Genomic DNA, 112,270 nt, shown 5'->3' on the forward strand with positions numbered 1-112,270 from the left:
TCCGGGACGCGCTAAGGTCTCGTCCTTCGCGGAGTTCCCGGCGAAGGGCCGCGCGACCGGAGGCGTTCGTGCGCACTCGTTCTTGAAGGGCGAGGATCGGCTGACGGTCGCCTGGGTCGGTGCGGCACCCGCATACGCGGTCGGCACCGACGGCGCCGTGCGCAAGCTGCCGGAGACGCTGTCGAAGCGTGATGCCTCCGGTCAGCCGATCGACGGTGTAATCGGCTCGATCGGCCGCCCGATCATCTGACCTCAGGCGTCGATTGCCTCACGCGACAGCTGATCTGATGAGTCGATGATGAATTCCCGACGCGGAGCAACTTCGTTGCCCATCAGCAGTTCGAATACTCGGCCTGCTGCCTCAGCATCCTCCATGCGCACCCGACGAAGCAGCCGCCCAGACTTGTCCATCGTGGTGGTTGCCAGCTGATCGGCATCCATCTCGCCGAGACCCTTATACCGCTGGATCGGCTCGTGCCAGCGCTTGTTCGTCTTGCGAAGCTTCGCCAGCAGCGTGTGCAGCTCCTGCTCTGAGTATGTGTAGATAGTCTCGTTCGGCTTGGAGCCCGGGTTCATTACGATCACGCGGTGCAGCGGCGGCACCGCAGCAAAAACGCGACCCGCTTCGATCAGCGGCCGCATGTAGCGGAAGAACAGCGTCAGCAGCAGCGTGCGAATGTGCGCGCCGTCAACGTCGGCGTCGCTCATCAGAATCACCTTGCCGTACCGCGCCGAATCAATATCGAACGAGCGTCCGGAACCCGCACCGATCACCTGGATGATGGCCGCGCATTCCGCGTTGTTGAGCATGTCCGCGATCGAGGCGCGTTGGACGTTCAGAATCTTGCCGCGGATCGGCAGCAGCGCCTGGATCTCGCTGTCGCGGGCGCGTCGGGCGGTCCCCAGCGCCGAGTCCCCCTCGACGATGAACAGTTCGCTGCGATCCAGATCTTTGGAACGGCAGTCGACGAGTTTGGCCGGCAGCGAAGACGACTCTAGGGCGTTCTTTCGACGCTGGGTCTCTTTGTGAGCGCGCGCAGATACGCGCGCCTTCATCTCGGAGACGACCTTGTCCAGCAGTTGGCTCGCCTGGTTCTTATCGTCGCGTTTGGTCGAGCTGAAGCGCGCGCCCAGCTCTTTGCGCAGCACCTGAGCGACGACCTGCCGCACGGCCGGCGTACCCAGGACTTCCTTCGTCTGCCCCTCGAACTGCGGTTCGGGCACCTCGACAGTCAGCACAGCCGTCAGCCCGGCCTGCACATCGTCCTTCTCGACCTTGTCGTTGCCGACCTTCAGCCGTCGCGAATTCTGCTCGATCTGCGCCCGCAGCACCTTCAGGAGTTCCTGCTCGAATCCCTGCTGGTGCGTACCGCCCTTCGGCGTTGCGATGATGTTGACGAACGATCGCGTTGTCGTCTCATAGCCGGTGCCCCAGCGCATCGCGATGTCGACGCGGCAGACACGCTCCACCTCGGTGGAGGCCATTGTGCCGTTCGCCTGCAACACGGGAACCGTCTCTGTGAACGTCCCCTCACCCTGGATTCGCCAGGTGTCGGTGATCGGGGCATCCGTTGCCAGATAGTCGACGAACTCGGAGATTCCGCCCTCATACTTGTGCGAGGTGACATTGTTCTCTTCGCCGCGCGCGTCGCGGATGACCAGTTCCAGGCCGGGAACGAGGAATGCCGTCTGGCGTGCCCGCGTTTCCAGCTCTTCCAGTTGGAAAGCCGCGTCCTTCGTGAAGATCTGTCGGTCGGCCCAGTACCGCACCCGCGTGCCGGTCACCCCGCGTTTCGTCTTGCCGACGACGCGCAGCTCGCTGCTCTTCTGGAACGGCGTGAAAGGGGCATCCGGTCGCTTCTCACCCGAGTCCGCGAAGACACCGGGCTCGCCACGGTGGAACGACATCGCGTAGGTTTTGCCGCCGCGATCGACCTCGACATCGAGGCGCTCGGAGAGCGCGTTGACGACGGATGCTCCGACACCGTGCAGTCCGCCGGAAGCTGCGTACGAGCCACCGCCGAACTTTCCTCCGGCGTGGAGCTTTGTGAACACCACTTCGACGCCCGTGAGACCGGTGCGCGGTTCGACATCGACGGGGATGCCTCGCCCCTGGTCGTGAACCTCCACGCTGCCATCGGCGTGCAGAACGATCTCGATCTGATTGCCGTTCCCGCCGACCGCCTCGTCCACCGCGTTGTCGATGATCTCCCAGAGGCAGTGCATCAGCCCGGGAGACCCGTTCGATCCGATGTACATGCCGGGGCGCTTCCGGACTGCTTCGAGCCCTTCAAGCACCTGAAGATGATGGGCGGAATACTCGGCGGTCACAATCCCCCATTCTATTCTTCTGCCCCAGCGCAGCCGCGCAGACACTCCTACTCGTCGCAGGTGCGCGCGGTGCAGGTACGCCCGGAGCGAAACACGCCGTCTTCCGGGCATGACTACGAGGTGTTCGTGGTTGTATTGAGCACATTCCACCTGAAGCCGACACCCGAGGAGGCACCGAGATGAACGCTACAACCGAACGTGAGACCTCCACTGTCGAGTATCGTCTGAGCGCCGCAGATCGTTGCGACTCATGCGGAGCTCAGGCGTATATCGCCGCAGAGGTCAGTGGCTCCGAGTTGCTCTTCTGCGCCCACCATGGTCGCAAGTACGAAGAGAAGCTCCGCAGCGTGGCTACCACATGGCATGACGAGACAGCACGCCTCGTCGACGCCGTCTAAGCCACTCAGTCTTCAATCACCCGTCGCACCCCTGGGGTGAGGCGGGTGATTATTTCTTCCCCGACGGTGTCGATCCGCTCGGCGAGTGTCGTTGCTGAGGACTCCCCGCTGTCCCCCGGCCCGAGAATCCACACGTCGTCTCCGAGAGCGGCTCCCGGCCACAGTGCTACCTGAGAGGTGGTCTCGTCGACGCGACGCAGTTCGCGTGCTCCCCCGGCGGTGCCCACGGTGATCCCAGCTAGCGTGGACGGCAACCCGTGGAAGGCTCCGATGCCGACGAGCGCGTGGTCGTCGCGGATCTCCAGAACCGGTGCGCTCAGCGCGCTGATGGGGCGAATGCCATCGAGATCGGGACCGTCCGCGGATCGGATGCCGAAGCAGAAAGCGCCCACGCGCGACAACGATCCGCGCAATGCCGGACGCCACCACGACGCCGCAGAAGCAGTGAGGTGCAAGACCTCGGGATTCGAGCCGCTCGCGCGAAGCACGTCAACCGCATCGAGAAAAACCGACTGGGCGTCATCGTCTTCCGCATCGCTAGCTTCAGCAAGGTGGCTCCAGACGCCCACCACGGCCACTCGGCCCGCGATTTCAGCCGTACGCGCGAGGGCCACCGCCTCGGGCCAGTCCTCCGAGCGAATGCCGTTGCGATGCAGTCCGGTATCGATCTTCAGGTGTACGCGCGCGCAGATGCCGAGCCGCTCGGCGGCCTCGATCACCAGCCGCAGGTACTCGAGCGTCCCGACGCCGAGGTCGATCTCTGCCCGCAGCGCTGCTTCGACTTCGCCTGCCACAGACGTCGCCCAGGCGAATACTCGTCCTGCTCGCCCTGCGAGGCGCGTACGGATACGAAGCCCGGTACGCACGTCGTAGGAGCCGTACCAGCGGACGTCCGCGCTGGCGGCAGCATCCACCGCCCAATCGATACCGTGCCCGTAGGCGTCGTCCTTCATCACCAGCATCAGTGCCGAGGGCGCGATGCGCGCGCGGACCACATCGATGTTGTGCAGAAACTGCGCGTGTGAAATGTGCAGCGTTGGGCGCATCAGGCTTCCTCTTCCCGTACGGCGTGGCTGGCCGCGACCGTGAGCAGCTCTGCCGCTGACATGCCAGTCACTGCGGCCCACTGACTCAGTTGATGCGCCGCCGGGCCGCTGCCTCCGAAGTAGGTCACATCGGAGCCGGCCGCAGCGTCTGAATCGCCTAGGTCTACAACGCAGACATCCATCGCAACACGGCCGATGATCGGGCACAGCTCGCCGTTGATCTCGACCTGGGCATGGTTTCCCAGTGCACGGACGATTCCCTGCGCGTAGCCACCGGTCACCAGGGCGACCGTGCGAACGGAGGGCGCACGGTAGGTGTAGCCGTAAGAAACGGCATCGCCTGCGTGCAGAATTTTCGTTGAGAGGATGCTCCCGAGTAGGCGCAGTGGGGGCGTGCGGGTTGCTTGCTCGCCATCACGGATGCCGTAGAGCACGCCCGGGTCGATATCGGCAGTGCCGGATGCTGCTGCGCTGATGCCTTCGCCGGCCAGCAGCGCGACCTCCGTTGCGGAATCCACAACGACCCTGCGTGCGCCAGCAACTGTCACCGCTCGCGCGACCCGGAGTGTGCCATGGCCGTAGGCGTCGCCGCGAAGGTCTGCCACAGACCCACCGGCTGCGACGGCAGCCACCGCGGCCTCAGCCAATGCGGAGCGCGAAATCAGAACACGTGTCGCTGAGCTGGAAGTCGTCTCACTCACACCCTCCACACTAGCTTCGCTCACCGTCTTCTCCGGTGCGCCACCGTAGACTGGGGTATCCCCAACCCTCGGAGTTCCATGTCACGCCTTTCTCTCGCGACCCGCATCAGCTACGTGATCGAACGTGCCCGACGCATTGACGTCGGCGCGGTCTTCGAGCGTGCCAGGGAGGCGTCGAAGCAGCACGGCAAGGCGGTCCCGCGGATCGTCGTCGACATGCTGTGGTCGGCGGGTCGGCACAACGTCGGCTTCCAGGATTACATCGACTATGACTTCGCCATGCTCAATCGCGCCGAGCGTGCGACGTTCATGACGCATCCGGTGTCGAACGAGCTGTCGCAGAAGTACGACCACCCCGATTATCGTTGGATTTTCCAGGACAAGGTCGAATTCGACAAGCAGTTCTCTCAGTACCTGCACCGCGACTGGATGATCGTCGAGGAGGGCAACTCCGACGCTGTGCGCGAGTTCGCTCAGCGTCTGGGAACGATCGTCACCAAGGAACCCGTCGGACAGGCTGGCACCGGCGTGCACCGCTACTACGCGGCGGATGTCGAGGACTGGGTCGAGTTCCACCGCGGACTTCTCTCGCGCGGAGAACTGCTGATCGAAGAGGTCATCCGTCAGCACGAAGATCTCGCCGCTGTTTGCCCCGGCACCGTCAACACCACGCGTATCACGGCTTTCTTCGATGGCGAGAAGGCCCACATCCTCGCGATGGCGCAGAAATTCGGCCGCGGCGAGGTCAGCGACCAGATGACTTTCGGCGGTTTCTACACGATGCTCGACGAGAACGGCCACGCAGTGAGCGCGGGCTACGACTCGCACGGCCACGTGCACGAGGTGCATCCGGACTCCGGGTTCCGTATCGCCGATTTCCAACTGCCACATATGGACAAGGTGCGCGAGTTCATCGATGAGGTGGCCCGCGTCGTCCCGCAGATTCAGTACGTCGGTTGGGATATTGTCGTCTCCCCCGATGGCCCCGTCCTTGTCGAGGGCAACTGGGGCTGCGGTGTCTATGAGAACAAGCCGAGCGTCAGCGGCATCCGCACCGGTCACAAACCGCGCTACCAGCAGGTCATCGGGTTCTAAGCGAAGCCGTCGCCCAACGGAAAAGAGGCCCGGATGCGAGCATCCGGGCCTCTTTTCACGTGTCTGTTGGTCAGACCTCGCGGACGATGCCGAGCGGGGTGGACTGGTGTCCTTGCCCGAGCGGGTTGTCGCCGAGGACCTGAAGGAGGCGCTGCTCACCAGCCTTGTCGAGGGTTGACCCGAGGATGTTGCCACCGAGATCGTTGATATCGACGACGGCGACCTCAGCGGTCCCGCCGATCAGCTGCTTCAGATGCGCGGACACTCCGGCCGGATCTGTCGGTCCGAGCACGACCGCCTCGTTATAGGGCGGGATGGTGTTCTTCGTCGGTCCGTCGATCGCGCGGGCCTTGTCACCGGCAATGCGGTAGAAGTCACCCTTCCGTCCGAACGCCTTGGTCACGGCTGCGACCGCGGAGGCGAACAGGATGCGCGGCGTGCCGCACTCTCGCAGCGCCATTTCCATCGTCTCGGGCATGCCGAGACCGATGCCGTACGGCGTGCGTGTGACGTACTTCGACAGGAACAGCGCGAGCTTGCGCGGTTTGATCTCGTCGAGGCGGAAAGAGCGTCCCTGAGTGATCGCGACGATCTTCTCCGTGACGAACAGCAGATCTCCGGGTTCGACAGCTGCTGACGCGTACTCGGTGATGATCGCATCGAGATCATCACCGGGCATGACGACACGGGTACGCAGCGGGATGCGCGCGTACTGCTTGCCGTCGACGCTCGTTTCGAGCGCCTTACCGTCGTTCGCCTGACTCATTCGAGGTAGTCGCGCAGCGACTGCGAGCGGCTCGGGTGGCGCAGCTTCGCCATCGTCTTCGACTCGATCTGGCGGATCCGCTCACGCGTCACGCCGAAGGTGTCACCGATCTGGTCGAGCGTCTTGGGCTGACCGTCGCCGAGGCCGAAGCGCATGCGAATCACGCCGGCCTCACGCTCGGAGAGCGAATCCAGAAGCTGCTCGAGCTGGCGCTGCAGCATCGTGAAGCCAACCGCGTCGGCAGGAACGACAGCCTCGGTGTCCTCAATGAGGTCACCGAACTCACTGTCGCCATCTTCGCCGAGCGGGGTGTGCAGCGAAATCGGTTCGCGACCGTACTTCTGCACCTCCACGACCTTCTCCGGAGTCATGTCGAGCTCGCGGCTGAGCTCTTCCGGCGTGGGCTCGCGGCCCAGGTCCTGCAGCATCTGGCGCTGCACACGAGCGAGCTTGTTGATGACCTCGACCATGTGCACCGGGATGCGGATGGTACGGGCCTGATCGGCCATCGCACGGGTGATCGCCTGACGAATCCACCACGTGGCATAGGTCGAGAACTTGAAGCCCTTGGTGTAGTCGAACTTCTCGACCGCACGGATCAGACCCAGGTTTCCTTCCTGAATGAGATCGAGGAACTGCATGCCGCGGCCGGTGTAGCGCTTAGCCAGGGAGACGACCAGACGGAGGTTGGCGCCGAGCAGGTGGCTCTTTGCGCGCTGTCCGTCGCGGGCGACCCATTGGAGGTCGAGGCCGAGCTGGCCGGTCTTCTCAGCCGGCGTCATATCCGACAGTTTCTCTTCGGCGAACAGGCCGGCTTCGATACGCATCGCAAGCTCCACCTCTTCGGCGGCGTTCAGCAGTGCGACCTTACCGATCTGCTTCAGGTAGTCCTTGACCGGGTCGGCAGTAGCACCGGTGATCTGCGTCGAGTAAACCGGAACATCGTCCTCGTCCTTCGAGGACAGCACGATAGCGCCGGTGGGAAGCGGCTCGGTGAACGCAGGCTTCTTGTTGTCTTCGTCATCGACCTCGTCGACAACTTCTGGCTCGGCCTGCGCTTCGTCGACCGGGTCAGCAGCCTTCTTGCGCTTGACCGGCGCCTTCTTCGCAGGGGCCTTCTTCGCGGGAGCCTTCTCAGCAGCCACCTTCTTGGCGGGAGCCTTCTTGGCAGCCGGCTTCTTCGCCGCTGGCGCGGTCTCTTCGGGTTCGACGACGTTGACGTCGACGTCAGCAGCTTCGGTCATCTTGGTCGTCCGGGAGTTCTTGGTCGCGGCAGGAGTCACGTTTCGCCTTTCACGGGGTAGCAATTCCTACCCCGGGACATTTCGGACACTAGTAAGACCCTTGTCAAGCCGTCTGCCTGACGGCGGACGATTGACAACGGGTCAGATAACCAGTATCGCATATGATCAGCGATCCGGATGCATCGGGATCGAGGAAGTCAGGATCGTGAGCGCTTGTCGTCATCTCCGGGAGGACGAGTGGCCAGATACCGCTCGAGTTCGGCTGCGAGTTCATCCGCGCTGGGCAGGTCCCGCTCGTCGAACCCGCCCTCATCGAAGTGGTCGGCGCCATCAGGATTGCGGCCGGCCATGTACGCGTCGTAGCGGCTCTCCAGTGTCTGCACCATCTGGCGCAGCTCGTCGTTGGTCTCAACTTGGTCGTTCACTTTGCCGAGGTACTCCTGGCGGCTTTCCCGAAGATCGTCGAGTCCCAGCACGATGCCCGTTGAACTCATCACGCGGTCGGCGGCAGCAATGACCGCGTCCGGGTTCTCTGTCTCTGCGAGGTAATGCGGAACCAACAGCACGAATCCGACGACACGATCCCCGCGCTGGGCAAACCGGTACTCGAGCAGGTGCCCGGCGGTCGCCGGGAGCTGCGTGCGCGGCCGCCACACCGACAGGCTCGCCGTGAGTTCCTTGCGGTTTCCGCTGACGGTCGTGCTGATCGGTCGAGTGTGCGGGACGGGCATCGCGATGGAATGCACCCAGCTCACCCCGGAGACGCCGAACTCTTCTGCCAGGTCGAGCACCACCTGGGTGAAGGCGTTCCAGGAGAAATCGGGTTCGTATCCGGCGAGCAGGAGGAACTGCTGACCCAGGGTGTCATGCGCCAACGACAGCTCCAGTCGGGCGGGCCGGAACTCGGAGAGGTGATCCTGCTCGAAGACGAAGATCGGACGACGAGCCCGATAGTCGAGAAGCACGTCATTATCGAACACGACGATCGGTTGCGGATCGGTGACGTCGCGCAGATGGTCAATCAGTCCGGAGACCGCGCTGCCTGCATCGGTGAACCCCGTGAGCAGGATCACGAGTGGGAGTCCCTGCGTAACAGCGGGGGCGTTCGAGACGCGTTCGTAAAGCTCTCCGGAGACGGGCATGCTCCCATGCTACGAGCAGGCGGAGACAGCGGGGCTGTGTCTAGCTCACAGCGAACAGAACTGGAGGAGGTGGGTGCACACGCGCTTAGGATGGAGGCATGTCGCTTCCTGCGCTCTCGCACACAACAGATCCATTCCCCGGGAGTGCTGCCGACGCAGCAGCGCTCATCGTTCCGGACACCACCGCGTTCCCCGAGGCTCTGGACGCCTTCCCCGGCCTTGCCGATCTTCTCGCCAGCATCGGGTTCACCGGTGCCGCGTCCGCATTCGCCCGTGTGTATCTGCCGGAGGTGACCACGCTCCCTTTCGCCGTCGTCGGTGCCGGGTCCGCCGCAAATGCGGCATCCGTGCGCGATGCCGCCGGAGTGGCACTGCGTTCATTGACCGGGTTCGATAGCGTGTCGCTCGCTCTCGCCGGGCCGCTGGCTGAGCATTCCGCGGCTGCTGCCGAGGGCGCCGTCTTCGGCGGTTACCGATTCGACGCTTACCAGGCAAAGCCGGGCAAGACCCGCGCAGCTGCGGTCAGCGTGCACAGCTCCACGCTCTCCGACGCCGACATCGCTCGTGCTCAGACGCTCGGTGATGCTCTCGCGCTCGTCAAGGACCTGGTCACCGTCCCGGCCGAATGGCAGAGTCCCGCCGATCTCGCGCAGAGCGCCGTCGACGCTGTCGCCGGCCTTGATGTCACGGTCACGGTTCTCGACGAGTCCGACCTCGCAGAACAGGGCTTCGGCGGTGTCCTCGGAGTCGCACAGGGCTCCGATCGCCCGCCTCGCGTGGTCCGCCTGGATTACGCCCCGGCTGACGCAGGTCGCCATATCGCACTGGTCGGCAAGGGAATCACGTTCGACACCGGCGGCCTCTCGCTCAAGCCGGCCGCCAGCATGGTGGGGATGAAGTTCGACATGGCCGGTGCCGCCACCGTGCTCGCCACCATTCGCGCCATCGCCGCGTTGAAGATTCCGGTGCGGGTCACCGCGTGGATGTGCATCACGGACAACATGCCCTCCGGTAAGGCCACGCGCCCCGGCGATGTTCTGCGGATGCTCGACGGTACAACCGTCGAGGTGCTGAACACCGACGCTGAAGGCCGTCTCGTTCTCGCCGATGGCCTGGTGGCCGCGAGCCGCGAGAATCCCGATGTGATCTTCGATGTCGCAACGCTCACCGGCGCGATCCTCGTCGCGCTCGGACACCGTCACACCGGTGTCATGGGCGACGATGACGCCGTCGCCGACTACCTCGCCGCTGCTGAGTCAGTCGGTGAGCTGGCCTGGGCACTGCCGCTACCGGCGTACATGGAGGATTCACTCGACTCCCCCATCGCCGACATGATCAACGCGAACATGAGCGATCGCGCTGGTGGTTCAATGTTCGCGGGGCTGTTCCTGCAGCGTTTCATCGGCCGCACCAGTGAGGCTGGGGATGCTCCGCGCATTCCGTGGGTGCACCTCGATGTCGCCGGTTCCGCCGAGCACGCCAGTGCACCGTTCGGGTTCACCGACAAGGGCGCAACGGGTGCCACCGTTCGCTCGCTCGTCGCGTACGCAGAGGCTGCAGCCAAGGAGGCATGATGACCACGCACACCTTCGACATCGTCGTCCTCGGTGGTGGCAGCGGCGGATACGCCGCTGCCCTGCGGGCTGCAGAGCTCGGCAAGAGCGTCGCTCTCATTGAGAAGGACAAGGTGGGTGGTACCTGCCTTCATCGTGGATGCATCCCGACGAAGGCGCTGCTGCACGCAGCCGAGGTCGCCGATCACGTGCGCGATGCCGCATCCGTCGGTGTCAGCGCCACTTTCGAGGGCGTCGATGCCGGCGGTGTGCGCACCTACCGCGAGAATATCGTCGCGAAGAAGTTCAAGGGGCTGGAGGGCTTGATCAAGGCTCGCGGCATCACCACGGTCGCCGGCACCGGTCGTCTCAACGAGGACCGCACGGTCAGCGTTGGTGATGATGTGTATGCGGGCACGGATGTCGTACTCGCCACCGGGTCTTACAGCCGCTCGTTGCCCGGCCTGGAGATCGGTGGACGCATCCTGACCAGCGAGCAGGCGCTGGAGCTGGAAGTCATTCCCCAGCAGGTTCTTGTGCTCGGTGGCGGTGTCATCGGTGTCGAGTTCGCCAGTGTGTGGCGATCCTTCGGCGCGGAAGTCACCATTATCGAGGCGCTGCCTCATCTCGTACCCAACGAGGACATCGCGTTGAGCAAGGGGTTGGAACGGGCGTTCCGTCGTCGCGGGATCAAGTACTCACTGGGTACGCGGTTCCAGACGGCAACGCAGGATGACTCCAGCGTGACCGTCACGCTCGAAGACGGAAAGACCTTCACCGGCGACTATCTGCTGGTCGCGGTTGGACGTGGCCCCGCCACAGCCGACCTCGGTTTCGAAGCGGCCGGCATCACGCTCGACCGCGGCTTCGTTACGACTGACCAGGAGCTACGCACCAACGTGCCTGGCGTTTGGGCAGTCGGTGACATCGTGCCCGGACTTCAACTCGCGCACCGCGGTTTCCTGCAGGGCATCGCCGTCGCGGAGCGAATCGCGGGGCTCACGCCCGCGCCAATTCCGGAGTCGCAGATCCCGAAGATCACCTACTGCAACCCGGAGGTCGCTTCGGTCGGAGTGACTGAGGAAGCCGCCATTGGCGAGCATGGCGCGGACGCGGTCGTATCCTATGAGTACAACCTCGCAGGTAACGGCAAGAGCGAGATCATCGGCACGAGCGGCCTCGTCAAGGTCGTACGACTGAAGGACGGGCCTATCGTAGGTATGCACCTTCTCGGCGATCGGGTCGGAGAACTCATCACTGAGGGTCAACTCGCCGTCGCTTGGGAGGCACACCCCGAAGACATTGCCCCGCTCATTCATGCGCACCCCACGCAGGGCGAGGCCCTGGGCGAAGCGTTCCTCGCGCTCGCCGGAAAACCATTGCACGCTCTCTGAACACCAATCGGTGTCAGGGTCACTAAGCTGAATACGTCACAAACATTCTTGAAGGAGACTCCGTCATGAGCACATCCGTGGTCCTCCCCGCTCTCGGTGAGAGCGTCACAGAGGGTACGGTCACCCGCTGGCTGAAGCAGGTGGGAGACACCGTTCAGGCGGACGAAGGCCTGCTCGAGATCTCGACCGACAAGGTCGATACCGAGATCCCCTCGCCTGTCTCCGGCGTGATCGAAGAGATTATGGTCGCCGAAGACGAGACCGTCGAGGTCGGCGCTGTTCTCGCCAAGATCGGTGACGGCAGCTCGGCAGCACCGGCTGAGGCCGCACCTGCTGAAGCACCTGCTGAAGCCGCACCGGCCGAGGCTGCACCGGCTGAGGCTGCACCGGCTGAGGCTGCTCCGGCGGCTGCGGCTCCGGCTCCGGCGGCTGCGGCTCCGGCCGCTGAGGCTGCCCCCGCTGGCGACGCCACCGACGTCGTTCTCCCCGAGCTCGGCGAGAGCGTCACTGAGGGCACCGTCACGCGCTGGCTGAAGCAGGTCGGTGATGACGTCGCGGTGGACGAACCGCTGCTCGAGATCTCGACCGACAAGGTCGACACCGAGATCCCGTCGCCGGTGGCCGGCGTCCTGCAGGAGATCCTCGCTGCTGAAGACGAGACGATCGCCGTCGGCAGCGTGCTCGCACGTGTCGGCTCCGGCGCGGCAGCTGCTGCTCCGGCGCCCGCCGCCGAAGCGCCCGCTGCCGAGGCACCGGCCGCACCGGCACCGGCCACACCGGCACCGGCACCTGCTGCTCCCGCGCCTGCCGCTGCCGCTCCTGCGCCTGCTGCTCCGGCGCCCGTCGCAGCTCCTGCTGCACCCGCCGCACCTGCCGCTGCACCCGTTCCCGCCGCCGCACCTGCTGCTGACAACGAGCAGATCAAGTACGTCACCCCGCTGGTTCGTCGTCTGGCGACTCAGCAGGGCGTCGACCTGGCAACCGTGACCGGTTCTGGAGTGGGTGGACGCATCCGCAAGGAAGACGTCCTCCAGGCTGCAGCATCGCAGAGCGCCGCTCCCGCTGCGGCTCCGGCGCCTGCGCCGCTTGAGGTCTCCCCGCTGCGTGGCACGACCCAGCCGATGTCGCGCCTGCGCAAGGTTCTTGCCAAGCGCGCGGTCGAGTCGATGCAGCAGACGGCCCAGCTCACCACAGTGGTCGAGGTCGACGTCACCAACCTCGCCAACTACCGCGAGAGCGTCAAGGCTGAGTTCCTCAAGAAGACGGGAGACAAACTCTCCTTCCTGCCGTTCTTCGCTCTGGCAGCTTCCGAGGCTCTGCAGGCCTTCCCGATCGTGAACTCGACTGTCGAGGGCGAGAACATCGTCTACCCGGCAACAGAGAACCTCTCGATCGCGGTCGACACCGAGCGTGGCCTGCTCACCCCGGTGCTGCGCGACGCTGCGACGAAGAACATCGCGGAGATCGCTCACGAGATCGCCGACCTTGCTGCTCGCACCCGCGACAACAAGCTGAAGCCCGATGAGCTGTCCGGTGGCACGTTCACGCTGACCAACACGGGCTCACGTGGCGCGCTGTTCGACACGCCAGTCGTGTTCCTGCCGCAGTCTGCGATTCTCGGAACCGGCACGGTCGTCAAGCGTCCCGGCCTGGTGAAGGTCGACGGCGCTGAGGCGATCGCGATTCGCTCGTACGTGTACCTCGCGTTGTCCTACGATCACCGCATCGTTGACGGCGCGGACGCTGCTCGCTTCCTCGGAGCGGTCAAGGCACGTCTCGAGGCTGCGAACTTCGCGGGAGACCTCGGAGCCTAAGCACGAGTAGTACCTACGCTGGCTGGTGCGCGACGTCATATACGTCGCGCACCAGCCAGCTTTCGTTTCTGCGTTCAAGCACCAGCATCTGCTCCAGCTGGTCTCCCTCCTCCACCGGTGTGAGCCTGACCACGGCAACGTCCCCGTAGTCGTCGACCAGCGCGGCTGTGCTCGCAGTTGACCCCAGGCTCGCGATGCCATCGGTCGGCACCACTGTTCCCTCAGCTGTCGCCGACGGGCAGCTGTCCGCTGCGGCATCCACGCATTCGCGGATCTCATCGAGCAGAGCCGGTACGGCGGCAACAGCCCCGGCATCGTTCGGCGGCTTCTCGGAATTCGGGGGCGCCTCAGCTGGCGGCGCCTCAGTCGGGGGCCCCTCAGCCGGCGGCGCCGTTTCGGCCTCCGGAGGAGACGCTTCGCTCGACGCTGGCGATTCCCCCGCTGCAGGCGGTGTACTCGTGGCGATCGGCACCATCGCATTCGCATCGTCCGGTTTCTCGCCGCTCGGCCACATCAATCCCACAGCCAGCACCATTGCCGCCAGCGAGCCCGCCAGAATGAGCGGACGTTTGCGTGACTTCGTCGGGGCCTGTCTCGGATCGGCTGCAGTCACAGCGCCCACCCTGGCGCCCTTCACCCTGTCATCCGCGGGACCGAATCGCTCGATAGCGGCATGGACCTGCTGGCCTATCGTGCGCACCACAGCACTGACAACCCCGCGCGGACGATCTTCCGATCGCGCACGGCGTGTTTCACTTCTCGAGTGCCGGCTACCGGGGTGTTCCACGGGAACCCTCGGCAGGCGGCGCACGCCGACGTCCACCACACGCTCCGGTGCGAATACATCCAGGCGCAGTGCGCGGGGTGCTGCCATCGCGAACAGCTGCTCCTCCCAGCGGTGGTCGTCGTCGATGTGATGGCGAGGTTGGCGCAGTGAGGTGGCTATCTCTTCGAGAACGCGCGTGGTGGCCCGATCTGCGCTGTGCTCAGCCACCCGGTCTGTCAGCGCTGCCGAGGCCGCGCGAGCCACTCCCCCGGCTCCGAGCACGAACAGCGGGCGCCCGTCACCGGTCAGCCACCATTCTCCGGTCGCATCGGCCGCCGCGTTTCCCAGTTCACGCATTCCACGAAGCAGACTCACGACGAGCGTTCCCAATTCGCCCGCCGTGAGCGGAGCCTCAGCCACCATCCTGCGGCCCAGAAATGCCTCGACACGCTGCGTGCACCACGGCAGTAGCGCATCATGACCGTTGATGCGGCGCCGAACATCGATCACCCCACAGACGTGTTCGGCGTCTGAGAATGCCCATCCGTCCCAGTCGGTGAGCACCTCAGCATCCACGCAGACCGCCACCCCGTCATCCCCAGTGACGAGCTGCCCGGCGAATGGACCCTCTTTTCCGTCGACAACACGAATCACTCGATGCACCCCAGGCACTAACGAGGAACGATCTGCAACGGCATCCGGTTCGGTCATCACTTCATCACAGCGCATAGCTCCTGCCGGCAACGCGGGAAAGGCCCGATTGTGGATAGATCCGCCGCCCGGTCGAATGTGAGTAACCAGTGCGCCTGGCGCGAACGCGCATGAAGCAGGCCTGCGGACTCGGTAGTCTTGTACCCATGGCTAAGCGCGCTCCAGAACCCGACAAGCGTCCGGGGTTCTTCTCCCAGATCAAGTCCCTCTTCCGGTTCACGCGTGAGGTGTACCCCTGGTTGCCCTGGGCGCAGATCGCGATCCTGGTCGGCGGCGTGCTGCTCGGTCTCGTCATCGGCTACCTCATCCCGCCGTTCCAGGTGTGGACGCTGGTGCTGTGGGGCGTCACCGGTCTCATGGTTGGTGTCCTGGGATCCCTCTTCCTGATGACTCGTCTGTCGACGAAGGCAATGTACGTGAAGATCGACGGGATGCCCGGCGCCACCGGCCATGTCATGAGCTCAAGCCTCGGGCGTGCCTGGCAGGCGTCCGACACCCCTGTAGGCATCAACCCGAAGACGCAGGAGGCCGTGTACCGAGCGATCGGACGCGGCGGCATTGTCGTTGTCGGCGAAGGCGCACGTGGCCGACTCACCCGCCTCGTCAACGAAGAGCGCACCAAGGCCCAACGGGTTGCTAATGGCGTCCCGGTTCACGTGTTCTACGTCGGACATGGTGAGGACGAGGTGGCGATCGCGGACCTTGCCAAGACCATCAAGAAGCTGCCCAAGGCGATTGACAAGACGACCCTCGCCGCGGTCATCCGCCGCATCGACTCGGTCTCACAGTCGCTCTCCTCGCTGCCGATCCCCAAGGGCATCGACCCGACGAAGGTTCGCGCGCAGCGTCCGCGCTGACCTATCGCTTCGACTCACTGAAGCTCGCTCAGTACGAGCGGGCTCAGTACGAGCGACCTCAGGGACCGATCAGCTGAGCGGCTGCTTCGGCAGGCGGCGTACCTTCGCACGGCGACGGCGACGCTCCGGAATCATTCCGCGCATCTCCTCGAGCTTCCCGAAGCACAGCAGGCGGTCATCCGCCTCCAGAACGACGTGCTTACGTGGGTTCGGGAGCACGCTGACACCCCGGTGCAGCGTCAGCACGGTGATGTCACGCTCCCAGAGCCCGGATTCGCCGAGCGTGCGGCCGACCAACTCGGCGGCGTTGTGCACGAGCAGCTCCGCAACGCCGTATCCGGTGGAAACGGTCAGCCGCTGGCGCACATCGATCTCCGGGAACGCCACCTGGGCGGCGATGTAGTCGATGATGGCACCGGCGACGTCGAGCTTGGTCGCCTGCTCGATTCCTTGCAGTCCGGGTGAGGAGTTGACCTCCATCACCAGCGGGCCCTCGTCGCCCTCGAGCATGTCGACGCCAGCGACGCGCAGCCCCATGATCTGCGCAGAACGCACCGCCGCCTGTTCGTAGACCGGGTCCAGCTCAACCGGTTCGACGCTGCCGCCGCGATGCACGTTTGAGCGGAACTCATCGCCAGCCGCGACGCGACGCATCGCAGCGACCACTCGGTCGCCGACCACGAGCGCGCGGATATCACGGCCACGGCTCTCGGCGATGAACTTCTGGATCAGAACGTTCTGCTTGGTCGAGTGCAGCGTTTCGATGATCGCCTCGGCCACCTTGACCTGTGGTGCGAGGATCACACCGATGCCCTGGGTGCCCTCGAGCAGCTTGATCACGACCGGCGCGCCACCGACGCGCTCGATGGCAGGGCGGACGTCAGCACGGTTGCGCACGAACGCTGTCGGCGGCATCGCGATGTTGTGGCGCGACAGAATCTGATTCGCGCGCAGCTTGTCGCGGGCGCTGGAGATGCCGTTGGCGGTATTGGGCGTGTAGACGTCCATCTGTTCGAATTGGCGCACCACCGCGGTGCCGAAGTACGTGATCGAACTGCCGATGCGCGGCAGGATCGCGTCATAGTCGCTGAGCTGCTTTCCGCGAAAATGCAGGTCGGGTTCGTCGGCGGTCAGATCGATGGCGAACTTCAGCGTGTTCAGCACTTTGACGTTGTGACCGCGCTGCAGGGCTGCGGCGCGCAGACGCTGCGTCGAGTATGCCTGCGGTGCGCGAGAAAGTACGGCCAGCTTCACGAAATTTTCCTGCCAAGATGTATCAAGTGGATAGGTCTTCTCATTCAAACACGCTCACGGGATGGCGTGAATGGGTGAGCCTGCCCGATGCCGGAGTCGATTGGATCAAGGCGAAGGTCGATACCGGCGCGCGAACATCGTCATTGCACGCCTTCGATATCGAAGAGTTCCAGCGTGAGGGTGAGGACTGGGTCCGTTTCCGCGTCAATCCCTGGCAAGACTCCGACGCGGATGCCACGTTCGTGGAGTCGCCGCTGCATGACCGCCGCGAAGTACGCAGTTCATCCGGACACACTGAACTGCGGCTCGTCGTGCTGCTCGCCATTCGCCTGGTGGATCGGCTTGTCGTTTCTGAGGTGACGCTGAGCAAGCGCGATGCGATGGGGTTTCGGATGCTGATCGGACGCGAGGCGCTGCGACGGGGCTTCATCGTTGATCCCGCTCGGTCGTTCTTAGGCGGTCGCGCTCCACGCGAAGCACGGCGTCGCAACCGCGGACGCGAGTAGCTCACACGCGAATCAGTACTGTTCCCACGGCCTTGTCATGCAGTCCGCGCTGGTCAGGGTCCCAGATCACCGCGGGAATGATGATGACAAGAAGCAGTGTGCGCACAATCGGACGCCACAGCCCCACCCAGGATCCGTTCAACATCACCAGGCGCAAGCCGACGATGCGGTGCCCCGGGCTCCCGCCGATCGTCGGGATGAAGGCGATCTGCACCACAGCGAAGATCAACAGCGTCGCAATCGAGTCATAGTCGAAGAACGCGACGGAGATGATCACCGCGGCAACCCAATCGATAGCCAGTGCAGCCAGTCGGCGGCCGACACGACCGATGCTTCCACTGCCGGTTTTCGGGAGGCCAAGACGCTCACCGGGGTACAGGATCTGAGCGTCACTCACGGATCCAGTCTACCGATGGTCTGTAACATGGCGGAAACAAAGAAGACACGGCCGAGTAATGGCTGGCCCGTAATCTTCATGAAGGTCTGAAGACCGCAAACCCGAATCATCCAGGAGTGATACATGTTCACCGATTCGTCCGAAGTGCTGAGCTACATCAAGGAGCATGACGTCAAGTTCCTTGACATCCGGTTCACCGATCTGCCCGGCGTGCAGCAGCACTTCAACATCCCCGCGTCGACCGTTGACGAGGCGTTCTTCACCGAAGGACAGCTCTTCGACGGCTCCTCGATCCGGGGTTTCGCCAGCATCCACGAATCTGACATGCAGCTCATCCCTGACGTGACCACCGCGTACCTGGACCAGTTCCGCGAAGCCAAGACGCTCGTGATGCTGTTCGACATCTACAACCCGCGCACCGGCGAGATCTATGCAAAAGATCCGCGCCAGGTCGCCAAGAAGGCCGAAAAGTACCTCGCATCCACCGGGATCGCCGACACCGCATTCTTCGCCCCCGAGGCCGAGTTCTACATCTTCGACGATGTCCGCTACTCGGTGACCTCGAACCACAGCTCGTACAGCGTCGACTCCGAAGAGGGCGCCTGGAACACCGACCGCGAAGAGGTCGGCGGGAACCTGGGCAACAAGACGCCGTACAAGGGCGGATACTTCCCCGTAGCTCCGGTGGACAAGACTGCTGATCTGCGCGATGAGATGACCCTCAACCTCATCGAGGCCGGGTTCGCCCTGGAGCGTTCACACCATGAGGTCGGCACCGGCGGTCAGCAGGAGATCAACTACCGTTTCGACACGATGGTCCACGCCGCCGATGACATCTTGAAGTTCAAGTACATCATCAAGAACACTGCCGAGCAGTGGGGCAAGACGGTGACGTTCATGCCCAAGCCGCTGTACGGCGACAACGGCTCCGGCATGCACACGCACCAGTCACTGTGGAGCGACGGCAAGCCGTTGTTCTACGATGAGGCAGGCTACGGCCAACTCAGCGATATCGCCCGCTGGTATATCGGCGGACTGCTCAAGCACGCCAACGCCGTGCTCGCGTTCACGAACCCGTCGCTGAACAGCTACCACCGTCTGGTGAAGGGCTTCGAGGCACCCGTCAACCTGGCTTACTCCGCCGGTAACCGCTCGGCTGCGATCCGCATCCCGCTGACCGGTTCGAACCCCAAGGCCAAGCGCATCGAGTTCCGGGTTCCGGATGCTTCGAGCAACCCGTATCTCGCCTTCGCAGCTCAGCTCATGGCTGGCCTCGACGGCATCAAGAACCGTATCGAGCCGCTCGCGCCGATCGACAAGGACCTGTACGAGCTGCCACCTGAGGAAGCCAAGAACATCCCGCAGGTGCCCAACTCACTGCTGGACTCGCTCAACGACCTGCGCGCCGACCACCAGTTCCTGCTCGAGGGCGGCGTCTTCACCGAGGAGCTCATCGAGACCTGGATCTCCTACAAGATGGAGAATGAGATCCTGCCGATCGCACAGCGGCCGCACCCGTTCGAGTTCGAGCTGTACTACGGCGTCTGATTCAACGTGACCTTATGAAGGCCCGTCACCTCAGGTGGCGGGCCTTCAGTGCACCTTCAGTGCACCCGCTTGCACTCGCACTTCGAAGGCCGCGACCTCGCCGACCTCCTCGCCATCGATCTCGAAGGCAAGTGGTGTCTCGAGCTCGATCTTCACGCTCGCAACTGTCAGATGCCGCGTCGACTCGGTGCTCACGGCACGCTCCTCACCCTTGAAGAGCCGTCGGATGCCGTTGTCCCAGATGAACGAGCGGGCTGTGTCGAGCCACTGCAGCGCCCCGTCTGCGCTCACGAGGAGCAGATCCAGCTTTCCGTCGTCGATCTTCGCGTCCGGCAGCAACCGGATACCGCCCTGCACCATTCCGCAGTTGCCGATCAGTAGAGTGTGGCCCCTGAGATCCTGAGGCTCTCCCCCATCGATCTGCATTGTGATCCCGGTCATTTCGGTGCCGGCCATCGCCCGCCCCATCGCTTCGACGTACGCCAACCACCCGGCACGATCCTTCAGATCATCGTCAGTCTCCACCAGCATCTGCGCGTCTATTCCGAAGCCCACCATTACGGCGAAGGCTCGTTCTTCGTCGTTGAAGGCGACCCATCCAAGGTCGATCTGACGCGTTTCACCCGCGCTAATGCGCTCGAGTGCAGCAGGAATGTCGTCGAGTGGAATCTCAAGGTTTCGCGCCAACAGATTTCCGGTTCCTTGTGGCACGATGCCCAACGCCACGTCTGTTCCCGCAAGAGCCTCGGCTACCGCTCGAACAGTGCCATCGCCTCCGACGGCAACAACGGTCGTGCAACCGGCCTGCACGGCCTCCTGAGCCATACCCAGTCCCGGGTCGTCCTCGCTGGTCTGCCACCACTGAACCGTGATCTCATCGCCGTCAGCATCCTTCAGCTGCTGCTCGACGGCGGAGCGCAATTCGTCCTCGTCGATCTTCGAAGGATTCCAGATGATGCCGAGCTTCGTAGCTGTCATGTGCTCAGCCTGAGCCAGCGACGCTGAGATCGCAACTCATCCGTAGAAGAGGTGCTCGAACACGCGGCGTGCGCGGCGAGTGGCACCGAAATAGTCCTCTTCCACGGCGCTCGCCGAGCGGTCGGGGTATCCGAGCAGCCGGCCGATCGCATCGAGCTCGCTGCGATCCGAAGGCAGCATGTCGCTCGTCTTTCCCGTCAACAGCGTGATTGCGCTGCGCAGGCGGCTCGACAGCAGCCAGGCTTCACGGAGGAGCTCGGCATCATCAGCGGAGATGAGTCCGTTTTCCACACAGGTCGAAAGCGCGTCGAGAGTCGAGGTCGTGCGCAGTTCGGCCAGCGCATGCGCGTGCTGCAGTTGCAACAGCTGCACCAGCCACTCCACATCGCTAAGGGTGCCGGGGCCGAGCTTGAGATGCCGTCGCGGGTCGGCACCCCGCGGCAGCCGCTCCCCCTCGATACGCGCCTTGATGCGTTTGATGTCACGCAGCCCCTGCTGATCGACATCCTCGGGGTACCGCACGGCATCTGCCATCACCGTGAATCTCTCGATCAGCGCGGTGCTGCCGGCGACCCCCCGAGCTCGCAGCAGCGCTTGCGCCTCCCACGAGACCGACCAGCGCTGGTAGTACGCGGCATAGGCCGCCAGCGAACGCACCAGCGGCCCCTGCCGCCCTTCGGGCCGCAGATCGGCGTCGAGATCGAGCGGAGCACGATGGTCGGTGAGATGCTCGCGCAGCCCGGATACCAGCTTTGTCGCCAGAATCTGCGCCCGTTCCGGATCGACACCGTGCGCGTCGTATACGTAGAGGACGTCAGCATCCGATCCGAAACCGAGCTCAGCACCACCGAAGCGCCCCATCCCGATGACCGCGAACTCCAAGGCGTCGTCCTCAGCAGGCACGACTTCCCGACGCACTGCCCGCAGACCCGCCTGAATCGTGGCGTCGGTGATCGCCGTGAGAGCGGTGGCGACCTCCTCGATCGTGATGGTGCCCAGCACCGCGCCCATCGCTGTGCGCAGCAGCTCACGTCTTCGAAGAGCGCGCACAGCCTTCAGCGCCGATGCCACCGAAGAGTGACGGGTCTGAATGGCGCGGGCTTCCTCGTAGAGCTTCGATTCACCGCGCGGGCGCAATCGCTCGTTGCTGTCGAGCCATGCCACGGACTCGGGAATCCACTCCATCAGCTCGCCGATGTAACGAGATGACGACAGCAGACGCGTCAACCTCTCGGCTGCACCGGAGGAGTCGCGCAGCACACGCAGGAACCAGGAGCTGTCCCCCAGTCGCTCGCTGATGCGACGGAATGCGACCAGCGCGTAGTCCGGGTCGCTCCCCTCGGCGAACCAGCTGACCATCACCGGCATCAGATGCCGCTGAATCGTCACCTTGCGGCTGATCCCCGTGGTCAGCGCACCGATGTGGCCCAGCGCCCCGGCAGGGTCTCGGAATCCGATCGCCGCGAGTCGGTCGTGCGCACGTTCTGTGGCGAGTGTGCGCTGATCTTCCGGCAGCTCGGCGACAGCACTCAGCAGCGGCCGATAGAACAGGCGCGTATGAATCTCCCGCACCTCGCGGCGCACGCTCTCCCACATCGCCCACACACCAGGACCATCTTCGGCAAGCCCGGTGGCCCGGGCGAGCACGCGCAGCCCATCACCAGTGCGCGGCATCAGATGCGTGCGAGAGAGCTCTCGCAGTTGCAGACGGTGCTCGAGCAGGCGCAGCATCCGATAGTCCGCGGCAAAAATCGCGGCGTCCTCTCGCCCGATGTATCCGCCCGCGACGAGGGCGTCCAGGCTCTCCAGGGTGCCCTGGGTTCGGATGCTCGGATCGGTGAGGCCGTGCACCAATTGCAGCAGCTGAACCGTGAATTCGATGTCCCGCAGTCCACCGGCACCGAGTTTGATCTGGTAACCGGCATCCTCCGGGTCGATGTGCTCGGTGACCCGCTCGCGCATTCGCTGCACACTATCGACGAAGTTCTCACGCGCGGCGCTCGACCAGATTTTCGGCTGCACGGCCTCGATATACGCTTCACCCAGTTCGGGATCGCCTGCGAGCGGCCTGGCTTTCAGGAGCGCTTGGAACTCCCAGCTCTTCGCCCAGCGGTCGTAATACGCCAGGTGCGACGCGAGCGAACGCACCAGCGCCCCCTGTTTGCCCTCCGGGCGCAGGTTCGCGTCGACCTCCCACAGCGGAGGCTCGATCTCGGCCGACGACAGCGCGCGCATCGTCTCCCGAGCGAGTTTCGTGGCGATATCTATCGCTCGTCCTTCGTCAAGACGATCCTCATCAGCACTGGCCCCGACGAAGATGACGTCGACGTCGCTCACATAATTGAGCTCGCGAGCTCCCGCTTTACCCATGCCGATGATCGACAGCTGTGTCAGGGCGACTTCCTCGCGCGAGACCACCTCGGCCACGCGTGTTCTGGCGATCGCCAACGCCGCTTCCAGCGCCGCACCTGCGGCGTCGGCCAAAGATGCCGAAACGGCGGCGATTCTGGATGCCGGCTCCGGGGTCGACAGATCGATGGCCGCGATCTCGGCGACGCACCGGCGGTAGGCCACCCGCAGCGAACACCATGCGAACTCGTCACCGCTTGCGGCAAAACCATCGTGCGCGCCGACGGCCGCGAGCATGCGCTCCGTCAGCGTCACCGCGTTCGGGACGAGCGGGCCCGCCTCGAGCAGTACTGCGAGCTGCTCTGGGTGCCGGTGGAAGAAGTCGCCCAGCCCGACGGAGGCACCGAATACGCGCCAAGCCAGACTGCGCGCCGTCTCGTCACGCAAGATCGCTGCCAGTACGGTGGGGTCGCGCCGCGCGACATGCAGCATTCCGGCTGCGGCAGCATCCGGGTCGGCAGCGTCCGCGCCCCGCACCAGTTCGTCTCGATCGAGGTCGACCAAAGCCGACAGCTCATCCAGCGCGGAGGCGGCCGCTCTCAGCTCGGTGAACCCCAGACGGGCAAGGCCGGAGAGGGTGAACGTCGAACCTGATCTGGCCATCGGCGCTCAGAGGAGCTCGAGGTTGCTCTTCAGCTCGAACGGGGTGACCTGCCCCCGGTAGGCTTCCCATTCCTTGCGCTTGTTGAGCAGCACATAGTTGAAGACCTGTTCGCCCAGTGTCTCGGCGACCAGCTCGGAGTCTTCCATGTACTCGAGCGCCTGATCCAAGCTGGTGGGCAACGAGCGGTAGCCCAGTGCGCGCCGTTCGGCGGCGCTCAACGCCCATACGTTGTTCTCCGCTTCGGGTGGCAGGTCGTACTCTTCCTCGATGCCCTTGAGTCCGGCCGCGAGAAGCAGCGCATAGGCCAGGTACGGGTTCGCTGCCGGGTCAAGGCCCCGGTGCTCAACCCGCGAGGACTGGCTCTTGTGCGGCTTGTACATCGGCACGCGCACCAGTGCAGACCGGTTGGTGTGCCCCCAGGTGACGAAGCTCGGGGCTTCGTCGCCGCCCCACAGTCGCTTGTACGAGTTCACGAATTGATTAGTGACGGCCGCGACCTCGTTGGCGTGCTTCAGCAGCCCTGCGATGAAGTGCCGGCCTGTCTTTGAAAGCTGGTACTCCGCACCCTCTTCCCAGAACGCGTTCTGGTCACCCTCGAACAGCGACATGTGCGTGTGCATTCCGCTACCGGGCTGATCGCTCATCGGCTTCGGCATGAACGTCGCGTAGACGCCCTGCTCGATCGCAACCTCTTTGATCACCGTGCGGAACGTCATGACGTTGTCAGCGGTGGTCAGCGCATCCGCATACCGCAGATCGATCTCGTTCTGGCCCGGGCCACCTTCGTGGTGGCTGTATTCGACGGAGATGCCGAGGTCTTCCAGCATCCGCACCGAACGACGACGGAAATCATGTGCTGTGCCACCGGGGACGTTATCGAAATATCCGGCTGAGTCGACGGGAACAGGGCCATCCGGACCGATCTCGGACGATTTGAGCAAATAGAACTCGATCTCCGGATGCGTGTAGAAAGTGAATCCGGCATCCGCGGCCTTCGCGAGGGAGCGCTTGAGCACCTGACGCGGATCCGCGACCGCCGGCTGGCCGTCGGGAGTGGTCAGATCGCAGAACATGCGTGCGGTGGGATCGACGTCACCACGCCAGGGCAGCGTCTGGAACGTCGTCGGATCAGGCTGCGCGAGCAGATCCGACTCAAAGGTTCTCGTCAAGCCCTCGATTGCGGAGCCATCGAAACCGATGCCCTCAGCAAATGCGCCTTCGACCTCAGCGGGAGCGATTGCCACCGATTTGAGCGTGCCGATCACATCTGTGAACCAGAGTCGGACGAACTTGACGCCACGCTCTTCGATCGTGCGCAGGACGAAGTCCCGCTGCTTGTCCATGCCCATATGGTGTCCTAGTTCCCCTCAGCTTCGGAGTTGTCGGTCCAGGCGTCTTCTTCTGCGTCTTCGGCAGCCCAGGCCTCAGAGCGCTCACGCAGCGTCTGCAATGCGTTCGCCGCCTGCTCCTGGGTATCGAAGGGACCGACCCGGTCGACGGCGGGCGAAACGTACCCGAGCTCGACTTCACCGGACTTGATGTTGTACCAGTACTTGTCTTCACCGTTAGACATGTGCGTATCCTTACCGTCTGACATGGCCGCATCCCTCTGTAAGGGTCTGTCATGATCCTACTGTCGCGGGCCAGTCTCGCTAGGCTAGTGGGCATGGCAAAAGCGATCGGCGTCGACATCGGCGGCACAGGCATCAAAGCAGGCATTGTTGATCTGGAGCACGGAACGATGGCATCCGACCGCGTCCGCGTCCCAACGCCCGAGGGCGCTTCTCCGCAGGACGTCCTCACGGCGGTGCAGACCGTGTTGGAGAAGCTCGATGTGCAGGATTCGACCTTGCCTCTCGGGGTGGCTTTCCCCGCCATCGTCAAGCGCGGAAAGACGCTGTCCGCGGCGAACGTCTCACCAGAATGGGTGGGATTCGAGGCGGAGCAGTTCTTCCGTGACGGTCTGCAGCGCAACATCGTCTTCGTGAACGACGCCGATGCCGCCGGAGTCGCCGAAGCACGCCATGGTGCTGCCAGGGATGTCCGCGGCCTCACGCTGCTGACCACCCTCGGCACCGGGATCGGTTCAGCATTCCTCTACGACGGTGTTCTTGTACCGAACACAGAACTCGGGCACCTGAACTTCCGCGAGCACGAGTCTGTGGAGCGGTGGGCCGCAACATCCGCACGCGAACGCGAAGGCCTCACCTGGGCCGAGTGGGCCGAGCGCCTGCAGGCGTTCTACTCGCACATCGAGTTCCTCTTCAGCCCTGACCTGTTCGTGGTCGGCGGCGGCGTGTCCAAGAACGCCGCAGATTTCCTCCCCCTGCTCGAGCTCAACACCCCGATCGTCCCGGCGATCCACCGCAACAACTCGGGCATCATCGGCGCCGCGTCGCTCTCCAACGACTGATCCGCACGAGCTTCTATACATCGCACGAACAGCAAGAGCCCGGCAGCTGCCGGGCTCTTGTGTCGTACAGGGCGAATGGGTCGGCCTGTACGCCGGGTTCTGTTCCGGGGCCCCTCTCGAGGTTCCCTTCGACGGCCATCTCTCTACGCGACACGTTGCCGTGCCGCTCTAGCGGTCTACCCGAGGACTCAGCGGGCCGCGTCAGCATCCTCTGTATGACCTTGCTCCGGACGAGGTTTACCTGGCGGGTCATGTCACCATGACCCCCGGTGGTCTCTTACACCACCCTTTCACCCTTACCATCCGAGCCTGTCGACAAGCTCGAGGATCGGATGGCGGTCTGCTCTCTGTGGCACTGTCTCGCGGATTACTCCTGGTGGGTGTTACCCACCGTCCTGCCCTGTGGAGCCCGGACGTTCCTCGGTGCGGTTTCCCGCAACGCGGCCGTCCAGCCGACCCATTCGCGTGCCCAGTCTACTTCTCCGCCGTCTGCACGATCTGCAGGTCGAGCGGAACATCGATCGGAAACGTACCGAACAGACGTCGGGTGGCGATCGCCGCTGCTTCGCGTACCGCGGCGGCCGCGGCATCTGCCTGTTCCTCTGGCACGTGCAGGATCACCTCGTCGTGCAGGAAGAACGCCAGATGTGCACTTCGTGCGAACGGGCCGGATGCGGGGGCTTCCACCAGTGCGTCCGGGAGTTGCCGCAGACGGTGCCGGATCTCAGCAAGCCAGATCAGCGACCACTCGGCCGCGGTCCCCTGCACGATGAAGTTACGCGTGAACCGTCCGCGTTCACGCGCACTCTGTCGGGCGCGTTTGACCTCGCCCGGGTCGACATCCGCATCGGATGCTGCGCTCTGCAGCGCCTGCCAACGTTCATCGGGCAGCGGCGAGGATCGCCCGAGCTTGGTCGAGACGACTCCCCCGTTCTCGCCGGTGCGCGCCGCCTCATCGACACGACGCATCGCGCGGGGATAGACCCTGCGCAAGCGCGGCACCAGGCGTCCACTGTCTCCTGTGGTCGCGCCGTACATTGCACCGAGCACCGCGTACTTGGCTTCTTCACGCGTGGCTACCGCACCGGAGGCGACGACTCCCTCGTACAGATCACGCCCGCGAGCAGCCTCAGCCATCGCCTTGTCCTCAGCGAGCGCTGCGAGCATCCGGGGCTCGAGCTGCGCGACATCGGCGACGACCAGAATCCATCCCGCGTCAGCGCGCACGGCAGGGCGGAGAACCCGCGGCAGCTGAAGCGCCCCGCCGCCGGCCGATGCCCAGCGTCCGGTGACGACGCCGCCAGGAATGTAGACCGGGCGAAAGCGTCCGTCGTGCACCCACTCGGAAAGCCATGCCCAACCGTTCGCGCTCAGCAGCCGTGCAAGCTTTTTGTACGCCAGCAGCGGCTCAATCACCGGGTGCGAGATCTCGCTGAGTTCCCATTGACTGGTGGATTCGACGTTGACGCCGACGCGGTGCAGCGCGCGCAGCAGTTTGGTGTGGCTGTCGAGATGGAGTTGCGGATCTCCCAGGTGGAAGCGCACAGTATCGGCGAACTGAGCCATCCGTGCCGGCATCCCCCCACCTGCAGGTCGCTGTCCGAGGGCATCCACGAGAATGCGGTCGTGAGTTTCGACATCCCACGGCAACCCGCCGGCGCGCATTTCTTCGGCGAGGAGGCCCCCGGCCGACTCTGCTGCGCACAGCAGAGCGAGCCGCCCGGTGCGGTCAGCTTCGATGACGCGACGCTGCTCGAGGTATTGCGCAAGCAGATCGGCCACCGGATCGGCGGCGGTGTGATCGACGACTTCGAACAGGGCGGGCGCGCCGTCCTCCGGAGCGCGGGGAATCCATTCGGATGAAGGAGCGAGTGGCCGGGCGACCGCATCGGTGTCGCGCAGGATCGCATGACACAGCAGCAGGTCATGTGTGCGCACGAGGAGCACCGACGCTGCCAGCAGCCGCGGATAGATCTCGCGGGCGCTGCGGATCACCCACCGCGGAGAGCGCTCGGTTTCGGTTTCTCGCACCCATGTGATGAACGCGGCACCACGCAGCACGGTGCGCTCGTGTTCAGCGTCGCCGGCGTCGAGCTCGACCGCAGTAACTTCGCCAGCGCCGGTATCGGCCAGCAGGATTCTGGTGCCCGAGGCGGAGGCCGTCGGCGCCGTCACCGTCGGGGACGGTGCCGACATGGTGTCACAGGCCCGATTCTTCGGTGCGCACGAGGATTCCGCCACACTCCGGGCAGGAGAGCACAGCATCGGGTGCAGCTTGGCGAATCTGGCTGAGGCTCGTCCCGGGGAGCATCATGCGGCATCCCTCGCAGGTGCCGCGACGCAGCAGACCAACGGCGATTCCCCGTGTTGCACGACGTGTGTAGTCGGCGAGGAGATCGGCGGGAATGGCGGCGGTGATGGCTTCACGGTCACGGTTCAGGTGATCGAGTTCTGTGGTCGCCGCTGCCACGGCAGCTTTTGCCTGCGTTGTGAGCTCGGTGCCCTCAGCAGTCGTCACGTCGATCAGCGCCTGCTGCGCGGCAACGGCAGCTTCGGCCGCTTCAACCCGCGACATGACCTCGAGCTCCATGTCTTCCAGATCACTGACGCGCTTGGCAAGGCTGGCGAGTTCGCTCTCGAGAGCCTGAGCATCTTTCGCATTGGTGGAGGTCGCCAGCCGGTCCGCATCCCGGGTCCGACGCTGCTCGACGAGCTGCACGTCTGATTCGAGACGCTTGAGTTCTGTGCGCGCGTCGTCACGAGCACCGGCCAACGCCGTCAGCTCACGAAGCTGCTCCTGGCGCTGTGTTGCCAGCTCGTTGATACGCGGCCCTTGGACCGGGGTCGTCCGCGCGCGCTCGACTTTCTGGATGCGACGATCTAGGTCGGCGACGTCGAGAAGGATGCGCTGGTGCTCAGGACTGGCGTTCACATGTCCAACCTACCCGCGGCAGCTGACATCCGCCGATCGGCTCGTTCAGCCGGGCGTGCCATCGAGGTACGTCCAGACGCGATTCTCGCGAACGAATCGGCTCCGCTCCCGCATCGAGGCATGCACGCCGTCTTCACGGTAGAACGCTTCGAACTCGACGACCGCCGCCGTATCGAACGGCCCGCCGGCTTCCGTGGCGATGATGTCGAGTCTCGTCCACCGAATTTGCGGGTCCAGTTCCAGGTCGTTCGGTCTGGTGGATGGATGCCACGACCGCAGCAGGTACGCGGCATCCCCCATCGCGAACGCAGTGAATCGCGATCGCATCAACCGCTCCGCGGTCGGCGCAGCGATAGCGTCCGACAGGATCGGACCGCAGCACGACTCATAAATGTCGCCGGATAAGCAGGGGCAGCGCATGGTTCAATCATGCCGCGTATGGGCCGCCCCGCTACGCTGAATCACGACCGAAGGAGATCTCGATGACCGCTCTTCCCATCCGTACGGCGCACAACGGCTTCACGCTGCCCGCACTCGGGCTTGGAACTTATCGCTTGAACGGTGAGGAGGGCGCCGCCGCGATTGCCGCGGGCATCGATGCCGGATATCGGCTGGTGGACTCCGCCTTCAATTATGAGAACGAGGGTGCGGTCGGTCGCGGCGTGGCCGCTGCTATCACCGAGCGCTCAGAGATCATCGTCACGACCAAGATTCCCGGTCGCCATCACCCACTCGAGAAGGCTCGGACGAGCATCGAGGAAAGCCGATTCCGACTCGGTCTGGATGTGACCGATCTGCACCTCATTCATTGGCCGAATCCGACCCAAGACGAGTACGTGCAGGCGTGGACAGCACTCGTCGACGCCCAGCAGCGCGGCATCGTGCGACAGATCGGTGTGTCGAACTTTCTGCCCGAGCACCTGGAGCGTCTCGAGCGTGAGACCGGTGTGCTGCCCGTCGTGAATCAGATTGAACTGCACCCGTACTTCCCGCAGGAGGAGCAGCTCGCATTCCACCGCGAGCACGGGATCATCACCGAAGCCTGGAGCCCGATCGGGCGTGCCCGTGATCTGATTGAAGAGCCGGTGGTCGTCGAGGTCGCCCAGGCGCACGGCATCACGCCGGTGCAGACAGTGCTGGCCTGGCATGTAGCTCGGGAGACTGTTGCAATCCCGAAGGCGTCGTCGCTGGAGCACCAGCAGGCCAATCTTGCGGCAGCATCCGTCGTTCTCGCCGATGACGAGGTTGCCGCGATTACGGCCCTCGGTCGTGTTGATGGCCGACTGTTCAATGCGGATCCGCGTACGCACGAAGAGTCCTAGCAGCTCTCGACCCGGGAGACTGATGCCCAGACCGGAATATCCGGCTGCGTCGCCTGCTTGCATTGAGTATGAGAGCAATCGTGTACACAGGCAAGGGCGGCTCCGACACGCTCACGTTGGTCGAGCGCGACGAAGAACAGCCGGGCACCGGTGAGGTGCGCATCCGCGTCCACGTATCGGGCGTGAATCCCACCGATTGGAAGGCTCGAGCGTCCTCGGGAACACCCATGCCGTTCGAGCAGATCGTGCCCAACCAGGATGGTGCCGGCATCGCGGATGCCGTCGGTGACGGCGTCGGTGACCTGCAGGTCGGAGATCGTGTGTGGGTGTACCTTGCAGCGCACGAACGTCCGACCGGGACCGCCCAGGACGTCACGATCGTTCCCGCGTCTCGCGCTGTCCGACTTCCGGACGGGGTCGGATTCGACGTCGCTGCGAGCCTCGGCGTACCGGCGATGACTGCGCATCGCGCGCTGACCGTGCACGAGCATGGCCCATCCCGGCTCTCCCCCGGCGCGCTCGCCGATCGGACGGTTCTCGTTCAAGGTGGGGCGGGCGCTGTGGGGCATGCGGCCATCCAGCTCGCCGTCTGGGCAGGCGCAAAGGTTCTCACGACCGTCAGCAGCGACCAGAAGGAGGAGCTCGCCCGCGCGGCCGGGGCCCACCACGTATTCCGCTATCCCGACGACCGGCTGGCTGAAAGCATTCTCGAGGTCGCCCCGTCGGGCGTCGACCACATCGTTGAGGTATCACCAGCCATGAACGCCGCCGTGGATGTCGCTGTGCTGGCCAACCACGGTTCGATCGCGTTCTACGCCAACGACAAGGGCGAAACGATCACGGTCCCCATCGTCGCCAGCTTCGCAAAGAACGCCCGCTGGCAGGGATTGCTGCTGTACACGGTCGGCGAGGATGCTCTCGCCAGCGCGGTCGAAGACATCACAGCTGCGCTGGAAGCAAACGCGCTTCCCGTTGGTGCTGAGGCCGGGCTTCCGCTCACCTGGTTTTCGCTAGAAGAGACCGCCGCCGCTCACGACGCGGTGCAACAGGGAACGATCGGCAAAGTCCTCATTCGCGTCACGGAGGACGACGCCTGAGCGCAGTCGTGCACGTCAACCATCGAGGCTCCGTCGGGTACCCTCTCGGCGGCGGGATGCCATCTTCGGAGACCCGGTGACTCAGCCCAGCTGTTCACCGGACAGGTGTCGTCCGAAGTTTGTGAGCGCTTCGTCCCAGCCGTCGTACACGAAGCCATCGCCGGGCTTCCCTTCGTACCCGCGCAAATGGAACACCAGCTCACTGCGGTTGAGACCCTGCGAAGTAAAGGTGAGGGTGATGACCGGTGCTGTCTCGACGGGCGCGCTTGGTTCGCCCCATGTGAAGACGAGACGGTGAATCGGCTCGACCTCGAGGAAAACGCCGCCGGTGGGGAATTTCTCGCCGGTCTCGTCATTGGTCATCGTGTACGCGTAGCGGCCACCGACGCGGACGTCGAACGAGACCGAGTCGGTGCTGACGCCGAACGGGCGCAGCCACTGGGCCAGCTCGGACTCCTCCGTCCAGGCGCGCCATACGAGTTCACGCGAGACGTCAAAAGTGCGTGTAATGGAGAGTGTTCGCCACTGCGCCTGCACGGTGCGGGTAACGAGACCCGCGCGTTCGAGCACCTTGAGGTGCTGGGAGATCGCGGGTGCACTCATATCGAATGGCGCCGCAACCTCGCCGACTGTGGCGGGACCATGGGGCCGCGCGGACCAGCCTCCTATCGACGCTAGGGCTACTATCAACGATTATGGAGACCCTGGGACTCGTGATTGCCGCACTTGCTGGCCTAGCGATCGCTGCCATTGGCGTTCTTTACCTTATGCGGCCACGCATGATGGCAACAGTTTTCGGGCTACCCGCACTGCCGCACGAGGATGCGACACCGTGGCTCCGCATCAAAGGCATTCGTGACCTCACAACCGGCGTCGTAGCTGGTGTCCTAATTCTGCTGGCACCCTCTACCGTGATCGGATGGACCCTGCTCGCATTCGCAATCATCCCAGTCGGGGACGCCGTGAGCATACTGGCCGCACGCGGTGACGTCAAGGCCGCATGGCGTATACACGGAACGACAGCAGCGGTCATGATCGTCGGCGCGATCCTTCTGCTTAGCGCATGACTTCGCCTGCACGAAGCGCCAGCGGCAAACAGTCGCTTTCTCGACCCCACCAGAATGCTCTCACCCCTCACGCATCCCATATTTGAGATGCGTGACCGCCGGCCCCTCAACGACCCGAATAATCTCCATTGCGATGGGCTCGTCATCGAGGCCTGAGAACAGTCGGCGTCCCCTGCCAAGGATCACCGGAATGAGGTGCGGACGCTCGCCCCACAGCGCCTCGGCGTGGTCGTAGCTGTCACGACCCATGATCATCGCGCCGGTGCGCTCGAACTCGGGACAGGATCTCGTCGGCTGTGAACTGTTCCCGATCCGCAACGTCGTGAGCGAACCATTTGTGCAGCCGACCGCCGCCGCGCCCCATCGGGAGCCCGGGATTTGCACCGATACCTGCGTATACATCTAATTACTCGACCGCGGCCGCGTCACCCTTGACGTCGGCCGCACCTGTGTCCACGGCCTCTGCAAGCGTTCTCCCGTCGTAGAGCAGCGAGGCGAGTGTCTTGGGGTCCGTTGCAATAGTCGCGTCCGCTGATGTCGCCGATACCGGTTCTACGCGCAAGGATCCGTCGTCTACCTGCGCATGGAAACGGCGCTCCTCGAGCAGCATCTCTATGCTCAGCCGAACACCTGACGCCGCCTCCGGCCGGAACATCGTGCGCTGCGAGAGGATGACCGAACTCACCCTCAACCCCCGCTCGCGGTCGAAGAAGGGCGATCGGGCGCCCCAAGCACCCAGCTGGATGATCACAGGCTCCAGCTCTGCACCCCAAGGCATCGCACCGTCTGGGTACACACCAGAGCAGACCATCGTGTACGCGGTGATCGTGTGCTTCCTCGCACCGTTCCTCCGGGTCATCCCCGTCATGACCGCGTCGATCACCGCCTCCTCCAGCCTTGTCGGCGAGAAGGAGCGCCGCACCATCGAGGGCCTGCTCTACACGCCGCTGACGAACCGGAAACTCGTGCTCGCTAAAGTGCTCGGCTCGGTGATCAAACGTACGAGATTATCGCGTACGAGCCGGGTACTTGCGGCCCAAACACCCGCTCACCAAGCACCCGCTGATCCGGCTCCGGTTCCCTACGCCTGACGTGTGCGCCGCGCTCGTTGCCTAGCGACCAGCAGTATCGCGCCCGCCGCAATCGTCAGCCCTCCGCTGAGGAGCCCAAGCTGCCCAAGCGGCAGCTCTGTCCCGGTAGCCGCAAGTTGCTTGGCAGAGGTGTCATTCTTCGCAGGCTCCGGCTTGACGACCGGGGTCACCGGCGCAGGCGCAGGTGCCGGATCGGGTGTTGGTGCCGGCATAGGTGCAGGTGCCGGATCGGGTGTTGGTGCCGGCTCAGGTGCAGGTGCCGGATCGGGTGTTGGTGCCGGCTCAGGTGTTGGTGCCGGATCGGGTGTTGGTGCCGGCTCAGGTGCAGGTGCCGGATCGGGTGTTGGTACCGGCTCAGGTGTTGGTGCCGGATCGGGTGTTGGTGCCGGCTCAGGTGTTGGTGTCGGTGTCGGCTCGGGTGTCGGCTCAGGATCCGGCACCGCGGTCACCGTCACTGTCAGCGCAACGAGCGACGTCGATGCCGCGTTGTTGAGATCTCCGCCGTAGGTTGCGGTGATCGAGTGAGTACCGACCGCGAGCGAGGCGGTGGCGAGGATCGCGCTCGCCGTTGTGGCCGAGGCGCCGGCCGTTGTGGTTGCGCTACCCAGCGAGGTGCCATCGGCGAAGAACTCGACCGTGCCGGTGGGCGTCGCCCCCGTTACCTCGGCGTTGAAGGACACCTCAGTGCCGGCTTCCACCGACGCATTGGCTGCAGTCACGACCGTCGTGGACGCCGCTACTGGTGGTTCTACTTCGACAGCCACAGGCGCTGAAATCGATGGTAAAACCCAAGCGTTGCCCGCATAGTGGGCGGTGATCTGGTGGGATCCGTCGGTCAGCACCACATTAGGCAGGGTAGCTTCGCCCGTCGCAGCCACCGAAACCTCCCCGAGGCTCGTAGCACCATCGAAGAATTCGACATTGCCCGCGAAGTTCGCCGTAAACCCCGGGCGTGCAACCGTTGCAGTCAGGTCAACAGGGTCTCCTGCAGTGACCGTGCCACTGCTGGCGGTGAGCACGGTGGTGGCACCTAAGAGGGTGGTGGCGGTGCCAAAAATTCCGGGGCCCGAGGCGCGGTAGCTCACAGTGCCCGATTGGCCCCCGAACCCAGCGAGCACCATCGTGTACTCCACGTCAGCTTCGAGATTCACCAGCCCGAAGTCGTCAACCTCCGCAACACAGTTACTGACGTCATTCCGGTCGAAGGCTCCTTCAAATATTATGAATCGCCCATCCGCCGGACTCTTTAAGTCACCGAAGGTGTACAGACCGGTTGCACTCACGACGGCCACCGAGGTGATCGCACGACGTCCACCGCCATCCCAAGCCGCCTCCGTTGAGCAGTCGCCGCCACTGGGCCAGGCGACGGTGCTCGGGCCTTCGTTAGTGACGGTGTATTTGAATTGGTAAGAGATGGGATCCGCGTAGGCGGGAGTGCTGATGAACAGGGCACCAGCGGCGAGTGCAACGACGACACTCGCGCTCAACAATGATCGACGCATAAGGCACGATCTTATTGTGCGTTGGGGGTGCATATTTCAACAACGCGTAACTGTGTCCGTCAGGCCATCCCGATCGAAGATGCGGTGGAAGGCGAACCCGGTGAATCGTTCGAATCGCTTCTTGATCCGAACCTCCACGCCGCAGCACTGGCCTACGAGGCCAGGCTGCGCGCAGGAGAGGATGTCAAACCTGCGGATCTCGCAAGTTTGACATCGAACATTGGGTGGGCCCGGCCGGGATCGAACCGACGACATCCACGGTGTAAACGTGGCGCTCTACCAGCTGAGCTACAGGCCCTGGTGTCTCCATCATATCCGTCTGAAAGATGTGCGCCGACACCGATGAAGGGGGCTAGGCTGAATGAGGCGCGCGTTGTGCCGAGCCGACAAGGCTCCCCGCGTTGCTTCCCGTTTCCTTGGCAAGACCTGCCAGCTTGACGAAAGGCTCCACGTGACCGTTCACGACCAGGATCCGTACTCCCAAGGCCCCCTTGACAGCGATCCGGAGGAAACCGGCGAGTGGAATCAGTCCCTCGACGAGCTCGTTGATGTAAAGGGTCCCGGCCGCGGCCGCGAGATCATGCTCAGCATGCTCAAGCGCTCCAAGGAGCTGCACCTAAACGTCCCGATGGTTCCGACCACGGACTACATCAACACCATCGCTTCAGAGAATGAACCCGACTTCCCGGGTGACGAAGAACTCGAGCGCCGCTACCGCCACTGGATCCGGTGGAACGCCGCCGTCACGGTGCACCGCGCACAGCGCCCCGGCATCGGTGTCGGTGGCCACATCTCGACCTATGCTTCAGCAGCTTCGCTGTACGAGGTCGGTCACAACCACTTCTTCCGTGGGCAGGATCACTCCTCCGGCGGAGACCAGATCTTCTACCAGGGACACGCCTCCCCCGGCATGTACGCCCGTAGTTTCCTTGAGGGTCGCCTCAGCGAACAGCAGCTCGATGCGTTCCGCCAGGAGAAGTCCGGCGCCCCGAACGGCATCCCCTCCTACCCGCACCCGCGCATGATGCCGGAGTTCTGGCAGTTCCCCACGGTCTCGATGGGACTCGGCCCGATCAACGCCATCTACCAGGCGATGGCGAACAAGTACCTCGAGAACCGCGGCATCAAGGACGTCGGGGACTCGCACGTCTGGGCATTCCTCGGCGATGGCGAGATGGATGAGGTCGAATCTCGCGGCCAGCTCCAGGTCGCAGCGAACGAGGGCCTCGACAACCTCACCTTCGTGATCAACTGCAACCTGCAGCGCCTTGATGGTCCGGTGCGCGGTAACGGCAAGATCATCCAGGAACTGGAGTCGTATTTCCGCGGCGCCGGCTGGAACGTCATCAAGGTCGTCTGGGGTCGCGAATGGGATGACCTCCTCGACCGCGACACCGACGGCGCACTGCTGAACCTCATGAACGTCACCCCCGACGGTGACTACCAGACCTACAAGGCCGAGAGCGGCGCATTCGTGCGCGAGAACTTCTTCGGCCGCGATGAGCGTGCCGCAGCTCTGGTCAAGGACTACACCGACGACCAGATCTGGAAGCTGCGCCGCGGCGGACACGACTACCGCAAGGTATATGCCGCTTACAAGGCCGCGATGGAGCACAAGGGCCAGCCGACCGTCATCCTCGCGAAGACGGTCAAGGGCTACGGCCTCGGCCCGCACTTCGAGGGTCGTAACGCGACGCACCAGATGAAGAAGATGACGCTGGAAGATTTGAAGCTCTTCCGCGACACCATGCAGATTCCGATCACGGATGCTCAGCTCGAAGAAGACCCGTACCGTCCCCCCTACTACCACCCGGGCGCCCAGGACGAGACGATCCAGTACATGCTGGACCGCCGCGGCGACCTCGGCGGTTTCCTCCCCGAGCGGCGCAGCACGCATGTCGATCTGACTCTGCCCGAGGACAAGGATTATGCCTTCCCCAAGAAGGGCTCGGGCAACCAGGAAGTCGCCACGACCATGGCGTTCGTCCGCATGCTCAAGGACCTCATGCGGGTGAAGGGCTTCGGCGAGCGGATCGTTCCGATCATTCCGGACGAGGCCCGCACCTTCGGTATGGACGCGTACTTCCCGACGGCGAAGATCTACAACCCGAACGGACAGAACTACACTGCCGTTGACCGCGAGCTGCTCCTGGCCTACAAGGAGAGCCCGCAGGGTCAGATCATGCACGTCGGCATCAACGAAGCCGGCGCCACCGCAGCGTTCACCGCAACCGGTACGTCCTACTCGACACACGGCGAGCCGCTGATTCCGATCTACATCTTCTACTCGATGTTCGGCTACCAGCGCACCGGCGACGCCTTCTGGGCTGCTGCTGACCAGATGACTCGTGGCTTCGTCATCGGTGCAACCGCAGGTCGCACAACGCTGACCGGTGAGGGCACCCAGCACGCTGACGGCCACTCGCCGCTGCTGGCCTCCACCAACCCGTCGACGCTGACCTACGATCCGGCCTACGGCTACGAGGTTTCACACATCGTCCAGGCCGGCATCGAGCGCATGTACGGCGGCGAGCACCCCGACCCGAACGTCATGTACTACCTCACGGTCTACAACGAGCCGCTGAAGCAGCCCGCTGAGCCGGAGAACGTCGACGTCGAGGGCATCCTCAAGGGCATCCACCGTGTCGCCGAAGGTGACGGCGACGGACCCCGCGTGCAGCTGCTCGCATCCGGCGTCGGTGTGCCGTGGGCTCTCGAAGCTCAGGGACTGCTCAAGCAGGACTGGGGCATTGTCGCCGATGTCTGGTCGGTCACCAGCTGGAACGAGCTGCGTCGCGACGGACTCGCCGCCGACGAGCACAACTTCCTGCACCCCGAGGCAGAGCCCCAGGTGGCCTACCTCACGCAGAAGCTGCAGCACGCGGAAGGCCCGTTCATCGCAACGAGCGACTTCATGCACGCGGTTCAGGATCAGATCCGTCAGTGGATTCCCGGCAGCTACTACACGCTGGGTGCAGACGGGTTCGGTTTCGCTGACACCCGCGCGGCTGCCCGTCGCTTCTTCAAGATCGACGGCCCCTCGATGGTGGTTCGCGCTTTGCAGAGCCTCGCGGACAAGGGCCAGATCGACCGTTCGCTGATCGCACAGGCGATCACAAAGTACGACCTGCACAACGTCAACGCCGGCACGAGCGGAAACGCCGGCGGAGATAGCTGAGCCGGGTGTGACCGGATCGTCTCCCACGTCGATGGACAAGGCCGCGACGCTCGCCTGGCTCCGCCGGATCTCCGGTGATTTGGCCACAGCGACCATCCAGCGCCTTGAAGACACGCTGCCCTGGTACGCCGATATGCCACCAGCCCGCCGCTCTGCGGTCGGGCTGGTGGCCCAGGCAGGCATCACGTCGTTCATCCAGTGGTTCGACGATCCGACATCCACCCCCTGGATCGCAGCTGACATCTTCGCTGCAGCTCCCCGCGAGTTGCTGCGCAGCGTCAGCCTCACCCAGACGCTGCAGCTGATCCGCGTCACGGTGGAGATCACCGAGGAACGCATCGCCGGCAAGGGCGAGATGCTGCGCGAGGGAATCCTGCTGTACTCCCGCGACGTCGCTTTCGCCGCAGCCGATGTGTACGCACGCGCGGCTGAGGCTCGCGGCCTGTGGGATGCACGGCTCGAAGCCCTCGTCGTCGACTCGATCCTCACCGGCGAAGCCGACGAGGAACTCCCCAGCCGAATCGCCGCCCTCGGCTGGCACGGTCACGGTGAGGTCTGCGTTCTCGTCGGTGCAACTCCCCCGCAGTTCGACGTGGATTACGTTCGACGCACGGCGCGCAAGCTTTCCGTCGACGTGCTCATCGGTGTGCAGGGTTCGCGCCTCGTGCTTGTGCTCGGCCGTGCGCGTGTCGCGGGCCGGGAAGAAGAAGACGACGATCTTTCGTTCGCGGAGATCGCAACGCGCCTGGAGCCGACGTTTGGGAACGGTTACGTCGTTCTCGGCCCACCCGTGGCAGCCCTCGTGGATGCTGGTCAGAGCGCCCGCGCGGCCCTTGCCGGCTTCGCCGTCGCTCGCGCCTGGCGCACCGCTCCGCGCCCGGTAGAAGCGGATGATCTGCTTCCCGAACGTGCGCTGGCTGGTGATCCGCTTGCGAAGCAGACGCTCATCGAGCGGATCTATCGCCCCCTGCAGGCGCACTCCACCGATCTGGTCACGACGCTGTGGAGCTATCTCGACAACGGCCGCTCGCTCGAAGCCACGGCGCGCGAGTTGTTTATCCACCCCAACACTGTCCGGTACCGCCTCAAGCGCGTCAGCGAGGTCATCGGTTGGGATGCTACCGGCCCTCGTGAGGCCCTGATCCTGCAGACGGCGCTGATTCTTGGCTCGATCGGTACGGCGGAATCGGTGCGCCGCCGCTCCGCTCCCCGTCGCGCACGGTAACAGCCCTTCAACGAGTGTTCGACACACACAAACGATTCGCACAATCTTGTGATGGATCATCCACCGTTTTTGCCTGATCGTTGGCAGACTGGGTGAGTGATTGTCGTCGCTTGCCCCGGACAGGGCTCCCAGACCCCCGGTTTCCTCGCCCCCTGGCTCGAGCTGGACGGCGTCGCCGACAGCCTCGCCGCCTACTCGGAGGCCGCTGAAGTCGACCTGATCCGCCACGGCACAGAATCGGACGCCGACACGATCCGCGACACGCGCATTGCGCAGCCACTGATCGTCGCTGCCTCACTGATCGCCGCACAGGCTCTCGTCGGGCGCGCGGGGCGCACCCCGGACGGCGTGGCGGGCCACTCGGTCGGAGAGCTTGCCGCTCTGGTCGGCTCGGCAGTCATCTCCGCAGAACACGCTATGCGTCTGGTCGGGGTGCGCGGGCGCGCGATGGCGGATGCCGCGGCACAGACTCCGACCGGCATGAGCGCGGTCATCGGCGGCGATGAGCAGACAGTGCTCGCGCGCCTCACTGAACTCGGGCTGTCGCCGGCGAACTACAACGGTGGCGGTCAGATCGTCGTGGCAGGAAGCCTGCCGGCACTCGCAGAACTCGCTGAGGCACCGGTCAAGGGCACCCGCGTGATCCCGCTCCAGGTCGCCGGTGCCTTCCACACCGATTACATGGCTCCGGCCGTTGCGGCGCTGCGCTCCGCCGTCGCAGCAGTCGTTCCGAGTGACCCGCAGATCAAGCTGTGGACGAACCGCGACGGGTCGATCGTCACCTCGGGCGCAAGCGCACTCGAACTCATCGTCAACCAGGTGTCCTCGCCGGTGCGCTGGGATCTGTGCATGTCGTCGTTTGCCGACAACGGCATCACCGGGCTGATCGAACTGGCTCCGGCCGGCGCCCTCACCGGTCTCGCCAAGCGCGGGCTGCGCGGCACGCCCACCGTCGCTGTCAAGACCCCCGAAGACCTCGACGCAGCAGCTGAGCTGCTGAATGGAGCAGCCGCATGACCGTCACGCTGAAGCAGACGACAGGCCCGCAGTACACCCGCATCCTCGCTTACGGTGCGGCGCGGGGTGAGAACGCGGTGCCGAACGAAGACCTGATCGGGCCGATCGACTCCAGCGATGAATGGATCCGTCAACGTACGGGCATCATCACCCGCGCACGAGCGGTACCGGAAACCGACGCGATCGACCTCGCAACCACCGCTGCCAAGGAGGCCATCGAGCGCTCGGGCATCGATCCGGCGAAGATCGACCTCGTCATCGTGGCGACGATCAGCAACCCGAAGCAGACGCCTTCGGCCGCAGCGATCGTCGCTGACCGTGTCGGGGCGAACCCTGCCGCGGCGTATGACTCCAACGCCGCCTGCGCCGGCTACGCGTACGGCATCGCTCAGGCGGATGCACTGATCCGCGCGGGAGCCGCGCACTACGCGCTCGTGATCGGCACGGAGAAGCTCTCCGACGTCGTCGACCCCGCTGACCGCAGCATCTCGTTCCTGCTCGGCGATGGTGCTGGTGCGGCCGTTGTCGGCCCCAGTGACACTCCCGGAATCGCGCCCGTCGTGTGGGGTTCTGACGGCTCGAAGTCTGACGCGGTCGGCATGAACCACACGCTCACCGCGTTCCGCGATGGTCAGGCTCCCTGGCCGACGCTGCGCCAAGAAGGTCCCACCGTCTTCCGCTGGGCGGTGTGGGACATGGCGAAGGTCGCCCGGAAGGCACTTGAGGCCGCTGGCATCGAGGCATCCGACCTCGCCGCCTTTATTCCGCACCAGGCCAACATGCGCATCATCGACGAATTCGCAAAGCAGCTCAAGCTGCCCGAGACCACGGTTATCGCCCGCGATATCGAGACCACCGGCAACACATCGGCCGCGTCCATCCCGCTGGCCAGCCACCGTCTGATGAGTGAGCATCCGGAACTTTCCGGCGGCCTCGCACTGCAGATCGGCTTCGGCGCGGGCCTAGTTTTTGCCGCACAGGTCGTCGTCCTCCCCTGATCCGCCTCATCCGTTGCCTAAACTATTCAACGGTTCCGATTACAACCCGCAAGAAAGAGGAAAACCACATGGCTTTCACCAACGATGAGGTTCTCGCAGGCCTCGCCGAGCTCGTCACCGATGAGACCGGCATCGATAGCTCCGAGGTCGCACTCGAGAAGTCCTTCACGGACGACCTCGACATCGACTCGATTTCGATGATGACGATCGTCGTCAACGCCGAGGAGAAGTTCGGTGTCACCATCCCCGACGACGAGGTCAAGAACCTCAAGACCGTCGCTGACGCCGTCAACTTCATCGTCGCCGGCCAGGAGTAATACCTGATGGATGCCACACCCGCTGTCCGCGGGGCGTGGCATCCTCTGCCTTCCCACACTCGAGTACTCCGTCCGACAAGGAACCTCACGCAATGACCAAGCGCATCGTCGTCACCGGTATCGGCGCCAGCTCCGCCATCGGCGGCACGGCCCCCGAGAACTGGACCAATCTGCTTGCTGGAATGGCCGGTGGACGGACCCTCGAGCATGACTGGGTCGCCGAGTACGACCTGCCCGTCACCTTCGCCGCTGAGGCGATGGTGCGACCAGAGACCGTACTCGCTCGCCCGATGGCTAAGCGCCTTGATCCGTCATCGCAGTTCGCACTGGTCGCCGCGATGGAGGCTTGGGAAGACGCCGGCACGCCGGATGTTGACCCGGAGCGCCTGGGCGTCGACTTCGCCACCGGCATCGGCGGCATCTGGACCCTTTTGGACGCCTGGGACACCCTGCGCGAGAAGGGTCCGCGTCGGGTCATGCCCATGACCGTTCCGATGCTGATGCCGAATGCGGCCGCTGGCAACCTGTCACTGCACTTCCAGGCACGGGCGTTCGCTCGCACCGGAGCCTCCGCCTGCGCATCCAGCACAGAATCACTGGTGAACGCCTACGAGCATCTGCAGGCCGGTTACGCCGACATCGTGATCGCCGGTGGCACGGAATCTGCCGTGCATCCGATCACCATCGCTTCGTTCTCCTCAATGCAGGCGCTCTCGCGCCGCAACGATGACCCCGCCGGCGCATCGCGCCCCTACTCCATCGACCGCGATGGTTTCGTCATGGGCGAGGGAGCCGGTGTGCTGATCCTCGAAACCGAGGAGCATGCCAAGGCACGCGGCGCCAAGATCTACGCCGAGATCGTCGGCGGCGGTGTCACCGCTGATTCGTACCACATCACCGCGAACGACCCCGAGGGACGCGGTGCGGAACGCGCTGTGCGCCAGGCGCTCGAGATGGCCGGTCGCACGCCGGATCAGATCACCCACATCAACGCGCACGCGACGTCAACGCCGGTCGGCGACCCGAACGAGTACACCGCCCTGCGAAGCGTCATGGGCGATCGAGTCCATGACGTTCCCGTTTCAGCGACCAAGGCATCCACAGGCCACCTCCTCGGCGGCACCGGTGCGCTTGAGGCGATCTTCACGGTTCTCGCCATCCGGGACCGTCTGGCGCCCCCGACCATCAACATCACCACGCAGGATCCTGCGATCCCGCTGCTGGTCTCCGGCGACGCCCAGCCGCTGGGCGATGGCCCGCAGCTCGCGATCAGCAACTCCTTCGGCTTCGGCGGACACAATGCCGTCGCAGCGTTCGCCGACTACGACGGCTGACCGGTAGCGCCTGAGCACATGATGAAGGCCTCGACCCCGATTCTTTCGGGGCGAGGCCTTCATCGTGCGGGGCGGGATTCGATTTCTCAGCTTCCGGGATCGCTCACCGGTTTCCGATACTGACGCCTCCCGGCACCCGGGTCATTGTGGTCGTCGAGCCCGCTCAGCCGACCTTGTGCAGCCAGACGACGCTCGCGTCATCGCTGGCGTGCCGGAACGGTTCGAGTTCTTCATCCCAAGCCGAACCCAAGGCAACGTCGAGTTCGCGCTGCAGCTCGACAGCGCTGCCTGCCGCGATCTCCATCGCGTAGCGGATGCGGTCCTCACCGACGACGATGTTGCCGGCGGTGTCGGTCTGGGCGTAATGGATGCCGAGATCAGGGGTGTGCAGCCAGCGGCCGCCCTCGCTGCGGGGCGTCGGGTCTTCACTGACCTCGAACCGCAGGTGCTCCCACCCGCGAATGGCTGTCGCGAGAGCCGCACCCGTGCCGGCCGGACCATCCCAATAGAACTCGGCGCGGCGGGCGCCCTCGAGGACTGGCTGATCAGCCCAGTCAAAGTTGACTGCACGACCGATAGCGCGTCCCACCGCCCATTCCAGGTGCGGGCAGAGCGCGCGAGGTGCAGAGTGGATGTACACCACTCCGCGTGCGTATGCCGTCGCCATGATCTCTCCGTTTCATCAGGTGCGTCTTCCCCAACGACCTGAACCAACGAAGCGTGGCGCGTGTATGCGGTTATATGGCGATTATCGCCCAGTCTGTGTGAAATCACAAGCGTGTGATTACACGGGAAGCCCCAGTCATGAGACCAGGGCTTCCCGATGTCAAGCTGAGGGTCAGGCCTCGCTCATGGCGAGCTTGGCCTGCTGCCCCTTGGCTGCGTAATAGGCAGCACGTGCGGCATCCCGGCGGGCCTGTTCTGCGTAGCCCTGCTCGAGCACATCCTGCGCGACCTCGACCTGCTCGTGCTGGTCGGTGCCGTTGTACTTCTCGATGTATGCGTCCAGCTCGGGGCCCGACGTCCACGACGTGATCAGGCAGTAACGCGGCTGGTCACCGTTGTGCGTCGTAGCGTGCCACAGGCGCTGGGTGTCGACGATCAGCTGCGCGCCGGCGGGAAGCGCGATGCGGTACTCGATGCTCGGGTCGGTGCGGTTCTCACGCAGGACGAAGTAGCTGTCCTTGTCGTCGGTGAGGTTGAAGAACCCGCGAACCACCCAGCCGGTACCGTCGGGGTTGAGACGATTGTTGTCGTCCTGGTGAAGGTTGTAGAGGCATTCGCCATAGGGCGTCGGCTGCAGCTCGATCACGCGGCAACGACCGACGTTCGCGCCCGGTTCCTGAGCACGTGCGGTCAGGGTCGGCGCAATCGCGGTCTGCGAGTCGATCCACACCCCGTCCTTGTCAGTGCGCGGCGGCTTGTGGTTCCAAAAGCCGTTGCACTCGATCTCGCCCTTGGCGCTCGCGAGCGGCGCGAAGCGCGTGTCTCCCGAAGACTTCCAGTCGTTGTACTCGATATCGAGCCACTCCTTCGGGTCCATCTCCTTGTCGTACTTGTCAAGAATGACGAAACCCTTGTCTTCGAGGGCTGCGGATTTGATGTATCCCATGATCTGAGTCATGTCCTTTCATCTGGGGCCAGCACGTTTTAACAGGCCCTGATAAGGCAAGCCTAACAGCGCACCCTGAACACCTTCGAGAGCGCGGCCGGGAAAAATCCGAGGCCGCTAGACTCGATGACGGCGGATGGCACTCCGCCGATGTGAGGAGCACGAGCGAACAATATGGCCACCGCCACCAATGTCGAAGCGACCGCCGTCAACACGATCGAGTGGCTATCCGCCCCCGACACGACCATCGTCGTCCCCGTCTATCAGCGGCAGTACCGCTGGGACATCGGTGGATGCGAACGCCTCCTCGCCGATGTGCGCGCCGTGGCCGGCGAAGACAGCGCACATCGCCACTTCATCGGCTCGATCCTGTCTGCCCAGGACTCCTCCGACACCGATCTCATCCTCATCGACGGCCAGCAGCGCATCACCACACTGATGCTCTTGGTTGCTGCGCTCCATCACGCGGTGCGCGAGACCGATCCGATCATGGCCGCTGAGCTCGAGCGCGTGCTGATCCGCCCCGACGACCCGACTCGCACCAAGTTGCGCCCGCACGACGCCTGGGCCGAGCTCTACGAGTCTGTGGTGCTCGACCGGCGTGACGACAGCGAGCGCGAGTCGCGGTTCGACGACAACTATGCGTTCTTCCGCAGCCAGGTGCACGCTGATGAGGCATCGCGCATCTGGTGCGGGCTACAGAAACTCGAACACGTCTCAATCACGCTCGGGGCATCCGCCAACGCCCAGCAGATCTTCGAGAGCCTGAACTCCACCGGCGAGCCCCTGCGCGATCACGAGCTCATTCACAACTACATCCTGATGGGCCTGACCCACACCGAGCAGTTGGATGTCGAAGAGCGCTTCTGGCTGCCCATCGAGCGCCATACGGGCGAGACGATCGGTGCTTTCTGGCGGCACTACCTGGTGATGACGACAGGTCGCGAAGTCGCGGCCGCCGGTGAGCATGGCGTGTACAGCGCGTTTCGCCAGTCCTTCCCGCGGGTCGATGTGGAGCATCTGCAGGCTGATGCCGAGATCTGGCGCCACTATGCCGAGATCTACGGCATCCTTCTCGATCCGTCTCAAGAAACGGACCCGGTGCTTCGCCAGCAGCTCGAGTACATCAACACCTTCGGCAAACAGGCTTACCCGCTCGCGTTGAGCGCATACAGCGATCGCGTACGCGGGCTGATTTCTCGTGATGAGCTCGTGGAGACGCTGGAGTGGATCCAAGCACTGTATCTGCGTCGAGCTCTCGTCAACCTGCCGACGGAGCGCCTCATCGCACGCCTGTGCCGTGCTCGTTCGGAAGGGCGCGAGGCGCTGATGCGCGCGCTGGCACGCATCACTCCGTCGGACGAACGCGTCGCGGCGGTACTGAAGTACGTAGAACTCCCGCACGCCGCGTACGTACTCGGTCGAATCGAACGCGTCCCCGACACCTCTGCGTTCGACATCGAGCACATTGTTCCCCTTGCACCGGGAGCGACCTGGTCCGGCGATGGAGTTCGCCCGTGGAGCGAGTACACCGATGACGAGCAGAACAGCCATCGTGCGTTGGCACCGACCCTGGGAAACCTGACGCTACTCGAGCAGCCCCTGACTGAACGTGTGTTCGGAGCGTCGTATCCCGACAAGCAGAGCACCTACGCTCGCAGCAAGGTTTCAGAAACCCGCGACCTCGCGCAGACGCCGGCGTGGACCACGTCGGCGATTTCTCAGCGCACGATCGCGCTGACCGCACAGCTGCTGCAGATCTGGGCCCGCCCCGGGCTGCCTGAGATCGACGATGACGGGTTGACCCCGGTTCTGGATGCCGTGCGCCGCCGCGGCTGGCCCGCAGGCTGGGATCGCGAGTTCGATTACATCGAGTATCGCGGCGAGCACTGGGAGGTCAAAGACGTTCGTGCGCTGTTCAACCGCGTCTTCCGTCGCGCCTGGACCGACGACCGCGCGGCTGCGATCAGGTACTGTGCTGCGCACGGTGGACCGATCTACAATGAAATGGCGTGGAAAGGCCAGTGGGATGCACTGGACGACGAGAACTTTCTGTACATGGGATGGGACTCGAACTACATGATGAACGCCGTGCAGGGCGTGTTGGAAGAGTCGGGCATCGCCGCCGAGGTGTTCGTGAAGTACTCGTATATCGGCAACGTGATGTGATGCGACAGGAAGCACCCACCAGAGTTCCGGCACTGCCCGATCTCACTGCCGACCCCTTCGACCAAGCATTCGCCGACATCTCGATCGGGTGGGATGACGACGCGCCGCAGATCTGCGAGTGCGACCACGGCGACGAAGAGGCTTATGCCCCGTGTGGACGCAGAGCCAAATGGCGCGTGACGATCGACTGCACCTGCGGCGAGGATCACCCTCGCACGATCGAATTGCTGTGCACGAAGTGCTTGCGAACCGCGCGTAAAGACCTCGGCAACGAGGCCATTACCGCGCGTCCGCTATAGCTCACACCGTCGCGGGCGAGCTCGAGCAGGTCGTCAAGGGTCGGGCGGAGATGTTCGTACGACCGTATCGTCGGAGCGACACGCACGTCGCCTATCCAACACGGGATCCTCGACGCCGGCCGACGAAAGGAACGCCATGAGCAACGACTCCGATCGCACCGACATCAGCACGGAACCATCGCCGGGCCCAGAAGAGCACGACAACCTCGGTGCCCGAGATGGAAAGGGCGATCCGCCCACTGTGCCACCGACAGAGCAGCAGAACGACGAGCAGGGTGACGTGATCGCGGAGAATCCCGGCGACGACAGCTGACGGCAAAAGATCCCCACGTGGCCCGGGCCACGTGGGGCTTTTCGTTGTTCAGCCTCCCGAGCGCTTTTCGTGAGGCCTGCCCTGATCATCGGTGCTCTCTTCCTCGAGCACCTGGTCAGGGTCCTCTGGTGCGCCACCGGAAGCAGTGTCGGCTTCCTCGTCGGCCCCCGGAGTTCCCTGCGTGTCCTTCGGATCGCTCATCATCTCTCCGCTCGATCGGTCTAATGACCGTACGTCCTGGAGATACTCAGTGATGACGGGGTTGATAAGGGCAAGAGTAGGGCGGGTGGGACTTGAACCCACGAATCGTCGGGTTATGAGCCCGCTGCCTTAACCAGCTTGGCCACCGCCCCGTAAGAGTCCCAGCTTATCGGAGCGAAGCGTTCGTGCCGCGCACGATCACACCGCTTTTGCCGACTGATGCGTTCCGAGATGCTGACGATAAATCATGGCGTTCTGGATGAGTCCCGCTCGTTCCTCGTCGCTGAGCTCGCGGCGCACCTTCGCGGGTACTCCGGCAACCAGTGATCCGTCGGGAATCTCTGTCCCGCCGAGGATCACCGCTCCCCCGGCGATCAAACATCCCTTGCCGATCACCGCTCCGCTGAGAATCACCGCGCCCATCCCCACCAGCGATCCGTCGCCGATCGTGCAACCGTGCACGACCGCGTTGTGCCCGATCGATACGTTCTCACCGATCTGAACGGGATGCCCGCTGTCGACGTGAACGGACACATTATCTTGCACGTTGCTTCCCCGACCTAGCGTGATGGCCGCGGAATCCGCTCGAAGCACCGCGTTGTACCAGACGCTGGCACCAGACTCGACGGTGACTGCGCCGATGATGCGTGCACCGTCTGCGATGAACGTGTCATCGGCGATGCTCGGAGTCTTATCCGGGAGGGCGAGGACAGATGCTGACGAGGAGATGCTCATGAGGCGAGACTACCCTTACTTCCGCGTGAATCCGCGTCTTTTCGGCCCGATAAGCCGAGCCTCAGCTTGCTTGCGGAATCTTCCAGGCTGAGTAGCGTTATATCCATCAGGTAACAAAGATGCCGTTCTGGAGGAAGAATTATGAGCAAGACAACCACTGTTTCCACCACTGCCAGCGACCCGACGGTTGCTGCCGCCGCGGCTCAGTTCCTGTCTCCCGTCGTTCTCGGGTTGCAGGCCCTCACCATCAACACGAAGCAGGCGCACTGGCACGTCCGTGGCGCGAACTTCGTCGGGGTGCACGAATTGTTCGACACGATTGTCGCGCACGCCGGTGACTTCGCCGACAGCGCTGCAGAACGCATCGTTGCGCTGGGACTGCCGATCGACGCTCGCCTGAGCGCCGTCGCTGACAAGGCGTCGTCGAACGTTCCGGCCGGCTTCGCCCAGTCGGACGCTCTCATCCGCGATGTGATCGCAGACATCGACGCGATCCTCGTCGACACGAAGGCTGCGGTCGAAGGCCTGGACGAGGTCGACCTCACCAGTCAGGATGTCGCGATCGAGATCTTGCGTGGCCTCGAGAAGGACCGCTGGTTCCTCGTCGCTCACATCGCCGAGTAACACTTCCCGGCTCAGAAACCCCAGCGATGGCGGTTGCGGATCACTCCACCGCAGCCGCCATCGCTTCTTTCAATGCCTGGGTGTACTGCGGCGCAAGTGTGTCGGCGAAGGTCACCGTCAGGTGATCCTGGTCACGGTAGACGTTCGCACCGTTGACGACGGGATAGCACAGGTCGTCGTCGCAGAACACATCGGTGAAGTCTAAAAGCGTCACTCCTGCCATGTCCGTTGCTGCGGCACGCAGAGGATCCTCATCGACGAGTACGTCTGAGCGCACACCCACGCACTCGGCGAGATCTCTGATCCGCAGGCACTTGTTCGGGTCTGTTTCCCACACCGGGTTGTCGATGACGGTGACCACAGGAATTCCACGATCGGTCATCGTCGACCACGCCTCTTGGTACCCAGCCGCCGCCGCGTCGTGTACCGAGTCATAGCCGTCTGCCGAGAAGGGTGTGTTCGAGATCGCCGCGGTGAACACCGCATCGAAGTCGCGTTCCTCGAGCTCGGCTTCAATGCCGTCACGCCACTCTGAACATGCCGAACCGAACGCTCCGCCCGTCGACAGCGGAGTTGTGCTCCAGGGGCAGGCGCCCTTGAAGAACGTCGTCAGGTGCCATCCTTCACGCTCGGCCATCGCTTGGAACGTGGTCAGAAGCTGGAAGGCATGGCTATCGCCGACGAGTGCGATCTGCGCAGCATCCGGTTCATCCGACCCGAACTCGCACGACACGGGTCTCGTATCGTTCAACTGCACGAAGCACTGCTGTTCGGTGGGGCGATCCGCCCCCGCAAATCCGGGTGCCGGGAGGACGACGTCGAGTTCCGTGTCAACGCACGCGGGATCCAGCGCACCGGCAGCGCCGAAGCATGCCGGAGGGTTCTCTCGCACGTCTTGGATGGCCTGCACACCCTGCTGGTATGCGGGGGCGTTGGCAGCCCAGCCGCCAGCGGCTGTTCCGGCGACAAGGATCATCGCCACCAGAGCAGCCCACAGAGTGACCCGGGGGCGGCGCGCTGTCAGCGGCTTCCACGAGCGCATCGGATCTTCCACAAAACGTTTAGTGAGCCACGCGAGCACGAAACAGATGCCCAGCAGAGCAACGCGGTGATAGATGGTCAGACCCCAGAACGGCAACGATGGCGCAATCACGATCAGCGGCCAGTGCCACAGGTACAGGCTGTACGAGATATCACCGGTGAAGCGCATCGGGCGAACCGCGAGCAGGCGAGTCGGATACCACCAGCGGTCGGTATTCGATGCAGCGATGATCGCACCGGCTCCGAGGGTCGGCAGCAGCGCCATGTATCCCGGGAATGGTGTCTGCCCGTCGAAGCGGAGCGCGGTGTACAAAAGTGCCAGGATGCCGCCCCAGCCGAGCACGAAGCTCAGCACCGGATGCTGAACGCGCAGCATCGGCACCAGCGCGATCAACGCGCCGACGCCGAACTGCCACATCCGAGTGAAAGTGACGAAATACGCGGGTGCGGGGTCGGTGATCGTGAACACGATGCAGAAGATGAGGGATGCAACGGAGACGATGGCGATGGCGATAGTGACCGCACGAAGCCGCGCACCCGAGAACCACTTGACCGCGACCCACGCGGCCAGAAGCATCAGAAGCGGCCACAGCACGTAGAACTGCTCTTCGAGCGAGAGCGACCAGTAGTGCTGCACCGTAGTCGGTTCGCCGGTCAGCGCCAGATAGTCGGCGGAGTTGAACGCCAGGAACCAGTTCTCCACGTAGAACGTCGAGGCGATGATCTCTTTGAGCTCGGCGGGGAGCGCGGAGGTGGGAGTCAGATACGGGACCGATACGACGATCGCGCAGAACAGCAGGACAAGCAGCGATGCCGGCAGCAGCCGACGTGCTCGCCGTGCCCAGAACTGGCCCAGTTTCACGGTTCCCGTGGAGGTGAGCTCCCTGACCAGGTGCGCGGTGATCAAGAACCCGGAGATCACGAAGAACACGTCGACACCGACGTAACCGCCACTGAGGCGTCCTGGCCAGAAGTGGTAGAGCACGACAAAGAGGACGGCGATCGCTCGCAGCCCCTGGACGTGCGGAATGAACCGCGTGCGATTCTCGTGCTCGGGAGACTTGTCGCGCCTGCGCTGAGAGCGGGTGGTCGAGGAGAAAGGCGCGGCGGAGTTCACCCTCCAACGCTAGCGTGAACACCTCAGAACCCCCGCAACTGCGGCGGGCGCTTTGCCGATCGCGTTCAGCTCAGGTGCGTGATGCGTCCGGCGAGCAGCGTAGCCTGCACAGGCATGGCACGCAGCGTCGATGCCGATGCCGTGTGCGGATCCGCACCGCACAGCACAAGATCTGCGGTGTCCCCTGGCCTCGTTGACGAGCGAACGCTTGCGGCAAGGGCCTCACTGCGGGTCAGTTGCTCCTCCGGATGCCACGCATCGCGGTCATCATCCGTCCGCGCCACTGCCGCGGCAATGGTTGCCCACGGATCCAGCGGCGCCACCGGAGCATCTGAGCCCAGTCGCAACTCGACCCCCGCGCGAAGGAGCGTGGCCATCGGGTAGCCCACGGCCGTTTGATGAGCCCAATACCCTTCCACCAGGTCACGATCATCAATTGCGTGCTGCGGTTGCACACTGGCGGCCAGCCCCAGTCGGGCGATTCGCGAGATGTCGGCGTGTCGCACCAGTTGCGCATGCTCGATCGTTCCGGTGGCTCCGGAGGCGGCTACCGCGTCCAACGCCGATGCCACGGCGCGGTCGCCGATGGCGTGTACGGAGACTTCGAGTCCCGCCCCGGTCGCACGGGTCAGCAGCTCGATGAGATCAACGGGTGAGACGTTCATCACCCCGAAGTCGGTTTGGTCGTCGGGATAGGGATGCGAGCACGCCGCAGTCCGGGTCCCCAGCGATCCATCCGAGATGATCTTCAGCGGCCCCATGCGCACAAGATCAGCGATGCTATCCCCGGTACGCAGACCAGCAGAGATCGCGCGGTCGAGGTCGGAGATGTACACGGCGAACTCAACCCGTTGCGCGGCGAATCCACCCGCTGCTCGACGGTCCCAGGCTTGGAGGTTCCAGGCCATATCGAAGTCCACTATCCCGGTCACGCCGCGCGCCGCGGCAGCATCTCCGGCACGTGTGACGGCCAGATCTCCGTGAGCCGGGTCCACCGCGTTCAACCGCCGCGAGATCAGGAATGCGTCGTCCTCTCGCAGCATTCCATCGGACGTGCGAAAGCCTTCGCGCTCCAGCGCTGCGGTGTTCAACCAGACGCTGTGCACATCCGCGTTGATCAAATAGGTCGGCACACTCCCCGTGGCAGCATCCAGAACCGCAATCGAGGGGGCATCCGGCCAGAAGGCGTCACGAAAACCTGTGCCCACTCGCCTTCCGTCTGTCAGCACCGCCACATTCGATATTCGGGCTGCGGCTTCAGCAGCCGATGTCGTGTCGCCGAGGTGCTCCCGCTCGGCAGTGAGCGCCCACTGCGTGGTGTGCACGTGATGGTCCCACAGCCCCGGCACCACCCAGGCGCCCTGCCCCTCGAGAACAGCGCCGACTGAACGAAGGGCGCCAGTCGGGGCGATGTCCACGATTCGGTCGCCGTCCAGGTGAATGTCCACGGGCTCGGCGTCGACCAGATACTCGCATCCGGGTCCCGCTACGCGCACTTCCCGAATCATCGAGATGTGTTCGCCGACCGCGCTCATGCGCTTCGTCCCGGTCGCGCATCCTGCGCCCGGCGCATCTCCGCGGCAAGCGCCGGGTTGGCATAAGCGCCGTTGCTCTGAAGTTCGGCGATGATGTTCTCCACCGTGGCGGCATCCTTGTTCTGGCTGAGTTTCCGTTTGGCTACGACGCGTGTCGGCGTCAGGCGGAAGCCGACTGTTCCGGCCGCGAGCCGATGGACGAACGCTTCATCATTGGGGCGCTCCCACATGAGCCGCGGCTCCGGCAGCTGGCCTTCGAACCGCTCGACGAGGCGATCCAGCACCCGCAGGTTCTCCTCGTCGCTGAGGATCTCCGGGATGCCGGAAAGGTGAACCGCGGTGTAGTTCCACGTGGGTACCGCTTTGGTGTCTGCGTCATACCAGCCGGGTGAGATGTACCCGTTCGGCCCCTGGAAGATCACGAGCATCTCGTGCTGGCCGAGTTCGTGGATGAGGTCGTCCGGCTTTCCCACATGCGCAACGATCGTGAGGTCATCACGATCATCATCCAGCATGACCGCGTAGTGCGAAGCGACCTGGCCGTCTGCGGTTGCCGTGACGATAGTGGCCCAGGGATTGTGCTCGATGACACGGCGCATCTCGGCGACGTCTGCCAGTGTGAAACTCGGGTTCTGACGCATTCCCTCAGCCTAAGTCTGATCCCACGGTCAGGCCTGGCATTTCGGGCACCAGTAGAGCTTGCGTGCACCGAGCTCCTCGAGCACGATCTGCGTGCCGCACGTACGGCACGGCAGACCGGCACGGTGATAGACCCAGTGACGGTCATCACGACTTGCCATAGCTGCGCGGTAGTCGTCGGCTGAGAGGTCGTCCATCGTCATCATCTGACCGGTCTCGACTCCGATCGGCAGAAGCCGGGCCCAGTCGTGCCAGAGCTCCCGGACGATCTCCACAGGTACAGCTTTTCCGGGTGTGTGCGGGTTCAGCCGCGCCCGATAGAGCATCTCCGCGCGGTAAACGTTCCCGATTCCGCTGACGACGGACTGATCCATCAGCAGCAACGCGATCGCGGTGCCCTTCTTGCCGACTGTGTGCACGAATCGTGCTTCGTTCTGGGCAGGGTCCCCGACCAGCGGATCCGGGCCGAGCTTGGCGACGGATGCGAGCATCTCATCGGGCGTCTGCAGCACGCAGGCGGTGGGGCCGCGCAGGTCCGCCGCGGTGATGTCGGTCATCAGACGCAAGCGCACCTGCCCGACGACCGGCGGCGGCCACGGCATGTCCTCATCCGCCAGCCCCTTGGTCTGCTCTGACATGCGCACATGCACGCGCGTACGCCGAGGCGCCCCGATCGAAGACAGCGAGTTCTCACCGGCATCGTCGAGGATCGGCGTCTCGGCTCCCGCATCCAGATCAGTGCCGCGCTGATTCGTCTGCCCCATCCGTCCGTTCGCGGATGCGATCGTCGGGTCGAGCAGGACCTCCCCGGCGAAGTCCCACGCGCCGTACAGTCCCAGATGCACTCGAAGCCAGATATCGCCCTCGGTCTCGAGGAACATCTGCTTGCCGACGGCTTTCACGCTCACGGCCTGGCGCCCGTCGAGCACCGATGCCCCCTCGACGAATCGGCCCTGCGGACTCGAAGCCTGCAGCGTCTTGCCTACGAAGTTCCGATCGAACTGCCGAGCAATTCGGTGAACGGAGTGTCCCTCAGGCATCTCAGGCGCGCGGGTCCGGCAGCAGCGACCCATCGCGTTCGAAGTCCGCGATCTGAGCGATACGGCGCACGTGACGCTCTTCGTCCGAGAACGGTGTCGAGATGAAACGCTCGATGAACGAGACAACTTCTTCGAAGGTGTGCTGGCGCGCGCCGATGGAGATCACGTTGGCGTCGTTGTGCTGGCGTGCGAGTTCGGCCGTGGAGAGGTTCCAGACCAGCGCAGCGCGAATGCCCTGCACCTTGTTGGCAGCGATCTGCTCGCCGTTGCCCGAGCCGCCGAATACGATTCCGAGCGCTTCGACTCCAGCGGACTGGTCGGCCACGACGGCACGAGCGGCTCGGATACAGAAGGCCGGGTAGTCGTCGAGCGCGTCATACTCGACGGGACCGTGATCGATGACTTCGTGTCCGAGCGTTCGCAAATGCTGCTGAAGCTGTGTGGAGAATTCCAGTCCCGCGTGGTCTGTGGCGATGTGGATGCGCATGCTCACCATCCTAGAAGTGTCTGAGTCAGCGGTTGATCAGGGGGCGATTCCGCCAGCGGCCGGTTTGAATCCGGCTCGGATGTTCTCACAGCATCCAGGACGGCAGATATCGAATGCGGGACCCAGCGCTGTGACGTGAGCGCGATCGGATGCTGCCCGGCCTTCGAGTCGCTCCTGAATGAGGTCAACGATCCCGGAGACGAACGCGGGCGAAATCCCCGGTGTCGGAGTGCGCACAAACTGCAAGCCGGCTTCCTGGGCAGCTTCCGCAGCTTCCGTGTCCAGATCCCAGAGCACTTCCATGTGATCGCTCATGAACCCAACCGGAACCACGACCACAGCTTCGATGCCGCGCGCAGGCAGCTCACCGATGACATCGCACACGTCCGGTTCCAACCAGGGCTGTGAAGCCGGGCCTGATCGTGACTGGTAGACGAGTTCCCAGGTGGTGCTTACGGCTTCGGGCACGAGCTGACGAACCTTATCCATCACCCAGGCCGCGACCGCCTGGTGCTGCGCGGCATAAGCACCGCCGTCACCCCAGTCGATATCGCGCGGTCCGGAGCGCTCGGCATCGTCCATAGGAACACTGTGCGTGGAGAACAGCACGTGGATGCCGTCAGCTCGAACCCCGTCCGAAACGAACTGTGCGACTGCCGCGTGTACGCCATCGATGAAAGCTTGGACGAACCCGGGGTGGTCGTAGAACGGACGGATCTTGTCGATTGTCACGCGGTCATCAAGACCGGTCTGGGTCAGCACCCGGGCGAAGTCCTCGCGGTACTGACGACAGCTCGAGAACGAACTGTAGGCGCTCGTCGCAAAGGCAAGAAGCGTCGTGTCCCCCGCACGCTCGGCGTCCGTGACGGCATCTTCCAGGTACGGTGCCCAGTTGCGGTTGCCCCAGTACACGGGCAACTCGATGCTCCGTGCAGCCAGCTCGTGCTCGAGAGCCGCTTTCAGGGCCCGGTTCTGCGCGTTGATGGGGCTGATGCCGCCGAAGTGGCGATAGTGATGCGAGACGTCTTCCAGGCGTTCGTCGGGGATTCCCCTCCCCCGAGTCACATTGCGCAGAAACGGGATCACATCGTCCTGTCCCTCAGGCCCGCCGAAGCCCGCGAGGAGCACGGCGTCATAAGCCACCGGCGTTTCAATGAATTCGGCACCGGCCGCGGCGGCTTCGGAAGCGAAGGGAACGACATTCTCATCAGACACAGTCACATGCTCATCTTTCCACTGCTTGCATAAGGATCTGCCTAGTCCTGGCGTAGGCTGTCATGGTTGCCGTCGGCGCCACGCGCATCGATTGCAGGCGACACCCCCGAACCCCTGGGAGAAACAGCTGTGCCTGGAGAGAACCTCACCCGAATCGAAGCGCAGGAGCGTCGTGCTCTCGTCGACACACAGTCGTACGAGATCTCGCTCGATCTGACGAAGGGCGCCGAACTCTTCGGCTCCCGCAGCGTCGTGCGCTTCACCGCGAAGCCGGGAAGCTTCACGTTCATCGACCTCATCGCACACGAGGTGCGCGAGATCTCGCTCAATGGCGAGCAGCTGTCACCGAGCGAGGTCTTCGCCGATTCCCGCATCGCGCTGACGAACCTCCAGGAGCAGAACGTCCTCGTCGTCGACGCGGACTGCTCTTACACGAACACCGGAGAGGGGCTGCACCGCTTCGTCGATCCCGTCGACGACGAGGTCTACCTCTACTCGCAGTTCGAGGTGCCCGACTCCCGTCGTGTGTTCGCCGTCTTCGAACAGCCTGATCTAAAGGCCACCTTCCAGTTCACCGTGACCGCCCCGGATAACTGGAAGGTCATCTCCAACTCCCCCACACCCGAGCCGATCAACCATGACGCCAGCAGCACAGCGACATGGGGCTTCGAGCCGACGCCGCGCATCTCCTCCTACATCACCGCACTCGTGGCGGGGCCGTACGAATCGACATTCTCCGAGCTCACCAGCTCTGACGGCCGGATCATCCCGCTCGGTGTCTACGGACGCAAGAGCCTGTGGCAGCACATCGACGCCGATTACCTCTTCGACAAGACCCGGGAAGGGTTCGCCTACTTCGAATCAAAATTCGGCGTGCCGTACCCGTTCGAGAAGTACGACCAGCTGTTCGTTCCGGAATTCAACGCCGGCGCGATGGAGAACGCGGGAGCGGTCACCTTCACGGAGACTTACGTCTTCCGCAGCAAGGTGACGGATGCTGTCAAGGAACGCCGCGTCGTCACGATCCTGCACGAACTCGCGCACATGTGGTTCGGTGACCTCGTCACCATGAGGTGGTGGAACGACCTGTGGCTGAACGAGTCGTTCGCCGAGTGGGCTTCGACCATCGCCACCGCCGAGGCCACGGAGTGGACCGAGGCCTGGACGACGTTCAATGCCATGGAGAAGACCTGGGCCTACCGCCAGGACCAGCTTCCCTCCACGCATCCGATCGTCGCCGAGATCAACGACCTCGAAGATGTCCAGGTCAACTTCGACGGCATCACCTATGCGAAGGGCGGCTCGGTCCTCAAGCAGCTCGCCGCCTGGGTCGGGATCGATGCTTTCTTCGCCGGCGTCGGCCAGTACTTCCAGAAGCACGCCTGGGGCAACACCGAAGTCAGCGATCTGCTCACCGAGCTCGAGGCCACCAGTGGGCGCGATCTCAGCACCTGGGCGAGCAAATGGCTGGAGACCGCGGGCGTCAACACGCTCTCCCCTGTCATCGCCGAAGACTCTTCAGGCAAGATCACCCGTTTCGCCGTCACGCAGACGGCTCCCGCTGATTACCCGACGATCCGCCCGCACCGCTTGGGCGTCGGTCTCTACAACCTTGTCGATGGGGCGCTCACCCGCACGCACTACGTCGAAATCGACGTCGACGGCGACCGCACCGAAGTTCCGGAGCTGCAGGGTCACGACCGCGCAGACCTGGTACTGCTCAACGACAACGACCTCGCATACGCGAAGATCCGTCTGGACGAGCGGTCACTGGCCACCGCCATCGCGCACCTCGGCGCCATCTCCGATCCGCTGGCGCGTTCGATCGTCTGGGGCGCAGCCTGGGACCAGACCCGCGACGCCGAGAGCGCAGCATCCGATTACATCGATCTGGTGCTCGGGAACATCGGCAGCGAAACCGAATCGACGACCGTTCGCACCACCCTCGCCCAGCTGCGCACGGCAGCGGCGCTTTATGTGGCGCCCGGTGAACAGCAGGCTGCCCGGCTGAAGGTTGCCGAAGGGCTGTGGGAGCTCGCGCAGAGCGCGCCGGCCGGTAGCGACAGCCAGTTGCAGTTCGTCACCGCATTCGCGGGCGCGATCGTCAACTCCGAGCATGCCGGCATCGTCGGTCGCCTGCGCTCCGGAGAAGACACCCTCCCCGGCCTCGAGATCGACGCTGACCTCTCGTGGCAGCTGCTGATCGGCCTCGCCTCGATCGGCGCGACGGATGCGGCATCCATCGATGCCGCCCTCGCAGCGGACAACACCTCGAAGGGTGCCGAGTTCGCAGCTCTGGCGCACGCCGCTCTTCCCACCGTGACGGATAAGCGCATCGCGTGGACGCGACTGGTCGAGAACTCGGATGCCCCGAACACGATCGTGCGCGCAGGCTCCCAGGGCTTCGTCCACCCGAACAGCGTCGAGGTGCTCGGCGAGTTCGTACAGAGCTACTTCGACATGCTGCTGCCGGTGTGGGAGTCGCGCACCTACCAGATTGCGAACTACCTCATCGTCGGGCTATACCCGACGCCGCTTGCCAACGCTGAGCTTCGCGAAGCGACCCGCACGTGGCTGAGCGACAACGCTGATGCTGCGCCGGCGCTGCGCCGCCTCGTCAGCGAGGGGCTAGCCGACGTGGAACGCGCCCTGGCCGCACAGGCTCGCGACGCGGAGGACGACTCTGAGGACTGATCCTCGGCTTCTGCGTCGGGCCCCTGCCACCAAGCTCATCCAGCTGGTGCAGGGGCCCGATCGCTAGTATCGAGGGGTGCTCTCCCTTCCGCATTTCCAAGATGTCGAACCGGTGGATCAAGCCGACTGGACGGGTTTTTTAGAGACCCTCGCCCGCGGTGGCCGCGCCGCGCTGAACGTCGCGATCATCATCGCCGTCGCCCTGGTTGTCACGTTCGTGCTGCGCATCGTCATCCGGCGCGTCGTGCAACGCATCGTCAACAGCGCAAAGTCCAAAGCGAACGTGGACGATACCCAAGCTCTGGAGCAGTCCCCGCTGGCAGATATGCGGCTGATTCAGCGAACTCGCACGCTCGGATCGATTCTGCAGAACATCATCAACGTGGTGGTTCTGGTGATCGCACTGCTGCTGATCGTGTGGACGCTCTCGCCTTCGCTGTTGAGTTCGCTCACGCTGCTGACGGCCGCGGTCGGCGCGGGACTCGGCTTCGGCGCCCAGAACATCGTCAAAGACGTTCTCAACGGCCTGTTCATCGTCGCCGAGGACCAGATCGGAATCGGCGATGTCGTGGATGTGGGTCTCGCCAGCGGCATGGTCGAGTATGTGAGCGTGCGTGTGACCCAGCTGCGGGATGTGAACGGCACGCTCTGGTACGTGCGCAACGGCGAGATCCTCCGGATCGGAAACATGTCGCAGGGATGGGCGCGCACGATCATCGACCTGGGCGTGCCCGTCGATGCCGATGTGGCCGAGGTCGAGCGCGCGCTGCTCGCGGCGGCCGAACAACTGGCGAAGGAACCCAAGTGGCGTACGCGCATCATCGAACGTCCAGAGGTGTGGGGCCTGGAGTCGATCTCCGGCGATGCTCTGGTTATTCGCGTTGTGCTCAAGACACGCGCGAATGCAAAGGATGACGTGGCCCGCGAACTGCGCATGCGACTCAAAGCAGCCGTTGAGGGGCTGGATCTGACCATTCCCCGGATGGAGTCCGTCATCCCCACCGGGCCCGAGGGTGCCCGTCGTGTGCGCGGCGCGAACCCACCGCTGACGCGCCCTAATCCGGTCACGGGCGTGCCGCCGGTGATCCGCGGGATTTGGCGCAAAAAGAACACCCAGGCACACGACGACGAAGCCAAGGACAACGAATGACTTTCTATGATGAGGTCGGCGGTTACGCGACGTTCGAGAAGATCGTAAACATCTTCTACCGCGAGGTCGCGCTCGACCCGGTCCTGAAGCCGATGTATCCGGAAGAGGATCTCGGCCCCGCAGAAGAGCGCTTCGCGCTGTTCCTTGCGCAGTACTGGGGCGGCCCGTCGACATACAGTGAGCGCCGCGGGCATCCGCGCCTGCGTATGCGGCACAACCCCTTCCACGTCAATCCGGATGCCCGTGACCGCTGGCTGCGCTGCATGCGCACCTCGCTCGACGAAGTCCAATTGTCCGCACTGCACGACGCGACGCTGTGGGACTACCTCGAACGCGCCGCTTATGCCATGGTGAACACCATGGAACCCACGAGTATCGGCCCCGATGCCGCCGGCCGGCCCACGCTCGAGACCCGCACGACCAGTCAGGATTCAACGGAGAACGCATGACGACCCCACCCCTGTCCGCAGACGTCCTAGTGATCGGATGGGGGTTGGCCGGTCTCGTGGCCGCCGCCGAGGCGACAGCCGCCGGTAAACGAGTGATCCTCCTCGACCAGGAGCCCCGATCGAACCTGGGCGGTCAGGCATGGTGGTCATTCGGCGGATTGTTTTTCGTCGATTCACCGGAGCAGCGACGCCTCGGAATCAAAGACTCGCTCGAACTCGCCACCCAGGACTGGTTCGGCAACGCCGGTTTCGACCGCGATGAGGACCACTGGCCGCGTCGATGGGCTGACGCGTATCTGCAGTTCGCCGCGGGTGAGAAACGTGCCTGGTTGCGTGAGCGCGGCGTCGGCTTCTTCCCCGTGGTCGGGTGGGCTGAGCGCGGCGGCTACGGCGCGATCGGTCCGGGAAACTCGGTGCCGCGTTTCCACATCACCTGGGGTACCGGCCCGGGCATCGTCGCACCGTTCGCCGATGCCGTTCACCGTGCGGAGGATGCCGGAACCCTCACTGTGCTCCCCCGCCATCGCGTCACTGAGCTGCTGAGCGCCGATGGCGCTGTCATCGGAGCACGGGGCCACCGTCTCGTCGATTCCACGAGTGCCCGCGGCCTCAGCACATCACGCGAGGTGGCCGGTGATTTCGAGATCTCCGCGGGTGCGACCATCGTCGCCTCCGGCGGCATCGGCGGAAACCACGACCTGGTGCGCGCTGCGTGGCCGAAGCGGCTGGGCACAGCTCCTGAGCACATGCTGACGGGAGTGCCGGCCTATGTGGACGGGTCGATGCATGACGTATCTGCAGCAGCCGGTGCGCACCTCATCAACGGCGACCGCATGTGGCATTACGTCGAGGGAATCAGCAATTGGGATCCGGTGTGGCCTTCGCACGGCATCCGAATCCTGCCCGGCCCGTCATCCCTGTGGCTGGATGCCACGGGACAACGTCTACCCGTCCCGCTCTTCCCCGGCTTCGACACACTGGGAACTCTCCAGTACCTGCGCCAGACCGGGCACGACCATTCCTGGTTCGTTACGTCGCGACAGATCGTCGAGAAGGAGTTCGCGCTTTCTGGCAGCGAGCAGAACCCCGATCTCACCGGCAAGGATGTCGGGCTGCTGCTGAAGTCTCGTCTGGCGAAGGGCCCGACCGGTCCCGTGCAGGCATTCCTCGACGAGGGCGCGGACTTCATCGTCGAGAACGACCTGGAGAGCCTGCTGGAGCAGATGCGCCTGCACGACGGCGGCGAAGCGCTCGACATCGATACTGTTCGCCGTGAAGTCATCGCTCGTGACCGCGAGATCGAGAACGACTTCAGCAAGGATGCGCAGATCGGGATGCTGCGCTCCATGCGCGGCTACCGCGGCGACAGACTCATCCGCACAGCGTCACCGCATCGGCTGCAGGACGCGGCGGCCGGCCCGATGATCGCGGTGAAGCTGCACGTTCTGACGCGGAAGTCGCTCGGCGGCATCGAGACCGACCTCGATGGACGCGCGCTGGACTCTTCGGGAAACGTCATCACCGGGCTGTTCGCTGCGGGTGAGGCCAGCGGGTTCGGCGGCGGCGGCGTGCACGGGTACCGCGCGCTGGAAGGCACCTTCTTGGGCGGATGCCTGTTCTCCGGACGTCAGGCGGGACGCGCGGCTGCGCAGTAGGACCCGCTACGCTGCACCTACGCCCGTTCCGCGAACGGCGGTGAGTCCGGTGACCATCGGACCGCGCGAGAGCACGTGCCCGCGCGCGAAGCCCAACCGCGTCCAGCGGCCGGATGCTGTCACGGTGACGTTCTCCTCGCCGGAGATGAACCCGAAGGCGTGTGCGGCGAAGGCCACGCCTCGCGGGAGACCGGCGAGGTCCTCGTCCGGCTCACCCCAGATGGCGGCCCGGAGCGCTCGGACCGCCTCTTCGCCGGCGCCCGGTGTCGCCCCGCGCGCCACGGCCGAGATTCCCCATTGGGCACGGTTGGCAATCACCGACGATTCCAGGCTTCCGGTGCGCTCCCACCCTCCACGTGGCGGCGCGACTCCCGCCCAGGCCGGAGAACGTCCGGTGTCGGGTAGTTTCAGCATCCGCTCGTCTTCATCTGCGGTGAGTTCGTCCACGACGATGTCGCACTCCAACGCCGGATCGGCGCGGACGATCCGCATGGCGAGAACCGTCGGGGTCTGGTCGAACAATCCCTGGGGCGCCAGAGCAGCAGCGGTCACGACCAGGACGCCATCCGCGCCCTGCAGCCGTACCCCGTCCTCGGAGACCAGTCCTGCTCGGCCGAAAAAGGTGAGGACGTCACGAGCTGTGTCGGAGTCTGCGAGAACAAGGCGATGGTGCACGCGTTCTAAACTATCAAGGAGGCGATCGACGGTCGCGGGAGGAGCGCCATGAACGCAGACGCACAGGCTCAAGCATCCGTTGACACCCTGCTGGACGTGCTGGATCTCGACGAGAGCCAAGCGCGGACCACCGAAGACATCTTCACCGGCAGTTCGCACAGTATGCCCACCGGGCGCATCTACGGCGGACAGGTGCTCGGCCAATGCCTGATCGCCGCTGAGCGGACGATGCCAGAGGATCGCGCCGTGCACTCGATGCACGGGTATTTTCTCCGCCCGGGCGATTCCACCCAGGGCGTGACGATAGCCGTCGATCGCATCCACGATGGTCGGTCGTTTTCGACCAGACGGGCGCAGGCGTACCAGAACGGCGTTCCGATCTTCTCAATGATCGCTTCGTTCCAGGACGAGGCTCCCGGGCTCGAACATTCCACGCCGATGCCAGTCGGCATCCCGCAGCCCGAGCAGATCCCGCCCGATGAAGATCTGGCACCGGACAACAAGCCGGTCATGCGGCAGCTGCTGATGGAGCGTCCCGTTGAAGTGCGTCATATCGACGCGCCGATTTATCTCGCCGCCGACGGCGAGCAGGCCGCGCGGCAGGTCGTCTGGATGCGTCTGCGCGCGCCGATGCCGGATGACCAGCGTCTGCACCGCGCTGCGCTGGCCTACCTCAGCGATATGACGATTCAGGAGTCGATCCTGCGCGCGCACGGTGTGTCTTGGGTGACGCCGGGGCTGAAGGTGGCGAGCCTGGATCACGCCATGTGGTGGCACCGTCCCGCGCGCGTCGATGAGTGGCTGCTGTACGTGCAGGAGTCACCCAATGCTCGCGGCGGTCGTGGTCTGGCTACCGGCCGTGTCTACACGCGCGAAGGCGTGCTGGTCGCCAGTGTCTCGCAGGAGATCATGATCCGCGTCCCTGCGGACCGCTGACGCTCTCAGCGATGCGCGTACTGGACAGGGTCGCCGATATACGGCGCCCAGGCTTCGCGCATCTGCGAGGTGATTCGCGTCGGACGACCTGATTCGGCGTTCACCAGCACCAGCACCGCCGTCGAGCGGGCGTAGAGCACTCGGGTCTCGCTGGCGGGGTCGTTGAAGACCTCATAGCAGACATCGACGCTGGAGCCACCGATCTTGCCGAACCACAACTGCACTTCGAGCGGTCGGCGCTGGTACGGAACGGGCGCGAGGTACTCGATCTCCTGCCGTGCGATGAGTGAGAGCATGCCGGATTCGATTCCGGTCTCCAGGATCGCCGTCTGCGGTGCCTGTTCTCCCGGTCCGGGCGCCCAGAATGCACGCACACGCGCTTCTTCGAGCAACTTCAGCATGGAGGTGTTGTTGACGTGGTTGTACGCGTCAAGATCTCCCCAGCGCAGCTGGATCGGAACGGAGATACGGGAGGCGGGCGTTGTGCCCGCCTCTCGATCTGCTTCAGTCACGCGTGAGCTTGCGGTGCGTCGAACGGTGCGGGTTCGCCGCATCCTGGCCGAGGCGCTCGATCTTGTTCTGCTCGTACGCTTCGAAGTTGCCCTCGAACCAGTGCCACTGGGCCGGGTTCTCATCGGTGCCCTCGTAGGCGAGGATGTGCGTGGCGATGCGGTCGAGGAACCACCGGTCGTGAGTGATGACCACGGCGCACCCGGGGAACTCCAGCAGAGCATTCTCGAGCGAGCTCAGCGTCTCGACATCGAGGTCGTTAGTCGGCTCGTCGAGAAGCAGAAGGTTGCCGCCCTCCTTGAGCGTCAGGGCGAGGTTCAAGCGGTTGCGCTCACCACCGGAGAGTACCCCGGCCTTCTTCTGCTGGTCGGGCCCCTTGAAACCGAACTTCGACACATAAGCGCGCGAGGGAATCTCGATCTTGCCGACCATCATGATGTCGAGGCCGTCAGAGACGACCTCCCACAACGTCTTGTCCGGGTCGATGTTCGAGCGGGACTGGTCGACATAGCTGATCTTGACCGTCTCACCGATCTTGAGTTCGCCGCTGTCGATCGACTCAAGACCGACGATCGACTTGAACAACGTGGTCTTACCGACGCCGTTCGCACCGATGATGCCGACAATGCCGTTGGGCGGCAGGCTGAAGCTCAGGCCGTCGATGAGCGTGCGGTCGCCGAAGCCCTTCTTGAGGTTCTTCGCTTCGATCACGACGCTGCCCAGACGTGGGCCGGCGGGGATCTGAATCTCCTCGAAGTCGAGCTTCCGAGTCCGCTCCGCCTCCGTTGCCATCTCTTCGTAGCGAGCCAGACGCGCCTTCGACTTGGTCTGGCGTCCCTTGGCGCTGGAGCGCACCCACTCGAGTTCGTCCTTGAGGCGCTTCGCGAGCTTCTGGTCCTTCTTACCCTGGATGTCGAGGCGCTCGGCCTTCTTCTCCAGATACGTCGAGTAGTTGCCCTCGTAGCCGATCAGGCGTCCGCGGTCGACTTCGGCGATCCACTCTGCGACGTTGTCGAGGAAGTACCGGTCGTGGGTGATCGCGATGACTGCACCCTTGTAGGACTTCAGGTGCTGCTCGAGCCAGAGAACGCTTTCGGCGTCGAGGTGGTTAGTCGGCTCATCCAACAGCAACAGATCAGGCTTCTGGAGCAGCAGCTTCGCCAGTGCGACGCGGCGCTTCTCACCACCGGACAGCGGGGCGATCGCAGCGTCTCCGGGCGGGGTGCGCAGCGCATCCATGGCCTGCTCGAGCTGCGAGTCGAGGTCCCAGCCGTCAGCGGCGTCGATCTCTTCCTGCAGCACACCCATCTCAGCCAGCAGCGTGTCGAAATCAGCATCCGGATCGGCCATCAGCGCCGAGATCTCGTTGAAGCGATCGAGCTTCGCCTTGATAGCGACGCCGTCCTGGATGTTCTCCAGGACAGTCTTCGATTCGTCGAGCTCGGGCTCCTGCAACAGAATGCCGACAGTGAACCCCGGGGAGAGCTTGGCTTCACCGTTTGACGGGATGTCGAGGCCTGCCATGATCTTGAGGATCGTCGACTTACCGGCACCGTTCGGGCCGACCATACCGATCTTCGCTCCGGGAAGGAACGACATCGTCACGTCATCCAGGATGAGCTTCTCGCCCACTGCCTTCCGCGCACGCACCATCGAGTAGATGTACTCTGCCATACCGTTTCAACGCCCTATCTCGTCGTACATGATCCGTTGTCGCACCGTCGTGACGGCACACAAAGTCTTGTACCAGCTTACCCGGGATCCGTCATCGTCACTGAGGGTCTGCCCGATACTCGGCGGGTTCGACGAGGGAGCTGAGCGCTACCAATCACCAATCGATCGGACGCGTATTCCCGATCAGGCAGCGCCCCTCGGCAAGCTGATCCATGATCATCGTGACGGGTGCACCGGTTGACGGTCCCACCTGTCCGACCAGGCAGAGGTCCTCGCCCCAGCGTACGGAGAACTGGATGCTTTCGGCAGGATTTCCCACAGTGGTGCCGTCTTCGGTGACCTGCATGCCGGCGCGATCGAATCCTGCGGCCACGAGCGCGTCGATGTACGCCCGCCCGGAGACGTTCTCCGGCGAAGCTCCGACCTGTTCGACGATCTTCGTGAAGACCGGAAGGTTGTCTTCAGCGGTTCCGTCGGGGTGAAAACTCGGCTCCGGCGCGGGAGTGGCCGTCGGGGCACTGCTCACCGCAGGCTCCCCTGACGGTTCTGGATCGGCAGTGGGCCGGGGAGTGCACGCTGTCAGCGCGAGACCGATGATTACCGTCGATGCAGCCAGGGCGAGCAGCGAGCGCAGGGAATGAAGTCGACGGGGCACGCTCCGATCCTACGCGCGCGCCCCGTCTCGCGCTCTCAGCCCCCGCCACGCGTAGAGCATGACTGGGCTCAGTTCGCTGACCAGTTCGTCGAGGGCACGAGTTCCGCTTCTTCCAGCTCAAGATCCTCCTCGCTATCGTCGGGTGCGTGCACTGCAGGGGCAGTGCTCTGATCGGCGCTGATCTCGGCGCTCGCATCAGATAGCGGCTGCGGCGCAGCCGACGCGCTGTTCGCCTTCACATACGCGCTCGCGCCCCACCGCAGGTCGTGACCGATGGCCTCGGCCTCGATATCAGCGCTCATTCCCTTGCGACCGCCGCTCTCCCACTCACGCAGCTTGAGTTTGCCGGTGACGATCACTCCGTCCCCCTGGCGCAGCGACGCCTTCGCATGATCGGCGAGCTGGCGGAACGCCGACACGTTGTACCAGTTGGTGCCGGTCTCCACCCACGCCTGCACCTTCGAGTCGTACCGGCGCTGCGGACTCGCGACGCGGAAGTTCACAACCGGGACCCCGGTCGTGGTCGCGCTCCGGTTCGGATCAGCACCTACTCGTCCCAGGATCGTCACGGTGTCGTTCATAGCTGTCTCCTTTGTGTTCCCGGGGCGTACCCGGATCACAACAGCGTGCCGGTGTTACGGCCAGCACGCAGGCCGATACCCACGTTCGGTGGACAACTCGTGCAATACGCAGGTCAGTGCAGGAAAGGATTCCATCGAACGCGGGATGAATGTCGGTGGTCGCTCATATGTTCGAGTCGAAAGGAGATTCCGATGTCAACCACTCAACTCCAGCATTTGCCCGAGGTTCCGTACTCCTCCCCTGCTCTCTCCTCGACGCGCGAGCACCTGGTACGCGCATCCGATCATCTCTGGCGCGTCGAAGACGCCGCCGGCCGCATCCTCGGCCACCTGCGAATCATCGCCGACCCGCTGGGCCTCCGGTACCGCGCCGAACGCCTGCACCTGGCATCGGGTGCCTTCCGGCTGGTCGGTGACTTCTGGCGTCCCGACGATGCGGTGCAAGCCCTACGAAACGGGTAGCGCGGTCTGCGAGGACAGCGCGAGCGCCGATGATTGCAGCCGAGCGGGAAAACATCGCTAATCTAGATGTCGACCCCCAGTAGCTCAGCGGAAGAGCATCGATCTTCTAAGTCGCCGGTCGCACGTTCGAATCGTGCCTGGGGGACCACAGCGTTCAGTGTCCGTGCTCTCGATAGAATCGAGTCATGGTATCTGCGTCCGAAAATGACCGTCTTGTCTGGATCGACTGCGAAATGACAGGTCTCGACCTCGCGGTGGATGAACTCGTCGAGATCGCCGTCGTCATCACAGACTTCGAGCTTCGCCCCATTGATCCGGGGTTCCAGGTGGTCATTAAGCCCAATGACTCCGCTCTGGCGAATATGAACGACTTCGTCACGCAAATGCACACGTCGTCCGGGCTCATCGAGGAAATTCCGCAGGGCATCTCACTGGCAGATGCTGAGGCGCAGACGCTGGCATATATCAAGAGGTTTGTCCCGCTGGAGCGCAAGGCGCCGCTCGCAGGAAACACGATCGGCACCGATCGCATGTTCCTGGCGAAGTACATGCCGCAGATCGATCAGTGGCTGCACTACCGCAATGTCGACGTCTCCAGCATCAAAGAATTGTCCCGGCGCTGGTACCCACGAGTCTTCTTCCAGGCCCCCGCCAAAAACGGCGGACACCGCGCACTCGCCGACATCCTGGAGTCGATTCGAGAGCTTCGTTACTACCGCGAAGCCGTGTTCGTCGCCGAGCCAGGCCCGACCAGCGATGAGGCACGAGACATCGCCGCGCGCACCGTTTCGTCATTCAGCCCAGAGGTGTAATACACTCTTCTAGTTGCCTGTTTCGGCGGGCACATGGTGGCTATAGCTCAGTTGGTAGAGCACCGCGTTGTGGTCGCGGGGGTCGCGGGTTCAAGCCCCGTTAGCCACCCCACAGGAAGGCCCGAGTTGAACACTCGGGCCTTCTGCATTCTCCCGACCATGGCTCAGCGCAATAGGCTGGATGGTGATGGAGATGGATGCCCCAGCTTTCGAACGGCTCGTCATCGACGAGCTCGATCAGCTGCCCGATGAGATGGTTGACGGACTCGACAACGTCATCTTCGTCGTTGAGGACCGCCCGGAAGACGGCAGCCTCGACCTCCTGGGCGTCTACGATGGGCTCGCGCTCACCGAACGCGGCCAGTACGGCATGGGTGAACTCCCCGACCGCATCGTCGTATTCCGCGAACCGCATCTCGCTCAGTGCGACACCGAAGAAGAGCTGCGCGACGAAGTCCACACCACTCTCGTCCACGAGATCGCACACTTCTACGGCATCAATGACGCCCAACTGCACGAGCTGGGATGGGCATGACAATCCCCGCGGTGCTCCCCGAACTCGACGACCTCACCGATCTGCACGCCGTTCCCGCGCAGCCGTGGCAAGTCGTGGTCTGGAATGACCCGGTCAACCTCATGAACTATGTCGTGCGCGTATTCCGCTCGTACTTCGGATACTCCGTCGAACACGCGACTCAGCTCATGCTCGCCGTCCACCACGATGGACACGCGATCGTTGCCACCGGACCCCGCGAGACGATGGAGGTTCATGCCCAAGCCATGCACGACTACGGCTTGTGGGCCACGGTGAGATTGGCCCCGCAGTGAACGGACGCAGCATCCGCCTACCGCTGGCGACCATCGAGTACTTGCACCTCAGCGGACTCATCGACGAGTTCACCAGTGTTCTGGCGATGTCCGCCGACACATCCGACCCTGGCATCGATCGACTCACTCCCGATGTCTACCCGGAGGATGCCGCAGCCTCGGCCGAGTTCCGATCAGCAACCCGCGATGACCTGATCGATCGTCGTGTCCAGGACGCCACGCGTGTGCAACACGCTCTCGCCCCTTTCGTCACCGCTGATGCCGAGACGCTCACCGAAGAACAAGCGCTCACACCCCGAGACATCACTATCCCGCCGGAAGACCTCGACGCGTGGCTGCGCACACTCACCGCGATCCGCCTGGTGATCGCGTCACGGTTGGACATCACCACCGACGATGAACAGCGCGATCCGGACGACCCGCGCTTCGGCGTCTACGACTGGCTCGCCTACCGTCTCGACACCCTGCTCACGCTGGCCGACGACGTGGACGAGACGGCGTTCTAAGGAATCGTGACGGTCAGCGTCGCGAGCTCGTGCGGATCGTGACGGCGAATGTGACTGTCCTCCTGTGCGGCCCATCGGTCCCAGTGCGGTCGGAAGGTGTCACCATCGCGCTCGAGCGCGCGGCGTTTACGCGCAGGCTCCGGTGATTGCACCCATACGCGCACATCAGCCAGTCGGGCCGTAGCAGGGTTGAGCGCGCCGCAACCCTCGAGTATGACACCGAGCGCGGGCGTCACTGCGCTCGCTTCCGCTTCCATCTCCAGCTCCCAATCCCAGCGCCGCCAGGTGCTGAGCAACCCGCGGGCGTGCGGCCGAAGAATATCGTGCAGTGCACGCTCCACACCCGCATCCATCCCGTCCCAGCCTGGGTAGAGCGAGTCCAGCGCAATGAGTTGCGGTCGTCCTGCCAGCGGCCAGTTCGCCGCGACCAGACGCGCGAGCGTGGACTTCCCGGCGCCGGCCCGACCATCGATCAACACGACCGGGTTGGATGCGGCCACATCGACGATCGCATCCAGGATGCTGGCAGCTCCACGCTGCAGTGCGAGCGTGACCGGGTCGCTACTTCTTGAGTGCACGGATCACGCGCGTGAGAGCACGACCTGCCACGCAGACGAACGGGATCGCTACCGCAAGCAGCGTGACCAGATTCGGCTCGAAACGCAGTCCTTCCTCGCGTCGGACATATACGCCAAGCGGAATGGAGACACCGCCGCCGCTCCCACCCTCGCCGCTGCCGCCGCCCTCGCCGCCGGTTCCCGTTCCTCCAGCGAATCCCGACATGGTCAGAGCGACAGGGGTAATGCTCACCCCATCGACATCCTGCGGCTCACCGTAGGCGCTCTTCACGCCGAAGGCGGCTACTTGTTCTCCGAGTTCTACTGCGATGTTAGGCATGAGGCAACGCTATCGCGGAACGTCCATCTGTGCAGATGAATCTGACCGTTGTCAGTCGAGTCCGTGCGCCTGGGGGTGCTGCGGTGCACCGCGTCCGGCGCCTCGACCCAGGTGACGCGCCCGGCTGATCGTCGTGTTCCCGAAACGAGCACGCGCATCGTCCAGTGCGCCCTCGACCTTGCGCCAATGCTCATCGTCGTCCCACAGCGCGAAGGCTGCTCCCCCAGCCGGGCGCAACTTCTCCGCGCGAACGCCCACGAGTCGGACTGGATCACGCCGGTCGATCGATTCGTACAGCGTCTGCGCCGCTTCTCCGATCCGCTGACCGACAGATGTCGGCTCGGACAACGTTTGGGATCGGCTCAGCGTGGAGAAGTCATCGAAGCGGATCTTGATTGCAACAGTCCCACACTCCCAATCCGCCCGGCGAAGGCGAACAGCGACCCGATCCGCAAGCCGTAACAACTCGGCGCGCAGGAACTCACGGTCGGAGACGTCGACGTCGAAGGTCTCTTCATGTCCGATGCTCTTCTCGACGCGCTTCACCTCAACTGCGCGAGCATCCTCACCCCGGGACAGCTGGGCGATTCGAGCGCCCAACGCGGGCCCCACGGCCCGATCGAGCATGTCCTGCGGGGATTGGCGGATGTCACCGATAGTTCGGATGCCGCGTCCCTCCAGCGTCTCAGCCGCCTTCGGCCCGACACCCCACATCGCGCGCACCGACAGCGGTTCCAGAAAGTCAGCAGTATCCGCAGCCGCGACAATGAGGAGCCCATTGGGTTTCGATATCGTCGAGGCAATCTTGGCGACGTGTTTGGTGGCGGCGACGCCCACGCTGCAGGTGATCCCGACCTCTGCATGAATCCGCTTCCGCACGAGATGAGCGATCTCGCCCGGACTCCCCCAGAGCCGCCGCACCCCCTGAACATCCAGGAATGCCTCATCCACCGAGAGCGGTTCGACCAGCGGAGTGATCGACTCGAACACCGCCATCACCTGCCGGGAGATCTCCTGGTAGCGCTCGAAGTGCGGCATGACGATCCGAGCCGTCGGGCACAGCCGCATTGCCTGTCCCACCGGCATCGCCGCGCGCACACCGTACCGGCGAGCTTCATACGATGCGCTGGAGACGACCGAGCGTCCATCCGGCGCACCGATGATCAGCGGAAGTCCCGCCAGCGATGGATCATCGAGCACTTCGACGGCCGCATAGAACGCGTCCATGTCAACGTGGAGGATCCGGGTGCCGGTGTCATCCGCCCCGTCAGGAGAGACGAGTCTGCCTCGCCCGTCGCCTCGTCCCATGCATCCATTCTCGCCGATGCGTGCGACATTCTCAGACGACTACCCCGCAGCACGCTCCAGGATCAGCTCACGCACGCGGGCGGCGTCTGCCTGTCCCTTCATCGCCTTCATCACAGCACCGATCACGGCACCAGCAGCCTGCACCTTGCCGTCCTTGATCTTGGCAAGCACGTCGGGCTGGGCAGCGAAAGCGTCATCGATCGCAGCGATCAGCGCGCCATCGTCTGAGACGACAGCAAGACCGCGCGCATCGACGACCTCTTGCGGAGTTCCCTCACCGGCGACAACACCTTCGAGCACCTGACGCGCAAGCTTGTCGGTGAGGGTTCCCTCATCCACGAGCTTCTGCAGCGCGGCGACGTTCTCCGGGCTGATGAGATCTGCGGCGACCTCGTCCTGGGTGTTCGCCAGACGAGAGATCTCGCCGGTCCACCACTTGCGCGCGGCGGCAGGAGCCGCACCCGCAGCGATTGTCGCCTCGACCTCATCGATCAGACCGCTGTTGCGCACATCTTGGAACTCCAGATCCGTGAAGCTCCACTCTGCCTTCAACCGGCGGCGGCGCGTGACGGGCTGCTCGGGAAGCTCTGCCCGCAACTTTTCGATGAGTTCGATCGCAGGCTGCACGGGCAGCAGGTCGGGCTCCGGGAAGTACCGGTAGTCATCAGCATCCGACTTCGGACGGCCCGGCGAAGTCGTACCGGTGTCCTCGTGCCAGTGCCTGGTCTCCTGCGTGATGGTGCCGCCATCTGCGAGGATCTGCGCCTGACGCTGGATCTCGTGGCGAACAGCACGCTCCACCGAACGCATGGAGTTGACGTTCTTCGTCTCCGTGCGCGTCCCCAGCGGTGCTGGTTCTGCGCCCTCGGCGACACGCGGACGCAGCGAGACGTTCGCATCGCAGCGCAGGTTGCCGCGCTCGAGACGCGCTTCGGAAATGCCGAGGCTGCGCACGATGTCACGGATCGTGGCGACGTACGCCTTCGCGATCTCGGGAGCACGGTGCTCCGCGCCGTAGATGATGTTCGTGACGATCTCGACCAACGGGACACCGGCACGGTTGTAATCGACGAGCGAGTACTCAGCACCCTGGATGCGCCCGGTGGCACCGCCCATGTGGGTGAGCTTTCCGGCATCCTCTTCCATGTGCGCGCGCTCGATCGGAATCGTGACGAGTGTGCCGTCCTCCAACTCGACCACGACGGATCCCTCGTAGGCGATCGGCTCGTCGTACTGCGAGATCTGGTAGTTCTTACCCAGGTCGGGGTAGAAGTAGTTCTTTCGAGCGAAACGACTGGATGCTGCGATCGAGCAGTTCAGCGCAAGTCCGAGGCTGATCGACGATTCGATGGCGGTCGCGTTCACGACCGGCAGCGCACCGGGAAGACCCAGATCCACAGCAGCGATGAGCGTGTTCGGCTCCGCGGCGTGGTATTTCTCGTTCGCCGGGTTCGGGGCATCCGAGAACATCTTCGTATTGGTGTTCAACTCGACGTGCACCTCGAAACCGAGCACCGGCTCGAACATCTCGAGAGCCTTGTCGAAGTCCATAAGCTTTGCCGCGGCCATCAGCGGTTCCCTCCTGCGAGCTGGGGTGCCCGCGTGAGCAGTGGTGCTCCCCACGAGTCGACGAGCGCGGTCTCCAGAGCCGCGCCGACGCGATACAACCGGGCATCCTCGTAAGCGGGGGCCAGGAACTGGATGCCGACGGGCAGACCGTCGTCGTCAGCAAGCCCGGACGGGATCGAGATCCCGGGGACGCCAGCAAGGTTCGCCGGGATCGTCGTCAGATCGTTCAAGTACATCTGCAGCGGGTCGCCGATGCGCTCGCCGATCTTGAACGCCGTGGTCGGAGCGGTCGGGGTCGCAATCACGTCGACCTCGGCGAACGCTTTGTCGAAGTCCTGCTGGATGAGCGTGCGCACCTTCTGCGCGCTGCCGTAGTACGCGTCGTAGTATCCGGCCGAGAGCGCATACGTTCCGAGGATGATGCGGCGTTTGACCTCGTCGCCGAAGCCAGCTTCACGCGTCGCCGACATCACGTCTTCAACGGTCGCGGCACCTTCGGGGATGACGCGCATGCCGAAGCGCACCGAGTCGAACTTCGCCAAGTTGCTGGATGCCTCGGCCGGCAGAATCAGGTAGTAGGCGGCCACGCCGTACTCGAAGTGCGGGGTCGAGATTTCGATGATCTCCGCGCCGTTCGCCTCGAGGATGTCGAGAGAAGCGCGGAAGGATGCCGCAACACCAGGCTGGAAGCCCGAGTCCGGCAGCTCCTTGATGACGCCGACCTTCAGACCTTTCAGCACGTCTCCGCGGGCGCCCTCACGGGCAGCTTCTGCGAACGACGGCCACGCGTCGGTCAGCGAGGTGGAATCCTTGGGGTCGTGCCCGCCGATGATGTCGTGCAGCAGCCCGGAGTCGAGCACTGTTCGCGTGACAGGACCGACCTGATCGAGGCTCGATGCCAGCGCGATCGCACCGTAGCGGCTGACGCCGCCGTAGGTCGGCTTGAGGCCGACCGTCCCGGTCACGTGGGCGGGCTGACGGATCGATCCGCCGGTGTCCGAGCCGAGCGCGAGCGGCGCCTCGAACGCTGCCACTGCGGCGGCCGAGCCACCGCCGGAACCACCAGGGATCCGGTCGAGATCCCAGGGGTTGCGCGTGGGGCCGTACGCGGAGTGTTCGGTGGAGGAGCCCATGGCGAACTCGTCCATGTTGGTCTTGCCCAGCGGAACGAGACCAGCAGCGCGCGAACGGGCGACCACGGTCGCGTCGTACGGCGACATGTAGCCCTCGAGGATCTTCGAACCGCTCGTGGTGGGCTGATCGGTGGTGACCAGGACGTCCTTGATCGCGAGCGGAACGCCGGCCAGAGAGCCCAGCTCCTCCCCCGCGGCGCGCCGTGCGTCAACGGCGTCGGCAGCAGCCAGTGCGCCCTCGTTCACGTGCAGGAATGCGTGGACGTCGCCGTCAACGGCGGCGATCCGGTCGAGGTGCGCCTGAGTGGCCTCGCGGCTGGAGACTTCACCGCTGGTCAGCTTGGCGGCAAGCTCTGCGGCGGTGAGGCGGATGATGTCGCTCACTGTTCTTCTCCCAGGATCGCGGTTACGCGGAAGCGGCCGTCGGCGGCATCCGGGGCATTCTGCAGCACCTGCTCATGCGTGAGCGTCTCGCCGACCACGTCGGGACGGAAGACGTTCGCGAGCGGGATCGGGTGGCTGGTGGCCGGGACGTCCGGCGTCGCCACCTCCGACACCTTTGCGATGTTGTCGACGATGGCGTCGAGTTCACCGGTCAGGCGAGTCACCTCGTCGTCGTTCAGCTGGATGCGCGCAAGCACGCCGAGATGGCGCACAAGATCAGGGGTGATTTCAGACACCACTCCAGTCTAAGGCGCACACCGCGTGAGACCTGCCGCGTGTGCCCATAGGCTGATATTCATGCCGATCTTCGATCCCCCTCGTCCGTGGACCTCGTCTTATGCTCCCGGTGTCCCATCCGATCTCGGCGAGATCAACGGTTCCCTCCTCGACATCGTGGAGGCATCCGCTCGCGACTACCCGGATGCTGTCGCGTTGGAGTTCTTCGGCCAGGAGACGACCTACCGGCAGTTGCAGGAGTCGATCGAACGTGCCGCGGCTGGTCTGCACCAGTGCGGCGTGCGCGCGGGAGACCCGGTCGCAATCATTCTGCCCAACTGTCCGCAGCACATCATCGCGTTCTACGCGGTGCTGCGCCTGGGCGCGGTCGTCGTCGAACACAACCCGCTCTACACACCGCGGGAGCTGCGCAAGCAGTTCTCCGACCACGGGGCCACACATGCGATCGTCTGGAGCAAAGTCGCCCCGACGGTGCAGGAGTTCCCCGCGGACCTCACCGTGAACACGCTGATCTCGGTCGACATCACCCATGCGATGCCAGCACTCATGAGAATCGCACTCCGTCTGCCGGTCCCCTCGTTGCGAGCTAAGCGCGCTCAGCTCACCTCTCCTGTGCATGGCGTACTCAAATGGGAGCAGATCCTTGCCCATGAGCCGATTGCGTCCTCGCATCCGCGTCCGGGCGTCGGTGAGCTCGCAATCATCCAATACACCAGCGGCACCACCGGTGACCCGAAGGGCGCCTCGCTGACGCACCGCAATCTGCTCGCCAATGCCATGCAGGCCGGCGCGTGGATTCCCGAGGTGCAACGTGGCGCAGGAACAGTGTTCTACGCGGTCCTGCCCATGTTCCACGCCTATGGGCTGACGCTGTGTCTGACGTTTGCGATGTCGATGGCCGCGCGTCTGGTGTTGTTCCCCAAGTTCGATCCGGACATGGTGCTCGACGTCACACGCAAGCGGCCTGCCACGGTGCTGCCGCTGGTACCGCCGATCGCAGAGCGCCTCCTCATTCGAGCCCGTGAACGCGGGATTTCGCTGGCGGGGACCGGTATCGGCGTATCCGGAGCCATGGCACTGGACGCGAAACTCGTCGAGCCGTGGGAGGCTGCGACCGGCGGCTACCTCGTCGAGGGCTACGGTCTTTCCGAATGCTCACCGGTGTTGATGGTGAACCCCGTGGCGCCGAACCGGGTGGCCGGAAGCATCGGACTGCCGATTCCTGGCACCGAGGTGCGTGTCGCAGATCAAGACGACCTCAATCGCGACGTCGCCGTGGGTGCACCGGGCGAGCTGCTCGTGCGGGGTCCCCAGGTGTTCTCCGGCTACTACGGGCGCCCGGAAGCGACAGCGGCGGTCTTCCACGACGGCTGGTTCCGCACCGGAGATGTGGTCACGATGGATGAGAAGGGCTTCCTCCGTGTCGTTGACCGCATCAAAGAGCTCATCATCACCGGTGGATTCAACGTCTCACCGACCGAAGTGGAGATCGCACTGCGACAGCACCCCGCCATCGCCGATGCGGCCGTCGTCGGACTCCCCAGCGGTCACAGCGGAGAAGAGGTCGTCGCTGCCGTGGTCATGGATCCCGGAGTGGAACTCGATGAGCAGGACGTCCGTGATTTCGTGCGAGGCATCCTGACCCCCTACAAGGTGCCCAGGCGATTGTTCGTCACCGACGAACTTCCCACGTCGATGATCGGTAAGGTCCTGCGACGTCAGGTGCGTGAACAGTTGATCGAATCGACCAAGGATCAATAGCGCGTCGGCCGCGTCATCAGGCACCTTCTCAGGTGAAGGCGCTATTCTCGGGAAGTGACTGCTGACGAAGATCTGACACCCGACGCCCCCGCCGCTCCCGGATTCGAGGAGCTCGGTATTACCGGGCCGGTGTTAAAAGCCATCCGCGACCTCGGCTATGAGACTCCCTCGCCGATCCAGGCCGCGACTATCCCGACTCTCCTGAACGGCCGCGATGTGGTCGGCATGGCCCAGACCGGAACCGGCAAGACCGCGGCATTCGCTCTCCCCGTGCTTGAGCGCCTCGATGCCTCGCAGAAGACCCCGCAGGCACTCGTGCTCGCACCGACCCGCGAGCTCGCGCTGCAGGTGTGTGAAGCGTTCGAGTCATACTCCGCGAAGATGAAGGGCGTTCACGTCCTTCCCGTGTACGGCGGTCAGGGTTACGGCGTTCAGCTGTCGGCGCTGCGCCGTGGCGTGCACGTCGTCGTCGGCACGCCCGGTCGCATCATGGACCACCTCGCTAAGGGCACCCTCGACCTGTCTGAGCTGAAGTACCTCGTCCTTGATGAGGCCGACGAGATGCTGAAGATGGGCTTCGCAGAAGACGTCGAGCAGATTCTTTCGCAGACTCCCGTCGAGAAGCAGGTCGCGCTCTTCTCAGCGACGATGCCGCCGCAGATCCGTCGTCTTGCGCAGAAGTACCTGCGCGATGCCGAAGAGATCACGGTCAAGTCCAAGACCGCGACTGCCACGAACATCACGCAGCGCTACCTCATCGTCTCTTACCAGCAGAAGGTCGATGCGCTCACCCGAATCCTCGAGGTCGAGAACTTCGACGGCATGATCGTCTTCGTCCGCACGAAGAACGAAACCGAGACTCTGGCTGAGAAGCTCCGTGCTCGCGGGTACTCCGCAGCCGCGATCAACGGTGACGTTGCTCAGGTTCAGCGCGAGCGCAGCGTGAACCAGCTGAAGGATGGCAAGCTCGACATCCTCGTCGCTACCGATGTTGCCGCGCGTGGACTTGATGTCGAGCGCATCAGCCACGTCGTGAACTACGACATCCCGACCGACACCGAATCCTACGTGCACCGTATCGGCCGTACCGGTCGTGCGGGTCGCTCTGGTGATGCGATCAGCTTCATCACGCCGCGCGAGCGCTACCTGCTCAAGAGCATCGAGAAGGCCACCCGTCAGGCGCCGACGCAGATGACTCTGCCGAGCACCGAAGACGTCAACACGACGCGCCTCGCACGCTTCGACGATGGCATCACCGCTGCTCTCGCCGAGACCGCGCGCATCGCCGCTTTCCGCGACATCGTGGCCCACTATGTGCGCAACCACGATGTGCCTGAGGCTGATGTTGCCGCAGCACTTGCTGTTGTTGCTCAGGGCGCGACCCCGCTGCTGCTGGACCCCGCGAACGACCCGCTGACGGCAGCCGTCGAACGCGACAACCGTCCGCGTGTCGACCGTGACCGCAACGATCGTCCGGCTCGCGAACCACGTGAGCGTCGCGGCCGCGGAGACTACTCCGCGTACCGCATCGAGGTCGGCCGTCGTCACCGCGTCGAGCCGCGTCAGATCGTCGGTGCGCTGGCGAACGAGGGTGGCCTCGGACGCGATGACTTCGGCGCCATCAACATCAAGCCGGACTTCTCCATCGTCGAGCTGCCCTCGAACATGAACCCGTCCGTGCTCGACAAGCTCAAGGACACCCGGATCTCCGGTCGTCTCATCGAGATCAAGCCCGACCGCGGCCCCCGTGGTGGCGGCCCCCGCGATGGTGGATCCCGCGATGGTGGCTACGCCTCACGTCGTGAGGGTGGCTACGGCGACCGCCGCGGGTCTGACCGCAACGAGGGCGGATCCGACCGCGCGCCGTTCCGGAAGCCGCGTCACAAGGACTGATTCCGCTCGAGAAACACTTTGCTGCATGAGACAGGGCCTAACAAGGCCTGTCTCATGCAGCAAAGTGTTTTTGGCGCCAGGGGTTCAAGGCGCCCCTGGCTAATCCGCTCAGCCGCCCAATGCGGCCGGGCCCTCCGTGACGAGAACATGGAACTGCGCAGCATCCAGAATGCGGATGCCGAGATCCTCTGCCTTCGCGAGCTTGGAGCCCGCTCCGGGCCCGGCCGCCACGAAATCAGTCTTCTTCGAGACGCTGGATGCCGCCTTGCCGCCGGCCCGGATGATTGCTTCCTGGGCGCCATCGCGGGTGTATCCGTCGAGAGATCCGGTCGCCACGATCGTGAGCCGGTCGAGCACTCCCCCTTCGGCGACCGCCGCACCAGGACCGGGATGCCCCGGCGTTACCCACTGCACACCGGCCTCAGCCCACTTCTCCACGATCTCGACGTGCCAGTCGACCTCGAACCAGTCCAGCAGTGAGTCGGCGATGATTCCGCCGACGCCCTCGACAGCGGCGAGTTCTTCACGGGATGCCGCGCGAATCGCCTCGAGCGACCCGAACCACTGTGCCAGGGCTCGGGCAGCGACCGGTCCCACGTGGCGAATGTTCAGCGCGACCAGCAGTCGCCAGAGCTCCTTGGTCTTCGCCTTCTCGAGTTCGGCGAGCAGCGTGTGCGCCTGTGAGGAGGGCTGAGCACCGGTCAGACCGGACTTCTTCTCAGCCGACGTCGCATTCCGCCGGAAGGGCGAGCGGGTCTTCACGATCCCGTCGTCGTCTTGCTTCGGCAAACCCGTTTCCGCATCACGGACGACAACAGAGATCGGCACGAGATCTTCCAACGCGAGAGAGAACAACCCCGCCTCTGTGTCCAGCGGGGCGACCGCAGGTGCTTCGGCCTGGGTGAGCGCCGCAGCAGTGACTTCACCGAGCGCTTCGATATCGAGCGCGCCGCGCGAGCCGATGTGCTCCACTCGTCCGCGCACCTGCGCAGGACACGACCGCGCGTTCGGGCAACGCAGATCGATATCGCCCTCTTTCATCGCGCGAAGCGGCGTGCCGCACTCGGGGCAGCCTTCCGGCATGACGAACTCGCGTTCCGTTCCATCGCGCTTCTCGACGACCGGCCCCAGCACCTCGGGGATGACATCGCCCGCCTTTCGCAGCACAACGGTGTCGCCGATGAGAACACCCTTGGCCTTGACGACATCCTTGTTGTGCAGCGTTGCTTGCCGCACCACCGACCCCGCCACATGTGCGGGCGCCATGACGGCGAACGGGGTGGCCCGACCGGTGCGTCCGACCGAGACGACGATGTCGAGCAGGGTCGTCTGGACTTCTTCCGGCGGGTACTTGTACGCGATCGCCCAGCGCGGCGCGCGCGAAGTCGTTCCCAGCTCATCATGCAGCGCCAGCTCATCGACTTTGACGACGATTCCGTCGAGTTCGTGCTCGATATCGTGCCGGTGCTCACCGAAGTACGCTACGAAGGCGGCGACCTCATCGATCCCGTGATGCACCTGGGTGTGCGGGCTCATCGGCAGTCCCCAGGTGGCGAGCAAGTCATAGACCTCACTCTGCGATGCGACCGGAGGGTCGGGCCACGCCCCGATGCCGTGCACGTACAGCGACAACGAATCTACTCGCAGCAGACCCGCCTCGAGCTCGAGCCCGTCCTTCTTGTCGATCTGCTGCCGTAGTCCACCGCTGGCGGCATTGCGCGGATTGGCGAACGACGGGAAGCGGCGTGCGGCGGCTGCTCGCGCCTTCTCTTCATCGAAGGGGCGCTTCGCGCCACTGCGGGCCTCCCAGCGCGCCGCATTGTCGGCGTACGCACGCTCACGAAACGATGCCTGAGCGGCGTTCAGCCGCTCGAAGGCCGCCACCGGGATAAAGACTTCACCGCGGACCTCGACGATCGGCGGATGCCCCTCGCCGCTCAGCCGCTCGGGGATATCAGCCAGCCGCAGCGCATTCTCCGTGACGATCTCGCCGACCCTGCCATCGCCACGCGTCGCAGCGGAGGTCAGCACACCGTTCTCATAGCGCAGGTTGATCGCGAGGCCATCGATCTTCAACTCGGTGAGCCAGGCGACTTCGCGGCCGGAAGCCGCCGTGGTCTTCGCAGCCCAGTCACGCAGCTCCTCAAGGGAGAACACGTTGTCCAGGCTCAGCATCCGCTCCGCGTGCTCGATCGTCGCGAGGCCGGTCGATTCAGCGGCACCGACCATCTGCGTCGGCGAGTCCTGCCCCTGCAGCTCGGGATGAAGCCGTTCCAGCTCTTCGAGCCGGTGCATCCACCCGTCGTAGGTGGCATCGTCCACTACTGAGGTGTCGCGGCCGTAGTAGGCGTCTTTGGCATCGAGGATGCGGGTGGTCAGTTCCTCGGCCTCGACACGGGCGGCTTCCAACGAGATGTTCTCAGGCACCTGGCAATTCTACGAGCGACCGCCGACATCGCGGGGAGCCCCGACTCTTACGCGTCGACCGGAACCGCCGAAACCGTGTGATCAATCGTGAATTGTCCCAGCACGCGCGTGCCGACATAGAGCACAGCAGTCTGGCCTGGCGCGACGCCATCCAGCGGTATCTCCGGAATCACCTGCACCCCGTCATCCGAAACCGTCGCATGTGCGGGAACCGGCTCGGAATGCGCGCGAATCTGCACGTGGCAGTCGAATTCCGACGATACCGGTGCGGCCCCGGCCCACGAGAACCGAGCTCCCGAGATCTCACCGATAGCGAGCGCTTCCTTCGGACCGACGACCACCGTGTTCGAGACCGGGCGAACCTCCAGCACGAACCGGGGCTTGCCATCAGCTGCCGGCACGCCGAGCTTCAACCCGCGACGCTGCCCGACGGTGAAGGCGTGGGCACCGTCATGCGAGCCCACCACCGCTCCGGTGCGGTCGAGGATCTCGCCCTGCTCAGCGCCAACCTTCTCCGCGAGCCAGCCACGGGTGTCTCCGTCAGGAATGAAGCAGATGTCGTGACTGTCGGGCTTCTGCGCGACGCTCAGTCCGCGCTCGGCGGCTTCTGCCCGCACCAGAGCCTTTGACGGCGTCTCACCGAGCGGGAAATACGTGTGCGCGAGCTGCTCAGCAGTGAGGACCCCCAGCACATAGGACTGGTCCTTGGCGTTGTCCGATGCGCGGTGCAGCTCCAAACCGCCTTCGCCGTCGACCAGCGTGGCGTAGTGCCCGGTGCACACAGCATCGAAGCCCAACTCCAACGCCCGCTCGAGAAGGGCGGCGAACTTGATCTTCTCGTTGCAGCGCATGCACGGGTTCGGTGTACGGCCGGCCTGATACTCGCTGATGAAGTCGTCGATCACGTCGTCGCGGAAACGCTCGGAGAAGTCCCAGACATAGAACGGGATGCCGAGCATGTCAGACGCGCGACGCGCATCCATCGCATCCTCGATCGTGCAGCAACCGCGGCTGCCGGTGCGCAGGGTGCCACCGGCGCGCGACAGCGCCAGATGCACGCCGGTCACATCGTGTCCTGCTTCCACGGCCCTCGCGGCCGCAACAGCAGAATCGACACCGCCGCTCATTGCTGCCAGAATACGCATTCGTCCAGTCTAAATGCGTTCAGCTGTGCGTGCTCCGGATGCTCGCAGATACGCGTCCGCGATCGTGGCCAGCACCGCATCCACATCAGCATCCGTCGAGGTTCGCCCCAGCGTGAAGCGGAGCACGCTGCGGGCTTCCTTCTCACTCCGCCCCATCGCCATGACGACGTGCGATGGCTCAGCGACGCCTGCCTGGCAGGCAGATCCAGTGGATGCCGCAACACCGGCGACGTCGAGCAGGAAGAGCAGGCTCTCACCCACGGCATCTGGGAACAGCACATGCGCATTGTTCGGCAGACGGTCGACGGGATCCCCGAGCAGTTCGGCTTCGGGAACGGCACTGCGGATGCCCTCAACCAGGCGATCTCGCAGCACGCGAAGCCGTGCTGCCTCAGTTTCACGCTCAGCCTCGGCGCGTTCCAGGGCGACAGCGAAGGCGGCGGCACCGGCGACATCCTGGGTGCCCGCCCGCAGCCCGCGCTGCTGGGCGCCGCCGTGCAGCAGCGGTGCCATCCGTGCCGTGCGTCCCACGACGAGCGCGCCGATGCCCACGGGCGCTCCGATCTTGTGCCCGGCGACACTCATCGCCACCAGGCCGGCTCCTGCCGGGGCATCCGAACGCAGATCACGGAACGACACCGGCACGTGTCCCACCGCCGCAACCGCATCAAGATGCAGCGGCACGCGAGCGAGTGCGGCGACAGCGCTCAGCGATCCGGCGTCATTGAGCGTGCCTACCTCGTTGTTGGCGATCAGAGCCGTCGCCAGCGCGGCGCCGGGGAGGGCTGCCTCGAAAGCTGACACACCGATGCGACCCTGTTCGTCCAGTGCGACGGCACGTGCTCCTGCGCCATCGGCAACGAGCGCGGCAACCGTGTCCATCGTGGCGTGATGCTCTCCATCAGGAAACACGATCGTCTCTGCCCCTGCTTCACGCGACACCCACAGTCCCCGCAGCGCCGTGTTGATGGATTCGGTTCCCCCCGAGGTCAGCACCACCTCGATCGGATCGCATCCGAGTACCGCCGCGATCCGCTCACGCGATTCTTCCAGGAGACGACGAGCGTCTTGCCCGGCACCGTGCGTCGATGATGCGTTGCCGACCACCTCGGTCGCCGCCAGCCACGCATCACGTGCTTCTGGCCGCAGTGGAGTGGTCGCCGCGTGGTCGAGATAGAACCGCATCCCTTAACTCTCCCGCATTTCTCGCGGCTTTGGGCGTCGACACTGATGATCCCGCCTAATGTGTACTCATGCCCGCGACCCCTGACTTCACCGCACCCGGTGGCGCGATCCTCGACAACCTGGGCGTACGCCTGCACGACGGCACCGCGACTCTCCGAGTCTGGTCGCAGCACGCCTCAGCTGTCGAACTGGTCATCTTCGATGAGACCGATCTGGATTGGGTCACCGACAGCGTCGATCTCGACCGTGACGACGACGGCGTGTGGCAGGTCACCTCTGAACTTCTGCAACCAGGAACCCGCTATGCGATTCGTGTGGACGGGCCCCACGGTGCGGGTAACACGTTCAATCCGGAGACGCTGCTTCTGGATCCGTACGCGCGCGGTCTCGCGCAGGGCGACGGATACGAGGAATGGCGTTCGGTCGTCATCGCCGACGGATTCGACTGGGGAGAATCGCACAAGCCCCGGATCCCTTTGCACAAGACGGTGATCTACGAAGGGCATGTGAAGGGGATGACCAAGCGTCACCCCGACGTTCCCCCCGCACTGCACGGCACCTACGCCGGGCTGGCGCATCCCACGATGATCGAGCATTTCCGATCTCTCGGAATCACCTCCATCGAGCTGCTGCCCGTGCACGCCTTCGTCCCCGAGCCCCGTCTGCTGGAACGCGGCCTCACCAACTATTGGGGTTACAACACGCTGAACTTCTTCACACCCCACGCCGCATATGCCACCGAGGAGTCACGCAAACAGGGGCCCGAAGCGGTCCTGACCGAATTCAAGGGCATGGTCCGGCTCCTGCACGAAGCAGGCCTCGAGGTCATCCTCGATGTCGTCTACAACCACACCTCAGAAGAGGGCATCGGCGGCCCCCGCTCCAGCCTGCGGGGCATCGACAACGCCAGCTACTACCGACAGCAGGCCGATGGCGTTTACATCGACACCACCGGATGCGGGAACACCCTGAACACGGCGGCCGACGCCGGCGCCAGACTCGTACTCGATTCCCTGCGCTATTGGGCGCAGGAGATGCAGATCGACGGCTTCCGCTTCGACCTCGCCGCAGCGCTCGGCCGTGACGAGAAGCATGAGTACAACCGGGATCATCCGCTGCTGGCTGCTATCCGCACCGATCCGGCGCTGCAAGACGTGAAACTCATCGCCGAGCCATGGGATGTCGGAATGGGCGGTTGGCAAACCGGTAATTTCGCGCCGGGCTGGCACGAGTGGAACGACCGGTACCGAGACCGCGTGCGCAATTTCTGGTTGAGCGACATCGACTATGCGCGCCGAGCATCGGCCCCGGTCGGAATCGGCGGATTCGCGACGCGGCTGGCTGGTTCATCGAACACCTTCACCGCGGACCGCGGCCCGCTGGCGAGCATCAACTTCATCACGGCGCATGACGGATTCACCCTGCGCGACCTCGTCTCGTACGACGTGAAGCACAACGAAGCCAACGGTGAGAACAACCGTGACGGCGCAGATATGAACCGTGCCTTCAACCACGGGGTCGAGGGGCCCACCGATGACCCGAACGTTCGTGCGGTTCGCCGCAAAGCCATGCGCAACCTGTTGGGCACGCTGCTGCTCTCCGCGGGCATCCCGATGCTCACCGCGGGCGACGAGACCGGTCGCACTCAGCGCGGCAACAACAACGCCTACGCACACGACTCCGACCTCACCTGGCTCAGCTGGGACCACGAGCCGTGGCAGTTGGAGCTGCGCGAGCACGTTGCGACGCTGATCCAATTGCGCCAGGAAAACGCCGCGTTGCGTCCGAGCCGATATGCGCGCCTCGGCGAGCACACTCCGCACGCTTCCGTCATGGACTGGTTCAATCAGTGCGGCGAGACGATGGAGGAACAGCAGTGGACCGACCCCGGAAACCGGACTCTGCAGTATGTTGCAGCATCCACTCCCCTCGCCGATGAACCGGTCAATCGGATCCTGCTCATCGTCCACGGCACGGAGAGTCCGGTCGATGTCACACTGCCCGTGGATATCGAGAATGCGACCCGTTTCGTGTCGCTGTGGTCAAGCGCAGATGACAGGCCGAGTGGGGGGAAAGAAGAGTTCGCCCCGGGTGATGTCGTTTTGACCGCGGGCACATCGATGCGGTTGTTCCGCATCGAGCGATGACAGCAGTACTCGCTTCCGATCAAGGCTGTTCTGAACAACGCCGGCGCGGTAGATTCAGGGTGTGGCTGCACGTTCTGGCATTCGTCCCACGGGGCTTCTCAGCCCCGCACAGATTCCGTTGCGGCCACGCGCCGTCGACCAGGCCGAGACGCGAACCGGGCGCATACCGCTGGCCGATCCACAACCGTCGGTACCGGGTGGATTCGCCGCCAAAGCTTTCTCCTCGGAGGTCGTCCCCTTCGGCGTTGTCGCGTTCCGTGAGGGACACGACATCATCGGCGTGCATCTGCGGCTCGTATCTCCCACCGGCGACGAGAGTCTGCACCGGCTGAAGCCGCTCGCTGACGGAACCGATCGCTGGCAGTGCGAGATCGCGCTGCTCACCCAGGGCGTCTGGCAGTACAGTTTTGAAGCCTTCGCCGATGACTTTGCGACCTGGGCACACGCAGCCACGGTGAAAATCGCCGTCGGCCTCGATGTTGCGGTCATGACAGCACTCGGTCGAGAACTGCTCGCGCGCGCCGCAGCGGATAAGACGCGCCCTGCCGCGGAACGCACGAGCCTCGCGGCTCTGGCGAAAGATCTCGACGAGACGGATGCCGTCGCAGCCCTCGCTGTCGCCACCGACGCCGACCTCGCCGGTGTGTTCGCCGCTCGCCCGCTCACCTCGCTGTCATCAGCGACAGCACAGCACACGATTCTCGTCGAGCGCGAGAGGGCCGGTGTCGGCGCCTGGTACGAGTTCTTCCCGCGCTCAGAGGGCGCCAGGCGATCAAGTGACGGCACGATCATCAGCGGCACTTTCCGTACCGCAGCGAGGCGTCTGCCCGCCGTCGCGGAAATGGGCTTCGATGTGCTGTATCTGCCGCCGATTCATCCGATCGGCCGCACGCACCGCAAGGGAAAGAACAACACGCTGGATGCGGGCCCCGAGGACCCCGGCTCACCCTGGGCCATCGGCGCTGCCGAAGGCGGTCACGACGCCGTGCATCCAGACCTCGGCACTCTGGCCGACTTCCGTTTCTTCGTGCGCGAGGCAGCGAAAGTCGGAGTCGAGGTTGCGCTCGATCTGGCGCTGCAGGCATCCCCCGACCATCCCTGGGTCACATCCCACCCGGAGTGGTTCACGACTCTTCCAGACGGTACGATCGCCTACGCCGAGAACCCGCCCAAGAAGTATCAGGACATCTATCCGCTGAACTTCGATGGCGATCCAGTCGGTCTCCGGGAAGAAGTGCTGCGCATCGTGAAGCACTGGATCGGCCAGGGCATCCGCATCTTCCGCGTCGATAACCCGCACACCAAGCCGCTCCAGTTCTGGGAATGGCTCATCGCTGAGGTCACCGCAGCTGATCCCGACGTAATCTTCCTCGCCGAAGCATTCACGCGTCCCGCTCCCCTGCGCGGACTCGCCGCTGTCGGCTTCCAACAGAGCTATACCTACTTCACCTGGCGCAATACGAAGCGCGAGCTGGAGCAGTTCCTCACCGGACTCGCCACCGACACGGCCGATTACCTGCGCCCGAACCTGTTCGTAAACACCCCAGACATCCTGACGGAGTACCTGCAGTACGGCGGGCGCGCGGCGTACCGTGTCCGGGCCGCGATCGCGGCGACAGCGGCCCCGACCTACGGGGTTTACGCGGGCTACGAGCTTTACGAGAACGTGGCGCGTCCGGGTTCCGAAGAGAATATCGACAACGAGAAGTATGAGTACAAGGTTCGTGATTTCGCTGCAGCTGAAGCCACCGGCGCCTCACTTGCTCCCTACCTTGCCCGTTTGAATGAGATTCGCCGCGCGCATCCCTCGCTTCGCCAGTTGCGCAATCTGTCGGTGCATTGGAGCGACGACGACGCGATCCTGGTTTACTCCAAGCACCTCGATGGCGCCTTCACTGCCAACGGCAAGCCAGACACCATCATCGTCGTCATCAATGTCGATCCGCACTCCGTCCGCGAGAGCACCGTTCACCTCGATACCCGTATCTGGGCAGTGGAGCCAGGCGATCCGTACCTGGTCGAGGACCTCGTGACCGGGTCCGTGTGGACCTGGACGGATCACAACTTCGTTCGACTCGATGCATTCACCGAGCCGGTGCACATCCTGAGGGTGAAGGAGCGATCATGACCGACATCGACAACGGTGTTTCCACTGCAGAGTGGGAGGCTGTGGCAACGGGATCTCATCATTCGCCGCATGACATCCTCGGCACTCACCCGACCACGGATGCCGACGGCCACGCACGGAGCATCATCCGGGTTCTGCGACCGTTTGCCGACGAAGTCATCGTCATCCTCGCGGACCGCACGCGGGTGCCTCTCACCCATGCCGCACACGGCATATGGGAGGGCGAGCATGCCGGAGGCGCAGTCCCCTACCGCGTCGCCACTGTTTACGGCGACGATGATGAGATCCTCGCCGGCGACCCGTACCGCCATCTCCCTACCATCGGCGAACTCGACCTTCATCTGATCGGAGAGGGACGTCACGAACGGCTGTGGGAGGTGCTCGGGGCTAACGCCCACCCGCTCGACGGCGACATCGGGTTCTCTTTCGCCGTGTGGGCGCCCAATGCCCGAGCCGTCCGCGTGGTCGGCGACTTCAACCAGTGGGACGGCACCAGTCACGCCATGCGCTCGATGGGTCGTAGCGGTGTCTGGGAGCTCTTCATCCCCGATATCACGCCCGGCGCGCACTACAAGTTCGAGATCCTCACCCCCGATGGGCGATGGATTCTCAAAGCTGATCCCCTGGCTCGACGCACCCAGACCCCTCCAGAGACAGCGTCCGTGGTCCCTTTCTCCGCGTACTCGTGGAAGGACGGCGCGTGGATGACCCGCCGCGCCGCCACACACGCCGTCGCGCAGCCGATGTCGATCTACGAGGTGCATCTGGGCTCCTGGCGCGAGGGACTCGGCTACCGAGAGGTCGCCGACCCGCTCATCGCCCACGTCACGGAGACAGGTTTCACCCATGTGGAGTTCATGCCGCTCGCCGAGCATCCTTTCGGCGGCTCCTGGGGCTATCAGGTCAGCGGCTATTACGCACCTACGGCCAGGTTCGGCGACCCCGACGGGCTGCGCTATCTGATCGATCGTCTGCATCAGGCGGGGATCGGCGTGATCCTGGACTGGGTACCTGGGCACTTCCCCAAGGACGACTTCGCGCTGGCTCGATTCGACGGAATGCCCTTGTACGAGCATCCGGACCCGCGCCGTGGTGAGCATCAGGACTGGGGCACGCTGATCTTCGACTACGGGCGTCCAGAAGTTCGTAATTTCCTCGTTGCAAATGCCCTGTACTGGTTCGATCAGTTCCACATCGATGGATTGCGGGTGGATGCTGTGGCGTCCATGCTCTACCTCGACTACTCCCGTGAGGACGGCGAGTGGGAACCCAACATGCACGGCGGACGCGAGAACCTCGAAGCGATCCGCTTTCTGCAGGAGGTCAACACCACCGCTTACCGCGCTCACCCCGGGATCGTCATGATTGCGGAGGAATCGACCAGCTTTCCCGGAGTCACCGCCCGCACCGACCGCGCCGGCCTCGGTTTCGGCTTCAAATGGAACATGGGATGGATGAACGACTCGCTGCAATACATGGCACGCGATCCGCTCTACCGCGCCCACCATGAGGGTGAGATGACGTTCTCCTTCGTCTACGCCTTCGGCGAGAACTATCTGCTGCCCATCAGCCACGACGAGGTCGTGCACGGCAAAGGAAGTCTGCTGTCGAAGATGCCCGGTGACCATGGCCAGAAACTCGCGAATGTGCGCGCCTATCTGGCGTATATGTGGGGCCACCCCGGCAAGAATCTGCTGTTCATGGGCCAAGAATTCGGCCAGATCGCAGAATGGTCGGAGAGCCGCGAGCTGGACTGGTGGTTACTCGATCAGCCCGCGCATGCGCAGTTGCAGCGATTCGTCGGCGCCATGAACACGGTGTACCGCAGCAATGCGCCGCTGTGGGAGCGCGACGGCGAAGCCGTGCACTTCCAGCGTCTGGGCGCTCCGTCCTGGGACCCCAACGTCATCGCATTCGAACGTCGCGACAGACACGGAGGTCGCGTCGTCGTGGTCAGCAACTTCGCCGGTACTGAGCGGGCCAACCTCAAGCTCGATCTGCCGGTCGCCGGGTTGTGGGACGAGATCTTGAACACGGATGCCGTCGAGTACGGCGGAACCGGCATCGGGAACTACGGCCGGGTCGCCGCGCATCCCGAGGCCGACCACGACACCCCGATGACGAGGATCACCGTACCGGCGCTGTCAACGCTCTGGCTGCGCCACCGTCATTAAAAACAGCAGCGACTAGAACAGCAGTGACGACAGGCGCGTGCGCGCGGCGATGACCCGGGCGTCGTCTGCGCCGATGAGTCCGAACAGCTCGACCAGGCGTTCGCGAACGGGCGTCCGCTCGTCGCTCGGCAACTGCGCGAACAGGTCGAGCAGCCGCTCGAAAGCGTCTTCGACGTGGCCACCGGAGATGTCGAGGTCGGCCACCAGCATCTGCGCGGAGATGTCCTTCGGCGCAGCCGCTGCGGTTGCCCGCGCTTGCTGAAGGTCGACTCCCTGCACGCGGTCAAGCAGCCGCACCTGGCCGAGGCCGGCACGGGCGTCTTCATCGCGCGGGTTCTCGGCCAGCGCCTTCTCGTACGCCGTGATCGCAGTGGCGAAGTCGCCTTCTTCAATCGCGGCGAATGCCTCGGCGTGCAGCGGAGGCAACGGCACTTCCTGCTGCTCTTCTTCTTCAGCAGGCTCAGCAGCATCTGATGCCAACGATCCCGTCACGCCATTCTGCGCTGCCAGCTGCAGCAACTGGTCGAAGACCTGGCGCACCTGCTCTTCAGGAACGGCTCCGGTGAACATCGGGACCGGCTGTCCTGCGATCAGCGCCACTACCATCGGGATCGATTGAGCCTTGAAGCTCTGGGCCAGTTGCGGGTTCGCATCAACGTCGACCTTCGCCAGCACGACGCGTCCGGCGAGTTCGAGGACGACCTTCTCCAGAATCGGGCTGAGCTGCTTGCACGGGCCGCACCACTCGGCCCAGAGGTCGACGACGACCGGTACGGTGCGCGACAGCTCGAGGATCTGCCCGAAAGTGGCGTCGGTGACATCGACGATGAATCCACTGGGTGCTACAGCGTCGCCGCCCGCTGATGCGGCTGGCGTTGCGGGAGCTGCGGGTCGATTGCGCAGCGTCGAAAGGTCTACGGCGCCGCGAAGAGCTGCGGCAGAGATGTCGCTCACTTGATCACTTCCACGTTGAGGATGTCCTGATCGACGGCGAGCAGGCGGACCTGTGCCGTCGATCCCTGGCTGGGTACCGAGAAGAACAGTTGCAGACCATAGGTGGTCACAACGCCCTTCGAAGCCTCTTCCACGCCGGTGAGCGTCTTGGCCTCGGCGTTGTCTCCGAATCGGATCACCGCGTCATCGGAGGTCGGTGCGATGGTTTCGCTGTCGACGAGCGAAACCGCGACAATAGCCCCGCTGTCGAGCGTTGCGAGTGCTGTCGGTTCGGCGGGGCTGGGTGTGATGTCGAAGGCCGTGCTGGAGGTCTCTGCAGCACCGTTGTCCACGAGCGATTGCACGACAGCATCACGGCTGGCCTTGATCGATTCCGCGAGAGTGATCGCCACCGGATCGAACAGCTCGTAGCTTTCGCTCGATTCACCCGCATCCACCACATCGGCGAACGCCGCGGCGACTTCGTCCGGAGTCAGCGCGAGGAAGGCTGCGGCATTGTCGGTAATGAGGCTCGTCCCCAACCACGCCGGAGCCAGCTGCGGCACCTCTGCCGAAGCCTGCATCTCTGCGATGTTGGTGACCTTGTAGTTGGCCCACGGGTCGTTCTGGGTCATGGTGAGAACGACCGGGGGCAAAGTTTCGTCCGTCTTGCTCTTGCTGAGCGCCAGCACCGTACGCGGCCAGGTGTCTGTGGCCTGCGGCAACAGCACTTCGATGGTGTCGGTGGGGATGATTGCTGGCAACGGGCGATCGGTCAGAGTCCCGCGCAGCGTGTAGTCGGTGCGACGGGCATCGAGCGGTGCTCCGTCCAGACGCGTTGCAGCCAGATCGATGTCGAGCGCGGTGTCAGCCTCGCTGAGTGTCGTCGAAATCTCCTGCAGGATGCGGGAGGCCTGTGCCTCGGTGACAGCCGGGGGCTTCTGGTTCTCCGGTGTCACCACAGTCGGCGACGGCGTCGGAGAGGGAGTCGCCGAGTCGAACTGCGGCCAGGAATCACCGGAGCAGCCAGCGAACAACAGCGCTGCCACGCCGAGAGCTGGCAGTGCCAGCAGACGTCGCCGAGGTGTGATGGCCCGACGTTCGCTCTTGGGCGCAGCCTCGTCTGTCGGAGTCGGATCTGCCGGGGTGGAGTCCGTCGGGTCGGCCGCTGCCGGTTCGAGTTGCGCACGCGGCTCAGGACGATCAAGCGCGAAATTGATCGGTTCGGTCGGCGGCAGCGGTCCGGGGCCCTTACGCCGAGGGCCGCGCCCGCGACGCTGGTGGCGGATCGCCAGCACATACATGACCAGCCCGAACAGCAGCACGGCACCGCCAGCGGCGATCAGCGGACCAACCGAGGGCGTGGAGGTGTCCAGCGGCCAGGAGATGACGATGTCCTGCGGTGCGTCCGCGGTTCCGTCCCGCGCGATCAACACGCTCATGCCTTCCGGGAGCTGCATATCGGTGATCAGCTGATCCGGCTCGCTGAAGGAGTCCAACCACAGGTCCGAGCCGACAGGGCTGCGCCCGGGCTCCTCAGCGCCCTCGGCGCCCTCATCGGGAGCCTCTACGACAGGTTCGATGAGTGTTGTCGTCGTCGTGCCGTCCTCAGCGGGGACAACCGAGTTGTAGGTCGCATCCGACAGCCATGCTTCGAGATCGGCCGTGCGCCCGTAGGCTGCGAAAATTTCCCCCTCGCCACGAACGAGCAGGGTCTGCTGACCCGGATGCTCGCGTAGCACCGCGCCATCGACGAGCAGATAAGGTGCCGGTTCTTCGATACTGAGCTCAGCCTGCTGCGCGGAAGGGCCCATGAAAATGGTTCGCTGAGCTATGCCCGCTCCGATCAGAAGCGTGGCCAAGACGAAGGCCACGACGGCCCAGACGAAACGCACGAAAAGACTCCTTACGTGACCAAGGCGCCTCGCCCCAGTCACCACTCGACATTTCAGACTATCGAAACTGGCTGTGTGTTGACCACGAGGCGGTGAAGCGGCGATTGATCGGCACGTCGTGAAATCTCTCACCCAGCGCGGACTAGCCTGAGATCAGTCTGACGAGGAGCACGCATGAAGGTCCATAATCCGTTTCGCACCGCACTGGTGGCCACGCTGGGCGTGGGCCTCGGCATTCTGCTCATCGGCAGCGTCGAATCACTGTCCACGGTGCTGCTGTACGTCGGCACGGCGCTGTTCATCAGTCTGGGACTTGACCCGGTCATCTCTTTCTTGGAGCGTCGCAAGCTCCCGCGCTGGCTGGCGGTTGTGATCACTATCTTCGGCGTGCTGGGAATCTTCGCGGGAATCGTGCTGATCGTCCTGCCCATCATCGTCGACCAGGTGTCCCAGCTGGTGCGGCAGATCACGCGGCTCGTGCAGAGCAGCAATAACCTCTGGGAGGACCTGCGCGAGTGGCTGGGCGCGGTCTTTCCTGCGCTCGACGTCGATCGAGTGCTCAATGAGGCGCAGAACTGGTTGCTCGAGAACATGGGCGACATCACCAGCAGCGTGATCGCGGCGAGTGTGAACATCGTCACCGGCCTGTTCGGCGCGTTCATCGTACTGATCCTTACGATCTACCTGACCGCTTCGACTCCGTCGCTGAAGCGCTCGGTGTACCAGCTGGTGCCAGCATCCAAGCGTGCGCGCTTCGTCGACCTCGGTGAGCAGATCACAGATTCGGTGGGCTACTACGTCATGGGCCAGGTGACGCTCGGCGTCATCAACGGCATCCTGAGCGCCATCTACCTCAACATCATCGGCGCACCGTTCGCTGCTGTGCTCGCAGTCATCGCGTTCTTCGCGTCATTGATCCCGCTGGTGGGGACGCTCACCGGGTCGACGATCATCGTCCTGGTCTGCTTGCTTCCCGGCCTCGGATCCCCGGGCGTCGCGCTGGCCGCCGCGATCTATTACCTGATCTACATGCAGATCGAGGCGTACCTGATCTCGCCGCGGATCATGAGTCGCGCCGTTTCTGTTCCCGGCGCTGTCGTTGTCGTCGCTGCCCTCGCCGGCGGTTCGCTCCTCGGCCTGCTCGGTGCGCTCATCGCGATCCCGGTCGCGGCCAGCATCCTCATCATCTACCGCCAGGTGCTCATCCCCCGGATGAACGAGCGTTGACGCCAGCCTGGTCACGGCCTCGCGTAGCGGACTGACTCAGGCAACCTGCCAGCAGTGCGTGTGCCAATGCCGTCTGGCGGCCAGATCCGCTGCATCACCGAGTACGCCGTCGGCACGCCAGACAACCTGGTGTGCCGTTCCCGGCAGAATCGCGCCGCCGCAGCCGGGGCAGATGTACTGCTTCTGCGCCTTCAGCGCCGATACCGGCTGCACAGTCCATTCGCGACCCTGGCGGCTCTCACTGCGTTTCCACCCGGCGAGCAGACGGTCGAAGGAGTCGTCAGAGTGCGAGCGCTCCTGGCGCCGTCGATGGGATCGTGCCATATCGGAGCATTACCACCAGTGGTTGTTGATCCAGAAGTTGTAGGCGCCTGCCCAGCTGCCGTACCGCCCGGTCGCGTAGCCGTTCGCCCAGCGAAGATTGTCGACCGGGTTGTAACCGTTGCCCGGCACCTTGCTGCACGGCAGAGCCTGCACAAGACCACAGGCTCCGGAAGACCTGTTGGTCGCGTTCGGGTTCCAACCGCTCTCGCGTCCGACGATGTAGTCGACGTAGCCCCAATCACCGGATGCGAGGCCAGCAGCAGCCATCCATTCGGCGGGTGCGCCGCCACCGGTGTAATAGAGCGGTCCCCCGCCGCCACCGCCACCGCCGGCAGAGGCCGGCGCTGGCACCTGTTCCGGAGTGGGGGTCGGTGTGACGTAGACCTCGAACGCACCACGCTGCACGGGCGAAATCGTCGCCCCCTCCGCCGTGATGGTGAGATTCTGGGTGTCGCGCGCCGCCAGAGAGAAAGATGTTTCGACTTCAACCGCCGGCGGATCGGCCAGGGCCATACCCGTCGGCGCGACGATCGCAGCGGTGAATCCAACCACGGCGAAAGCTGCCAACACACCACTGACACCACGGCGTTGGGTCCAGCGGCGTCGCGGGCGGACGGCTGATTTTCGGGATGCCGCAGCGACCGTCGTGCTGCGCACGCCGACGTGGTCGATCTCAGTACCGGAAGTCACAATGCCTCCAGTGTATCCAGGCGCGCCTGAGTCCACCATGAGTGCCTCACCGCACAGCGAGAATCACGTCGATGGTTGCGTCCAGAAGGGCATCGACCTGCTCCTCGCGGTAGCCGCGCCGCTGCATCCGGAATGCTGCCGAACGCAGCTGCTCAGCAGAAAGTGCATCGCCGTCGCGCAGATAGCGCACGATGCGTTCTGCGACATGATCGACCTCATCGATGCGGTAGCCGAACGAGAGCAGGCCGGTGCGGGCGAACTTGCGCCGACGATCACGAGACAGATGATCGAGAACGATCTGCGCCTCGCCGCGTGCTGCGACGACCCACGCTTCAGGGCCGTCCTCGCGCACCACACGTTCGCGTTCCCGCGCGGCGAAAGCGTCCTCAACGCGTCCCAGCGCGGCATCCACCTCGCTCACGGCGTACCCGCCCTTCACCAGCGGGAAAGACGCGATGCGAATCTCAGCCGCGGTGAGCTGGTCTTGATCCTGCTCAAAGCTGTCGCGCGCTGCGGCGAGAAACGTATCCACGGCGGTGCGGTGGTACCCGCGTTCACGCCCCTGGGTGACGCGGAAGGCCGATTGCGTCTCGGCCTGGTCGTACTCAGTCAATTCATTCACCGTATTCACACTCATCACGCCATCGCCCAGGGCGAAAGCAGGAAGTACAAGCTCAGCGCGGGGATCGTCGACGGCAGCACGCTGTCGAGTCGGTCCAGCATCCCGCCGTGACCTGGTAGCCAGGAGCTCATGTCTTTGATTCCGAGATCCCGCTTGATCATGGATTCGCCGAGGTCGCCGAGCGTAGCCGACAGCAAAATAGCGACGCCGAAAATAGCCCCGGCCCACCAAGGCATCTCCAGCAGGAAGATCGCCAGCAGGACACCGGCCGCGATTGCAGCGATCACAGCTCCGGCGAAACCTTCCCAGGTCTTCTTCGGGCTGATTCGCGGAGCCATCGGATGCTTGCCGAAGGCCACTCCAGCCGCATAAGCGCCGGTGTCGGCTGAGACCGCGATGGCGACGAATCCGAGCACCCACCACTGCCCACCCTCTTGTGCCAGCAAGAGCAGTGCGATGCCGGCGAGGAAGGGTACGTAGATCTGCACGAAACCGCCGATTGCAGCATCCTTGAGAACGTCTCCGTACGTGCGACCGTCCTTCGCGATCATCTGCGCCAGCAGGCGCCATACGATCACGAAGGCGACCGCGGAGATCAGTGCGACCCAGATCAGCCACGGCGGAGCGAAGAACCCAGCCAGCGCGAGCGCGGTGCCAGCGATGAGCTGGGCTGCGACGTCGATGCGCCGTCCAGATGCACGCAACGCTCTCGTTAGTTCCAGGATGCCGAGAATAACGATGGCCAGCGCGATCGGAACGAAGAGCTCTTTGATGAACGCGAGCGATCCCAGCAGCACGGCGCCGAACCCCAAGCCGACCAGTATCGCCAGAATAAGGTCGCGACCGGTACGAGCCTTGATGCGCTCATTGGCCTGGTCGAGGTGCTCGCGGGCCTGATTGACGTGCGTCTCGAACTCGCCGCGCGCCTGGCGCAGCTGTTCCCGCATCGCCGCGCCTGTTTCAGCAGGCGCGGCGTCCGGGGTCACCACGGAGCGAGTTTCGTCCGACGATATCGGGCGTTGCTCGCTTCCATCTCCAGATGCATCGCTCATTGCGGGCTATACCTCGAGGAGCTCGACTTCTTTGCGCTTGAGCGCCTCATCGATCAGATCGACGTGCTGGCGGGTCAGCTGGTCGAGTTCCTTCTCGCCGCGCACCAGTTCGTCCTCACCGACTTCACCCTTCAGCGCGTCGAGTTCGTCCTTGGACTTGCGGCGGACGCCGCGGAGGTGAACCTTCGCGTCTTCGCCCTTGGTGCGTACGAGCTTGACGTACTCCTTGCGACGCTCCTGAGTGAGCTCGGGCATCGTCACACGGATCGTGTTGCCGTCGTTCGTCGGGTTGACACCGAGGTTGGGCATGTCTCGAATCGCCTGCTCAATAGCCCTGAGTGCAGACTTGTCGTATGGCGTGATGATAATTGAGCGCGCTTCCTGAATTGCCATCGAGGCAAGCTGTGCCATCGGCGTGGGCGAGCCGTAATAATCCACCATCACCTTTTGGAAGAGCTGCGGGTTCGCGCGACCCGTACGAACGGTGGCGAAATCCTCCTTGGCAGCTTCGACCGCGCGTGTCATGCGCGAGGTGGTATCAGCGAGGACATCCGCGATCACGGTGACTCCTATCGTCGGGGGTGTGCATGTAATTCTAGCCAGGTGCGTGGCGTGCACCTGGATACCGCGCTCAGGCGGTGACGAGTGTTCCGATCGGTTCTCCCAGCAGAGCGCGCGTCACGTTGCCGCTGGGCTCCATGCCAAACACCCGCATGTCCATGTTGTTGTCCATGCAGAGGCTGAAGGCGGTGGAGTCGACGACCTTCAGGCCGCGCTGCAGTGCGTCCAGATAGGTGACCGTGTCGATGCGAGTTGCCGAGGAGTCCTTCTTGGGGTCGGCCGTGTAGATGCCATCAACACCGTTTTTCGCCACGAGTACTTCCTGTGCGCCGATCTCCAGTGCACGCTGCGCGGCAACGGTATCGGTCGAGAAGTACGGGAGGCCAGCGCCGGCGCCGAAGACGACAACGCGACGCTTCTCCATGTGACGCTCGGCACGCAGCGGAATGTAGGGCTCGGCGACCTGTGTCATCGAGATGGCGGACTGCACACGCGTCGGCGCGCCGGCCTGCTCGAGGAAGTCCTGCAGTGCGAGAGCGTTCATCACGGTTCCGAGCATGCCCATGTAGTCGGCACGACCGCGGTCCATGCCGCGCTGGCTGAGCTCTGCGCCGCGGAAGAAGTTTCCGCCGCCGACGACGATGGCGATCTCGACCTCGTCAACGGCAGCCGCAATCTCACGGGCGATCTGGCTGACGACGTCTGGATTCACTCCCAGCTGCCCGCCTCCGAAGGCTTCGCCAGAGAGCTTGAGAAGGACGCGTCGGCGCCTGGTGCGTTCGGTCATGGTGTGTGGATCCTCTCGTCCCGATTCAAGATAGTGCCTTTTGGGCATGAAGAAGGGGTTCGGACCCTTGTGGATCCGAACCCCTTATGCACTGCTACGCGCCAACCTTGAAGCGCGCGAAGTCCGTCACGGTGATACCGGCGTCCTTCGCCACCTGGGCGACAGAGAGCTTGTTGTCCTTGGCGTAGTCCTGCTCAAGCAGGGCAACCTGCTTGATGAACGCAGAGACACGGCCTTCGACGATCTTCGGCAGAGCCGCTTCTGGCTTGCCCTCGTTGCGGGAGATCTCGGTAACGATCTCGCGCTCCTTCTCGACAGCGTCAGACGGAACGTCTTCGCGGCTGAGGTAGGACGGGTTGGCGAACGAGATGTGCTGCGCGATGCTGCGAGCAGTCTCTGCGTCGTCACCCGTGTAAGCGACGACAACGCCGATCTGCGGAGGCAGGTCCTTGCTGGTGCGGTGCAGGTAGACCTCGACGGCGTCGCCGGTCACGGTGCGAACCTGGCGCAGCTCAACCTTCTCGCCGATGATTGCTGCCTCGTCCGAGATCAGCTCTCCGATGTTCTGGTTGCCGGCAGCAGCGACGAGGGCATCCTCAACCGAGTTTGCCTGGGCGGCTGCAACCGCGTCAGCGATCTTGTCAGCGAGTGCGATGAAGCGCTCGTTCTTCGCGACGAAGTCGGTCTCGCAGGCGAGCTCGATCAGCGTCACAGCGCCGTCGGCCTCGCGAGCGACGACGAGTCCCTCACTGGTGGAACGGTCAGCGCGCTTGGCATTGCCCTTCGCACCCTTCAGGCGAAGCAGCTCAACGGCCTTTTCGCGGTCGCCGTTGGCCTCTTCGAGAGCCTTCTTAGTGTCGACCATGCCGGTGCCGAGCTGTTCGCGCAGCGCCTTGATGTCAGCGATGGTGAAGTTGGCCATGTGTGGTGGCTCCTTGCTTCGATATGGGTGTGTACGCGGAATTACTTGGCGTCGGCTTCGGCCGGAGCCTCGGTTGCCTCAGCTGCGGGAGCCTCGGTTGCCTCGGCCTCAGCTGCGGGAGCCTCAGCCTCAGCTGCAGGAGCCTCGGTTGCCTCGGTTGCCTCGGCTGCGGGAGCCTCGGTCGCGGGCGCCTCAGCAGGCGTCTCGAGAAGTTCCTTCTCCCACTCGGCCAGCGGCTCAGCGTCGCCCGACTCGGGGTTGTGCTTCTGCTGCAGGCCTTCGGCAGCTGCGTCCGCGATGATGCGGGTCAGCAGCGAGACGGAGCGGATCGCGTCGTCGTTACCGGGGATCGGGTACTGGAAGTCGTCCGGGTCGGCGTTCGTGTCGAGGATGCCGATCACGGGGATGCCGAGCTTCTTGGCCTCGTCGATCGCGAGGTGCTCGCGCTTGGCGTCGATGACCCACAGAGCCGAAGGCGTCTTGGTCAGGTTGCGGATTCCGCCGAGCGACTTGTGCAGCTTGTCGAGCTCGCGCTTCTTGAGCAGAAGCTCCTTCTTGGTGAAGCCACTGTTGGCCGGCACCTCGTAGTCGAGCTCTTCGAGCTCCTTCATACGAGCCAGACGCTTGGAGATCGTCTGGAAGTTGGTGAGGAGGCCACCGAGCCAGCGCTGGTTCACGAAGGGCTGACCAACGCGGGTCGCCTGCTCTGCGAGGACTTCCTGAGCCTGCTTCTTCGTGCCGACGAAGAGGATGGTGCCGCCGCGGGCAACAGTCTCCTTGACGAAGTCGTAGGCGCTGTCGATGTAGCCCAGCGACTGCTGCAGGTCGATGATGTGGATGCCGCTGCGCTCGGTGAGGATGAAGCGCTTGACTTTCGGGTTCCACCGACGGGTCTGGTGTCCGAAGTGAACGCCGCTGTCGAGCAGCTGGCGGATGGTGACCACAGCCATGGTCGTCTCCTGATTCTGGCGCTGGCGCGCCGTTGAGGTTATTTCGCTGATCGGGCGATCAGCATTCCTGGTGCCCGGCCCACGCCCGCCCGTTCCGGAGAACGGGACCTGAGGGATTGGAAGCCACGACCGAGATCGCTTTGGGCACGCGTAGTCACCTCGAGATCGAGGTGCGACCTCAAGTGTACAGGATCGCGTCGCATCCACTGCTTCTGCACTGAAGCGGAGTTGACCCGTGTTCTCAACGAAAAGTGGGTAGCAGCTATGGCCCGTGCCGCACGATCGATCAGGATGGCCTGATGCGATCCCTGAGAGTTGGTGCACGCAGGTGCGTGGTCCTCTTGCTGTCCACGTTTCTCGCGGCGATTCCCGCTGTTGCCACGCCGGATTTGCCGCGCACATGGCAGTGGCCGGTTCCGGGCGTACATCACGTCGTCACACCCTTTCAAGCGCCGACGCACGACTACGGCCCCGGTCACCGCGGCATCGATATCTCGGTCGCCGTCGGCAGCGTCGTTCATGCGCCAGCCGACGGTGTCGTCGCTTTTCGGGGCGTCGTCGTCGACCGGCCGCTGATCACCATCGATCACGGCGACGGGCTCGTCACCACTCTTGAGCCGGTCAGTTCACAGCTCTCAGTAGGAACAGCGATCGCCGCTGGTGAGGAGGTGGGCACAGTGGCACATGGCGGCCACACGCCGATCGATCAACTGCACCTCGGGGTTCGCCTCAACGACGTCTACATCAACCCGATGCTGCTGTTCAGCGATGTGCCGCGCGCGGTGCTGCTCCCCTGCTGCGCATAACCGGCTCTCAGGCGCGGGGATGGGCGAGCCGGTAGGTCGCTGTCAGTCGTTCCGAAGACACGTGCGTATAGATCTGCGTGGTGCCCAGGCTCGCGTGCCCGAGGATCTCCTGGACGGCGCGCAGGTCTGCTCCCCCATCAAGCAGGTGAGTGGCAGCCGAGTGCCGGAGAGCATGCGGGCCGACGGCATCCGCTCCGATGATCGGCCCCAGGGCGTCCGCGACGATCGTGTAGACCGCCCGCGGCCCGACACGAGCGCCACGCACGCCGAGCATCACCGCCGGAGCCGCCCGTGCACTGCGTGCCAGAAGCACCGGCCGCCCGCGGACGAGATAGGCATTGAGTGCATCGCGGGCGGGGATCCCGAATGGAACAACCCGCTCCTTCGCCCCCTTGCCGAGCACCCGGACAGTCGCGCGGTCCTGATCCACGTCGTCGACGTCGATTCCGCACAGCTCCGATACCCGCATGCCAGAGGCATAGAGCAGCTCGAGGATCGCGTGATCACGCAGGTGAATCGGATCGCCGTCGACGGCGATCTCACGGCGTTCATCCAGCAGTTGCCGCATCCCATCCCGCGATGCAACTACCGGAAGCGAACGCCCGCGTTTCGGCGCCACCAGGCGCAGGCTGGGATCGGTGTCGATCAGCTCTTCCTCATGAGCCCAGGAGAAGAACGAGCGGGCAGAAGCCGCACGGCGCGCGAGTGTGCTGCGTGCGTCGCCGCGTTGGGTGGCACGCCACAGCCAGTCGCGCAAAGACTCCAGGTCAATCTCTCGGAGCACGCCGTCATCGGTCGCTTCGGTGAGGTCTCGCAGATCCGAGCGGTAGGCGCGCACCGTCGCGGGCGACAAACGGCGCACATTCTCAAGATGCGTGGCGTACAACGCAGCCGCAGCGGACAGCTTCATGGTTCCAGCATGCCTATTTCAGCCGGACTGTCTGAATGCCTCGCCGGGCGAAGACAGCGCGAACCCCGAGAATCAGGGAGGGATCCTCGGGGCTCGAACCTGTCCAGTGGGTCAATAGGACCCTGTCCAACGGGTCAGTTGGACCCTGCCGAAGCAACCGACGCTGCGCTGGGGGCGGATGCCGGGCTCGGAGCGGACACCGGGCTCGGTGCAGACACCGGACTCGGAGCTGAGACAGGACTCGGGGCCGAGACGGGGCTCGGGGCAGACACGGGACTCGGGGCAGAAACCGGGCTGGGCGCAGAAACCGGGCTGGGCGCAGAAACCGGGCTGGGCGCAGAAACCTGCGCCGGGGCCGATGCGGCCGACACCGCAGAGACAGCCGACACGGCAGAAGTGACGTTCGCCGCGGAGGGTGCACTGACGACCGTGACGCTGGAGTTCGTCTCCTTCAAGTGCACCGTCTTGCCGCTGAGCACGCCGGAGCTGTCGTTGATGGCACCACCGGGGATGACCGTTCCATCCGTGGTCTGCAAGTTCATCGTGCTAGCCACCGCCGCGGCACCGCCGGCGACGACGCTGAGACCGACGACACCCGCGATTCCCGTGACGATCCACTTCTTGCGTGTATTCATATCTGTTTCCTCTGTCCGTGTGCAGTGACTGTCTCCCTGTTATCGGGATGATTCAATCCTCGTCGCCCTCCCTAAGGTCAATCCAAAGGGCGGATGAGAGCGTTCTTATCTCGCTCCGGTTGACGGCATCCGTCCGTCCAGCACTGCATGAGCCGATGCCCGTAGTTGGTCCGCAGCATCCGCATCTCGTCTGTCGTTCGCCGCGATCAGGTGACCGAGTAGTTGCACACCTGTCAAAGCGCGCACCAACGGGTCATCTCCCCAACGCGCGAGAGCGCCATCGGCCAGGTCCCAGACGCGTGCGCGGTTATGCGCATCGGTCAAGCGTGCGCTCGCGATGGCGTGCGCGGCGAACGCAGCAGCATCCTCCGCCGGATCGGCAATACCCAGGGTGTCGACATCGATCACTGAGCAGATCTGACCCTGATCATCGAGGAAGAGCTGGCCGTAGTGCAGGTCGCCGTGCACGACAGTGCGAGGGCGCCCACCGTCGATGCGTCCGATGAGGGTACGGATGCTGTCGAGGAGGTCCGCGGTACCGTCGACCTCGCGAGACTCGTACCAGCGGATACGTCGCTCAGCCCCAGGGCTCCGCTTGGTCCAGGAAATACTCGAGAACCGCGCCCGCAGCCGATCGGTCTCGTCGAGCAGGGTTTCCGGCTCCCACGCAAAATCGGTCGCCGGCGTTCCCGCCGCCGCCGACATGATCACCAGGCCCTCGGCGGACCAACCGTGCACGAACGGGACTCCAATGCCCGCATCGGCCGTGGCCGTGTGCGCACGCACCAACGACTCCACGCGCGAGGGGCGGACGACTTTGACCCAGACCGACTCGTCCCCGGCAGCCACGCGGAGCACTGCGCGGCGACCCGGTCGATAGGCGATGAACTCCGGGGCACTCGTCGCGGTGAAGCCCAGGCGCTCCAGAAGCGCCGTGGCCGCGTGGTCGAATGAGATGGATGCGAGTGCCGGCAGATGCGGGTCTGCCGGATGCATCCACACGCGCGTATCCTCGCTCGCCCACCCGGTTTCAGCGGCGACGGTAATCTGCGAGGTGTCCACGTAGTACAGCAGATTCTGCGCGCCCGGCACCTCGATGCCCGTGACCGATCCGGCACCCAAGGGCTCTTTCGAGTGCAGAGTCATCGTCGCTGCCGAGACGCCGAGGGCCTCGCTGAGAAGGTCTCGCTCCGAGACTTTGGTGTTGGCACTCACCTGACGATTGCATCATGAGTGGGCGCACAATGGGATGAGATCTCTCTTAGGAAGAGGCTGAGACCCTCCGGACTCGGGATACTTGACACGTGGCAGCAGGAAATAAGGACGACTCCGGTCGCAGGCGTCGTCGTCGATTCGCGGTCTCGGTGCGTACCCGCATCGTCGCAACGATCACCGTCGTAATCACAGTCGGCCTGTTTGCCGTTGGCTTGTCGGTGTATCTCGTCGAGCGTCAGCGGATTCTTGAACAGGTGGATGCGCGGCTGCACGCGAACCTCGAATCCGCGCACTTCATCGTCGAATCGCCAGATCCGGAAGCCGGTCCCTGGGCATCGTCCTCGGACGCACTGGCCGTCGTCGTGCAGCGGATGAGCCCGGATGACAACACCGGCGCCATGGGACTCGTCAACGGCGTGATCACTTTCGTGCCCGGGTTCGATCTGGATCTCGATCTGCAGTATCAGGGGATGTTCGCGGCCCACGTGGATCGGGAACTCGACCCCGGCGAGGCGATCATCGGCACCTACGCTGAGCGGGGTGTGGCGTGGCGCTATCTGGCGACGACTGTCTCCGTCGAGAGATCGTCTGCGCCAGAAGAAGTCGTCTTCGTCATGGTGTATGACCTGCAAGCGGAGCTTGCCGAGTTCAACGAACCGGTGCGGATGTTTGTGATCGCGTCTCTCATCGTCATCGTCGTTGTCGCTGCCACCGGCACGATCGTTGCAACGCGTCTGCTGCGTCCGCTACGCCAGATGCGCACCACCGCAGAGCGGATCTCGGCTCAGAATCTCAACGAGCGCCTCGACATCGTGGGAAACGACGATGTGGCCGAGCTTGCCGAGACAATGAACGCGATGCTCGATCGCATCGATGCTGCACTCGACTCGCAGCGACAGCTGCTCAGCGACGTCGGCCACGAGCTCAAGACCCCGATCACGATCGTGCGGGGGAACATCGAGGTCATGAATCCGGACGATCCGACGGATGCTCGGGAGACCCGGGCGCTGGCGATGGATGAGCTGGATCGAATGGCCGATCTCGTGCAGGATCTGGCCGGTGCTGCTGCGTTGCACGGCCCGAAACCGATCGATCCGCATGCGATGGATGTTGCCGAATTGCTGGCGCAGATCGCACGCAAAGCGAGTGGAATCGACGGTGCTGATGTGTCTGTGGCTGACGCAGCCGGAGGCACGGCGATGCTCGATTCGGCCCGGATAACCCAAGCCATGCTGCAACTCGCGCAGAACGTCGTCACACATGCCGACGGACGGATGGAGATCGGCGTTTCCGATGCCGGCGAGCACGTGCAGTTCTGGGTTCGTGATTTCGGCCCGGGCGTTCCTGAGCATGCGAAGAGTCAGATATTCGAGCGCTTTCACCGCGGCTCCAACGCCGCAGACAAGCCCGGGAGCGGCCTGGGGTTGAACATCGTGCAGGTGATTGCGCGCGCGCACGGCGGGACCGTGCGGGTCGAGGATGCTGTCGGCGGTGGTGCCGTGTTCGTTCTGAGCGTTCCCCGAGGCGCGGGTCCAACTGCTGCGCCACCGCCCGACGGCCCAGTGATCCCACCACGACCACCTCTGCCCGGGCCAGACCCCGATCCAGACCCCGACCCCGACCCCGACCCGATGATCGATCGAAGGAAGTAACCTGTGGCATCCATCCTTGTCGCCGATGACGAGCCGCGCATATCCGGCTTCATCGAGAAGGGGCTGCGCGCAGCCGGCTTTGCCACACGCGTCGCAGCGACCGGGCCCGAGGCACTCCACCTTGCGCAGACTGATGAGTTCGATCTGATGGTGCTCGATGTCAATCTGCCGGGATTCGATGGTTTCCAGGTCCTCGAGCAGTTGCGCGGCTCTGGCTCGCGGCTGCCGGTGATCATGCTCACCGCCCGGGTAGAACTGCACGACACGATCGCCGGGCTTGAGGGCGGCGCGGATGACTACCTGGGCAAGCCCTTCCGCTTCGACGAGCTACTCGCGCGCATCCGACTGCGGATGCGACGGGACGAGGCTGGCGCCACGACTGACCTGACGCATGGTGCGTTGCATCTGGACGTGCGCACCCGTCGCGCCCGCGTCGGCGCGGTTGATGTCGAACTCAGCGCGCGCGAGTTCGCCCTGGCCGAGGAGCTCGTCCGCAACGCCGGCCAGGTTCTCAGCCGCGAACAGCTGCTCAGCCGGGTATGGGGATACGACTTCGACCCCGGCTCCAACGTGGTCGATGTTTACATCGGCTACCTCCGTCAGAAGCTCGGCACCGGACAGATCCAGACCGTTCGCGGCGCCGGCTACCGGCTGCCATGATCTGCTGCCCCACTCATATCGGCACGCGCTGCCATCCGGCGTCGGTCCGCTGAGCGATCCCCTCAAGCGCGAGCAGACCGAGGATTGCTGCCACACGGCCCGCGTCGAGACCCGATCGTGCCGCAAGATCCCCGGCACTTCGCGCCGTTCTCGTGCTCAGGGCGTCCAGCAGTCGCACCTGATCCGGGTTAGTGCTCTCCGGTGCGGCCGGTGCCGATTCAGTCATCCCGAGCAGCTCACGCACCTCTTGCGCATTCGTGACGCACTGGGCGTCGTACTCGCGCAGCAACCGATGGCATCCCGCCGACGCTGCCGAAGTCACCGGACCAGGCACCGCCCCCAGAGGTCGCCCCAGCGTCGATGCGTGCCCGGCGGTGTTCAAGGATCCGCTGCGCCATCCGGCCTCGACGACGACGGTGGCCGCCCCCAGCGCGGCGATGAGCCGATTGCGAGCAAGAAATCTCCATTTCGTCGGTGCTGCACCGCAGGGCAGCTCGCTGACGATCGCACCGGCCGCCTGAATTCGTTGAAACAGATCCTGATGCCCGGCGGGATACGCCCGGTCAACGCCGCCGGCGAGAAATGCAACTGTCGCACCGCCGGCGCCCATCGCGGCGCGATGTGCAGCGCCGTCGATCCCATAGGCGCCACCGGAGACCACCAGTGTGCCGGTCGCCGCGAGGTCACCGGCGAGTTCTGCCGCCACGGATTCCCCGTACGCGGTCGCCGCACGTGCGCCGACGATCGCGACCGGATTCGGAGACGAGAGATGGTGGGATGCACCTCGCGCCCACAGCATTGCGGGTGCGTGCTCGCCCAGATCTGCCAAGGCTTGCGGCCACTGAGCGTCACCGGGAAGCAGCAACCGCGCCGCGACCTCGGTGGCGCCTCGCAGCGCCTCCGTCACCGCCCGAGGGTGTGCACGCGGCATCCACCGTTTTCGTGCCTCATCGATCGCTTTTTCCGATAGATGCTGCTTCGACAGGGCGAACTGCAGCGCGTCCACTGCGCCCAGCTGCTCGATCAGGGCGCCTGCCACCCCATCGCCGGGTTCAGCGATGATGCTCCAGGCGACCCGCGCCAGCGTTTCGGTCGGGTGAGTGTCCGGGCGTGCGGATTCTGCGGCCCTCCGAGTCTCGGTGTCGCCGAGCAGCGCCTCCATCATGCGATCAGTCCTCTCTTCAGAAACAACGCCCGTCCCAACTCGTCCGATCCTGGGGTGTCCACCGCCGCAAGGTCCGCCATCGTCCAAGCGAGCCGCAAAACACGGTCATAGCCTCGAAGTGTGAGCTGACCACGCTCCAGTGCTCGATCCAGCGGCCCGCGCACATCCGACGGCAGGCGAATCTCCCCCTGCCGTAGCCACGTACCGGCCACTTCGGCATTCATCGTCCAGGGCGTTCCTGCCCAACGATTCGCAGCACGTTTCCTCGCTGCCACCACCAGCTCACGAGCATGTGCTGTCGTCATCGCTGATCGCTCGGTGGAGGTCGCCCGAGACGCGGCCACCCGAGCCACCTGCAGATCGATGTCGATCCGGTCACGCAGCGGGCCGGACAATCGAGCGGAGTAGCGGCGAATCGCGATCGGCGGGCAGATGCACTCTGCACCACGCACGCCGTAGTTTCCGCATGGGCACGGATTCGTCGCCAGGGAGAGCTGGAACCTCGCCGGAAACCGAGCATGAAATCCGGCCCGATCGATGTCGATGCTTCCCGATTCCAACGGTTGTCTCAGGGCATCCAATGCCGCGCGTGAGAACTCGGCGGCCTCGTCCAAGAACAGCACCCCACGATGTGCCCGCACAATCGCTCCCGGGCGCACCGTGCGCGATCCACCGCCGACGAGCGCCGCGACCGAGGCGCTGTGATGGGGTGCTTCCAGTGGCGGCACATCATCGAGCTCGCTCACCATCGCACCCGCGAGCGAGCGGATCGCCGCCACTTCCAGCGCGGCCGATTCTGACAACGGAGGCAGGATGCCGGGCAAACGCCGTGCGAGCATCGTCTTTCCCGCCCCGGGCGGGCCGCTCATGAGAATGTGATGCCCGCCCGCGGCCGCGGCTATCAACGCCTCCACAGCTTCCTCCTGGCCGACAACATCTGCCAGGTCCAAAAGATCTGTCTCACGCGGCACCGCGGCAGCGCCTGCTACGGGTTCAACCTCGGCTACCGCGATGTCAGCTCCGTGCCACATCGCCACCTCTGCCAGTGTGGTGGCCGCTTGCACGCGCATACCCGGAACGAGGTTGGCTTCCGCCTCGTTCGCGTGCGGGACGATCACGCGATCGAACCCGGCGCGCGAAGCGGCGAAGACGGCCGGAAGCACCCCAGGAACCGGGCGCACCCGTCCGTCCAGACTGAGCTCTCCGATATGCACCGTGCGGGCGATCGATGAGGCATTCAGCACTCCCCCGGTTGCCACCGCAGAGATGGCGATGCCCAGGTCGAACCCGCTGCCGTGCTTGGGCAGACTCGCCGGAGACAGGTTCACGGTAAGTCGCTGGCGCGTCAACTCGAGTTGGGCGTTCGTCACCGCGTTGTGCACGCGCTGAGCCGCTTCACCCAGTGCCTTGTCCGGCAGCCCGACGATTTTGAATCCCGGCGTCTGATTCGACACGTCAGCTTCGATCTCGACCAGGTGACCGTCCACGCCCGTCAGCGCGACCGCCCAGGTTCGCGCCGTCCTCATCGCAGATCCACCAGATGCTCGAGCTGACCTGCAGTGGGGTCTGCGCCGATGATCCCGATCACATCGATGCGCAGCATCCGATTCTTGGCGAGGTCGGCATGATCTCGGCACCAGGCGTACCCCAGCCGCCAGAGGCGCTCCTTCTTGCGCTCATCGACCGCTTCGAAGGGATGCCCGAAATCAATACTGCGGCGGGTCTTCACCTCGACGATGCACAGTGCTCCATCGCGCTCTGCGACGATGTCGATCTCGCCCTGCGAGCACCGCCAGTTACGCGCCAGAATCTGATACCCGCGCTCGATCAGATGCTGCGCCGCGCGTTCTTCACCCGCGCGTCCGAGGTCGTCTTTCGCTGCCATGACGACAGCATGCTCAAACCCAGGAGTGCGGGTACCCCGCGATTACACGAACCGTGCAGAATCCTCGTAGAACCCGAAATGGGGATAACTACTTGCCGTCCAGCGACAGGTCCTCTGGCAGCTCGAATTCTCGTCGCTGGAGCTCTTCAACGTTGACGTCCTTGAATGTGAGCACGCGCACGGCCTTGACGAAACGATCGGCACGGTAAATATCCCAGACCCAGACATCCTTCATCGAAAGCTCGAAATAGAAGTCATGCTCGGTGTCACGACGGACAACATTCACCTCATTGGCGAGATAAAATCTGCGCTCGGTCTCCACTACGTATGCGAATTGCCCTACGACATCGCGATACTCGCGAAACAGTGCGAGTTCGAGTTCGCGGTCGTAGTCGTCGAATGCCTCTTCATCCATGATGAGTCCATCCTATGAGTTCCTGCGCTGGGAAGCTCAGAACAGGGTCGGCGCATCGGCTATCGCCCACGACGACCGATGAAACGGAGACAGTCCCCGGTCTCTGATCGCGGCGCGATGCTCGGCGCTGGCGTAGCCCTTGTTGCGATTCCACTGGTACGGCGAGTGCTGCTCATGCAGCTCGGCCATGTGTGTGTCTCGCGCCACTTTGGCGATCACAGATGCTGCCGAAACGGAGGCGCAGTCCCGGTCTCCCTTGATCACCGAGCGCACCTGCAGGGGCACCGGGTGCACGGCCGAAACATAATCGTGGTTGCCGTCCAGGATCACCAGCGTGCGCTCGAGAGACACACCCTGTACGACCACGGCGTCGATTGCCCGGGATGCGGCCAGCCCCAGTGCGCGGATGATTCCGACCTCGTCGACCTCGGCGGCGCTCGCCCAGCCGACACCGGATGCCGGCACCCAGGCTGCGGCACGGGCGGCGACATCGGGACGACGCTTCTCGGTCACCAGCTTCGAGTCGCGCAAGCCTTCCGGCACGCGGCGGCGGGCCCCGGCAGCATCCATCACAGCCGAACCGACGGCGACCGGGCCTGCCAGCGCACCGCGCCCGACCTCATCGAGCGAGATGATCAGGTCGTACTCGGCCAGGAGTTTGCGCTCCAGACGCAGGGTGGGCGCGACTACCGTCATTCTGGCTCCGGAACCCCGTTGAATACGGGATGATGTCCATCGATCGTGCCGATGCGTCCGAGCGGCCACGTCGTCAAGAAGGCCTTGCCGACAACGTTGTCCAGGGGCACGAAACCACCACTGGGCAGGTCTTGATGGGCGCGAGCATCCTGCGATCGGTCGCGGTTGTCACCGAGCAGCCACAGTGAGTCCGCGGGCACGGTGACATCGAAGGGCTCGTTGGATGCGGCGGTGTCCCCCTCGGGCAGGTTCAGATACGACAATTCATCAACGGGCGCCCCGTTGATCTCGATCTGACCGAGCGCGTTGCAACAGACCACGTGGTCGCCGGCGGTACCGATGATGCGTTTGACGAGGTGATCTTCGCTGTCGGACGAACTCAGCCCGATCACCGTGAGCAACGAATCGATCGCTTCGATCAGCGGTGGCCCCGCCGGCTTCTGCACCTGCGCTGGCAGCCACCCGCCCGGATCCTCGAACACGACCACGTCGCCGCGTTCGTATCCCGTCCAGCGCGGCGTCAGCTCATCGACCAAGATTCGGTCGTTCACCAGGAGCGTGCGCTCCATGGATGCGGAGGGAATGTAGAACGAGCGCACGATGAAGCTCTTCACCAGGAACGACACCAGAGCGGCGATCACGATGATCACCAGCACGTCACGTAAGAAAATCCAGAATCCGCGGCGCCTCCTACCGGGGACCTCACGGGCGGATTCAGTCGTCATCGCGTTCCTTCACGGGGAGCTTCACACCGCGCACTGACGGCTCATTCAAGGTTCCCATACTCCAGGCCGAACAAAAGCACCCCGAGACGCTGTGTCCCGGGGTGCTTGAAAGAATATCGCGATCAGTTGTCGCGCTTCTCCTTGATCTTGGCCTTCTTGCCGTGCAGCTTGCGCAGGTAGTAGAGCTTCGCGCGGCGCACGTCTCCACGGGTGACGACCTCGATGCGGTCGAGCACCGGGGAGTGCACCGGGAAGGTGCGCTCGACGCCCACCTGGAAGCTGACCTTGCGGACCGTGAAGGTCTCGCGCACGCCATCGCCCTGGCGGCCGAGGACGATGCCCTGGAATACCTGGATACGAGAGCGCGAGCCCTCAGTGATGTTGACGTGCACCTTGACGGTGTCGCCGGGACGGAAGTCGGGGATGTCGGAACGGAGCGAAGCCGCGTCGACGGCGTCCAGGATCTGCATGATCGTCTCTCTCTGCACTCGCCACAGGTCGGATGCATGAAATGGAAGGAATACGTAGGTGTGTGCTGAACGGCGCTTGACACGACCGCGGGCTCCCCTGAGGCAGAGCCGGTCACGGCACAACGATCCATTCTCGCACGGAACACGCACCGCACCAAACCGCAGATCAGGGTTCGGCTACCGGCTTTTCCTTCACGATGATGACTTCCTGCTGGCGAAAGGCCTGGTCCCAGGCATCCGGCTCAGAATCCGTCACCATCGTCGGCGTGACGCGGATGCCGACACTCGCGCTGCGAGCCTCATTCCACAGTTGCCAGAGCATCAGCCAGAACATCGCTATGGCCGCGGCGATCGCGCCGGTCAGCAGCAGCGGGAACCACGCCTGCGGGTAAAAGCCGACCGCAATCGTCAGGGCGTGCCACACGCCGAAACCGAGCACGTCCCACCACGACAGCATCCGGGTTTCCCGCACTGATGCGCGCGCCCGTGCCAGGAGGGTCAACACTAACTGTCCGAGGAACACAGACGGAATCGCGATGAACAGCACCCAGAGGAATGCCCAGCCGCCCGCGTTGAAGATGCCCCAGCCAATCAGCAGCCACAGCGGCAGCACAACCGCGGCCGGAAAGAGCCAGCTGTACAGTGCACGTCGCAACCACATGTCACGATCGTACGTCGCACTTCTATGTGCGTCACCAATGTTCGCTGTGAGCGACCACAGCCAGGATCAACGAGAATAGAGAGGACGAGAGGAACACCCATGATCGAATTGCGCACTCCTGCTGAGATTGAAGAGATGCGAGCGGCGGGACGATTCGTTGCCGAGACCCTGGCGACGCTGCGCGATGAGACTAAGGTTGGTACGAACCTGCTCTCCATCGACCGCAAGGCGCACGACCTGATCCGCAAGGCGGGGGCTGAGTCCTGCTACATCGACTACGCACCGTCGTTCGGCAACGGGCCTTTCGGCAAGGTGATCTGCACCTCGATCAACGACGCCGTAC

At 64.2% G+C, this 112,270-nt stretch carries 109 protein-coding genes, 4 tRNA genes and 1 other RNA gene (2 of these 114 running past the window's edge); 47 read left to right on the forward strand and 67 right to left on the reverse strand.

Annotation, left to right across the window (positions count from 1 at the left end; genetic code table 11):
• A protein-coding gene (locus tag ACW5CM_RS07575; protein WP_439254538.1) for a DNA gyrase/topoisomerase IV subunit A crosses the window boundary here: on the forward strand, window positions 1-250 show its end. Its footprint begins 2,195 nt before the window's first position; 250 of the gene's 2,445 nt are visible here — the last part of the coding sequence; its start codon lies off the left edge, out of view; its stop codon occupies window positions 248-250.
• Between the two features lie 2 nt (window positions 251-252).
• Here the strand turns inward: ACW5CM_RS07575 and ACW5CM_RS07580 are convergent, their stop codons facing one another.
• Entirely contained in the window at window positions 253-2,331 is a 2,079-nt protein-coding gene (locus ACW5CM_RS07580) for a DNA gyrase/topoisomerase IV subunit B (protein WP_439254537.1), read from the reverse strand.
• A 179-nt stretch (window positions 2,332-2,510) separates the two neighbouring features.
• On the opposite strand from ACW5CM_RS07580, the gene ACW5CM_RS07585 reads away from it, so the two are divergent.
• Window positions 2,511-2,729, forward strand: coding sequence for a DUF7455 domain-containing protein (locus ACW5CM_RS07585; RefSeq protein ID WP_438254438.1), 219 nt, complete (start codon window positions 2,511-2,513; stop codon window positions 2,727-2,729).
• A gap of 5 nt (window positions 2,730-2,734) precedes the next feature.
• On the opposite strand, the gene ACW5CM_RS07590 is transcribed toward ACW5CM_RS07585, so the two are convergent.
• Together ACW5CM_RS07590 and ACW5CM_RS07595 are read right to left on the reverse strand one after the other, a co-directional pair.
• On the reverse strand, window positions 2,735-3,775 hold the full coding sequence (locus tag ACW5CM_RS07590; protein WP_439254536.1) for an alanine racemase: 1,041 nt from the start codon (window positions 3,773-3,775) through the stop codon (window positions 2,735-2,737).
• Window positions 3,775-4,476, reverse strand: coding sequence for an alanine racemase (locus ACW5CM_RS07595; RefSeq protein ID WP_457124675.1), 702 nt, complete (start codon window positions 4,474-4,476; stop codon window positions 3,775-3,777). The genes ACW5CM_RS07590 and ACW5CM_RS07595 overlap by 1 nt, the downstream gene beginning before the upstream one ends.
• A 78-nt stretch (window positions 4,477-4,554) precedes the next feature.
• Between ACW5CM_RS07595 and ACW5CM_RS07600 the strand changes: the two genes are divergently transcribed.
• On the forward strand, window positions 4,555-5,571 hold the full coding sequence (locus ACW5CM_RS07600; protein ID WP_457124676.1) for a sugar-transfer associated ATP-grasp domain-containing protein: 1,017 nt from the start codon (window positions 4,555-4,557) through the stop codon (window positions 5,569-5,571).
• 70 nt (window positions 5,572-5,641) lie between these two features.
• Here the strand turns inward: ACW5CM_RS07600 and ACW5CM_RS07605 are convergent, their stop codons facing one another.
• From ACW5CM_RS07605 to ACW5CM_RS07615, 3 genes are all read right to left on the reverse strand, one after another.
• Window positions 5,642-6,337 (reverse strand): coenzyme F420-0:L-glutamate ligase, encoded by a 696-nt coding sequence (locus ACW5CM_RS07605; protein ID WP_439254532.1) that lies wholly within the window; start codon window positions 6,335-6,337, stop codon window positions 5,642-5,644.
• Complete coding sequence (locus ACW5CM_RS07610) at window positions 6,334-7,620, reverse strand: RNA polymerase sigma factor (RefSeq protein ID WP_457124677.1); 1,287 nt, start codon at window positions 7,618-7,620, stop codon at window positions 6,334-6,336. Before ACW5CM_RS07610 ends, ACW5CM_RS07605 begins: the two co-directional genes overlap by 4 nt.
• A 158-nt stretch (window positions 7,621-7,778) precedes the next feature.
• Window positions 7,779-8,723 carry a proteasome assembly chaperone family protein gene (locus ACW5CM_RS07615; RefSeq protein ID WP_457124678.1) on the reverse strand — a complete coding sequence of 315 codons (945 nt, stop codon included), beginning with the start codon at window positions 8,721-8,723 and terminating at the stop codon, window positions 7,779-7,781.
• Between the two features lie 98 nt (window positions 8,724-8,821).
• Between ACW5CM_RS07615 and ACW5CM_RS07620 the strand changes: the two genes are divergently transcribed.
• From ACW5CM_RS07620 to sucB, 3 genes are all read left to right on the forward strand, one after another.
• Complete coding sequence (locus ACW5CM_RS07620) at window positions 8,822-10,297, forward strand: leucyl aminopeptidase (RefSeq protein WP_457124679.1); 1,476 nt, start codon at window positions 8,822-8,824, stop codon at window positions 10,295-10,297.
• Complete coding sequence (lpdA, locus tag ACW5CM_RS07625; RefSeq protein WP_457124680.1) at window positions 10,297-11,670, forward strand: dihydrolipoyl dehydrogenase; 1,374 nt, start codon at window positions 10,297-10,299, stop codon at window positions 11,668-11,670. The genes ACW5CM_RS07620 and lpdA overlap by 1 nt, the downstream gene beginning before the upstream one ends.
• Before the next feature lie 65 nt (window positions 11,671-11,735).
• Complete coding sequence (gene sucB / locus ACW5CM_RS07630; RefSeq protein WP_457124681.1) at window positions 11,736-13,484, forward strand: 2-oxoglutarate dehydrogenase, E2 component, dihydrolipoamide succinyltransferase; 1,749 nt, start codon at window positions 11,736-11,738, stop codon at window positions 13,482-13,484.
• A 13-nt stretch (window positions 13,485-13,497) separates the two neighbouring features.
• On the opposite strand, the gene ACW5CM_RS07635 is transcribed toward sucB, so the two are convergent.
• Window positions 13,498-14,961, reverse strand: a complete 1,464-nt coding sequence (locus ACW5CM_RS07635; RefSeq protein ID WP_457124682.1) for a hypothetical protein — start codon at window positions 14,959-14,961, stop codon at window positions 13,498-13,500.
• Between the two features lie 146 nt (window positions 14,962-15,107).
• Between ACW5CM_RS07635 and ACW5CM_RS07640 the strand changes: the two genes are divergently transcribed.
• A complete protein-coding gene (locus ACW5CM_RS07640; RefSeq protein WP_438254424.1) occupies window positions 15,108-15,818 on the forward strand; it encodes a DUF4191 family protein in 711 nt (236 codons plus the stop codon).
• 69 nt (window positions 15,819-15,887) lie between these two features.
• Here the strand turns inward: ACW5CM_RS07640 and ACW5CM_RS07645 are convergent, their stop codons facing one another.
• Window positions 15,888-17,072 (reverse strand): RimK family alpha-L-glutamate ligase, encoded by a 1,185-nt coding sequence (locus ACW5CM_RS07645; RefSeq protein WP_457124683.1) that lies wholly within the window; start codon window positions 17,070-17,072, stop codon window positions 15,888-15,890.
• 17 nt (window positions 17,073-17,089) lie between these two features.
• Here ACW5CM_RS07645 and ACW5CM_RS07650 point away from each other — a divergent pair, with 17 nt between their 5' ends.
• The gene (locus ACW5CM_RS07650) at window positions 17,090-17,578 is read left to right on the forward strand and encodes an ATP-dependent zinc protease family protein (RefSeq protein ID WP_438254421.1); all 489 of its coding nucleotides are present in this window, start codon (window positions 17,090-17,092) and stop codon (window positions 17,576-17,578) included.
• Between the two features lies 1 nt (window position 17,579).
• Here the strand turns inward: ACW5CM_RS07650 and ACW5CM_RS07655 are convergent, their stop codons facing one another.
• On the reverse strand, window positions 17,580-17,975 hold the full coding sequence (locus tag ACW5CM_RS07655; RefSeq protein ID WP_457124684.1) for an RDD family protein: 396 nt from the start codon (window positions 17,973-17,975) through the stop codon (window positions 17,580-17,582).
• A 123-nt stretch (window positions 17,976-18,098) separates the two neighbouring features.
• On the opposite strand from ACW5CM_RS07655, the gene glnA (ACW5CM_RS07660) reads away from it, so the two are divergent.
• Entirely contained in the window at window positions 18,099-19,523 is a 1,425-nt protein-coding gene (gene glnA / locus ACW5CM_RS07660) for a type I glutamate--ammonia ligase (protein WP_438254419.1), read from the forward strand.
• Between the two features lie 45 nt (window positions 19,524-19,568).
• On the opposite strand, the gene ACW5CM_RS07665 is transcribed toward glnA (ACW5CM_RS07660), so the two are convergent.
• The 4 genes from ACW5CM_RS07665 to ACW5CM_RS07680 are packed head-to-tail and all read right to left on the reverse strand — an operon-like array spanning window position 19,569 to window position 25,087.
• On the reverse strand, window positions 19,569-20,501 hold the full coding sequence (locus tag ACW5CM_RS07665; RefSeq protein WP_457124685.1) for a diacylglycerol/lipid kinase family protein: 933 nt from the start codon (window positions 20,499-20,501) through the stop codon (window positions 19,569-19,571).
• A 36-nt stretch (window positions 20,502-20,537) separates the two neighbouring features.
• A complete protein-coding gene (locus tag ACW5CM_RS07670; RefSeq protein WP_457124686.1) occupies window positions 20,538-23,513 on the reverse strand; it encodes a bifunctional [glutamine synthetase] adenylyltransferase/[glutamine synthetase]-adenylyl-L-tyrosine phosphorylase in 2,976 nt (991 codons plus the stop codon).
• Between the two features lie 6 nt (window positions 23,514-23,519).
• Window positions 23,520-24,857, reverse strand: coding sequence for a type I glutamate--ammonia ligase (glnA, locus tag ACW5CM_RS07675; RefSeq protein WP_438254414.1), 1,338 nt, complete (start codon window positions 24,855-24,857; stop codon window positions 23,520-23,522).
• Window positions 24,858-24,871: 14 nt separating this feature from the next.
• Window positions 24,872-25,087, reverse strand: a complete 216-nt coding sequence (locus tag ACW5CM_RS07680) for an SPOR domain-containing protein (RefSeq protein WP_439254526.1) — start codon at window positions 25,085-25,087, stop codon at window positions 24,872-24,874.
• A gap of 93 nt (window positions 25,088-25,180) precedes the next feature.
• Here ACW5CM_RS07680 and ppgK point away from each other — a divergent pair, with 93 nt between their 5' ends.
• A complete protein-coding gene (gene ppgK, locus ACW5CM_RS07685) occupies window positions 25,181-25,927 on the forward strand; it encodes a polyphosphate--glucose phosphotransferase (protein ID WP_438254411.1) in 747 nt (248 codons plus the stop codon).
• 72 nt (window positions 25,928-25,999) lie between these two features.
• Here the strand turns inward: ppgK and rnpB are convergent.
• The 4 genes from rnpB to ACW5CM_RS07705 all read right to left on the reverse strand — a co-directional run bounded on the left by rnpB (window position 26,000) and on the right by ACW5CM_RS07705 (window position 29,279).
• Window positions 26,000-26,387, reverse strand: an RNA gene (rnpB, locus tag ACW5CM_RS07690) — RNase P RNA component class A.
• Between the two features lie 14 nt (window positions 26,388-26,401).
• Window positions 26,402-28,123 carry a bifunctional 3'-5' exonuclease/DNA polymerase gene (locus tag ACW5CM_RS07695; protein WP_457124687.1) on the reverse strand — a complete coding sequence of 574 codons (1,722 nt, stop codon included), beginning with the start codon at window positions 28,121-28,123 and terminating at the stop codon, window positions 26,402-26,404.
• Window positions 28,124-28,127: 4 nt separating this feature from the next.
• A complete protein-coding gene (locus tag ACW5CM_RS07700; protein WP_438254409.1) occupies window positions 28,128-28,859 on the reverse strand; it encodes a zinc ribbon domain-containing protein in 732 nt (243 codons plus the stop codon).
• A 45-nt stretch (window positions 28,860-28,904) separates the two neighbouring features.
• Window positions 28,905-29,279 carry a YchJ family protein gene (locus tag ACW5CM_RS07705; RefSeq protein WP_438254407.1) on the reverse strand — a complete coding sequence of 125 codons (375 nt, stop codon included), beginning with the start codon at window positions 29,277-29,279 and terminating at the stop codon, window positions 28,905-28,907.
• A 62-nt stretch (window positions 29,280-29,341) separates the two neighbouring features.
• Here ACW5CM_RS07705 and ACW5CM_RS07710 point away from each other — a divergent pair, with 62 nt between their 5' ends.
• Window positions 29,342-30,181, forward strand: a complete 840-nt coding sequence (locus ACW5CM_RS07710; protein ID WP_438254406.1) for an aldo/keto reductase — start codon at window positions 29,342-29,344, stop codon at window positions 30,179-30,181.
• A 68-nt stretch (window positions 30,182-30,249) separates the two neighbouring features.
• Entirely contained in the window at window positions 30,250-31,278 is a 1,029-nt protein-coding gene (locus ACW5CM_RS07715) for an NADPH:quinone reductase (RefSeq protein WP_457124850.1), read from the forward strand.
• Between the two features lie 81 nt (window positions 31,279-31,359).
• On the opposite strand, the gene ACW5CM_RS07720 is transcribed toward ACW5CM_RS07715, so the two are convergent.
• Window positions 31,360-31,881, reverse strand: a complete 522-nt coding sequence (locus ACW5CM_RS07720) for an SRPBCC domain-containing protein (protein WP_457124688.1) — start codon at window positions 31,879-31,881, stop codon at window positions 31,360-31,362.
• A gap of 92 nt (window positions 31,882-31,973) precedes the next feature.
• Between ACW5CM_RS07720 and ACW5CM_RS07725 the strand changes: the two genes are divergently transcribed.
• Complete coding sequence (locus ACW5CM_RS07725) at window positions 31,974-32,345, forward strand: DUF4267 domain-containing protein (protein ID WP_457124689.1); 372 nt, start codon at window positions 31,974-31,976, stop codon at window positions 32,343-32,345.
• Window positions 32,346-32,405: 60 nt separating this feature from the next.
• On the opposite strand, the gene ACW5CM_RS07730 is transcribed toward ACW5CM_RS07725, so the two are convergent.
• Together ACW5CM_RS07730 and ACW5CM_RS07735 are read right to left on the reverse strand one after the other, a co-directional pair.
• Window positions 32,406-32,594: a dihydrofolate reductase family protein gene (locus tag ACW5CM_RS07730; RefSeq protein ID WP_457124690.1), complete on the reverse strand. Its 189-nt coding sequence runs from the start codon at window positions 32,592-32,594 to the stop codon at window positions 32,406-32,408.
• A gap of 157 nt (window positions 32,595-32,751) precedes the next feature.
• Window positions 32,752-33,030, reverse strand: a complete 279-nt coding sequence (locus ACW5CM_RS07735) for an alkyl sulfatase C-terminal domain-containing protein (RefSeq protein WP_457124691.1) — start codon at window positions 33,028-33,030, stop codon at window positions 32,752-32,754.
• On the opposite strand from ACW5CM_RS07735, the gene ACW5CM_RS07740 reads away from it, so the two are divergent.
• Window positions 33,017-33,436, forward strand: a complete 420-nt coding sequence (locus ACW5CM_RS07740; protein ID WP_457124692.1) for an ABC transporter permease subunit — start codon at window positions 33,017-33,019, stop codon at window positions 33,434-33,436. The two genes, ACW5CM_RS07735 and ACW5CM_RS07740, sit on opposite strands and share 14 nt — an antisense overlap.
• On the opposite strand, the gene ACW5CM_RS07745 is transcribed toward ACW5CM_RS07740, so the two are convergent.
• Window positions 33,427-34,938 carry an Ig-like domain-containing protein gene (locus tag ACW5CM_RS07745; RefSeq protein WP_457124693.1) on the reverse strand — a complete coding sequence of 504 codons (1,512 nt, stop codon included), beginning with the start codon at window positions 34,936-34,938 and terminating at the stop codon, window positions 33,427-33,429. The two genes, ACW5CM_RS07740 and ACW5CM_RS07745, sit on opposite strands and share 10 nt — an antisense overlap.
• Window positions 34,939-35,163: 225 nt before the next feature.
• Window positions 35,164-35,236 (reverse strand) — tRNA-Val (locus tag ACW5CM_RS07750).
• Window positions 35,237-35,389: 153 nt separating this feature from the next.
• Here ACW5CM_RS07750 and aceE point away from each other — a divergent pair.
• From aceE to ACW5CM_RS07780, 6 genes are all read left to right on the forward strand, one after another.
• Complete coding sequence (gene aceE / locus ACW5CM_RS07755; protein WP_438254389.1) at window positions 35,390-38,116, forward strand: pyruvate dehydrogenase (acetyl-transferring), homodimeric type; 2,727 nt, start codon at window positions 35,390-35,392, stop codon at window positions 38,114-38,116.
• A 31-nt stretch (window positions 38,117-38,147) separates the two neighbouring features.
• The gene (locus ACW5CM_RS07760; protein WP_438254845.1) at window positions 38,148-39,341 is read left to right on the forward strand and encodes a PucR family transcriptional regulator; all 1,194 of its coding nucleotides are present in this window, start codon (window positions 38,148-38,150) and stop codon (window positions 39,339-39,341) included.
• A 96-nt stretch (window positions 39,342-39,437) separates the two neighbouring features.
• Complete coding sequence (locus ACW5CM_RS07765) at window positions 39,438-40,358, forward strand: ACP S-malonyltransferase (protein WP_457124694.1); 921 nt, start codon at window positions 39,438-39,440, stop codon at window positions 40,356-40,358.
• On the forward strand, window positions 40,355-41,356 hold the full coding sequence (locus ACW5CM_RS07770; protein WP_438254386.1) for a beta-ketoacyl-ACP synthase III: 1,002 nt from the start codon (window positions 40,355-40,357) through the stop codon (window positions 41,354-41,356). Before ACW5CM_RS07765 ends, ACW5CM_RS07770 begins: the two co-directional genes overlap by 4 nt.
• A gap of 68 nt (window positions 41,357-41,424) precedes the next feature.
• Complete coding sequence (locus ACW5CM_RS07775) at window positions 41,425-41,673, forward strand: acyl carrier protein (protein WP_147038765.1); 249 nt, start codon at window positions 41,425-41,427, stop codon at window positions 41,671-41,673.
• 92 nt (window positions 41,674-41,765) lie between these two features.
• Window positions 41,766-43,007, forward strand: coding sequence for a beta-ketoacyl-[acyl-carrier-protein] synthase family protein (locus ACW5CM_RS07780; protein ID WP_439254512.1), 1,242 nt, complete (start codon window positions 41,766-41,768; stop codon window positions 43,005-43,007).
• A 163-nt stretch (window positions 43,008-43,170) separates the two neighbouring features.
• On the opposite strand, the gene ACW5CM_RS07785 is transcribed toward ACW5CM_RS07780, so the two are convergent.
• The gene (locus ACW5CM_RS07785) at window positions 43,171-43,674 is read right to left on the reverse strand and encodes a DUF3145 domain-containing protein (RefSeq protein WP_439254510.1); all 504 of its coding nucleotides are present in this window, start codon (window positions 43,672-43,674) and stop codon (window positions 43,171-43,173) included.
• A 171-nt stretch (window positions 43,675-43,845) separates the two neighbouring features.
• Window positions 43,846-44,619, reverse strand: coding sequence for a hypothetical protein (locus ACW5CM_RS07790; protein WP_438254843.1), 774 nt, complete (start codon window positions 44,617-44,619; stop codon window positions 43,846-43,848).
• 174 nt (window positions 44,620-44,793) lie between these two features.
• On the opposite strand from ACW5CM_RS07790, the gene ACW5CM_RS07795 reads away from it, so the two are divergent.
• The 3 genes from ACW5CM_RS07795 (at window position 44,794) to ACW5CM_RS07805 (ending at window position 47,400) form a co-directional block, all read left to right on the forward strand.
• Window positions 44,794-46,788: a DUF262 domain-containing protein gene (locus ACW5CM_RS07795; protein WP_457124695.1), complete on the forward strand. Its 1,995-nt coding sequence runs from the start codon at window positions 44,794-44,796 to the stop codon at window positions 46,786-46,788.
• Window positions 46,788-47,087 (forward strand): hypothetical protein, encoded by a 300-nt coding sequence (locus tag ACW5CM_RS07800; RefSeq protein WP_457124696.1) that lies wholly within the window; start codon window positions 46,788-46,790, stop codon window positions 47,085-47,087. Before ACW5CM_RS07795 ends, ACW5CM_RS07800 begins: the two co-directional genes overlap by 1 nt.
• Window positions 47,088-47,223: 136 nt before the next feature.
• Window positions 47,224-47,400 carry a hypothetical protein gene (locus ACW5CM_RS07805; protein WP_457124697.1) on the forward strand — a complete coding sequence of 59 codons (177 nt, stop codon included), beginning with the start codon at window positions 47,224-47,226 and terminating at the stop codon, window positions 47,398-47,400.
• A gap of 48 nt (window positions 47,401-47,448) precedes the next feature.
• Here the strand turns inward: ACW5CM_RS07805 and ACW5CM_RS07810 are convergent, their stop codons facing one another.
• The 3 genes from ACW5CM_RS07810 to ACW5CM_RS07820 form a co-directional block, all read right to left on the reverse strand.
• The gene (locus tag ACW5CM_RS07810; RefSeq protein ID WP_457124698.1) at window positions 47,449-47,601 is read right to left on the reverse strand and encodes a hypothetical protein; all 153 of its coding nucleotides are present in this window, start codon (window positions 47,599-47,601) and stop codon (window positions 47,449-47,451) included.
• Between the two features lie 77 nt (window positions 47,602-47,678).
• Window positions 47,679-47,753: transfer RNA gene (locus ACW5CM_RS07815), tRNA-Ile, on the reverse strand.
• 46 nt (window positions 47,754-47,799) lie between these two features.
• On the reverse strand, window positions 47,800-48,336 hold the full coding sequence (locus tag ACW5CM_RS07820) for a gamma carbonic anhydrase family protein (RefSeq protein ID WP_438254378.1): 537 nt from the start codon (window positions 48,334-48,336) through the stop codon (window positions 47,800-47,802).
• Between the two features lie 141 nt (window positions 48,337-48,477).
• Here ACW5CM_RS07820 and ACW5CM_RS07825 point away from each other — a divergent pair, with 141 nt between their 5' ends.
• Window positions 48,478-48,960 carry a Dps family protein gene (locus ACW5CM_RS07825; RefSeq protein WP_438254376.1) on the forward strand — a complete coding sequence of 161 codons (483 nt, stop codon included), beginning with the start codon at window positions 48,478-48,480 and terminating at the stop codon, window positions 48,958-48,960.
• A gap of 40 nt (window positions 48,961-49,000) precedes the next feature.
• On the opposite strand, the gene ACW5CM_RS07830 is transcribed toward ACW5CM_RS07825, so the two are convergent.
• The 6 genes from ACW5CM_RS07830 to ACW5CM_RS07855 all read right to left on the reverse strand — a co-directional run bounded on the left by ACW5CM_RS07830 (window position 49,001) and on the right by ACW5CM_RS07855 (window position 56,040).
• A complete protein-coding gene (locus tag ACW5CM_RS07830) occupies window positions 49,001-51,118 on the reverse strand; it encodes an acyltransferase family protein (protein WP_457124699.1) in 2,118 nt (705 codons plus the stop codon).
• 65 nt (window positions 51,119-51,183) lie between these two features.
• Window positions 51,184-52,653, reverse strand: a complete 1,470-nt coding sequence (locus tag ACW5CM_RS07835; protein ID WP_457124700.1) for an amidohydrolase — start codon at window positions 52,651-52,653, stop codon at window positions 51,184-51,186.
• Window positions 52,650-53,294: an FMN-binding negative transcriptional regulator gene (locus ACW5CM_RS07840; RefSeq protein WP_438254372.1), complete on the reverse strand. Its 645-nt coding sequence runs from the start codon at window positions 53,292-53,294 to the stop codon at window positions 52,650-52,652. Before ACW5CM_RS07840 ends, ACW5CM_RS07835 begins: the two co-directional genes overlap by 4 nt.
• A 27-nt stretch (window positions 53,295-53,321) precedes the next feature.
• A complete protein-coding gene (locus ACW5CM_RS07845) occupies window positions 53,322-54,332 on the reverse strand; it encodes an Fpg/Nei family DNA glycosylase (RefSeq protein ID WP_457124701.1) in 1,011 nt (336 codons plus the stop codon).
• 1 nt (window position 54,333) lies between these two features.
• A complete protein-coding gene (locus ACW5CM_RS07850; RefSeq protein WP_457124702.1) occupies window positions 54,334-54,819 on the reverse strand; it encodes a ribose-5-phosphate isomerase in 486 nt (161 codons plus the stop codon).
• Between the two features lie 36 nt (window positions 54,820-54,855).
• Entirely contained in the window at window positions 54,856-56,040 is a 1,185-nt protein-coding gene (locus tag ACW5CM_RS07855; RefSeq protein ID WP_439254467.1) for a ferrochelatase, read from the reverse strand.
• Window positions 56,041-56,163: 123 nt separating this feature from the next.
• Here ACW5CM_RS07855 and pepN point away from each other — a divergent pair, with 123 nt between their 5' ends.
• The 4 genes from pepN to ACW5CM_RS07875 all read left to right on the forward strand — a co-directional run bounded on the left by pepN (window position 56,164) and on the right by ACW5CM_RS07875 (window position 61,982).
• Window positions 56,164-58,728 (forward strand): aminopeptidase N, encoded by a 2,565-nt coding sequence (pepN, locus tag ACW5CM_RS07860; RefSeq protein ID WP_457124703.1) that lies wholly within the window; start codon window positions 56,164-56,166, stop codon window positions 58,726-58,728.
• Window positions 58,729-58,804: 76 nt separating this feature from the next.
• Window positions 58,805-59,878 (forward strand): mechanosensitive ion channel family protein, encoded by a 1,074-nt coding sequence (locus ACW5CM_RS07865; RefSeq protein WP_438254365.1) that lies wholly within the window; start codon window positions 58,805-58,807, stop codon window positions 59,876-59,878.
• Window positions 59,875-60,327, forward strand: coding sequence for a globin (locus tag ACW5CM_RS07870; RefSeq protein ID WP_438254363.1), 453 nt, complete (start codon window positions 59,875-59,877; stop codon window positions 60,325-60,327). The genes ACW5CM_RS07865 and ACW5CM_RS07870 overlap by 4 nt, the downstream gene beginning before the upstream one ends.
• The gene (locus ACW5CM_RS07875; protein ID WP_457124704.1) at window positions 60,324-61,982 is read left to right on the forward strand and encodes an FAD-binding dehydrogenase; all 1,659 of its coding nucleotides are present in this window, start codon (window positions 60,324-60,326) and stop codon (window positions 61,980-61,982) included. Before ACW5CM_RS07870 ends, ACW5CM_RS07875 begins: the two co-directional genes overlap by 4 nt.
• A 6-nt stretch (window positions 61,983-61,988) precedes the next feature.
• Here the strand turns inward: ACW5CM_RS07875 and ACW5CM_RS07880 are convergent, their stop codons facing one another.
• On the reverse strand, window positions 61,989-62,657 hold the full coding sequence (locus tag ACW5CM_RS07880; protein ID WP_457124705.1) for a DUF8185 domain-containing protein: 669 nt from the start codon (window positions 62,655-62,657) through the stop codon (window positions 61,989-61,991).
• Window positions 62,658-62,705: 48 nt separating this feature from the next.
• Here ACW5CM_RS07880 and ACW5CM_RS07885 point away from each other — a divergent pair, with 48 nt between their 5' ends.
• On the forward strand, window positions 62,706-63,593 hold the full coding sequence (locus ACW5CM_RS07885; RefSeq protein WP_457124706.1) for an acyl-CoA thioesterase: 888 nt from the start codon (window positions 62,706-62,708) through the stop codon (window positions 63,591-63,593).
• A 5-nt stretch (window positions 63,594-63,598) separates the two neighbouring features.
• Here the strand turns inward: ACW5CM_RS07885 and ACW5CM_RS07890 are convergent, their stop codons facing one another.
• From ACW5CM_RS07890 to ACW5CM_RS07905, 4 genes are all read right to left on the reverse strand, one after another.
• Window positions 63,599-64,105, reverse strand: coding sequence for an acyl-CoA thioesterase (locus ACW5CM_RS07890; RefSeq protein WP_438254358.1), 507 nt, complete (start codon window positions 64,103-64,105; stop codon window positions 63,599-63,601).
• Window positions 64,098-65,777, reverse strand: coding sequence for an energy-dependent translational throttle protein EttA (ettA, locus tag ACW5CM_RS07895; RefSeq protein WP_438254357.1), 1,680 nt, complete (start codon window positions 65,775-65,777; stop codon window positions 64,098-64,100). The genes ACW5CM_RS07890 and ettA overlap by 8 nt, the downstream gene beginning before the upstream one ends.
• Before the next feature lie 154 nt (window positions 65,778-65,931).
• Window positions 65,932-66,432: a DUF6993 domain-containing protein gene (locus ACW5CM_RS07900; RefSeq protein ID WP_457124707.1), complete on the reverse strand. Its 501-nt coding sequence runs from the start codon at window positions 66,430-66,432 to the stop codon at window positions 65,932-65,934.
• Window positions 66,433-66,500: 68 nt separating this feature from the next.
• On the reverse strand, window positions 66,501-67,013 hold the full coding sequence (locus ACW5CM_RS07905) for a single-stranded DNA-binding protein (protein WP_438254355.1): 513 nt from the start codon (window positions 67,011-67,013) through the stop codon (window positions 66,501-66,503).
• Between the two features lie 192 nt (window positions 67,014-67,205).
• Here ACW5CM_RS07905 and ACW5CM_RS07910 point away from each other — a divergent pair, with 192 nt between their 5' ends.
• The 7 genes from ACW5CM_RS07910 to ACW5CM_RS07940 all read left to right on the forward strand — a co-directional run bounded on the left by ACW5CM_RS07910 (window position 67,206) and on the right by ACW5CM_RS07940 (window position 69,621).
• Window positions 67,206-67,475 (forward strand): hypothetical protein, encoded by a 270-nt coding sequence (locus ACW5CM_RS07910; protein ID WP_438254354.1) that lies wholly within the window; start codon window positions 67,206-67,208, stop codon window positions 67,473-67,475.
• 73 nt (window positions 67,476-67,548) lie between these two features.
• Window positions 67,549-67,623: transfer RNA gene (locus ACW5CM_RS07915), tRNA-Arg, on the forward strand.
• A 37-nt stretch (window positions 67,624-67,660) separates the two neighbouring features.
• A complete protein-coding gene (orn, locus tag ACW5CM_RS07920) occupies window positions 67,661-68,287 on the forward strand; it encodes an oligoribonuclease (RefSeq protein ID WP_439254452.1) in 627 nt (208 codons plus the stop codon).
• A gap of 36 nt (window positions 68,288-68,323) precedes the next feature.
• Window positions 68,324-68,399: transfer RNA gene (locus tag ACW5CM_RS07925), tRNA-His, on the forward strand.
• Between the two features lie 75 nt (window positions 68,400-68,474).
• Window positions 68,475-68,822, forward strand: a complete 348-nt coding sequence (locus ACW5CM_RS07930) for a metallopeptidase family protein (protein ID WP_438254351.1) — start codon at window positions 68,475-68,477, stop codon at window positions 68,820-68,822.
• Window positions 68,819-69,115: an ATP-dependent Clp protease adapter ClpS gene (gene clpS / locus ACW5CM_RS07935; RefSeq protein WP_438254350.1), complete on the forward strand. Its 297-nt coding sequence runs from the start codon at window positions 68,819-68,821 to the stop codon at window positions 69,113-69,115. Before ACW5CM_RS07930 ends, clpS begins: the two co-directional genes overlap by 4 nt.
• Window positions 69,112-69,621 carry a DUF2017 family protein gene (locus tag ACW5CM_RS07940; protein WP_457124708.1) on the forward strand — a complete coding sequence of 170 codons (510 nt, stop codon included), beginning with the start codon at window positions 69,112-69,114 and terminating at the stop codon, window positions 69,619-69,621. The genes clpS and ACW5CM_RS07940 overlap by 4 nt, the downstream gene beginning before the upstream one ends.
• On the opposite strand, the gene ACW5CM_RS07945 is transcribed toward ACW5CM_RS07940, so the two are convergent.
• Genes ACW5CM_RS07945 through gatC form a run of 6 tightly spaced genes read right to left on the reverse strand, consistent with a single transcriptional unit; the run spans window position 69,618 to window position 75,208 of the window.
• On the reverse strand, window positions 69,618-70,199 hold the full coding sequence (locus tag ACW5CM_RS07945) for a nucleoside/nucleotide kinase family protein (RefSeq protein WP_439254448.1): 582 nt from the start codon (window positions 70,197-70,199) through the stop codon (window positions 69,618-69,620). The two genes, ACW5CM_RS07940 and ACW5CM_RS07945, sit on opposite strands and share 4 nt — an antisense overlap.
• On the reverse strand, window positions 70,183-70,518 hold the full coding sequence (locus ACW5CM_RS07950) for a hypothetical protein (RefSeq protein WP_438254345.1): 336 nt from the start codon (window positions 70,516-70,518) through the stop codon (window positions 70,183-70,185). The genes ACW5CM_RS07945 and ACW5CM_RS07950 overlap by 17 nt, the downstream gene beginning before the upstream one ends.
• Before the next feature lie 51 nt (window positions 70,519-70,569).
• Window positions 70,570-71,826 carry a DNA polymerase IV gene (dinB, locus tag ACW5CM_RS07955; RefSeq protein ID WP_457124709.1) on the reverse strand — a complete coding sequence of 419 codons (1,257 nt, stop codon included), beginning with the start codon at window positions 71,824-71,826 and terminating at the stop codon, window positions 70,570-70,572.
• Between the two features lie 39 nt (window positions 71,827-71,865).
• Window positions 71,866-73,395, reverse strand: a complete 1,530-nt coding sequence (gene gatB, locus ACW5CM_RS07960; protein WP_438254343.1) for an Asp-tRNA(Asn)/Glu-tRNA(Gln) amidotransferase subunit GatB — start codon at window positions 73,393-73,395, stop codon at window positions 71,866-71,868.
• Window positions 73,395-74,912, reverse strand: a complete 1,518-nt coding sequence (gene gatA / locus ACW5CM_RS07965) for an Asp-tRNA(Asn)/Glu-tRNA(Gln) amidotransferase subunit GatA (protein WP_438254342.1) — start codon at window positions 74,910-74,912, stop codon at window positions 73,395-73,397. The genes gatB and gatA overlap by 1 nt, the downstream gene beginning before the upstream one ends.
• Window positions 74,909-75,208, reverse strand: a complete 300-nt coding sequence (gene gatC, locus ACW5CM_RS07970; protein WP_438254341.1) for an Asp-tRNA(Asn)/Glu-tRNA(Gln) amidotransferase subunit GatC — start codon at window positions 75,206-75,208, stop codon at window positions 74,909-74,911. Before gatC ends, gatA begins: the two co-directional genes overlap by 4 nt.
• A 61-nt stretch (window positions 75,209-75,269) precedes the next feature.
• On the opposite strand from gatC, the gene ACW5CM_RS07975 reads away from it, so the two are divergent.
• Both ACW5CM_RS07975 and ACW5CM_RS07980 read left to right on the forward strand, forming a co-directional pair.
• The gene (locus tag ACW5CM_RS07975; RefSeq protein WP_457124710.1) at window positions 75,270-76,970 is read left to right on the forward strand and encodes a long-chain-fatty-acid--CoA ligase; all 1,701 of its coding nucleotides are present in this window, start codon (window positions 75,270-75,272) and stop codon (window positions 76,968-76,970) included.
• Window positions 76,971-77,024: 54 nt separating this feature from the next.
• The gene (locus ACW5CM_RS07980; protein WP_457124711.1) at window positions 77,025-78,863 is read left to right on the forward strand and encodes a DEAD/DEAH box helicase; all 1,839 of its coding nucleotides are present in this window, start codon (window positions 77,025-77,027) and stop codon (window positions 78,861-78,863) included.
• Between the two features lie 108 nt (window positions 78,864-78,971).
• On the opposite strand, the gene ligA is transcribed toward ACW5CM_RS07980, so the two are convergent.
• Genes ligA through ACW5CM_RS07995 form a run of 3 tightly spaced genes read right to left on the reverse strand, consistent with a single transcriptional unit; the run spans window position 78,972 to window position 83,620 of the window.
• Window positions 78,972-81,290, reverse strand: coding sequence for an NAD-dependent DNA ligase LigA (ligA, locus tag ACW5CM_RS07985; protein ID WP_457124712.1), 2,319 nt, complete (start codon window positions 81,288-81,290; stop codon window positions 78,972-78,974).
• A 47-nt stretch (window positions 81,291-81,337) separates the two neighbouring features.
• Window positions 81,338-82,435, reverse strand: a complete 1,098-nt coding sequence (mnmA, locus tag ACW5CM_RS07990) for a tRNA 2-thiouridine(34) synthase MnmA (RefSeq protein ID WP_438254334.1) — start codon at window positions 82,433-82,435, stop codon at window positions 81,338-81,340.
• A 9-nt stretch (window positions 82,436-82,444) separates the two neighbouring features.
• Entirely contained in the window at window positions 82,445-83,620 is a 1,176-nt protein-coding gene (locus ACW5CM_RS07995; protein WP_457124713.1) for a cysteine desulfurase family protein, read from the reverse strand.
• Between the two features lie 68 nt (window positions 83,621-83,688).
• Here ACW5CM_RS07995 and glgX point away from each other — a divergent pair, with 68 nt between their 5' ends.
• From glgX to glgB, 3 genes are all read left to right on the forward strand, one after another.
• The gene (gene glgX / locus ACW5CM_RS08000) at window positions 83,689-85,767 is read left to right on the forward strand and encodes a glycogen debranching protein GlgX (RefSeq protein WP_457124714.1); all 2,079 of its coding nucleotides are present in this window, start codon (window positions 83,689-83,691) and stop codon (window positions 85,765-85,767) included.
• Window positions 85,768-85,936: 169 nt separating this feature from the next.
• On the forward strand, window positions 85,937-87,895 hold the full coding sequence (locus tag ACW5CM_RS08005; protein ID WP_457124851.1) for an alpha-1,4-glucan--maltose-1-phosphate maltosyltransferase: 1,959 nt from the start codon (window positions 85,937-85,939) through the stop codon (window positions 87,893-87,895).
• The gene (gene glgB / locus ACW5CM_RS08010; protein ID WP_457124715.1) at window positions 87,892-90,069 is read left to right on the forward strand and encodes a 1,4-alpha-glucan branching protein GlgB; all 2,178 of its coding nucleotides are present in this window, start codon (window positions 87,892-87,894) and stop codon (window positions 90,067-90,069) included. The genes ACW5CM_RS08005 and glgB overlap by 4 nt, the downstream gene beginning before the upstream one ends.
• Before the next feature lie 12 nt (window positions 90,070-90,081).
• On the opposite strand, the gene ACW5CM_RS08015 is transcribed toward glgB, so the two are convergent.
• Window positions 90,082-91,023 carry a tetratricopeptide repeat protein gene (locus tag ACW5CM_RS08015; RefSeq protein ID WP_438254329.1) on the reverse strand — a complete coding sequence of 314 codons (942 nt, stop codon included), beginning with the start codon at window positions 91,021-91,023 and terminating at the stop codon, window positions 90,082-90,084.
• Window positions 91,020-92,897, reverse strand: a complete 1,878-nt coding sequence (locus ACW5CM_RS08020) for a DUF8094 domain-containing protein (RefSeq protein WP_457124716.1) — start codon at window positions 92,895-92,897, stop codon at window positions 91,020-91,022. Before ACW5CM_RS08020 ends, ACW5CM_RS08015 begins: the two co-directional genes overlap by 4 nt.
• Window positions 92,898-93,071: 174 nt before the next feature.
• On the opposite strand from ACW5CM_RS08020, the gene ACW5CM_RS08025 reads away from it, so the two are divergent.
• Window positions 93,072-94,124: an AI-2E family transporter gene (locus ACW5CM_RS08025; RefSeq protein ID WP_439254424.1), complete on the forward strand. Its 1,053-nt coding sequence runs from the start codon at window positions 93,072-93,074 to the stop codon at window positions 94,122-94,124.
• Window positions 94,125-94,160: 36 nt separating this feature from the next.
• On the opposite strand, the gene ACW5CM_RS08030 is transcribed toward ACW5CM_RS08025, so the two are convergent.
• From ACW5CM_RS08030 to rpsB, 8 genes are all read right to left on the reverse strand, one after another.
• Window positions 94,161-94,448 (reverse strand): Rv1322 family protein, encoded by a 288-nt coding sequence (locus tag ACW5CM_RS08030; protein ID WP_438254324.1) that lies wholly within the window; start codon window positions 94,446-94,448, stop codon window positions 94,161-94,163.
• 9 nt (window positions 94,449-94,457) lie between these two features.
• Window positions 94,458-95,138, reverse strand: a complete 681-nt coding sequence (locus ACW5CM_RS08035) for an aggregation-promoting factor C-terminal-like domain-containing protein (protein WP_457124717.1) — start codon at window positions 95,136-95,138, stop codon at window positions 94,458-94,460.
• Window positions 95,139-95,184: 46 nt separating this feature from the next.
• A complete protein-coding gene (locus ACW5CM_RS08040) occupies window positions 95,185-95,751 on the reverse strand; it encodes a DivIVA domain-containing protein (RefSeq protein WP_438254321.1) in 567 nt (188 codons plus the stop codon).
• Window positions 95,752-95,774: 23 nt separating this feature from the next.
• The gene (locus tag ACW5CM_RS08045) at window positions 95,775-96,812 is read right to left on the reverse strand and encodes a phosphatidate cytidylyltransferase (RefSeq protein WP_438254319.1); all 1,038 of its coding nucleotides are present in this window, start codon (window positions 96,810-96,812) and stop codon (window positions 95,775-95,777) included.
• Between the two features lie 6 nt (window positions 96,813-96,818).
• Window positions 96,819-97,373 (reverse strand): ribosome recycling factor, encoded by a 555-nt coding sequence (gene frr, locus ACW5CM_RS08050; RefSeq protein ID WP_438254317.1) that lies wholly within the window; start codon window positions 97,371-97,373, stop codon window positions 96,819-96,821.
• Window positions 97,374-97,443: 70 nt separating this feature from the next.
• Window positions 97,444-98,160 (reverse strand): UMP kinase, encoded by a 717-nt coding sequence (gene pyrH, locus ACW5CM_RS08055; RefSeq protein WP_457124718.1) that lies wholly within the window; start codon window positions 98,158-98,160, stop codon window positions 97,444-97,446.
• A 94-nt stretch (window positions 98,161-98,254) separates the two neighbouring features.
• The gene (gene tsf, locus ACW5CM_RS08060) at window positions 98,255-99,082 is read right to left on the reverse strand and encodes a translation elongation factor Ts (RefSeq protein ID WP_438254315.1); all 828 of its coding nucleotides are present in this window, start codon (window positions 99,080-99,082) and stop codon (window positions 98,255-98,257) included.
• Between the two features lie 41 nt (window positions 99,083-99,123).
• A complete protein-coding gene (gene rpsB / locus ACW5CM_RS08065) occupies window positions 99,124-100,032 on the reverse strand; it encodes a 30S ribosomal protein S2 (protein ID WP_438254313.1) in 909 nt (302 codons plus the stop codon).
• 299 nt (window positions 100,033-100,331) lie between these two features.
• Here rpsB and ACW5CM_RS08070 point away from each other — a divergent pair, with 299 nt between their 5' ends.
• The gene (locus ACW5CM_RS08070) at window positions 100,332-100,838 is read left to right on the forward strand and encodes a murein hydrolase activator EnvC family protein (RefSeq protein ID WP_457124719.1); all 507 of its coding nucleotides are present in this window, start codon (window positions 100,332-100,334) and stop codon (window positions 100,836-100,838) included.
• 7 nt (window positions 100,839-100,845) lie between these two features.
• On the opposite strand, the gene ACW5CM_RS08075 is transcribed toward ACW5CM_RS08070, so the two are convergent.
• On the reverse strand, window positions 100,846-101,748 hold the full coding sequence (locus tag ACW5CM_RS08075; RefSeq protein WP_457124720.1) for a tyrosine recombinase XerC: 903 nt from the start codon (window positions 101,746-101,748) through the stop codon (window positions 100,846-100,848).
• 138 nt (window positions 101,749-101,886) lie between these two features.
• Here ACW5CM_RS08075 and ACW5CM_RS08080 point away from each other — a divergent pair, with 138 nt between their 5' ends.
• Complete coding sequence (locus ACW5CM_RS08080) at window positions 101,887-102,411, forward strand: hypothetical protein (RefSeq protein WP_438254308.1); 525 nt, start codon at window positions 101,887-101,889, stop codon at window positions 102,409-102,411.
• 77 nt (window positions 102,412-102,488) lie between these two features.
• On the opposite strand, the gene ACW5CM_RS08085 is transcribed toward ACW5CM_RS08080, so the two are convergent.
• A complete protein-coding gene (locus tag ACW5CM_RS08085) occupies window positions 102,489-103,598 on the reverse strand; it encodes a phosphotransferase (RefSeq protein WP_457124721.1) in 1,110 nt (369 codons plus the stop codon).
• Between the two features lie 89 nt (window positions 103,599-103,687).
• On the opposite strand from ACW5CM_RS08085, the gene ACW5CM_RS08090 reads away from it, so the two are divergent.
• Both ACW5CM_RS08090 and ACW5CM_RS08095 read left to right on the forward strand, forming a co-directional pair.
• Window positions 103,688-105,250, forward strand: coding sequence for a sensor histidine kinase (locus ACW5CM_RS08090; RefSeq protein WP_457124722.1), 1,563 nt, complete (start codon window positions 103,688-103,690; stop codon window positions 105,248-105,250).
• A 3-nt stretch (window positions 105,251-105,253) separates the two neighbouring features.
• Entirely contained in the window at window positions 105,254-105,910 is a 657-nt protein-coding gene (locus ACW5CM_RS08095) for a response regulator transcription factor (RefSeq protein WP_457124723.1), read from the forward strand.
• Window positions 105,911-105,923: 13 nt separating this feature from the next.
• Here the strand turns inward: ACW5CM_RS08095 and dprA are convergent, their stop codons facing one another.
• The 8 genes from dprA to ACW5CM_RS08135 all read right to left on the reverse strand — a co-directional run bounded on the left by dprA (window position 105,924) and on the right by ACW5CM_RS08135 (window position 111,927).
• Entirely contained in the window at window positions 105,924-107,075 is a 1,152-nt protein-coding gene (gene dprA, locus ACW5CM_RS08100) for a DNA-processing protein DprA (protein ID WP_438255903.1), read from the reverse strand.
• Complete coding sequence (locus ACW5CM_RS08105; protein ID WP_457124724.1) at window positions 107,072-108,601, reverse strand: YifB family Mg chelatase-like AAA ATPase; 1,530 nt, start codon at window positions 108,599-108,601, stop codon at window positions 107,072-107,074. The genes dprA and ACW5CM_RS08105 overlap by 4 nt, the downstream gene beginning before the upstream one ends.
• Complete coding sequence (locus ACW5CM_RS08110) at window positions 108,598-108,960, reverse strand: YraN family protein (RefSeq protein ID WP_457124725.1); 363 nt, start codon at window positions 108,958-108,960, stop codon at window positions 108,598-108,600. The genes ACW5CM_RS08105 and ACW5CM_RS08110 overlap by 4 nt, the downstream gene beginning before the upstream one ends.
• An 88-nt stretch (window positions 108,961-109,048) precedes the next feature.
• On the reverse strand, window positions 109,049-109,375 hold the full coding sequence (locus ACW5CM_RS08115; RefSeq protein ID WP_438255900.1) for a DUF2469 family protein: 327 nt from the start codon (window positions 109,373-109,375) through the stop codon (window positions 109,049-109,051).
• 36 nt (window positions 109,376-109,411) lie between these two features.
• Window positions 109,412-110,071 (reverse strand): ribonuclease HII, encoded by a 660-nt coding sequence (locus tag ACW5CM_RS08120; RefSeq protein ID WP_438255899.1) that lies wholly within the window; start codon window positions 110,069-110,071, stop codon window positions 109,412-109,414.
• The gene (gene lepB, locus ACW5CM_RS08125; protein ID WP_438255898.1) at window positions 110,068-110,796 is read right to left on the reverse strand and encodes a signal peptidase I; all 729 of its coding nucleotides are present in this window, start codon (window positions 110,794-110,796) and stop codon (window positions 110,068-110,070) included. The genes ACW5CM_RS08120 and lepB overlap by 4 nt, the downstream gene beginning before the upstream one ends.
• A gap of 122 nt (window positions 110,797-110,918) precedes the next feature.
• Window positions 110,919-111,266 (reverse strand): 50S ribosomal protein L19, encoded by a 348-nt coding sequence (gene rplS / locus ACW5CM_RS08130; RefSeq protein ID WP_438255897.1) that lies wholly within the window; start codon window positions 111,264-111,266, stop codon window positions 110,919-110,921.
• A 166-nt stretch (window positions 111,267-111,432) separates the two neighbouring features.
• The gene (locus ACW5CM_RS08135; RefSeq protein WP_457124726.1) at window positions 111,433-111,927 is read right to left on the reverse strand and encodes an MFS transporter permease; all 495 of its coding nucleotides are present in this window, start codon (window positions 111,925-111,927) and stop codon (window positions 111,433-111,435) included.
• A 99-nt stretch (window positions 111,928-112,026) separates the two neighbouring features.
• On the opposite strand from ACW5CM_RS08135, the gene map reads away from it, so the two are divergent.
• Window positions 112,027-112,270: the beginning of a type I methionyl aminopeptidase gene (gene map / locus ACW5CM_RS08140; RefSeq protein ID WP_438255895.1), read on the forward strand. 539 nt of this gene lie beyond the right edge of the window; only the first 244 of its 783 coding nucleotides appear in the window; it begins with the start codon at window positions 112,027-112,029; its stop codon lies beyond the right edge, outside the window.

The organism is Microbacterium wangyouchuni, from assembly GCF_054072595.1.

What these genes read in the sequence shown, in the direction of transcription:
- ACW5CM_RS07585 (WP_438254438.1), top strand. Translation starts at nt 2,511, where the DNA reads ATGAACGCTACAACCGAACGTGAGACCTCCACTGTCGAGTATCGTCTG.
- ACW5CM_RS07590 (WP_439254536.1), bottom strand. Translation starts at nt 3,775, where the DNA reads ATGCGCCCAACGCTGCACATTTCACACGCGCAGTTTCTGCACAACATC.
- ACW5CM_RS07600 (WP_457124676.1), top strand. Translation starts at nt 4,555, where the DNA reads ATGTCACGCCTTTCTCTCGCGACCCGCATCAGCTACGTGATCGAACGT.
- ACW5CM_RS07605 (WP_439254532.1), bottom strand. Translation starts at nt 6,337, where the DNA reads ATGAGTCAGGCGAACGACGGTAAGGCGCTCGAAACGAGCGTCGACGGC.
- ACW5CM_RS07615 (WP_457124678.1), bottom strand. Translation starts at nt 8,723, where the DNA reads ATGCCCGTCTCCGGAGAGCTTTACGAACGCGTCTCGAACGCCCCCGCT.
- ACW5CM_RS07620 (WP_457124679.1), top strand. Translation starts at nt 8,822, where the DNA reads ATGTCGCTTCCTGCGCTCTCGCACACAACAGATCCATTCCCCGGGAGT.
- lpdA (WP_457124680.1), top strand. Translation starts at nt 10,297, where the DNA reads ATGACCACGCACACCTTCGACATCGTCGTCCTCGGTGGTGGCAGCGGC.
- sucB (WP_457124681.1), top strand. Translation starts at nt 11,736, where the DNA reads ATGAGCACATCCGTGGTCCTCCCCGCTCTCGGTGAGAGCGTCACAGAG.
- ACW5CM_RS07635 (WP_457124682.1), bottom strand. Translation starts at nt 14,961, where the DNA reads ATGACCGAACCGGATGCCGTTGCAGATCGTTCCTCGTTAGTGCCTGGG.
- ACW5CM_RS07640 (WP_438254424.1), top strand. Translation starts at nt 15,108, where the DNA reads ATGGCTAAGCGCGCTCCAGAACCCGACAAGCGTCCGGGGTTCTTCTCC.
- ACW5CM_RS07650 (WP_438254421.1), top strand. Translation starts at nt 17,090, where the DNA reads ATGTATCAAGTGGATAGGTCTTCTCATTCAAACACGCTCACGGGATGG.
- glnA (WP_438254419.1), top strand. Translation starts at nt 18,099, where the DNA reads ATGTTCACCGATTCGTCCGAAGTGCTGAGCTACATCAAGGAGCATGAC.
- ACW5CM_RS07665 (WP_457124685.1), bottom strand. Translation starts at nt 20,501, where the DNA reads ATGACAGCTACGAAGCTCGGCATCATCTGGAATCCTTCGAAGATCGAC.
- ACW5CM_RS07670 (WP_457124686.1), bottom strand. Translation starts at nt 23,513, where the DNA reads ATGGCCAGATCAGGTTCGACGTTCACCCTCTCCGGCCTTGCCCGTCTG.
- glnA (WP_438254414.1), bottom strand. Translation starts at nt 24,857, where the DNA reads ATGGACAAGCAGCGGGACTTCGTCCTGCGCACGATCGAAGAGCGTGGC.
- ACW5CM_RS07680 (WP_439254526.1), bottom strand. Translation starts at nt 25,087, where the DNA reads ATGTCTAACGGTGAAGACAAGTACTGGTACAACATCAAGTCCGGTGAA.
- ppgK (WP_438254411.1), top strand. Translation starts at nt 25,181, where the DNA reads ATGGCAAAAGCGATCGGCGTCGACATCGGCGGCACAGGCATCAAAGCA.
- ACW5CM_RS07695 (WP_457124687.1), bottom strand. Translation starts at nt 28,123, where the DNA reads ATGTCGGCACCGTCCCCGACGGTGACGGCGCCGACGGCCTCCGCCTCG.
- ACW5CM_RS07705 (WP_438254407.1), bottom strand. Translation starts at nt 29,279, where the DNA reads ATGCGCTGCCCCTGCTTATCCGGCGACATTTATGAGTCGTGCTGCGGT.
- ACW5CM_RS07710 (WP_438254406.1), top strand. Translation starts at nt 29,342, where the DNA reads ATGACCGCTCTTCCCATCCGTACGGCGCACAACGGCTTCACGCTGCCC.
- ACW5CM_RS07715 (WP_457124850.1), top strand. Translation starts at nt 30,250, where the DNA reads ATGAGAGCAATCGTGTACACAGGCAAGGGCGGCTCCGACACGCTCACG.
- ACW5CM_RS07720 (WP_457124688.1), bottom strand. Translation starts at nt 31,881, where the DNA reads ATGAGTGCACCCGCGATCTCCCAGCACCTCAAGGTGCTCGAACGCGCG.
- ACW5CM_RS07725 (WP_457124689.1), top strand. Translation starts at nt 31,974, where the DNA reads ATGGAGACCCTGGGACTCGTGATTGCCGCACTTGCTGGCCTAGCGATC.
- ACW5CM_RS07730 (WP_457124690.1), bottom strand. Translation starts at nt 32,594, where the DNA reads ATGGGTCGTGACAGCTACGACCACGCCGAGGCGCTGTGGGGCGAGCGT.
- ACW5CM_RS07740 (WP_457124692.1), top strand. Translation starts at nt 33,017, where the DNA reads ATGACCGAACTCACCCTCAACCCCCGCTCGCGGTCGAAGAAGGGCGAT.
- ACW5CM_RS07745 (WP_457124693.1), bottom strand. Translation starts at nt 34,938, where the DNA reads ATGCGTCGATCATTGTTGAGCGCGAGTGTCGTCGTTGCACTCGCCGCT.
- ACW5CM_RS07760 (WP_438254845.1), top strand. Translation starts at nt 38,148, where the DNA reads ATGGACAAGGCCGCGACGCTCGCCTGGCTCCGCCGGATCTCCGGTGAT.
- ACW5CM_RS07770 (WP_438254386.1), top strand. Translation starts at nt 40,355, where the DNA reads ATGACCGTCACGCTGAAGCAGACGACAGGCCCGCAGTACACCCGCATC.
- ACW5CM_RS07775 (WP_147038765.1), top strand. Translation starts at nt 41,425, where the DNA reads ATGGCTTTCACCAACGATGAGGTTCTCGCAGGCCTCGCCGAGCTCGTC.
- ACW5CM_RS07780 (WP_439254512.1), top strand. Translation starts at nt 41,766, where the DNA reads ATGACCAAGCGCATCGTCGTCACCGGTATCGGCGCCAGCTCCGCCATC.
- ACW5CM_RS07785 (WP_439254510.1), bottom strand. Translation starts at nt 43,674, where the DNA reads ATGGCGACGGCATACGCACGCGGAGTGGTGTACATCCACTCTGCACCT.
- ACW5CM_RS07790 (WP_438254843.1), bottom strand. Translation starts at nt 44,619, where the DNA reads ATGGGATACATCAAATCCGCAGCCCTCGAAGACAAGGGTTTCGTCATT.
- ACW5CM_RS07795 (WP_457124695.1), top strand. Translation starts at nt 44,794, where the DNA reads ATGGCCACCGCCACCAATGTCGAAGCGACCGCCGTCAACACGATCGAG.
- ACW5CM_RS07800 (WP_457124696.1), top strand. Translation starts at nt 46,788, where the DNA reads ATGCGACAGGAAGCACCCACCAGAGTTCCGGCACTGCCCGATCTCACT.
- ACW5CM_RS07805 (WP_457124697.1), top strand. Translation starts at nt 47,224, where the DNA reads ATGAGCAACGACTCCGATCGCACCGACATCAGCACGGAACCATCGCCG.
- ACW5CM_RS07810 (WP_457124698.1), bottom strand. Translation starts at nt 47,601, where the DNA reads ATGAGCGATCCGAAGGACACGCAGGGAACTCCGGGGGCCGACGAGGAA.
- ACW5CM_RS07820 (WP_438254378.1), bottom strand. Translation starts at nt 48,336, where the DNA reads ATGAGCATCTCCTCGTCAGCATCTGTCCTCGCCCTCCCGGATAAGACT.
- ACW5CM_RS07825 (WP_438254376.1), top strand. Translation starts at nt 48,478, where the DNA reads ATGAGCAAGACAACCACTGTTTCCACCACTGCCAGCGACCCGACGGTT.
- ACW5CM_RS07835 (WP_457124700.1), bottom strand. Translation starts at nt 52,653, where the DNA reads ATGAGCGCGGTCGGCGAACACATCTCGATGATTCGGGAAGTGCGCGTA.
- ACW5CM_RS07840 (WP_438254372.1), bottom strand. Translation starts at nt 53,294, where the DNA reads ATGCGTCAGAACCCGAGTTTCACACTGGCAGACGTCGCCGAGATGCGC.
- ACW5CM_RS07845 (WP_457124701.1), bottom strand. Translation starts at nt 54,332, where the DNA reads ATGCCTGAGGGACACTCCGTTCACCGAATTGCTCGGCAGTTCGATCGG.
- ACW5CM_RS07850 (WP_457124702.1), bottom strand. Translation starts at nt 54,819, where the DNA reads ATGCGCATCCACATCGCCACAGACCACGCGGGACTGGAATTCTCCACA.
- ACW5CM_RS07870 (WP_438254363.1), top strand. Translation starts at nt 59,875, where the DNA reads ATGACTTTCTATGATGAGGTCGGCGGTTACGCGACGTTCGAGAAGATC.
- ACW5CM_RS07875 (WP_457124704.1), top strand. Translation starts at nt 60,324, where the DNA reads ATGACGACCCCACCCCTGTCCGCAGACGTCCTAGTGATCGGATGGGGG.
- ACW5CM_RS07885 (WP_457124706.1), top strand. Translation starts at nt 62,706, where the DNA reads ATGAACGCAGACGCACAGGCTCAAGCATCCGTTGACACCCTGCTGGAC.
- ettA (WP_438254357.1), bottom strand. Translation starts at nt 65,777, where the DNA reads ATGGCAGAGTACATCTACTCGATGGTGCGTGCGCGGAAGGCAGTGGGC.
- ACW5CM_RS07905 (WP_438254355.1), bottom strand. Translation starts at nt 67,013, where the DNA reads ATGAACGACACCGTGACGATCCTGGGACGAGTAGGTGCTGATCCGAAC.
- ACW5CM_RS07910 (WP_438254354.1), top strand. Translation starts at nt 67,206, where the DNA reads ATGTCAACCACTCAACTCCAGCATTTGCCCGAGGTTCCGTACTCCTCC.
- orn (WP_439254452.1), top strand. Translation starts at nt 67,661, where the DNA reads ATGGTATCTGCGTCCGAAAATGACCGTCTTGTCTGGATCGACTGCGAA.
- ACW5CM_RS07930 (WP_438254351.1), top strand. Translation starts at nt 68,475, where the DNA reads ATGGAGATGGATGCCCCAGCTTTCGAACGGCTCGTCATCGACGAGCTC.
- clpS (WP_438254350.1), top strand. Translation starts at nt 68,819, where the DNA reads ATGACAATCCCCGCGGTGCTCCCCGAACTCGACGACCTCACCGATCTG.
- ACW5CM_RS07950 (WP_438254345.1), bottom strand. Translation starts at nt 70,518, where the DNA reads ATGCCTAACATCGCAGTAGAACTCGGAGAACAAGTAGCCGCCTTCGGC.
- dinB (WP_457124709.1), bottom strand. Translation starts at nt 71,826, where the DNA reads ATGGGACGAGGCGACGGGCGAGGCAGACTCGTCTCTCCTGACGGGGCG.
- gatB (WP_438254343.1), bottom strand. Translation starts at nt 73,395, where the DNA reads ATGGCCGCGGCAAAGCTTATGGACTTCGACAAGGCTCTCGAGATGTTC.
- ACW5CM_RS07975 (WP_457124710.1), top strand. Translation starts at nt 75,270, where the DNA reads ATGCCGATCTTCGATCCCCCTCGTCCGTGGACCTCGTCTTATGCTCCC.
- mnmA (WP_438254334.1), bottom strand. Translation starts at nt 82,435, where the DNA reads ATGCGTATTCTGGCAGCAATGAGCGGCGGTGTCGATTCTGCTGTTGCG.
- ACW5CM_RS07995 (WP_457124713.1), bottom strand. Translation starts at nt 83,620, where the DNA reads ATGCGGTTCTATCTCGACCACGCGGCGACCACTCCACTGCGGCCAGAA.
- glgX (WP_457124714.1), top strand. Translation starts at nt 83,689, where the DNA reads ATGCCCGCGACCCCTGACTTCACCGCACCCGGTGGCGCGATCCTCGAC.
- glgB (WP_457124715.1), top strand. Translation starts at nt 87,892, where the DNA reads ATGACCGACATCGACAACGGTGTTTCCACTGCAGAGTGGGAGGCTGTG.
- ACW5CM_RS08025 (WP_439254424.1), top strand. Translation starts at nt 93,072, where the DNA reads ATGAAGGTCCATAATCCGTTTCGCACCGCACTGGTGGCCACGCTGGGC.
- ACW5CM_RS08030 (WP_438254324.1), bottom strand. Translation starts at nt 94,448, where the DNA reads ATGGCACGATCCCATCGACGGCGCCAGGAGCGCTCGCACTCTGACGAC.
- ACW5CM_RS08045 (WP_438254319.1), bottom strand. Translation starts at nt 96,812, where the DNA reads ATGAGCGATGCATCTGGAGATGGAAGCGAGCAACGCCCGATATCGTCG.
- pyrH (WP_457124718.1), bottom strand. Translation starts at nt 98,160, where the DNA reads ATGACCGAACGCACCAGGCGCCGACGCGTCCTTCTCAAGCTCTCTGGC.
- tsf (WP_438254315.1), bottom strand. Translation starts at nt 99,082, where the DNA reads ATGGCCAACTTCACCATCGCTGACATCAAGGCGCTGCGCGAACAGCTC.
- rpsB (WP_438254313.1), bottom strand. Translation starts at nt 100,032, where the DNA reads ATGGCTGTGGTCACCATCCGCCAGCTGCTCGACAGCGGCGTTCACTTC.
- ACW5CM_RS08070 (WP_457124719.1), top strand. Translation starts at nt 100,332, where the DNA reads ATGCGATCCCTGAGAGTTGGTGCACGCAGGTGCGTGGTCCTCTTGCTG.
- ACW5CM_RS08075 (WP_457124720.1), bottom strand. Translation starts at nt 101,748, where the DNA reads ATGAAGCTGTCCGCTGCGGCTGCGTTGTACGCCACGCATCTTGAGAAT.
- dprA (WP_438255903.1), bottom strand. Translation starts at nt 107,075, where the DNA reads ATGATGGAGGCGCTGCTCGGCGACACCGAGACTCGGAGGGCCGCAGAA.
- ACW5CM_RS08105 (WP_457124724.1), bottom strand. Translation starts at nt 108,601, where the DNA reads ATGAGGACGGCGCGAACCTGGGCGGTCGCGCTGACGGGCGTGGACGGT.
- ACW5CM_RS08110 (WP_457124725.1), bottom strand. Translation starts at nt 108,960, where the DNA reads ATGGCAGCGAAAGACGACCTCGGACGCGCGGGTGAAGAACGCGCGGCG.
- ACW5CM_RS08115 (WP_438255900.1), bottom strand. Translation starts at nt 109,375, where the DNA reads ATGGATGAAGAGGCATTCGACGACTACGACCGCGAACTCGAACTCGCA.
- ACW5CM_RS08120 (WP_438255899.1), bottom strand. Translation starts at nt 110,071, where the DNA reads ATGACGGTAGTCGCGCCCACCCTGCGTCTGGAGCGCAAACTCCTGGCC.
- lepB (WP_438255898.1), bottom strand. Translation starts at nt 110,796, where the DNA reads ATGACGACTGAATCCGCCCGTGAGGTCCCCGGTAGGAGGCGCCGCGGA.
- rplS (WP_438255897.1), bottom strand. Translation starts at nt 111,266, where the DNA reads ATGCAGATCCTGGACGCCGTCGACGCGGCTTCGCTCCGTTCCGACATC.
- ACW5CM_RS08135 (WP_457124726.1), bottom strand. Translation starts at nt 111,927, where the DNA reads ATGTGGTTGCGACGTGCACTGTACAGCTGGCTCTTTCCGGCCGCGGTT.